113 protein-coding genes, 2 tRNA genes and 1 riboswitch (1 of these 116 cut by a window edge) are annotated in these 115,343 nt (G+C 38.4%); of the genes, 29 read left to right on the top strand and 86 right to left on the bottom strand.

Features of this window, described 5'->3' with window-relative positions; genetic code table 11:
• Together phbB and M028_RS0117745 are read right to left on the bottom strand one after the other, a co-directional pair.
• Positions 1-68, bottom strand: partial view of an acetoacetyl-CoA reductase gene (gene phbB, locus M028_RS0117750; protein WP_026575057.1) — the 5' portion only. The gene continues 676 nt to the left of window position 1, outside the view; the window shows 68 of its 744 coding nt (coding positions 1-68); it begins with the start codon at positions 66-68; the stop codon falls past the left edge of the window.
• A gap of 69 nt (positions 69-137) precedes the next feature.
• The gene (locus M028_RS0117745; RefSeq protein ID WP_026575056.1) at positions 138-542 is read right to left on the bottom strand and encodes a hypothetical protein; all 405 of its coding nucleotides are present in this window, start codon (positions 540-542) and stop codon (positions 138-140) included.
• A gap of 258 nt (positions 543-800) precedes the next feature.
• Between M028_RS0117745 and phaQ the strand changes: the two genes are divergently transcribed.
• From phaQ to M028_RS0117720, 5 genes are all read left to right on the top strand, one after another.
• Positions 801-1,223, top strand: a complete 423-nt coding sequence (phaQ, locus tag M028_RS0117740) for a poly-beta-hydroxybutyrate-responsive repressor (protein WP_026575055.1) — start codon at positions 801-803, stop codon at positions 1,221-1,223.
• A 71-nt stretch (positions 1,224-1,294) separates the two neighbouring features.
• Entirely contained in the window at positions 1,295-1,819 is a 525-nt protein-coding gene (locus tag M028_RS0117735) for a hypothetical protein (protein ID WP_026575054.1), read from the top strand.
• A gap of 187 nt (positions 1,820-2,006) precedes the next feature.
• Positions 2,007-2,741: a 3-oxoacyl-ACP reductase FabG gene (gene fabG, locus M028_RS0117730; RefSeq protein ID WP_026575053.1), complete on the top strand. Its 735-nt coding sequence runs from the start codon at positions 2,007-2,009 to the stop codon at positions 2,739-2,741.
• 335 nt (positions 2,742-3,076) lie between these two features.
• Entirely contained in the window at positions 3,077-4,264 is a 1,188-nt protein-coding gene (locus M028_RS0117725; protein ID WP_026575052.1) for an acetyl-CoA C-acetyltransferase, read from the top strand.
• Between the two features lie 186 nt (positions 4,265-4,450).
• A complete protein-coding gene (locus tag M028_RS0117720; protein WP_026575051.1) occupies positions 4,451-4,651 on the top strand; it encodes a hypothetical protein in 201 nt (66 codons plus the stop codon).
• 169 nt (positions 4,652-4,820) lie between these two features.
• On the opposite strand, the gene M028_RS0117715 is transcribed toward M028_RS0117720, so the two are convergent.
• The 9 genes from M028_RS0117715 to M028_RS0117675 all read right to left on the bottom strand — a co-directional run bounded on the left by M028_RS0117715 (position 4,821) and on the right by M028_RS0117675 (position 14,464).
• Positions 4,821-5,471 (bottom strand): 3-oxoacid CoA-transferase subunit B, encoded by a 651-nt coding sequence (locus tag M028_RS0117715; RefSeq protein ID WP_026575050.1) that lies wholly within the window; start codon positions 5,469-5,471, stop codon positions 4,821-4,823.
• A gap of 26 nt (positions 5,472-5,497) precedes the next feature.
• Positions 5,498-6,184, bottom strand: a complete 687-nt coding sequence (locus M028_RS0117710; RefSeq protein ID WP_442852794.1) for a CoA transferase subunit A — start codon at positions 6,182-6,184, stop codon at positions 5,498-5,500.
• A gap of 52 nt (positions 6,185-6,236) precedes the next feature.
• Complete coding sequence (locus M028_RS0117705) at positions 6,237-7,781, bottom strand: acyl-CoA carboxylase subunit beta (RefSeq protein WP_026575048.1); 1,545 nt, start codon at positions 7,779-7,781, stop codon at positions 6,237-6,239.
• Positions 7,782-7,802: 21 nt separating this feature from the next.
• Positions 7,803-8,585 carry an enoyl-CoA hydratase gene (locus M028_RS0117700; RefSeq protein ID WP_026575047.1) on the bottom strand — a complete coding sequence of 261 codons (783 nt, stop codon included), beginning with the start codon at positions 8,583-8,585 and terminating at the stop codon, positions 7,803-7,805.
• Position 8,586: 1 nt separating this feature from the next.
• Complete coding sequence (locus tag M028_RS0117695; protein WP_026575046.1) at positions 8,587-9,498, bottom strand: hydroxymethylglutaryl-CoA lyase; 912 nt, start codon at positions 9,496-9,498, stop codon at positions 8,587-8,589.
• A gap of 21 nt (positions 9,499-9,519) precedes the next feature.
• Entirely contained in the window at positions 9,520-9,732 is a 213-nt protein-coding gene (locus tag M028_RS0117690; RefSeq protein ID WP_026575045.1) for an acetyl-CoA carboxylase biotin carboxyl carrier protein subunit, read from the bottom strand.
• A complete protein-coding gene (gene accC / locus M028_RS0117685; RefSeq protein WP_026575044.1) occupies positions 9,729-11,111 on the bottom strand; it encodes an acetyl-CoA carboxylase biotin carboxylase subunit in 1,383 nt (460 codons plus the stop codon). The genes M028_RS0117690 and accC overlap by 4 nt, the downstream gene beginning before the upstream one ends.
• Positions 11,112-11,266: 155 nt before the next feature.
• Positions 11,267-13,234, bottom strand: coding sequence for an acetate--CoA ligase (locus tag M028_RS0117680; RefSeq protein ID WP_026575043.1), 1,968 nt, complete (start codon positions 13,232-13,234; stop codon positions 11,267-11,269).
• A gap of 90 nt (positions 13,235-13,324) precedes the next feature.
• Positions 13,325-14,464 (bottom strand): acyl-CoA dehydrogenase, encoded by a 1,140-nt coding sequence (locus M028_RS0117675; RefSeq protein ID WP_026575042.1) that lies wholly within the window; start codon positions 14,462-14,464, stop codon positions 13,325-13,327.
• A gap of 337 nt (positions 14,465-14,801) precedes the next feature.
• Between M028_RS0117675 and M028_RS0117670 the strand changes: the two genes are divergently transcribed.
• Positions 14,802-16,625, top strand: a complete 1,824-nt coding sequence (locus M028_RS0117670) for a helix-turn-helix domain-containing protein (protein ID WP_026575041.1) — start codon at positions 14,802-14,804, stop codon at positions 16,623-16,625.
• A 92-nt stretch (positions 16,626-16,717) separates the two neighbouring features.
• Here the strand turns inward: M028_RS0117670 and M028_RS0117665 are convergent, their stop codons facing one another.
• The 15 genes from M028_RS0117665 to M028_RS0117590 form a co-directional block, all read right to left on the bottom strand.
• The gene (locus tag M028_RS0117665; RefSeq protein ID WP_026575040.1) at positions 16,718-18,745 is read right to left on the bottom strand and encodes a YhgE/Pip domain-containing protein; all 2,028 of its coding nucleotides are present in this window, start codon (positions 18,743-18,745) and stop codon (positions 16,718-16,720) included.
• Between the two features lie 162 nt (positions 18,746-18,907).
• Positions 18,908-19,345: an Rrf2 family transcriptional regulator gene (locus tag M028_RS0117660; protein ID WP_026575039.1), complete on the bottom strand. Its 438-nt coding sequence runs from the start codon at positions 19,343-19,345 to the stop codon at positions 18,908-18,910.
• 114 nt (positions 19,346-19,459) lie between these two features.
• Positions 19,460-19,822 (bottom strand): hypothetical protein, encoded by a 363-nt coding sequence (locus tag M028_RS0117655; protein ID WP_026575038.1) that lies wholly within the window; start codon positions 19,820-19,822, stop codon positions 19,460-19,462.
• Between the two features lie 197 nt (positions 19,823-20,019).
• The gene (locus tag M028_RS0117650; protein ID WP_026575037.1) at positions 20,020-21,135 is read right to left on the bottom strand and encodes a M20 metallopeptidase family protein; all 1,116 of its coding nucleotides are present in this window, start codon (positions 21,133-21,135) and stop codon (positions 20,020-20,022) included.
• A gap of 294 nt (positions 21,136-21,429) precedes the next feature.
• The gene (locus tag M028_RS0117645; protein WP_026575036.1) at positions 21,430-22,074 is read right to left on the bottom strand and encodes a GntR family transcriptional regulator; all 645 of its coding nucleotides are present in this window, start codon (positions 22,072-22,074) and stop codon (positions 21,430-21,432) included.
• A 117-nt stretch (positions 22,075-22,191) separates the two neighbouring features.
• Positions 22,192-23,379, bottom strand: coding sequence for an amidohydrolase (locus M028_RS0117640; RefSeq protein ID WP_026575035.1), 1,188 nt, complete (start codon positions 23,377-23,379; stop codon positions 22,192-22,194).
• Between the two features lie 201 nt (positions 23,380-23,580).
• Positions 23,581-24,789 carry an MFS transporter gene (locus tag M028_RS0117635; protein WP_035424188.1) on the bottom strand — a complete coding sequence of 403 codons (1,209 nt, stop codon included), beginning with the start codon at positions 24,787-24,789 and terminating at the stop codon, positions 23,581-23,583.
• A 185-nt stretch (positions 24,790-24,974) separates the two neighbouring features.
• Complete coding sequence (locus M028_RS0117625; RefSeq protein ID WP_026575033.1) at positions 24,975-25,277, bottom strand: YerC/YecD family TrpR-related protein; 303 nt, start codon at positions 25,275-25,277, stop codon at positions 24,975-24,977.
• Positions 25,278-25,420: 143 nt separating this feature from the next.
• Positions 25,421-25,969 (bottom strand): gamma carbonic anhydrase family protein, encoded by a 549-nt coding sequence (locus tag M028_RS0117620; RefSeq protein WP_026575032.1) that lies wholly within the window; start codon positions 25,967-25,969, stop codon positions 25,421-25,423.
• A gap of 31 nt (positions 25,970-26,000) precedes the next feature.
• Complete coding sequence (locus M028_RS0117615) at positions 26,001-27,335, bottom strand: CitMHS family transporter (protein WP_026575031.1); 1,335 nt, start codon at positions 27,333-27,335, stop codon at positions 26,001-26,003.
• Positions 27,336-27,469: 134 nt separating this feature from the next.
• Positions 27,470-28,630 carry a CaiB/BaiF CoA transferase family protein gene (locus M028_RS0117610; protein ID WP_026575030.1) on the bottom strand — a complete coding sequence of 387 codons (1,161 nt, stop codon included), beginning with the start codon at positions 28,628-28,630 and terminating at the stop codon, positions 27,470-27,472.
• 80 nt (positions 28,631-28,710) lie between these two features.
• A complete protein-coding gene (locus M028_RS0117605) occupies positions 28,711-29,595 on the bottom strand; it encodes a hydroxymethylglutaryl-CoA lyase (protein ID WP_026575029.1) in 885 nt (294 codons plus the stop codon).
• A gap of 16 nt (positions 29,596-29,611) precedes the next feature.
• A complete protein-coding gene (locus M028_RS30335) occupies positions 29,612-30,316 on the bottom strand; it encodes a GntR family transcriptional regulator (protein WP_155925640.1) in 705 nt (234 codons plus the stop codon).
• A 279-nt stretch (positions 30,317-30,595) separates the two neighbouring features.
• On the bottom strand, positions 30,596-31,246 hold the full coding sequence (locus M028_RS0117595) for a hypothetical protein (RefSeq protein ID WP_026575028.1): 651 nt from the start codon (positions 31,244-31,246) through the stop codon (positions 30,596-30,598).
• A 112-nt stretch (positions 31,247-31,358) separates the two neighbouring features.
• Positions 31,359-31,607 carry a DUF1450 domain-containing protein gene (locus M028_RS0117590; protein WP_035424187.1) on the bottom strand — a complete coding sequence of 83 codons (249 nt, stop codon included), beginning with the start codon at positions 31,605-31,607 and terminating at the stop codon, positions 31,359-31,361.
• A gap of 240 nt (positions 31,608-31,847) precedes the next feature.
• On the opposite strand from M028_RS0117590, the gene hppD reads away from it, so the two are divergent.
• The 4 genes from hppD (at position 31,848) to M028_RS0117570 (ending at position 36,462) form a co-directional block, all read left to right on the top strand.
• Positions 31,848-32,969: a 4-hydroxyphenylpyruvate dioxygenase gene (gene hppD, locus M028_RS0117585; protein WP_051591086.1), complete on the top strand. Its 1,122-nt coding sequence runs from the start codon at positions 31,848-31,850 to the stop codon at positions 32,967-32,969.
• A gap of 65 nt (positions 32,970-33,034) precedes the next feature.
• Positions 33,035-33,976 carry a hypothetical protein gene (locus M028_RS0117580; RefSeq protein ID WP_051591085.1) on the top strand — a complete coding sequence of 314 codons (942 nt, stop codon included), beginning with the start codon at positions 33,035-33,037 and terminating at the stop codon, positions 33,974-33,976.
• On the top strand, positions 33,973-35,271 hold the full coding sequence (fahA, locus tag M028_RS30330) for a fumarylacetoacetase (protein ID WP_051591084.1): 1,299 nt from the start codon (positions 33,973-33,975) through the stop codon (positions 35,269-35,271). Before M028_RS0117580 ends, fahA begins: the two co-directional genes overlap by 4 nt.
• Positions 35,272-35,304: 33 nt before the next feature.
• A complete protein-coding gene (locus M028_RS0117570) occupies positions 35,305-36,462 on the top strand; it encodes a homogentisate 1,2-dioxygenase (protein WP_026575024.1) in 1,158 nt (385 codons plus the stop codon).
• Positions 36,463-36,724: 262 nt separating this feature from the next.
• Here M028_RS0117570 and M028_RS0117565 read toward each other — a convergent pair whose 3' ends face one another.
• Both M028_RS0117565 and thrC read right to left on the bottom strand, forming a co-directional pair.
• Positions 36,725-37,720: an ABC transporter substrate-binding protein gene (locus M028_RS0117565; RefSeq protein WP_026575023.1), complete on the bottom strand. Its 996-nt coding sequence runs from the start codon at positions 37,718-37,720 to the stop codon at positions 36,725-36,727.
• 305 nt (positions 37,721-38,025) lie between these two features.
• Entirely contained in the window at positions 38,026-39,429 is a 1,404-nt protein-coding gene (gene thrC / locus M028_RS0117560; RefSeq protein WP_026575022.1) for a threonine synthase, read from the bottom strand.
• A 168-nt stretch (positions 39,430-39,597) separates the two neighbouring features.
• Between thrC and M028_RS0117555 the strand changes: the two genes are divergently transcribed.
• Positions 39,598-39,837, top strand: coding sequence for a YusG family protein (locus tag M028_RS0117555; protein WP_026575021.1), 240 nt, complete (start codon positions 39,598-39,600; stop codon positions 39,835-39,837).
• A 128-nt stretch (positions 39,838-39,965) separates the two neighbouring features.
• Here the strand turns inward: M028_RS0117555 and M028_RS0117550 are convergent, their stop codons facing one another.
• The 4 genes from M028_RS0117550 to M028_RS0117535 all read right to left on the bottom strand — a co-directional run bounded on the left by M028_RS0117550 (position 39,966) and on the right by M028_RS0117535 (position 47,219).
• Positions 39,966-41,399, bottom strand: coding sequence for a GntT/GntP/DsdX family permease (locus M028_RS0117550; protein ID WP_026575020.1), 1,434 nt, complete (start codon positions 41,397-41,399; stop codon positions 39,966-39,968).
• A gap of 260 nt (positions 41,400-41,659) precedes the next feature.
• Positions 41,660-42,361 (bottom strand): response regulator, encoded by a 702-nt coding sequence (locus tag M028_RS0117545; RefSeq protein WP_026575019.1) that lies wholly within the window; start codon positions 42,359-42,361, stop codon positions 41,660-41,662.
• 12 nt (positions 42,362-42,373) lie between these two features.
• Positions 42,374-43,963: an ATP-binding protein gene (locus M028_RS0117540; protein WP_026575018.1), complete on the bottom strand. Its 1,590-nt coding sequence runs from the start codon at positions 43,961-43,963 to the stop codon at positions 42,374-42,376.
• 172 nt (positions 43,964-44,135) lie between these two features.
• Complete coding sequence (locus M028_RS0117535; protein WP_026575017.1) at positions 44,136-47,219, bottom strand: efflux RND transporter permease subunit; 3,084 nt, start codon at positions 47,217-47,219, stop codon at positions 44,136-44,138.
• A gap of 97 nt (positions 47,220-47,316) precedes the next feature.
• On the opposite strand from M028_RS0117535, the gene M028_RS0117530 reads away from it, so the two are divergent.
• Positions 47,317-48,144: a TetR/AcrR family transcriptional regulator gene (locus M028_RS0117530; RefSeq protein WP_026575016.1), complete on the top strand. Its 828-nt coding sequence runs from the start codon at positions 47,317-47,319 to the stop codon at positions 48,142-48,144.
• 128 nt (positions 48,145-48,272) lie between these two features.
• On the opposite strand, the gene M028_RS0117525 is transcribed toward M028_RS0117530, so the two are convergent.
• Positions 48,273-49,061, bottom strand: a complete 789-nt coding sequence (locus tag M028_RS0117525; protein ID WP_026575015.1) for a hypothetical protein — start codon at positions 49,059-49,061, stop codon at positions 48,273-48,275.
• Positions 49,062-49,322: 261 nt separating this feature from the next.
• On the opposite strand from M028_RS0117525, the gene M028_RS0117520 reads away from it, so the two are divergent.
• Positions 49,323-49,574, top strand: coding sequence for a hypothetical protein (locus tag M028_RS0117520; RefSeq protein ID WP_026575014.1), 252 nt, complete (start codon positions 49,323-49,325; stop codon positions 49,572-49,574).
• 161 nt (positions 49,575-49,735) lie between these two features.
• On the opposite strand, the gene M028_RS0117515 is transcribed toward M028_RS0117520, so the two are convergent.
• From M028_RS0117515 to M028_RS0117455, 13 genes are all read right to left on the bottom strand, one after another.
• Positions 49,736-50,032 (bottom strand): ferredoxin family protein, encoded by a 297-nt coding sequence (locus tag M028_RS0117515; protein ID WP_026575013.1) that lies wholly within the window; start codon positions 50,030-50,032, stop codon positions 49,736-49,738.
• Positions 50,032-51,327 (bottom strand): FAD-dependent oxidoreductase, encoded by a 1,296-nt coding sequence (locus M028_RS0117510; protein ID WP_026575012.1) that lies wholly within the window; start codon positions 51,325-51,327, stop codon positions 50,032-50,034. Before M028_RS0117510 ends, M028_RS0117515 begins: the two co-directional genes overlap by 1 nt.
• The gene (locus M028_RS0117505; protein WP_026575011.1) at positions 51,311-52,348 is read right to left on the bottom strand and encodes an electron transfer flavoprotein subunit alpha/FixB family protein; all 1,038 of its coding nucleotides are present in this window, start codon (positions 52,346-52,348) and stop codon (positions 51,311-51,313) included. The genes M028_RS0117510 and M028_RS0117505 overlap by 17 nt, the downstream gene beginning before the upstream one ends.
• Before the next feature lie 3 nt (positions 52,349-52,351).
• Positions 52,352-53,176, bottom strand: coding sequence for an electron transfer flavoprotein subunit beta/FixA family protein (locus M028_RS0117500; RefSeq protein WP_026575010.1), 825 nt, complete (start codon positions 53,174-53,176; stop codon positions 52,352-52,354).
• A gap of 393 nt (positions 53,177-53,569) precedes the next feature.
• Positions 53,570-54,880: a hemolysin family protein gene (locus M028_RS0117495; protein WP_026575009.1), complete on the bottom strand. Its 1,311-nt coding sequence runs from the start codon at positions 54,878-54,880 to the stop codon at positions 53,570-53,572.
• A 55-nt stretch (positions 54,881-54,935) separates the two neighbouring features.
• A complete protein-coding gene (locus tag M028_RS0117490) occupies positions 54,936-55,349 on the bottom strand; it encodes a MerR family transcriptional regulator (protein WP_026575008.1) in 414 nt (137 codons plus the stop codon).
• A gap of 242 nt (positions 55,350-55,591) precedes the next feature.
• Positions 55,592-55,780, bottom strand: a complete 189-nt coding sequence (locus M028_RS0117485; RefSeq protein ID WP_026575007.1) for a hypothetical protein — start codon at positions 55,778-55,780, stop codon at positions 55,592-55,594.
• A 25-nt stretch (positions 55,781-55,805) separates the two neighbouring features.
• The gene (gene ptsP, locus M028_RS0117480; RefSeq protein WP_026575006.1) at positions 55,806-57,518 is read right to left on the bottom strand and encodes a phosphoenolpyruvate--protein phosphotransferase; all 1,713 of its coding nucleotides are present in this window, start codon (positions 57,516-57,518) and stop codon (positions 55,806-55,808) included.
• The gene (locus M028_RS0117475) at positions 57,518-57,784 is read right to left on the bottom strand and encodes a phosphocarrier protein HPr (RefSeq protein WP_026575005.1); all 267 of its coding nucleotides are present in this window, start codon (positions 57,782-57,784) and stop codon (positions 57,518-57,520) included. The genes ptsP and M028_RS0117475 overlap by 1 nt, the downstream gene beginning before the upstream one ends.
• 50 nt (positions 57,785-57,834) lie before the next feature.
• Positions 57,835-59,289, bottom strand: a complete 1,455-nt coding sequence (locus tag M028_RS0117470; RefSeq protein ID WP_026575004.1) for an NADP-dependent glyceraldehyde-3-phosphate dehydrogenase — start codon at positions 59,287-59,289, stop codon at positions 57,835-57,837.
• A 314-nt stretch (positions 59,290-59,603) separates the two neighbouring features.
• Positions 59,604-60,311 carry a hypothetical protein gene (locus M028_RS0117465; protein WP_026575003.1) on the bottom strand — a complete coding sequence of 236 codons (708 nt, stop codon included), beginning with the start codon at positions 60,309-60,311 and terminating at the stop codon, positions 59,604-59,606.
• A 17-nt stretch (positions 60,312-60,328) separates the two neighbouring features.
• Positions 60,329-61,483, bottom strand: coding sequence for a ParM/StbA family protein (locus M028_RS0117460; protein ID WP_026575002.1), 1,155 nt, complete (start codon positions 61,481-61,483; stop codon positions 60,329-60,331).
• 246 nt (positions 61,484-61,729) lie between these two features.
• The gene (locus tag M028_RS0117455) at positions 61,730-61,915 is read right to left on the bottom strand and encodes a Fur-regulated basic protein FbpA (protein WP_026575001.1); all 186 of its coding nucleotides are present in this window, start codon (positions 61,913-61,915) and stop codon (positions 61,730-61,732) included.
• 374 nt (positions 61,916-62,289) lie between these two features.
• On the opposite strand from M028_RS0117455, the gene M028_RS0117450 reads away from it, so the two are divergent.
• Positions 62,290-63,705, top strand: coding sequence for a PQQ-dependent sugar dehydrogenase (locus M028_RS0117450; RefSeq protein WP_026575000.1), 1,416 nt, complete (start codon positions 62,290-62,292; stop codon positions 63,703-63,705).
• A 122-nt stretch (positions 63,706-63,827) separates the two neighbouring features.
• Here M028_RS0117450 and M028_RS32890 read toward each other — a convergent pair.
• Positions 63,828-63,924: transfer RNA gene (locus tag M028_RS32890), tRNA-Sec, on the bottom strand.
• 150 nt (positions 63,925-64,074) lie between these two features.
• On the opposite strand from M028_RS32890, the gene M028_RS0117445 reads away from it, so the two are divergent.
• Positions 64,075-64,500, top strand: a complete 426-nt coding sequence (locus M028_RS0117445; protein WP_026574999.1) for a DUF2621 domain-containing protein — start codon at positions 64,075-64,077, stop codon at positions 64,498-64,500.
• A 107-nt stretch (positions 64,501-64,607) separates the two neighbouring features.
• Here M028_RS0117445 and M028_RS0117440 read toward each other — a convergent pair whose 3' ends face one another.
• The 3 genes from M028_RS0117440 to M028_RS0117430 all read right to left on the bottom strand — a co-directional run bounded on the left by M028_RS0117440 (position 64,608) and on the right by M028_RS0117430 (position 66,447).
• The gene (locus tag M028_RS0117440) at positions 64,608-65,084 is read right to left on the bottom strand and encodes a CcdC family protein (RefSeq protein ID WP_026574998.1); all 477 of its coding nucleotides are present in this window, start codon (positions 65,082-65,084) and stop codon (positions 64,608-64,610) included.
• Positions 65,085-65,263: 179 nt separating this feature from the next.
• Positions 65,264-65,623, bottom strand: a complete 360-nt coding sequence (locus M028_RS0117435) for a response regulator (protein WP_026574997.1) — start codon at positions 65,621-65,623, stop codon at positions 65,264-65,266.
• A 116-nt stretch (positions 65,624-65,739) separates the two neighbouring features.
• On the bottom strand, positions 65,740-66,447 hold the full coding sequence (locus M028_RS0117430) for a cytochrome c biogenesis CcdA family protein (protein WP_026574996.1): 708 nt from the start codon (positions 66,445-66,447) through the stop codon (positions 65,740-65,742).
• 282 nt (positions 66,448-66,729) lie between these two features.
• Here M028_RS0117430 and M028_RS32180 point away from each other — a divergent pair, with 282 nt between their 5' ends.
• Complete coding sequence (locus M028_RS32180) at positions 66,730-66,909, top strand: aspartyl-phosphate phosphatase Spo0E family protein (RefSeq protein ID WP_081810772.1); 180 nt, start codon at positions 66,730-66,732, stop codon at positions 66,907-66,909.
• A 33-nt stretch (positions 66,910-66,942) separates the two neighbouring features.
• Here M028_RS32180 and M028_RS0117425 read toward each other — a convergent pair whose 3' ends face one another.
• The 8 genes from M028_RS0117425 to yneA form a co-directional block, all read right to left on the bottom strand.
• Positions 66,943-68,739, bottom strand: a complete 1,797-nt coding sequence (locus M028_RS0117425) for an ABC transporter ATP-binding protein (RefSeq protein ID WP_026574995.1) — start codon at positions 68,737-68,739, stop codon at positions 66,943-66,945.
• A gap of 1 nt (position 68,740) precedes the next feature.
• Positions 68,741-70,492, bottom strand: coding sequence for an ABC transporter transmembrane domain-containing protein (locus M028_RS0117420; protein ID WP_026574994.1), 1,752 nt, complete (start codon positions 70,490-70,492; stop codon positions 68,741-68,743).
• Between the two features lie 124 nt (positions 70,493-70,616).
• Complete coding sequence (locus M028_RS0117415; protein ID WP_026574993.1) at positions 70,617-70,829, bottom strand: YneF family protein; 213 nt, start codon at positions 70,827-70,829, stop codon at positions 70,617-70,619.
• Positions 70,830-70,904: 75 nt separating this feature from the next.
• Positions 70,905-71,345 (bottom strand): sporulation inhibitor of replication protein SirA, encoded by a 441-nt coding sequence (sirA, locus tag M028_RS0117410; protein WP_026574992.1) that lies wholly within the window; start codon positions 71,343-71,345, stop codon positions 70,905-70,907.
• A gap of 233 nt (positions 71,346-71,578) precedes the next feature.
• Positions 71,579-73,579, bottom strand: coding sequence for a transketolase (gene tkt / locus M028_RS0117405; protein WP_026574991.1), 2,001 nt, complete (start codon positions 73,577-73,579; stop codon positions 71,579-71,581).
• Positions 73,580-73,759: 180 nt separating this feature from the next.
• Positions 73,760-73,990: a DUF896 domain-containing protein gene (locus M028_RS0117400; RefSeq protein ID WP_026574990.1), complete on the bottom strand. Its 231-nt coding sequence runs from the start codon at positions 73,988-73,990 to the stop codon at positions 73,760-73,762.
• 92 nt (positions 73,991-74,082) lie between these two features.
• Positions 74,083-74,730, bottom strand: coding sequence for a YneB family resolvase-like protein (locus M028_RS0117395; protein WP_026574989.1), 648 nt, complete (start codon positions 74,728-74,730; stop codon positions 74,083-74,085).
• 15 nt (positions 74,731-74,745) lie between these two features.
• Positions 74,746-75,069 (bottom strand): cell division suppressor protein YneA, encoded by a 324-nt coding sequence (yneA, locus tag M028_RS0117390; protein ID WP_026574988.1) that lies wholly within the window; start codon positions 75,067-75,069, stop codon positions 74,746-74,748.
• A gap of 159 nt (positions 75,070-75,228) precedes the next feature.
• Here yneA and lexA point away from each other — a divergent pair, with 159 nt between their 5' ends.
• Complete coding sequence (lexA, locus tag M028_RS0117385; RefSeq protein WP_026574987.1) at positions 75,229-75,852, top strand: transcriptional repressor LexA; 624 nt, start codon at positions 75,229-75,231, stop codon at positions 75,850-75,852.
• 186 nt (positions 75,853-76,038) lie between these two features.
• Complete coding sequence (locus tag M028_RS30325; protein WP_051591083.1) at positions 76,039-76,323, top strand: DUF4257 domain-containing protein; 285 nt, start codon at positions 76,039-76,041, stop codon at positions 76,321-76,323.
• Between the two features lie 81 nt (positions 76,324-76,404).
• Here M028_RS30325 and glnA read toward each other — a convergent pair whose 3' ends face one another.
• The 4 genes from glnA to hflX form a co-directional block, all read right to left on the bottom strand.
• Complete coding sequence (gene glnA, locus M028_RS0117375) at positions 76,405-77,739, bottom strand: type I glutamate--ammonia ligase (RefSeq protein ID WP_026574986.1); 1,335 nt, start codon at positions 77,737-77,739, stop codon at positions 76,405-76,407.
• A gap of 29 nt (positions 77,740-77,768) precedes the next feature.
• A complete protein-coding gene (locus M028_RS0117370) occupies positions 77,769-78,170 on the bottom strand; it encodes a MerR family transcriptional regulator (protein WP_026574985.1) in 402 nt (133 codons plus the stop codon).
• A 677-nt stretch (positions 78,171-78,847) separates the two neighbouring features.
• A complete protein-coding gene (locus M028_RS0117365; RefSeq protein ID WP_026574984.1) occupies positions 78,848-80,119 on the bottom strand; it encodes a methionine gamma-lyase family protein in 1,272 nt (423 codons plus the stop codon).
• A 15-nt stretch (positions 80,120-80,134) separates the two neighbouring features.
• Positions 80,135-81,403: a GTPase HflX gene (hflX, locus tag M028_RS0117360; protein WP_035424185.1), complete on the bottom strand. Its 1,269-nt coding sequence runs from the start codon at positions 81,401-81,403 to the stop codon at positions 80,135-80,137.
• 185 nt (positions 81,404-81,588) lie between these two features.
• Here hflX and M028_RS0117355 point away from each other — a divergent pair, with 185 nt between their 5' ends.
• Positions 81,589-82,194: a trimeric intracellular cation channel family protein gene (locus M028_RS0117355; protein ID WP_026574982.1), complete on the top strand. Its 606-nt coding sequence runs from the start codon at positions 81,589-81,591 to the stop codon at positions 82,192-82,194.
• 134 nt (positions 82,195-82,328) lie between these two features.
• Here the strand turns inward: M028_RS0117355 and spoVK are convergent, their stop codons facing one another.
• From spoVK to miaA, 3 genes are all read right to left on the bottom strand, one after another.
• Positions 82,329-83,276, bottom strand: a complete 948-nt coding sequence (gene spoVK, locus M028_RS0117350) for a stage V sporulation protein K (RefSeq protein WP_026574981.1) — start codon at positions 83,274-83,276, stop codon at positions 82,329-82,331.
• Positions 83,277-83,419: 143 nt separating this feature from the next.
• The gene (hfq, locus tag M028_RS0117345) at positions 83,420-83,650 is read right to left on the bottom strand and encodes an RNA chaperone Hfq (RefSeq protein ID WP_026574980.1); all 231 of its coding nucleotides are present in this window, start codon (positions 83,648-83,650) and stop codon (positions 83,420-83,422) included.
• A 26-nt stretch (positions 83,651-83,676) separates the two neighbouring features.
• Positions 83,677-84,633, bottom strand: a complete 957-nt coding sequence (gene miaA / locus M028_RS0117340) for a tRNA (adenosine(37)-N6)-dimethylallyltransferase MiaA (protein ID WP_026574979.1) — start codon at positions 84,631-84,633, stop codon at positions 83,677-83,679.
• Positions 84,634-84,930: 297 nt separating this feature from the next.
• Here miaA and mreBH point away from each other — a divergent pair, with 297 nt between their 5' ends.
• Positions 84,931-85,938: a rod-share determining protein MreBH gene (mreBH, locus tag M028_RS0117335; protein ID WP_026574978.1), complete on the top strand. Its 1,008-nt coding sequence runs from the start codon at positions 84,931-84,933 to the stop codon at positions 85,936-85,938.
• A 206-nt stretch (positions 85,939-86,144) separates the two neighbouring features.
• Here mreBH and M028_RS0117330 read toward each other — a convergent pair whose 3' ends face one another.
• Positions 86,145-86,627: a DUF456 domain-containing protein gene (locus M028_RS0117330; protein ID WP_026574977.1), complete on the bottom strand. Its 483-nt coding sequence runs from the start codon at positions 86,625-86,627 to the stop codon at positions 86,145-86,147.
• Between the two features lie 167 nt (positions 86,628-86,794).
• Between M028_RS0117330 and M028_RS0117325 the strand changes: the two genes are divergently transcribed.
• Positions 86,795-87,778 carry a DUF3231 family protein gene (locus M028_RS0117325; protein WP_026574976.1) on the top strand — a complete coding sequence of 328 codons (984 nt, stop codon included), beginning with the start codon at positions 86,795-86,797 and terminating at the stop codon, positions 87,776-87,778.
• Here the strand turns inward: M028_RS0117325 and M028_RS0117320 are convergent.
• Positions 87,775-88,074, bottom strand: coding sequence for an RNA polymerase sigma factor (locus tag M028_RS0117320; RefSeq protein WP_026574975.1), 300 nt, complete (start codon positions 88,072-88,074; stop codon positions 87,775-87,777). The two genes, M028_RS0117325 and M028_RS0117320, sit on opposite strands and share 4 nt — an antisense overlap.
• Before the next feature lie 101 nt (positions 88,075-88,175).
• Here M028_RS0117320 and M028_RS0117315 point away from each other — a divergent pair, with 101 nt between their 5' ends.
• Positions 88,176-88,811, top strand: a complete 636-nt coding sequence (locus M028_RS0117315) for a pentapeptide repeat-containing protein (protein ID WP_026574974.1) — start codon at positions 88,176-88,178, stop codon at positions 88,809-88,811.
• 626 nt (positions 88,812-89,437) lie between these two features.
• On the opposite strand, the gene M028_RS0117305 is transcribed toward M028_RS0117315, so the two are convergent.
• From M028_RS0117305 to mutS, 4 genes are all read right to left on the bottom strand, one after another.
• Positions 89,438-90,058, bottom strand: coding sequence for a TetR/AcrR family transcriptional regulator (locus M028_RS0117305; RefSeq protein WP_026574973.1), 621 nt, complete (start codon positions 90,056-90,058; stop codon positions 89,438-89,440).
• Between the two features lie 236 nt (positions 90,059-90,294).
• Positions 90,295-91,182: a DMT family transporter gene (locus tag M028_RS0117295; RefSeq protein WP_026574972.1), complete on the bottom strand. Its 888-nt coding sequence runs from the start codon at positions 91,180-91,182 to the stop codon at positions 90,295-90,297.
• A gap of 139 nt (positions 91,183-91,321) precedes the next feature.
• Positions 91,322-93,202: a DNA mismatch repair endonuclease MutL gene (gene mutL, locus M028_RS0117290; protein ID WP_026574971.1), complete on the bottom strand. Its 1,881-nt coding sequence runs from the start codon at positions 93,200-93,202 to the stop codon at positions 91,322-91,324.
• A gap of 12 nt (positions 93,203-93,214) precedes the next feature.
• Positions 93,215-95,842 carry a DNA mismatch repair protein MutS gene (mutS, locus tag M028_RS0117285; RefSeq protein WP_026574970.1) on the bottom strand — a complete coding sequence of 876 codons (2,628 nt, stop codon included), beginning with the start codon at positions 95,840-95,842 and terminating at the stop codon, positions 93,215-93,217.
• Between the two features lie 76 nt (positions 95,843-95,918).
• Between mutS and M028_RS0117280 the strand changes: the two genes are divergently transcribed.
• From M028_RS0117280 to M028_RS0117270, 3 genes are all read left to right on the top strand, one after another.
• On the top strand, positions 95,919-96,215 hold the full coding sequence (locus tag M028_RS0117280) for a hypothetical protein (protein WP_026574969.1): 297 nt from the start codon (positions 95,919-95,921) through the stop codon (positions 96,213-96,215).
• A complete protein-coding gene (locus M028_RS0117275) occupies positions 96,190-96,936 on the top strand; it encodes a YwaF family protein (RefSeq protein WP_026574968.1) in 747 nt (248 codons plus the stop codon). The genes M028_RS0117280 and M028_RS0117275 overlap by 26 nt, the downstream gene beginning before the upstream one ends.
• A 193-nt stretch (positions 96,937-97,129) precedes the next feature.
• Positions 97,130-97,203: transfer RNA gene (locus M028_RS0117270), tRNA-Arg, on the top strand.
• A 183-nt stretch (positions 97,204-97,386) separates the two neighbouring features.
• Here the strand turns inward: M028_RS0117270 and M028_RS0117265 are convergent.
• From M028_RS0117265 to M028_RS0117235, 8 genes are all read right to left on the bottom strand, one after another.
• Complete coding sequence (locus M028_RS0117265) at positions 97,387-98,514, bottom strand: glycerate kinase (RefSeq protein ID WP_026574967.1); 1,128 nt, start codon at positions 98,512-98,514, stop codon at positions 97,387-97,389.
• A 215-nt stretch (positions 98,515-98,729) separates the two neighbouring features.
• The gene (locus M028_RS0117260; RefSeq protein ID WP_026574966.1) at positions 98,730-99,344 is read right to left on the bottom strand and encodes a ZIP family metal transporter; all 615 of its coding nucleotides are present in this window, start codon (positions 99,342-99,344) and stop codon (positions 98,730-98,732) included.
• Between the two features lie 248 nt (positions 99,345-99,592).
• Positions 99,593-99,724 carry a sporulation protein YjcZ gene (gene yjcZ, locus M028_RS32175; RefSeq protein ID WP_081810770.1) on the bottom strand — a complete coding sequence of 44 codons (132 nt, stop codon included), beginning with the start codon at positions 99,722-99,724 and terminating at the stop codon, positions 99,593-99,595.
• Positions 99,725-99,880: 156 nt separating this feature from the next.
• A complete protein-coding gene (locus M028_RS33385) occupies positions 99,881-100,045 on the bottom strand; it encodes a hypothetical protein (RefSeq protein WP_197031426.1) in 165 nt (54 codons plus the stop codon).
• 283 nt (positions 100,046-100,328) lie between these two features.
• Positions 100,329-100,925: a DUF4405 domain-containing protein gene (locus tag M028_RS30320; protein ID WP_231510832.1), complete on the bottom strand. Its 597-nt coding sequence runs from the start codon at positions 100,923-100,925 to the stop codon at positions 100,329-100,331.
• Positions 100,926-100,929: 4 nt separating this feature from the next.
• The gene (locus tag M028_RS33640) at positions 100,930-101,151 is read right to left on the bottom strand and encodes a hypothetical protein (RefSeq protein ID WP_231510831.1); all 222 of its coding nucleotides are present in this window, start codon (positions 101,149-101,151) and stop codon (positions 100,930-100,932) included.
• Between the two features lie 161 nt (positions 101,152-101,312).
• Positions 101,313-102,749, bottom strand: coding sequence for a glycoside hydrolase family 1 protein (locus M028_RS0117240; RefSeq protein WP_026574965.1), 1,437 nt, complete (start codon positions 102,747-102,749; stop codon positions 101,313-101,315).
• Positions 102,750-102,836: 87 nt separating this feature from the next.
• Entirely contained in the window at positions 102,837-104,093 is a 1,257-nt protein-coding gene (locus M028_RS0117235) for an MFS transporter (protein ID WP_026574964.1), read from the bottom strand.
• 243 nt (positions 104,094-104,336) lie between these two features.
• Here M028_RS0117235 and M028_RS32170 point away from each other — a divergent pair, with 243 nt between their 5' ends.
• Positions 104,337-104,507, top strand: a complete 171-nt coding sequence (locus M028_RS32170; RefSeq protein ID WP_026574963.1) for an SPW repeat protein — start codon at positions 104,337-104,339, stop codon at positions 104,505-104,507.
• 232 nt (positions 104,508-104,739) lie between these two features.
• Positions 104,740-104,838, top strand: a riboswitch (SAM riboswitch).
• Positions 104,839-105,078: 240 nt separating this feature from the next.
• On the opposite strand, the gene M028_RS0117225 is transcribed toward M028_RS32170, so the two are convergent.
• Positions 105,079-106,038 (bottom strand): aldolase catalytic domain-containing protein, encoded by a 960-nt coding sequence (locus M028_RS0117225; protein WP_026574962.1) that lies wholly within the window; start codon positions 106,036-106,038, stop codon positions 105,079-105,081.
• A gap of 427 nt (positions 106,039-106,465) precedes the next feature.
• Here M028_RS0117225 and yyaC point away from each other — a divergent pair, with 427 nt between their 5' ends.
• Positions 106,466-107,050 (top strand): spore protease YyaC, encoded by a 585-nt coding sequence (gene yyaC, locus M028_RS30315; protein WP_035424184.1) that lies wholly within the window; start codon positions 106,466-106,468, stop codon positions 107,048-107,050.
• 66 nt (positions 107,051-107,116) lie between these two features.
• Here the strand turns inward: yyaC and M028_RS0117215 are convergent, their stop codons facing one another.
• Both M028_RS0117215 and M028_RS0117210 read right to left on the bottom strand, forming a co-directional pair.
• Positions 107,117-108,433, bottom strand: coding sequence for a CitMHS family transporter (locus tag M028_RS0117215; protein ID WP_026574961.1), 1,317 nt, complete (start codon positions 108,431-108,433; stop codon positions 107,117-107,119).
• Between the two features lie 239 nt (positions 108,434-108,672).
• Positions 108,673-109,536, bottom strand: coding sequence for a LysR family transcriptional regulator (locus M028_RS0117210; protein ID WP_026574960.1), 864 nt, complete (start codon positions 109,534-109,536; stop codon positions 108,673-108,675).
• A gap of 141 nt (positions 109,537-109,677) precedes the next feature.
• On the opposite strand from M028_RS0117210, the gene M028_RS0117205 reads away from it, so the two are divergent.
• Both M028_RS0117205 and M028_RS0117195 read left to right on the top strand, forming a co-directional pair.
• Complete coding sequence (locus M028_RS0117205) at positions 109,678-110,814, top strand: 2-methylaconitate cis-trans isomerase PrpF family protein (RefSeq protein ID WP_026574959.1); 1,137 nt, start codon at positions 109,678-109,680, stop codon at positions 110,812-110,814.
• 508 nt (positions 110,815-111,322) lie between these two features.
• The gene (locus M028_RS0117195) at positions 111,323-112,171 is read left to right on the top strand and encodes a peptidylprolyl isomerase (RefSeq protein ID WP_026574958.1); all 849 of its coding nucleotides are present in this window, start codon (positions 111,323-111,325) and stop codon (positions 112,169-112,171) included.
• A 62-nt stretch (positions 112,172-112,233) separates the two neighbouring features.
• On the opposite strand, the gene M028_RS0117190 is transcribed toward M028_RS0117195, so the two are convergent.
• The 4 genes from M028_RS0117190 to M028_RS0117170 form a co-directional block, all read right to left on the bottom strand.
• Positions 112,234-113,040 (bottom strand): C40 family peptidase, encoded by an 807-nt coding sequence (locus tag M028_RS0117190; protein ID WP_026574957.1) that lies wholly within the window; start codon positions 113,038-113,040, stop codon positions 112,234-112,236.
• A 174-nt stretch (positions 113,041-113,214) separates the two neighbouring features.
• A complete protein-coding gene (locus M028_RS30310; RefSeq protein WP_035424183.1) occupies positions 113,215-113,406 on the bottom strand; it encodes a hypothetical protein in 192 nt (63 codons plus the stop codon).
• Between the two features lie 147 nt (positions 113,407-113,553).
• Positions 113,554-113,775 carry a hypothetical protein gene (locus M028_RS34090; protein WP_026574956.1) on the bottom strand — a complete coding sequence of 74 codons (222 nt, stop codon included), beginning with the start codon at positions 113,773-113,775 and terminating at the stop codon, positions 113,554-113,556.
• Positions 113,776-114,489: 714 nt separating this feature from the next.
• Positions 114,490-115,281, bottom strand: coding sequence for an ABC transporter ATP-binding protein (locus M028_RS0117170; protein WP_026574955.1), 792 nt, complete (start codon positions 115,279-115,281; stop codon positions 114,490-114,492).
• Positions 115,282-115,343 lie beyond the last annotated feature (62 nt).

Here is a 115,343-nt window from a genome sequence, read left to right as displayed (position 1 = left end):
GAAATTGCTGCTCCAATTCCTCTGCTTCCACCTGTTACGATTGCTACTTTATTTTTTAGTTCAGTCATTTTCTTTTCCTCCTGATGTAAATTAGTTTGAGATTTCACAATATTTCTCGTTATTTATGTACTACCGGATTATTTTGAAGTCTCCGGTAATTTAAGTACTGCAAGAATTTGATTAAGCTTATTATCAAGGTTTTTCATATCTTTTTTAATTGCGGCTAAATCGCGTTGATAACTTGCTGGGTCAATCGTTTTGTCTGACGCATCTTCCAATAATTCTTCTAAATTATCAACTTTTGCATCCACATTCACAATCAATGAAGATAGATTTGCAAGATCAGTACGTGAAGGAACATTTACAAATTCCAAATATTTTTCTGTACTCTCATCAATCATCTTTTTAAACATAAGATTCATTTCTAAAATTTGTCCCATTCCTTTAGACGGAAAATCCTCTTTCACCTTATCGTCAAAAAAACTACTAGACTTTGAATAAAAATCTTTCCACATTTCATAAATATTGGTTTCAGAACTCATGATTTCTCCTCCTTTTTCGTTTTGGACATATTAATCATACTAGTTACTTCGCAAGAAATGAAGAAAAAATATTAGAAATAATCGCAAAATATTACTGCTTTTTTCGACAAAATCCTACATGAATCTTTATTCATTTTAATATTTTAAGAAACCTTTCAACTAAGTGTAAATTACACATATAGAAATGTTTGACAAAGTGAATCTATAGGTGTAAATTACACGTATAGATTATATTTTTTGGAGTGATATGATTTGACCATCCATCAAAATGAATCTGCTAAAGACACAACTGCTTCGCATCAAGATCGCACGATGAATACAATGCCGAAAAACTTAATGGTTCCGTTTCTGCTGTTAAGTTTACAAAATGTGAATTTACATGGTTATAAGTTAATTCAAGAGCTGGCACAGTTCGGATTTGCTACTATTGACCAAGGCAATGTATATCGGACATTAAGGCAGCTTGAAAAAGATCAATTAGTTTATTCTGAATGGGATACAACAACTGAAGGTCCAGCAAAACGGATTTATTCGATTACAAAAACCGGTGAAGATTATTTGAAGACCTGTTTTACAACACTTGAGCAATATCAATCCATGATCAATCGCTTTTTTAGTATTTACATGGATATGTTTCTTCCCCCATCACGGAAACAACAAGAAGAAACAGAAGATAAATAATGTTTTCAAAACTAAAACTGTTAACACTGCAGTCAATTAACTGCAATGATTATAAAATGGGAGGGTTTTACATGGCACAAAATGTAAAAAAGCAAGAACAAGAACAAGTTCGTATTGGAGAATCACTTTTTAACACATGGGTAAATAGTTTGGACAGAGTGACCAATGCACAAAAGGAATTGGAAGAATTATTTTTGCAATCCCTTGAAAAACAAAAATCAACTCTAGAAAAAATGACAGACGATGTTACTCTAATTCAAGAAGAACAAAAGAAATTATTTAATGAACTACGAGAAAATGCAAAGCTAAACTTGCAAAAGAACTTTGGTCCTTCAGCAGGTCAAGTTTATGAACAATGGAATACTCAATTGGATGAAGTTTCAAACCGCACATTACAATTAATCGAAACTCCATACAAAGAAAGTTTAAAATTGATTAATCAATCTCAAGAGCGTTTCCAAGAAACTGTTAAAAATGGAATTTCTCAACAACAAAAAGTTCGTGATGAAATTACAGAACAAATCAAAGCATCCCAAAAAGTTCTTTTTGATATTTTTGAAACAAATTCAAAAGCTGCTTTTGCTCTTTTTAAGTAGAAATAGTAGAACAGAGGAATTTCCTCTGTTCTTTTTTACTGATTCTGGGAATAGTATGAATATTGAAAATTGTGTTGGCTTGCCACGGTTGCAATTCCTGTATTTTTAAATAACCCTTATTTGACATGACCTTTTAGAAAACAGCAGTTTGTCAGCAAATGAAATTTTAACTAGAGGTGGGGAAATTTTGAAATTTACTGGGAAAGTTGTTTTAATTACTGGGGGCGCACAGGGTATAGGGAAAGAAACAGCAAGGCAATTTCTTCAAGATGGAGCAAGTGTTGTCATCTGTGATTACAATGAATCTTCAGGCAGGGAAGCTCTTGAAGAACTTCAGTCTGAGAATGTTACCTTTTTTAAAGTCGATGTAACAGACAGTTCTCAGATTCAGGATATGGTTCAATCTACAGTGGCAAAGCACGGGCGAATTGATGTGTTAATTAATAATGCCGGGATAACGATGGATGGTTTTCTTACAAAAATGAAAGAAACCGATTGGGAAAAAGTTATAAGTGTGAATTTATCTGGGGTTTTTAAGTGCACAAAGGCCGTTGCCCCTATTATGCTTAACCAGGGTTCCGGAGTCATCCTGAACGCATCCTCAGTAGTGGGGTTATACGGCAATATCGGTCAAACAAATTACGCAGCAACAAAAGCCGGAGTAATTGGCTTAACAAAGAGCTGGGCAAAAGAGTTCGGTCCTAAGGGAATTCGAGTAAATGCAGTTGCCCCGGGATTTATTGAAACCGGCATGACGGCAGCAGTACCAGATAAAGTTCTTAACTTCATGAAGGAAAAAACTCCACTAAGAAAAATTGGAAAACCGGAAGATATTGCTGCAGCCTATTTGTTTTTAGCCTCTGATCAAGCAGGTTACATTAATGGAACCATTTTAAGTGTTGATGGCGGATTAGTGATATAAATAATCGTTGACAAATCCGTTATCCTTTCCTATAGAGGGAAAAATTCTGGAGAAACAATGAATGTTTCTCCTTTTCTTCGGTCGAAAAATTCCAACATTTTTCGACAACTTTTAACAAGGTTCCCTACTATTCTGTAATGCTCATTTTTTAACAAAATTCTAGTTCCATTTCAATAAAGAGTTGCTTTACCCCCATATCTAATTAAAATGAATGAATCTTCATTTATAAAAAAACGCTAAATTTGTCGAATAATAATTCAAAAAATTATGGTATTTTTACTGTATTATTTTAAGGGGGAATTGATAATACATAAATTTTTTAGGGAGGAAATAAAATGGCAATCAATGAAGTTGTAATTGTAAGTGCAGTCAGAACAGCAATTGGAAGTTTTCTTGGGGGTTTAAAAAACGTCCCAGCCACTCAATTAGGTGCGACTGTAATCAAAGAAGCCATCCAAAAAGCAGGAATTACTCCAAACGATGTTGATGAAGTCATCATGGGGAACGTATTACAAGCAGGAGCTGGCCAAAATCCGGCGAGACAAGCTTCCCTTGCAGCAGGAGTTCCGCAAGAAGCACCAGCTACATCCATTAATAAAGTTTGTGGATCAGGATTAAAAGCCGTTCACTTAGCAACACAAGCAATCCTTGCAGGAGATGCTGAGATTGTTGTTGCGGGCGGAATGGAAAACATGAGTCAGGCTCCTTACCTTTTAAAAGGCGGACGCGACGGATTTAAAATGGGCGACCAGAAAGTTGTCGACAGTATGATCGCTGACGGCTTATGGTGTGCTGAAAATAACTACCATATGGGAATCACTGCAGAAAACCTTGCTGAGAAATATGAAATCTCTCGTCAAGAACAAGATGAATTTTCAGCTGCAAGCCAACAAAAAGCACAGGCAGCCATTGAATCCAACCGTTTTGCCGATGAAATTGTTCCTGTAGAAATTCCTGGACGTAAAGGTCAAGTAACAATCTTTAGTCAAGATGAGTTCCCTCGATTTGGAACAACTGCAGACAGCTTAGGAAAACTTCGCCCGGCCTTCAAAAAAGATGGTACGGTTACTGCTGGTAATGCATCAGGAATTAATGATGGTGCAGCAGCATTCGTTGTAATGAGCCGTAAAAAGGCGGAAGAATTAGGTCTTAAGCCATTGGTATCGATTAAAGCCAATGCAACAGCTGGCGTGGACCCAAGTATTATGGGGATTGGTCCTGTACCCGCTGTCAAAAAAGCGCTTGAAAAAGCAACTATTTCATTAGAAGAGATCGATTTAATTGAAGCAAACGAAGCATTTGCTGCTCAGTCAATCGCAGTAGACCGTGAGCTTCAATTTAACAAAGAAAAATTAAATGTAAATGGCGGAGCTATTGCCCTTGGTCACCCAATCGGTGCCAGCGGAGCAAGAATCCTTGTTTCTTTAATTCATGAAATGAAGAAAAGAGAAAACCGCTATGGTTTAGCAACACTTTGTGTTGGTGGCGGCCAAGGCGTAGCCACTATCGTCGAAAATATTTAATCTAAAAAAAAAAAAACGAGACTACCGATAAGGAGTCTCGTTTTTTTTTTTTAGGAAGCTATTTTTTGAAAAATTCAAAAATCTGCCACTAACTTTCCTTCTATTTTTAATGAAATGGGACTATAAATAAATTAAAGGGTTAAGCCTTTCTTAGCCCTAACCTATTAAGAAAGGAGGTCTTTAACCATGTCAATGGCTGATTTTGATGATATTTATCAAATTTGTTGCAACTTTGATCCGACTGAAAAATCGAAAAGTATGAGAAAAGTTGAAGTAAATCAGTTAGCGACTGAAGTAGTTACGGATTCACAATTAACATGTTCGGAAAATTGGTGGGAGATTGTCGAGAAAGATATTCTTGAAGAAGAGACAAAAGTCTTCGTATAAAAACCATTAGAAACGGCAGGTACATCGAATGAATGATCTAGGCACTTAATCCCTTGTTTAATCCATTCCTGGAAATAAACAAGGGATTTCATTATGAATGATTACATAGGGTCGGTCTCCTCCTCCAAGTTTCGCTTTAAACTGGCTGCGGGTAACTGACCCTTTCTACTTATTTAATCATTAATTCCTGACTTACAATGAAAGCTGCTTTTGTGTTTTTGTCTACGTCCTCTACTGTTATTCCAGGCTGTGTTTCGACCAGAACCATTCCTTCCGGTGTAAAATCAAATACAGCCAAATCTGTAATTAAACGGTGTACCACTTGTTTTCCTGTTAATGGAAGAGTACAGGCTTTTTTAATTTTAGATTCCCCGTTTTTATTAACATGTTCCATAACGACGACAACCCGTTTTGCCCCATTTACTAAGTCCATGGCTCCGCCCATACCTTTAATCATTTTTCCTGGAATCATCCAGTTAGCTAAATCTCCTTGTTCTGAAACTTCCATACCACCCAGGATAGCAAGATCGATGTGTCCACCTCGAATCATGGCAAAGGATTCAGCACTATCAAAAAAAGAGGCTCCTTTAACAGCAGTTACAGTTTCCTTTCCAGCATTAATTAGGTCAGGATCTTCATTGCCCTCGAAAGGATAGGGGCCGATCCCTAATAACCCATTTTCTGATTGAAGCAAAACATTATAACCACTTGGAATTTCATTGGCAATCAAGGTGGGTATTCCAATACCAAGATTGACATTCATTCCGTCTTGAATCTCCTGAACAGCCCTTTTCACTATTAACGACCGTGCATTACTCATAGAATATCCTCCTTCTTTTTATTGAACTAAACTTGGACAACTGTCCGCCTTTCAATCCTTTTTTCATAGTTTTCACCAAGCAGTAACCGTTGTACATAAATTCCAGGGGTATGAATTTCATCCGGGTTTAACTCACCGGCTTCCTTTATCTCCTCTACCTCTGCAATTGTGACCTTTCCTGCCATTGCCGCTAGCGGATTAAAGTTACGTGCTGTTTTTTGATAGATTAGGTTGCCTAGCGGGTCTGCTTTCCATGCTTTTACAAGAGCAAAATCCCCAACAATACCCTCTTCTAAAATATACGTTTTACCGTTAAAAACCTTATGTTCCTTCCCTTCGGCTATCGCTGTTCCTACACCTGTCGCAGTATAGAAAGCAGGAATTCCTGCACCGCCTGCACGGATTCTCTCAGCTAATGTCCCTTGTGGAACGAGCTCTACCTCTAGTTCCCTGCTTAAAAACTGCTGTTCAAAAATCTTGTTTTCACCCACGTAGGAGGAAATCATTTTCTTAATTTGCTTGTTAGCTAGTAAAAGACCTAGTCCCCAATCATCAACGCCACAATTATTGCTGACTATGGTTAAATCTTTTGTACCTTTATCCCGTAAAGCCATGATAGCTTTTTCCGGAATTCCGCACAATCCGAAGCCTCCAACAATTATGGTCGCTCCATCCGGAATATCTTGGACCGCTTGTGTAAAAGAGTCTACGATTTTACCCTTATTCAAAGAAATTACCTCCTTTTAAATAGATTTCAATTAAAATTCACACTGGATAGACTGCATGTTTTCGTTCAGAGAATTGAGCATACTTTGAAGAATACGCTTCAAAACGATTAACCAATTCCTTACGTAAAGCGTTTCCTGGGATAATTCCGTCAATGATCATCTCAGAAGCAAGGCGGTAAATATCAATGTCCTCTTTATATTCTTCACGTTTTTGCTGAATAAAGGCAGCCTTCTCGGAATCTTGCAATTGTTCAATTTTATTGGAATAGACAGCATTCACTGCAGCCTCTGGTCCCATTACGGCAATTTGGGCCGTTGGCAAAGCAAGGCAGCAATCCGGTTCAAATGCAGGGCCTGCCATTGCATAAAGACCTGCACCGTAGGCTTTACGGACAATAACAGAAATCTTTGGCACCGTCGCTTCCGCCATCGCCGAGATCATTTTTGCCCCATGACGGATGATGCCTGCGCGCTCCACCTTTGTCCCAATCATAAAACCCGGGACATCTACAAGGAAAAGAATCGGGATATGGAATGCATCACATAGATTAATAAATTTAGCTGCTTTATCAGCCGTATCGTGGAACAATACTCCACCTTTCACCCGCGGTTGATTGGCAATAATACCGACTGGTTTTCCATTCATACGGGAAAGGCCGGTGATTAATTCGGCAGCAAAAAGCTTCTTAATTTCAAAAAAAGATCCTTCATCAATGATGCGGTCGATTAAATCATACATATTAAAAGGTGAATTTTGGTTTGTTGGAATCAGTTCTTCGATTGTTTTTTCAAATGACTTAGGCGGTAATGTCTCTTTGGTCGGCGGCTTTTCTGAGAAATTAGCGGGAAAATAAGAAAGGTATTTTCGGGCCATTTCAAGCGCTTCCTCTTCGGTTTTCGCCAAAACATCGCCGCAGCCTGAAATCGAACAGTGCATCCGCGCACCGCCCATTTCCTCAAGCGTTACTTTTTCACCGATGACCATTTCCGCCATCCGTGGTGACCCTAGATACATCGAAGCATTTTTATCGACCATGACCACGATGTCACAAAATGCCGGGATATACGCTCCACCCGCTGCAGATGGTCCAAACAGCACACAGACTTGTGGTATTTTCCCGGATAATTTCACCTGATTATAGAAAATCCGTCCTGCTCCACGGCGTCCTGGAAACATTTCTACCTGATCGGTAATCCGTGCTCCAGCGGAATCGACGAGATAAATTAATGGAACTCTCAGTTTTTCAGCAGTTTCTTGAATACGTATGATTTTTTCAACCGTCCGTGCCCCCCAGGAACCTGCCTTGATTGTCGAATCGTTCGCCATAACACAAACAACTTGTCCGTTTATTTTTCCGATCGCTGTTACGACACCATCCGCTGGAAGATCCTCTGCCATACAATTGGCAAATGCTGCATCCTCTAAGACAAAATCTTGATCAAACAATAGCTTTAAGCGGTCACGAACAAAGAGTTTTCCCTGCTCGCTATTTTTTTCGTGGTATTTTGCGGCACCGCCTTTATAAATCTTTTCAAGGCGCTCTTGTAATGTAAAATTCTCTGAATGAACTTCTGTAGTCATGAAGTGATCCTCCCTCTCATGTTACTCCCCTTTGTAGACAGGTTTCCGCTTTTCTTTAAAAGCCTGAAGTCCTTCCAAACGATCCTTTGTTGGGATTGTGACCTCATAGGCATTTTGTTCGATGGCAAGCCCTGTCGCTAATTCCACATCGTATCCTTTATCAATGGAAAATTTAGCCTGCCGAACAGCAATTGGGCCATTCTTAACAATTTGTACTGCGATTTCCATTGCCTTGTCTAACAATGATTCCGGCCGTTCTACAAACTCAACCAAGCCAATATCCTTTGCTTCTCGTGCATCAATACGTCTAGCCGTAAAAATAAGCTCTTTTGCCCTACCTTTTCCTACGAGCCTTGGGAGGCGTTGTGTACCGCCTGCACCAGGGATAATTCCGAGTGAAGTCTCAGTCAGGCCGAATTTTGCTGTTTCTGAAGCAACACGAATATCACAGGCCAGAGCTAATTCCGTTCCCCCGCCAAATGCCGCACCATTTACAGCAGCAATCACAGGTTGTGGTAATGTTTCCAAGCTGTTGACGCACTCCCTAATCAAGGAAACAGTTTTCTTAACCATCTGCGCATCCATTTCAGCTCGTTCCTTTAAATCAGCTCCGGCACAAAATGCTTTTTCTCCTGCCCCGGTTACAACTAAACAACGGACTGAAGGGTCAAATTTACAAGTATCGATTACATTTTTAAATTCTTCCAGAAGCTTGATTGAAAGTGCATTAGCGGCATTAGGGCGATTTAAGGTAATCACAACAATACCTTCTTCTCGCGTTGAAACCTGTATAACCTGATCCATATCACTCACCTCTTTCATTGGTCAAACATGCTTGAAGATTTCGGCTAGGTAAACTTCTTCCGATTTTTTCTTGAATAAAGCGCCCTGCTCCCAGTAGTTTTTCTAAGTTGACGCCTGTATTAATTCCCATATTGCCCAGCATGTACAAAACATCTTCCGTCGCTACATTACCTGAAGCACCTGGTGCATAGGGACAACCGCCTAATCCACCCGTAGAAGCGTCATAGGTGGTAATGCCCATATCTAATGCCGCTAAAATATTCGCTGCGGCTGTACCGTGTGTATCATGAAAGTGGAGTGCTAATTTTTCAATCGAGAAGCGTTTTAAAAGGGCAGTTAACACCTCTTGAACTTGCTTGGGATTGGCTACGCCAATGGTATCCCCAAGGGAGAGTTCTTGAATGCCCATCTCAAATAAATGCTCTGATACCCGAATTACGTTATCAATCGAGACCTGACCTTCATAAGGGCAGCCAAAAACAGTTGAAACATAGCCGCGGACAGCTTTTCCTGCCGACAAGGCTTCTTTTACGACCTTATCCAAAACGGGAAAGGTATCAGCAATGGATTTGTTAATATTTTTTTGATTGTGTGTTTCACTGGCAGACATAAACACAGCCATTTCATCAACATTTCCTTCTAAGGCCTTTTCCAGCCCCCGCTGATTTGGGACGAGAGCCGTATACGTGACACCTGGCACGCGCTCTATACCTTTTGCTACTTCCAATGAATCGGCCAATGCCGGAATCCACTTTGGATTGACAAAAGAGGTAATTTCAATAGATTGAAGGCCCGTCCGGGACAACTGATTAATCCAGTTAATTTTATCCTCAGTGGAAAGAAAGGACTGCTCGTTTTGCAGCCCATCTCTTGGTCCTACTTCCTTAATGGTTACATTTGTGGGCCAGTTCATGCTCACATCTCCCTTGAAGGTTTATTCCATTTCGATTAAAACATCTTCTTCATTCACAAAGTCGCCTTCATTTACTTTTACTTCTTTAACTGTGCCACTAACTTCAGCCGTAATCGGAATCTCCATCTTCATCGATTCTAAAATGATCACATCCTGACCTTCCTCAACCTTATCACCCGGTTGAACTAATACCTTCCATACATTTCCTGCCATCACTGCAACAATTTTATTCATTGATTAACCCTCCCTGTGTTATTTCGTGACTGTTTTTTATTTTCCTGCAGATACTTTTCAACAAAATTTGTGGTCGTATCACCGGAAACAAAGGAATCGTGCTCCACAACTTTTTGAAGCATCGGGATATTGGTTTTAATCCCTTCCACCACATAGTGTGATAGAGCATCCTTTAAGATTTCAATCGCCTCATTGCGATCCGTTCCCTTCACAACAAGTTTGGCAATCATAGGATCATAAAATGGGGTCACGACCGACTGTTCGCTCACACCCAATTCATGACGGATGCCAAGACCTTCCGGAAACACAAATTTGGTAATTTTCCCTGGAGACGGGAAGAAGGTTTTTGGATCCTCTGCATAGATTCGGACTTCAATCGCATGCCCATTACGCTTGATCTCCGATTGTTTAAAGCTTAATTTGTCTCCCCATGCAATCTGAAGCTGCTCGGCAACTAAATCTATTCCCGTTATTTCTTCCGTCACGGGATGTTCCACCTGCAACCTTGTATTTACTTCTAAAAAGTAATAGTTTTTATTCTCATCCACTAAAAATTCAATCGTTCCGGCGTTTTTATAACCGATCGATTTGGCCGCCTTTACAGCTGCTTCCCCCATCTTACTGCGAGTCTCTTCATCTAAAAATGGTGATGGCGCTTCTTCGACGACTTTCTGATGACGCCGTTGAATAGAACATTCTCGTTCCCATAAATAAACAGTGTTTCCCTCTCCATCAGCAAGAATTTGAATTTCAATATGCCGAGGATTTTCCACGTATTTTTCAATAAACATTTCTCCGTTACCAAAGAAACTAACGGCCCGTTTCTGATTTCCCTCAAATGCTTTTCTAATTTCATCCTCGCCTCGGACGATCTGCATACCAATGCCTCCACCGCCTGCTGAAGCCTTTAACATCACCGGATATCCGATTCTCTTTGCCGTTTCCACCGCTTCTTCGACATCGGCTAAGGGAGATGTAATTCCCGGCACAACCGGAACTCCCGCCAGTTCCATTAGCTTTCTAGCTTCAATTTTACTGCCCATTTTGGAGATAACCTCCGGAGACGGACCAATAAAAACAAGATCTTCCTCCTCACACCTGCGGGCAAATTCAGCATTCTCTGAAAGCAGTCCGTATCCGGGGTGAATGCCCTCTGCCCCTGAGGTATGTGCGATTTCAATAATTTTATCGATATTAAGATAACTTTCGGAGACCTTTGCTGGACCAAGTAAGTAAGCTTCGTCCGCTGCCTTCACATGAAGAGCATCCTTATCTGCTTCGGAATAAACCGCAACCGTTTGGATTCCCAATGCTTTACACGTTCGGATCACACGACTGGCAATTTCACCGCGGTTGGCGATTAATACTTTTTTGAACATACCTTACCACCCTTTCTAATATCGTTAAGGAGATATGTAAAAACGAATCATTCATTTTGCAACATTCTATACGAATATCTTTAACTACTAATCTAGAATTTGGAACCAGTCATCACCGATCATTTATATGGAAAATGACTGGTTCTAATATATGACTATTTGACTGTCGATTTTTCAGCAACTATTTTTTGTATTTGTGCAACGGACGCCGGATCTTCTAGTCCTGTAATGTCGCCATGAACACTACCTGATACTACTATCTCCTTTAGTAAGCGGCGCATAATCTTTCCGCTGACTGTTTTTGGCAGCATATCTGTAAAAACAATTGATTTTGGAGCAGCAATTTTACCAATTTGTTTTATGATTTGTTCATTTATTTGTTGTTTTAATTCATCTGTCCCATTGAAGCCATCAGCCAGACGGACAAATACGAGTGGAACTTCACCTTTTATTTCATCTGGAATTCCAATAATGGCGGTTTCAGCGACACCCTGACATTCTAGGACCGCGCTTTCCATCTCCATTGTACTTAACCGGTGTCCGGCTACATTAAATGCATCATCTGACCGGCCAACTACCCATATATGTCCATCATCATCGATCAGTGCAAGATCGCTGGCATAATAACTGCCTTCTACCTGGCTAAAATAGGAACCGTAATAACGCTCCGGTTCTTTCCAAAGTGTCCGGCACAGCATAGGAAATGGTTTTGTAATTACAAGATTTCCTAACTTACAAGGTCCTACTGGATTGCCTTCTTCATCCACAACATCCAAAACTGCTCCTAAAAATTGAGTGCCTGAGGATCCCGGCTTCATTGGCGTTAGCCAGGCTGCCCCTGCGATCGGACATCCAGCTGTTTCCGTTTGGCCCCATGTATTATTGATATAGATCTTTTTCTTTCCTAAAACTTCATATGTCCAGTGCCATGTTTCCGGATCGAAGGGTTCACCAACTAGAGATATGACATCGAGACAGGATAAATCATATTTTTCTAATGCCTTTTCTCCCATACTTTTTAACATTCTTAATGCTGTTGGTGCTGTAAACAACTTATTTACCCGGTATTTTTCAATAATTTGATAAAAACGGTCCTTTGTTGGATAATCCACTGCACCTTCATAGACAACAGTAGTTACACCATTCGCTAAAGCACCGGCAATTCCCCAAATATGCATCGTTAACCAGCCGATATCCGCCGTACACCAGAAAATATCATCATTACGGTGATCCATATGATACTTAGCATAGGTATAATTTTGAGTGACAAATGCCATACCGGAATGCACAACACCTTTCGGTTTACCGGTCGTACCACTCGTATAGAACACAATACCGCTCTCATTCGCTTCAATTCTTTCAGGCTCACAAATGATACTTGCCGCTTTTGTCTCTTCATGCCACCAGTAATCCCGGCCTTCTTTCATTTGGACCTCTGAACCTAATCGATTTACTACAATGACTGCCTCAATGGATGAAATAGATGGCACTACATTGTCGACTTTTTCTTTTAAACGAATGACTTTTCCCCGTCTTTCAGTTGCATCTGCAGTAACCAATACTTTTGGTTCAAAACTGATGAGCCGGTCCGTTAATGATTTTTCGGAATAACCTGAGAAAATCGTATTGTAAATCGCACCAAGACGAAAACAAGCTAAAACGGCAATAAAGGCTTCAGCCAGATTTGGAAGATATATAGCTACGCAATCACCTTTTTTTACACCAAATGACTTAAGAACATTGGCAAATCGATTTACTTCAGCAAGAAGCATACTATACGTGTAAAATCTGGTGTCCCCGTTTTCGCCTTCCCAAATGAGAGCGGTCCGGTTTCCTGCCCCATTTTCTATATGTCGATCCAGTAAATTTACACTCGGGTTACTAATACCGCCGACAAAAAAGCGAAAATCAGGAAGTTTTCCACTAATGGTTTCATTCCATGGTTCATACCAAACAAGGTCACGGGCTGCACGATCCCAAAAAGCAGCAGGTTCTTCTTGGGATTGCTTAAGAAGTTCTTGAAAAGCTTCGCTGCTTCCAATAGAGGTTGAACGCACTTTTTCTACATCTGGATAAACGAGTTTACTATTTGAAACTACTTGTAAAATTCCACTGACATCCATGTAAAATTGCTCCCTTATCTATTTTTATTATCCTGGTGATTTCCGCCCCTATCAACAGGGGCCTTCAACACAGCTTGCTATATAAATCCTTTAGCAGCCAATTTCACGTGCAATAACCATTCTTTGTACTTCGGAGGTTCCTTCCCCAATTTCTAGAAGCTTTGCGTCCCGGAAAAAACGTTCCACCTGATATTCCTTCATATACCCATATCCACCATGGATTTGGACCGCTTGATCACAAACCCGCATGCAGATTTCTGAAGCAAATAATTTCGCCATAGCAGCTTCCTTTTTAAATTTCTTGCCTTGATCCTTTAGCCAAGCAGCTTTATAAACCATATTTCGAGCTAATTCAATATTCATTGCCATGTCAGCTAGTTTGAATTGAATTGCTTGAAACTTCGAGATGCTTTGACCAAATTGCTTTCTTTCTTTTGCGTATTGAAGGGCTTTGTCATAGGCGCCTTGGGCAATCCCAACAGCCATTGCACCAATGCCAATCCTTCCGCCATCAAGTGTAGCTAAAAACTGCTTGAAACCATTGCCTTCCACACCTAAAAGATTCTCTTTGGATACGCTTACATTTTCAAGGATTAGTTCTGTTGTATTTGACGCGTGTAGGCCCATCTTTTCATAATTGTTAATGACCCTAAAGCCTGGAGCTTCTGTCGATACAATAAAAGCGCTAATTCCATTTGTACCTTTTGAGCGGTCGGTTACGGCTGTTATCGCAAGATTTTTAGCAAAGCTTGCATTCGTAATAAAGCATTTGGAACCGTTAATTGTCCACTGATCTCCCTCTAACGTTGCCGTTGTTTGCGTTCCCCCGGCATCAGACCCTGCATTCGGCTCTGTCAGTCCAAAAGCACCCAAATATTCTCCCGTACAAAGTGGTGTTAAGTACTTTTCCTTTTGTTCATGTGTTCCAAATAAATGGATTGGTGCCCCTCCTAAGGAAATATGGGCAGAATATGTAATTCCCGTTGACGCGCATACACGGCTTAATTCTTCTACTGCTATGGCAAAACTAATGGTATCTGCACCACCGCCCCCATATTGTTCAGGAAAAGGCAGCCCCATGATTCCTAACTTGGCTAACTTGTTGAAAATTTCCTTTGGAAATTCTCCTGTCCGGTCTCTTTCATCTGCACCCGGCGCTACTTCCGCTTCTGCAAAATCACGGATTAGTTTTCGTATCATCGCCTGTTCTTCTGTTAAGTCAAAATTCATCTTCGCATCCAGCCTCTCATTTTTTTGAATAGAGTAATCAAATCTTGATGCAACCTTTTGATAAAGGTTTCTTGATGAATACCATTAACGTAATTCTTAATCTTCTAATAATTATAACGCAAAAAATTCAGAATACTATGTCAATATTCATGAAAATGATTCGATAAAATTTGTGGGTTTTATACAAAAACAAGAATTGAAACGCTTTCAATTTACTTCTATAATTTTACTATAGAGATATTTTTTTAGCAGATTGTTAGAATAAGCATTGGTTACTACGTAATTAGCAATTTTTGAAATTAGTAATAAACACACTAATCTTTTCAGGAGGACCAAAATGGAAGATACATTAACGCATCGCCAGCTTCAGTCCTTAATACATATTTCGAATGTCCTCAATACCTCATTCGATATTGAAACCATTATTGAATTAATTATGCGTGAAACCATTTCAGTGGTTGAAGCTGCAGAAGGCGGCTCATTATGGTTATATAATAAAAAACAAGATTGCTTAATTGCTCAATCCGCACAAGGTGTTTTTTACCCCAAAATTTTCCGACAAATCCGTCTTAAACCTGGAGAATCCATGACTGGGATAACATTTGAAAATAGAAAATCGGTTATTTATAAAAACGAAAATGAAATTAAAACAGCTTTAGCAACTTTATCTTTTAAAAATTCAGGGTTATTAAACAGATCGATACCTGAAAGTTTCCATTTTTCAACGGTTATTTCTGCCCCGATTTTTTTGAAAGGTGAATGTATTGGGGTGTTTACTTTAGATTCTTTCCAACAGTCTTTAAACTTTAAGCCTGAAGACCTTCATCTATTAGAAGCAATCTGCCATCAAGCGGCCGTTGCATTAGAAAGATCCAGTCTCTACAAGGAAAAAGAGCAGACTGTCAAAAACCTTTCGTATTCCATTGAAACACATAGAACCCTAGCGAATCTTGTTCTTCAAGGAGAGGACATTCATTCTATATTACAATACATACACCGATGGATTGGACAAAATACGTTTCTTTTTGATGAGTTAGGAGACCAAATAACCTCCTCCTATGATCCCGTTCTTTCCACCGAGATTCTAATGTTTGTTAAGGATCAAGCTGCTATATGGATGAAATCAACTGAAAATTCCCTTTCCGTTAAGGAAGTGGAAGTGGTCGGTGCCCCATATCAGTTGGTCAGCTTACCACTTGGCTCGAAACCAAATTTCCTTGGTTTATTAATGATTCTTTCAACGAAGAAATTGGACGAAATGGATTTGGCCGCTCTTGAACATGCCTGCACGGTTCTTTCCTTACAAGTATTTAAAGAGCTGACCGTATTCGAGACCCAACAGCGTTTAAAAGACGAATTTGTGACAATGCTCTTTACTGAGCAAATGGACGAGGCGCTTTTACAAAGAGCAAAAAACCTTGACCTAAACCCTGGAGATAACTATATTGCAACTATTATTGAATTTTCAATGGATTCTAACCAGAAGAATCAGCCTAAAGAAGGCATAATTAGAAAAATGATTCAACTTACGAACCAGGCTTTTTTGGGACCTTATACAAAGGGTATGACAGTAACGTATCACCATCAAATCGTAGTGCTTCTTTCCGATCATTCTAATACTGCCAATTCTTTCATTGTTTCGCGGGTAAAGGAAAAGGTAAAGTGGATTCAACAGGAAATAATGTCAAGAAATTGGGAGGTTGAGGTTGCTTTTGGAATAGGACGAGTCAAACAAGGGCTGCAGAATGTCCACAAATCTCTCAAAGAAGCTGAGAATTGTTTGAACTTTATTCGCCATTTTCACTGGGAAAATTCAATTCTTAGTTATTCAGATCTTGGGATTCAAAGGTTTATACTGCAAAATCCCAAAGAAGAAGTGATGGAATTTATCCATGAGGTGCTTGGTCCCCTCATTGACTATGAAAACTCACGAAAAGGAGACCTTCTCAAAACTCTTTATATCTATCTGGAGGGAAACCAAAATGTGAAAAGGACTGCAGATACCTTGCATGTCCACATCAATACTCTAAGCTATCGTTTAAAAAGGATTGAAGAAATTCTATCGATGGATTTAACGGACAGTAAACAGGTACTTAACCTTCATTTGGCTGTAAATTTATATCGATATATTAAAAAACAACCAAGCACACTATTGGTGTGAAATGAATCTAGAGGCAGGCTCAGTTACATTCAAATTTTAATTAGGCTTGCCTCTGGCTTCTCATAAAACTACATGTAATTCAAACAGTACAATTAAGGAACCAGTTTAGTAGCTTTCGCTTTTTCTGCTGTTTTCTGGATTCGAGTTCCTAATGGTTTCTTTAAGACAAACGCAATCAGAAAACTAATACCTACAAAAACAAGTAGGGCAAAAAAGTCTTTGACAACAATCTTATTTATCATTCCACCGACTGTTTCCCGCAGCATGCTAACACCATAAGTGAAAGGCATGAAAGGATTTAGCTTTTGGAAAAAGGTTGATGTCACACTTACTGGAAATGTTGCGCCAGAACTGGAAATTTGCAGGACTAAAAGAATAATGGCTAATCCTTTCCCGATATTGCCAAACACTGAACATAATGTGTAGGTAATAACGATAAACACCATGCTCATGAAGATGCTGAACAACACAAACCATCCTTTATCCACCACATAGGTATGAATGATAAACAAATCTCCTAAAGAAACAATTGCTGCTTGAAATATACCGATTGTTAGAAAAGTTAATAGTCTGCCAAGATAAAGCTGATAGTCCTTATAGCGATAATTCGGATTTTCTACGTCTACTCTTAATGAAGCCACAAGGAGCGTAGCTCCTACCCACAAAGCAAGCATTGTATAAAATGGTGACATCGCAGAACCGTAATTGGGGATAGGAAAAACCCGCTTTGTTTTTAACAGAACTGGATTGGATAAAAAATTGCTCTCCTTCGACGGGTCATGCTTTAAAAATTGAATCAAATCGTAAATATTGACACTATTTTTAAACTGTCTAATTCTATCTGAAGCTGTTCTAACTTTTTCTTCAAATCCAGGTAAATCATTTCTGGCCAAATCCGCTGCTTTGTGAATCACCCTTTCAACTTCCGGAAGCTTGGTCCTGACAAGATCCGCTGCTTTTCGAATATCCTCCTCTAGTCCTGGCAAATCATTTCGGACAAAATCGGCAGCTTTATCGATTTTTTGTTCAATCGTCGGTAACTCATTTTTAACAAATGCAGAAGCTGTGTTAATCTCCCCTACTACTTTATCTACTTTTTGTTGTAAATCAACTCTGGTAGCTTGGACGTTATGTTGGATTTTTACTAGTTCATCATAAACCTGGTTCAATTGTTCCTGATTTCCCTTGGTATCTGCCTCGTTTGCAGCCTTCGCTTGATTGGTTGCATCTTTTATTTTTGTTTCGATTTCAGTAAGGTTTGCTACTACATCTGCTACAATTGAAGATGTACTTTGTATATCCGAAAGCTTTCCTTGGAGGGCGAGCACCTTGTCGCCTGCATCTTTTACCAGCGGTAAATGATCTTCAACTTTTAAAATACTTGCACCTGCCCGGTCTAGCTCTGGTATTCTTTGTTCCAATTCAATAATTTGTTGACCTTTCCTGTGAATCTCAGGAAGTTTACCCTCGAGTTCAATTGCTTTTTTCCCCATCTGATCGATGACCGGAAGTGCCTTTTCCAGCGCAAAAATTTGTTTTTCCACATCTAGAATTGATGGCAGATCTTTTTCAAGTTCGACTCCAGCCTTATAAAATCCTGAAAAAATCGCATCTCCAACCGTTTTAATAAAGGCCTGGCTAATTTGAGCTGTCACACTTGATGCACCCGAGCTAGCAATTTTCGGTGCAACGGCATTGATTTTTTCATTTACTCCAAAAATAATTTCAGGTTTTTCAGGATTCGCTGTTATGATGCTTGTAATTTTATTAGAAAATTCCTTTGGAATGATAAGATAGGCGTAGTATTCTCCCTCCTCCACTCCCCTTTTAGCTTCCTTAGTGCTTACAAACAACCAGCCCAGTTTATGATTCTTTTTTAAATTATTTACTGTTTCATTTCCAACATTAATATTCTTTCCACGAATTCTAGCTCCCTCGTCCTCATTGGCGACGGCAACTTGTATTCCCGATGTATTCCCGTACGGATCCCACATCGACTTGATATTAAACCATGCATACATAGATGGCAGGATCATGAGTCCAACCACCAACAAAGCAATGGAAGGAACGCTGAATATATTTTTCCAATCCAATCGATAAATGTGCCAAATTTTGCCCATTCAAAACACCTCATGTCGTAGCATCCTAACAATTATCTTTTGAAAATGGGCTAATTTTATGACTTAATATTTTATTTGACAATAAAATGATTATTAATGGAGGATAGATTAAGCGATTTTTTCATCGTGTAAATAAAAAAAGCAGATTCATAAATTATCTGCTTAGTCCTCTAATTTTTCTTTATTAACAATATCCTTCACAACATCTTCAAGTGTCACATTTTCCAAAGTTTTCTCCATAGCTACTTGAGCAGAGGTTAATAACGGGCCAATTGCATCTTGGATATTCCTTCCCACCGGGCAAGCGGGATTGGGTTCTTCGTGGACACTAAACAATTCATTCTCTTGTACAACATTCACTGCCTTATATACATCAAGTAAAGTAATATCAGATAAATCCTTGGCTAGTTTCGCTCCCGCAATACCGGGATGTACCTCAATTAACCCGGCTTTTTTAAGCATCCCCATAATTTTTCTTATCACGACAGGGTTTGTATTCACACTTCCAGCTAGAAATTCTGATGAACTGATTCCCTCTTTATTAATTTCAATAAGCGTTAATATATGAATTCCAACTGCAAATCGACTACTAATAGACAATCCCAGTCACCTACCTTATCTTTGTTATACATGTAATTAATCTAATTACAAATTTTATTATACCTTAAAATAAAGAACAAATCGTAAAAAGTCAATAATAAAGGAGATGAGCATTTAGCTCATCTCCTTTATATTACTAAATGGCAGACTGAGATTCTTTAATGTATAAAGTCTCGCAGTAAAAATAAATAACTCATGATAATTATTTTTAACGTATTCATCAATAACGCTGATTCCTTTATTAAAGCCATCAACCAGATAGAGCGTATACTTTTCATCCCAAGAAAACTGATTGATTCTGATTAGCTCATCTGCAATGATTTGAAACTTAAAATCCTCAATCAGCAATTTTATTTGATAGATTTTATCCTTTTCCACACGGCTTCGATATTTATTTTCATAATTTTTTTGAACGAACTTTATAAATTCATTGATATTTTCCGCCAACATTATCGCTTTTTGCATCTCGAAGTTCATCTCTCCATCTCCTCAATATCTAAAGATCTAATCCTTAATTAAGAAGATTGTATGTTTTGAAATGATCATTTAATACTGACTGTCCTTTATAGTTCGGAAAGCCCTCTGAACAATTCCACTCCTATTTCGATAATATAAGCTTGGAAATCATACAAACAATGAAACAGTAAAAACATAGTTTCTATTAAATAAGGATTTTACAGATCTGCTAATCCTTTAAATACTTCTACACCGGTTTCGATAAGATCATCCCGGAAGTTATATTCATAGCTGTGCAGGTTAGGATAATCCTCTCCGTTTCCAATATAACAGTAAGAACCTTTTGTCAATTTTGTATAATGGCCAAAATCTTCAGAACCACGGAACGCTTCAGTCAGCTCTTCCATTGGAATACCTTTGTTTTTGCAGACCTGACGAACTTTATCAGAACTTTCCTTATCATTTGAGGTTTCCGGGAATTCATCTTGGAATTCAAAACGTACGTTTAGTCCATACTTTTCGGCTTCCGCCTTCGCAACATCTTCAAGATTCTTTTGAAGTTTATCCAACTCTTCCTCGTAAAGTGCACGAATAGTCATTCTAAGTACTCCTTTACTGGCATTGACACCAAATGCTTTTGCACCAATATCTACTTGAACAACCGTGCAGAGAACAATTCCATTATTATTTTCAGGGTCAATAAAACCAGGAATGGCATCGATTACCTTTGCAATCGCGAATGCTGGATTGATTCCCTTTTCCGGTTCACTGGCATGAGATGGAACACCCTCCATTTGGATCGTCATACCTTTAGATGCACAGTGTGCAGTCCCATCAATAACGAAAACGGTGTTATGTTTAAAGCCACTCATATTATGCCAAGCAAAAATTTCATCAATGTTCTTTTCCTTTATGAAAACAGCACACTCGGCAGCACCGTCACCTATTTCTTCTGCATGCTGAAATAGGAAATAGATATTATTGTCGGAACCTAATTGATCAATTTCAAGGGCAAAACCCGCCAAAGTTGCAGAGTGACCGTCATGACCACACTTATGTGAAACCCCTGGAAACTTAGAACCATATGGAAGCTCAATTGTTTCCTCGATTGGAAGTGCATCAAAATCCGCGCGGAATGCTACATTTCTTTTACCTACGTTAGAATGATAGATGGCATAAAACCAACGGCCTCTATCTACAATTTCAAGCTTCGTGTTTTCTTTGAGGAAATCAATTAAATGCTGCTTTGTCCATACTTCATGGTTTGATAATTCCGGATGAGCATGAAGTTCATGACGAAGTTGAATTGCCAAGTCTAGATTTTTCTTTTCCATATTCCATTCTCCCCTTAGATTTATGATGATCTTTTGCAATTTATCTTAAAACGCTTTCACTTTTGCAAAAGTCTAGCAACCCATGGTCGTTCCTTAAATAAGACTTTACATTATTCAAGTACAAACTAAGGATTACTAAAAAAGGCTAAAATATAATCACAAATATTCAGTCTTTTTCATTGAATATTTTATTGTATGTATATATTATATTATATACTTTATATTTAACAGTCAATAAAAAAACGATTTTGTCTCTGTTGAACAAAATCGTTCTTTTAACTATTGTTTAATACTCTATAATGGTAAGTTATCCACCTTATGAATATTCCAATGGACGTCTTTCATAAACCCAGCTAATCCAGCAGAATCCTTGCTTTTAAAAAGTTCCATCATCGTCCTATGCTCATCATTTATTTGCGATAGTATTTCCTTGAGCCGATCCTTTGGGCCGATTTCACCTAAATTTATTAAAAATTTCTTTTCTAATTGCAGCAGAAGTTCTACTAGGCTCTTGTTGGGGCAAATCTTTAAATAGACACCATGAAAAGCTTGCTGCATCTTATCATACATCCGGTAATTCTCTGTATTAATGGCAAGATCAATACTTTGGATATAAAATTCCATCTCTTTTATGTCCTTCTCCGTTAAAAGCGGTGCCGCCAGTGAAGCAGCCAGACCATCCAACGCACCGATGATGAAATATGTTTCTTCCGCCTCTTGTTTTGTAAGGCTTTTTATGACGAACCCTTTTCTAGGAACATTGTCAAGCAACCCCTCTGATGAAAGCTGTATAAGGGCCTCTCTTACCGGTGTCCTGCTGACTTTCAGCATTTCGCAAATATGATTTTCATTTACCTTTTTACCGGGAAGCAATTTTCCACTGTTAATTTGCTCAACGATATAGTTATACACATGGTCTTTTAGCGATAAATATTCCATTTTTAGAGTCTCCAATTATATTGTATATAATTGGATTTTATATTATTATAGGATTTTTCTCAAATAATTTCTTAGTAACTTTTTAAAAACAGGCTACACGACATTAAATATGTCATGTTACTCTAACCCATAGTATCCACAAACAACATAACCTACTGATTTTGCAGCTATAATTAATGAATCCTCATCAATATCAAATTTTGGATGATGATTGAAAAAAGGTTTTTCCACTCCTTTTGGGGTACAGCCAATATAAAAATAACATCCAGGGATTTTTTCTAAATAATAAGCAAAGTCATCAGATGGTGACATCATTGGAAATTCTTCTACTTCCTTTATATCCGGGTCATTTGCACTTTCCAGGCTTTCTTTTACCGCTGCTGTTACCTCAGGATCATTATAAAGCGGCGGATAATCGGAAGTGTAGGTTAACTCACATTGGACACCAAATTCCGCTTCAATTCCACTAACAATACGGCGAACCTCTTTTTCAATAATCCCCTTTGTTTCCATCGTCATGTAGCGGATATCACCCTCAAGTTCCACATGGTCTTTAATGACATTGAAAGTGCCCTTTCCATCAAAGGAACCAATCGTGATTACACCAGCGTCAAACGGATTTAACCGACGGCTTATAATTGTTTGTACGGCTGTAACAAAATATGCCCCGGCGACAATCGCATCGTTCGCCCGATGCGGGGAAGAGCCATGTCCACCGACCCCTTGAATCCCAAGTTTAAAATAAGATCTTCCTGCAAATGAAAAACCACTATGATAGCCGACATGACCCGCTGGGGCTATGGGAAGTAAATGAATCCCAAAAATATTGTCTACATCATCAAGCAGCCCAGAGTCTACGATACTTTTTGCTCCACCAGGAGGTACTTCCTCTGCATGCTGATGGATGACTTTAATTATACCAGGTATTTGATCTTTTAATTGAATCAGGCAATCCGCTAGAATCATCAAATAGGCCGTATGCCCATCATGACCACAGGCATGCATAACCCCTTCATTCTTTGATTTAAAGGGAAGCTTTGTTTCTTCCAAAATGGGAAGGGCATCAAAATCGGCACGAAGCGCAATTGTTTTTCCAGGCTTTCCACCTCTAATCGTCACGATGATCCCATATCCATTTCCCACATTTCTTTGTACCTCAACATCTTTCCCATTGTAATAATCAGCAATATATTGAGCCGTTTTTTCTTCTTTAAAAGACAACTCAGGGTTTTCATGTAAATATCGACGAATTTGAATCATTTCATCCTTACGAGCCTCTAACATTTCGATTAATTGTTTTCTCATTTAAATACCTCCCAGAATCGATACCCTATCAACGGATAACTTGCGACTAATCTATTCAGTAACTGGTGCGAAAAAAACCGGTGAACCACCTGCACATATGTATTAGCTACAATTAGTGTGCCCGCAATTGGATTTAATAAGAAGTCAGAAATCATTGTAAAGATAGAATTGTTGCCTGATTCAATAACGCCTGCATAGAAATTATTTGCATCTAGTAAACTGTAAATCAGTTCTTTTATTATAGATGGCGTAACCCAATATTCCACATAACATTAACATTGCGCTAAAGTTAAACATCCCATTATATCCGAATGCAGAAGAAATACTTCCTCCAAGTAATGGTCCAAATCCCTGCCCCATATTTGCCCCGATATAAAATGTACTTGAAGCCAGCCCTTTTCTATTACTACCCAATTTGCGAAGAGACTCTGCTTGTAATGCAGGCTGCGCGATACCTTGCCCAAATGCTTTAACAACTGCAGCCAAAATGATCATCCAGAGTGCATTTGCATGACCTAATAACAGTGATTCCATACAGCTGAATAATAACGCAGGATACAAAATGATAGAAGATCCCTTTTTATCATATAGCTTTCCGGATATCGGTCTTGTAAAAAGAAGTAGTAATGCATTCACAGTAAAATAGATTCCAACCCCGCTGATCTTACGCTGTTCCCCAAGTAAAACCAAAAATGAACTTACAAGTCCATTTCCCATCGAAAACAAGCCTCCGATTAAAGAAAGAGGTAATATTTCGAAGGCAATTAGATCTTTTAAACGAATTCTGTTCTTTTTAACTGTCAAATGTTCTGAGGATATCTGATTTTTATTCGAAACAAAATTCATGCAGATTGCCGCGATTATTAGTAATATTGCTGCAAACATGAAGGTTTTAGAAATTCCAAATCGACTTGATACCATTATCCCTATTGCTGGACCAAAGGCTGTTGCTATAATTTGACCAATGCCAAAATACCCCATGCCCTCACCCATCTTTTTTACAGGAATAAAATCGGCAATCCATGCAAGATTGGAAGCACTGGTAATACTGAAACTGGCTCCGTGTAACATGCGAAAAAAAATCATGACCCCCATATTTGGTGCAAAGCTGTAACCCAATGTTGCAACGCCATTAATGAAAGTAGCGATGATCATAACATATTTTTTGTTGGTTTTGTCTGTTAGTATTCCGCCAAACGGACCAATAAAAAGGGCTGTGATCGCAAATAATCCAACTATTACCCCCGCCATACTAACTGATGCTCCTAAATTCATTGCATATTCTGCCAAAAGAGGACTTACAAGATTAAAAGCCATATAACTTAGCACATTAATCCCCAATAAAATGATAAAATTCGCATTCCACAATTTACTAGGCTCTTGTGTTTCCACGGCTGTATTTGCATCCATCTTACAATCTCCTCTTGGTTTTAAATTAAAGAGAAATCCCCATATGATTCAAAACAAAAAAGCTGCCAATAATTCTAGCAACTTCCATAAATCATACATCTTTTGGCGGGCCTGCGTGGAAATCGAACCACCAGACCTGGCACGCAGGTCTCAAACGGTCTTAAAGCCTTATTATGAAGGCTTTTTTATGACCTAACATGAGTATCAATGCGTTCTAAAACAGTTTGATAACCATTACTCCCATAATCTAAAAGCTTCTTAACTCTTGTAATCGTCGATGATGAAGCATTCGTTTCTATTTGTATATCTATATAGGTATGGCCTTCTTTCAGTAATCTCGCAACTTCAAGCCGTTGTACAAAAGCCTTGATTTCATTCATCGTACATAAATCATCAAAAAATGCCGCGCACTCTTCCTTTGTTTGTAAAGAAAGGATCGCATTAAATAGCTGAACAATGGGTTCTTGGGGTAATTTTTTAATATACATCACTGTTCCTCCACTGAACATCGGAATATGTAATAGTAGATACTAGGAAACTCATTCTTTACATTAGAGGAAGGAGGAATACCCAAAAGATATTTCCCCTTCCCGCGTTGGTTATTAAAGCCCGAAAAAGCAGGGTTTTCTTTTTAAAGTGAATTCTTATTTAAAGCCTTATCCATTTCTACAAAGTCTTCTTCCCGGAAATTTTCCCCGTTCCGGACATAATGAAGGGCTCCTTTCTTTGATTGCTCAATTTGCTCTGGGGTAAGGGTCCGGATTACCTTTGCGGGTACTCCGGCCACCAAAACACCTGGTTCAACCACTTTCCCTTCAGGTATAAGTGCACCAGCAGCCACCAGGGCCCCTTCACCTATAATAGCGCCATTTAAAATGGTTGCACCCATCCCAATTAATGCCCGATCCTTTACCGTACATCCATGTAAAACCACATTATGCCCAATGGTCACGTTCTCCCCAACATGAACTGGATAACCCGGGTCTACATGGACAATGGCGCCATCCTGAACATTAGAGCCTTTGCCTATCGCAATTTTTTCATTGTCCCCTCTTAAAACAGCATTGAACCATACAGATGTATCTTCACTTAGTTCAATGTTTCCGATCAATTGTGCCCCGGGTGCGATATATGAACTTGAATGGACATCCGGGTATTTCCCCTTATATTTATAAAGCATGTTTCATCCCCCTGTCCTTACGCGCGATACATCACCATAACGATATGATTCCAGTGAACACTCCCACAATAATAAAGATAAGAAAAATTCCGACTGACCATTTTGCCGCGTGCTTGTGGAGATCGCCTAAACTGATCCCTGTTATGTTAATGAGTAGATAAACAGACGCTACGAGCGGGCCCATAATACCAAATGGGGTCCCGAATAATGAAGCGGTTCCAATTTTTATAGCATCGATTCCATAATTTGAAGCGGTTTCAGACAGGATTGGCAGAATGCCAAAGTAAAAACCGTCCGGACCAATTAGGAAAAGAGCTGGAGCACTTATTATAGCAGTAATTAATGCCATATATTGTCCTAAACCATCTGGAATGATGGAGACCAACGTATGGGCCATGGACTCAGAAATTGGGGTTCCTTTAAAGATTCCTGAAAAAATTCCTGCGGCTAGGACTACGGCTACCACGGCTAATGCATTAGGAGCATGTGCTGCCATCCGTTCGCGCTGATCATTTAGAGACGGATAATTAACAAGTAATGCAAGGGCTGTACCAATGATAAACAAGATTCCTGGCGGTAGCCATTCTAGAACAATCGCAACCATCACTAAGCTGGAAAGAATCAGGTTGAACCATATTAATTTTGGACGTTTAATATTTAAAAGTTCAGGTGTGATATTTTCTATTACAGCATTTTCAATTGCAGCATCGACAATTCCGGCTTCCGCAATAGGAATGGATCCATTGTTTGTCTTTTTAATTCTTGCACGTTCCTTCAACCCGATAAAATAAGCAACTAAGACAACAAATAGTAAACTTACAATCATTCCCGGTAACATTCGAAGATATAATTGGTTTGGTTCGAGATGCAGAACACTTGCTACCCTGCCGGCAGGGCCTCCCCATGGAACGAGTGTAGTGATCCCAATTTGCATGATGGTAACAGAAGCCAATATGATTGGGCTAATTCCAAGTTTCTTATATAATGGAAGAAAAGCGGTTACAACAATCATCATCGTTGTAGATCCATCACCATCAAATCCAATGATTCCCGCTAAGACAGCCGTGCCTACAATGATTTTTAATGGATCTCCTTTTGCTAACTGTATGATTTTTGAAGTTAATGGATCAAACAATCCAGTGTCTAACATGATTCCAAAATATATGATGGCAAATAATAATAGAATAGCAGTAGGTGATACCTTCAGAATTCCATCCATCATCAATTTACCTAAATCTAATCCAAATCCTCCAATTACACCATAAATAATCGGTATAATGGTCAACCCTAAAAATGGAGATACACGTTTTGTCAAAATCAAAAATAAAAAGGTAAAAATCATCAAAAACCCTAAAATAGACAACATATACTTCTTCCTCCCCAATGTTCGTTATCGTATGCGGTATCATTGGTGTCTGGAATGATTACTGATCGTTTAAAACAAATACATTTTTCCCCTTTTTCATTCAAGGATCTAACGGCAATCCTTAAAAAACCAGACTATTTTTGCTTACAAAGTTTATTACCAATGATTTCTTCGTTATGTTGTCCGAGTTCAGGACCAATCCATTCAATGCTTCCAGGCGTTTCCGATAATTTTGGAACAATACCAGGAACCAGAACCTCTTCACCGCTTGGCAGGGTAACCGTTTGAAGCATATCCCGCGCCTGAAACTGTTCATCCTTTACAATATCTTCAATACTATAAATAGGTCCTACTGGAACACCCGCATCATCCAGGATTCTTTGTACTTCTTTTTGTAGATAAAGTTTGGTCCAATCCTCAATCATCTGATCCAATTGTTCCGCTTGTTTCGCTCTACCCTGATTATTGGAGAGAGTCGGATCCTCAGCCAAGTCCTCCCGGCCGATGGCATACATAAATCGTTTGAAAATGCCATCACTATTCGCGGCAATCACAATATACTTTCCATCTGCACAAATGTAGGTATTAGATGGAGCAATCCCTTCCAAAGTAGCCCCAGTTCTCTCTCTGACAATCCCTTTCAAATCATATTCCGGCAGAACCCCTTCAAGCAAAGAGAAGACGGACTCTGTAAGAGCGACATCAACATATTGGCCCCTTCTCATTGGATCCAAATCTCTTGCTCTCAGTGCCAATAACGTTCCATTTACAGCATACAGGCCCGCAATCGAATCCCCGATAGCTAACCCGACACGAACTGGCGGTCGATCAGGAAAACCGGTTAAATATCTAAGCCCTCCCATTGATTCAGCTACACTGCCAAAACCTACTTTGTCACGATAAGGACCGGTTTGGCCATAACCAGAGATCCGGGTCATAATGATGCTTGGATTTATTTTCTTTAAATCTTCATACCCAATTCCCCATTTTTCCAAGGTTCCAGGACGGAAATTCTCAATGACCACATCGGCATCTTTTACTAATTCCCGGACCATTTCCTGCCCTTCTGCTTCACGAAGATTAAGGGTAATGGATTTTTTATTTCTTGCGTGCACATACCACCATAATGAGGTTCCTTTATGCATCACACGCCAATTCCTGATGGAATCCCCACTTCTCGGATCTTCTACTTTTATCACTTCCGCACCAAATTCGCCAAAAATCTTCCCAGCAAATGGAGCGGCCACAAAATTTCCTAACTCTAAAACTTTAATGCCATCTAACGGTTTTCTCATGAGATCCACACCTTTACTAATATTTCATTGCCCAATATATAAACTGAATAATCAGATAATGTATGCAAATTTTACCATTCTTAGAAAGTCTTTGTTAAAGCCTTGGCATCTCTTAATAATTGGGAAAATGAATAATCTAATTGCTTTAAAGAGTCTAGATTCAATCCCGTCTTAATATTCTGCATTTCTAAAAATTCTACGACTCGGCTTGCCTGAACATTCCCTGGTGCCCCTGGAGCATACGGACATCCTCCAAGTCCCGCCTGGGCCACATCCACTAAATGAACACCCGCCTGTATTCCAGCCATTACATTCGCTAAGCCGAATCCATATGTATCATGCAAGTGAAGTCCAATTGGGATATCGGGATATTTCTCAGCTAAACGGCTGCAGTACTCATATACCTGTCTCGGTGTTGCTTTACCGATTGTATCTCCTAGGCCTAATTCATCTACTCCAAAGCGGACAAGTTCATCTGCGATTCTTTCCACCTCCGCATATGGAACAATCCCGGCAAACGGACAAACAAAGGCGGTTGAAATCGCGCCAATAACCCTTCTTCCTTCCACTTTGGTTTGTTCAACTAAACCTTTTATTTCAGCCAAAGATTCATTCGCAATTTTGTTGAGATTCGCCTGATTATGGTCATTGCTGGCAGAAAGAAAAAAAACAGCATTATCAATCTTGGATTTTAAAAATCTGTCCAACCCGCGTTGATTAGGAACAAGCGCTTCATATTCAACTCCGGGAACCACGGGCAGGTTTTGTCCTAATAGATCCGCATCTTGCATGGCGGGAACCCATTTTGGATGGACAAAGGATGTCACCTCAATCCGATCAAATCCTGCATCAATTAAATCTTTAACTTTATGAATCTTTTGTTCGGTTTCAACAAACACTGGTTCATTTTGCAAACCATCTCTTAAAGTAACATCACGAATTTTAATTTTTTCAGGAAAAATCACAGTAAAACCACTCCAATCAAAAATTATTAACTGATTTACTGAAGCTGCTGATATTTTTACTTTGGGCTTCCGAATACATATCACTATAAAATTGATAGTCTCGTTGAATATGTTCCCTCATTAACTCCTCAGCTGCTTTTCCATCTTTTATTTGAATCGCCTTCCATACTGCCTGATGTTCCTTAGCACCATCCTCTACCCTCATTGGAATATTCAAAACCTCATTTCGGTAGAAAGACATTAACGAATTGAGTTGATTCATCATTTTCATTAAGTAAGGGTTTTCACTTGCCTCAACAATAAAGAAGTGAAATTGTGTGCTTAGATTCTTTAATTTTTCAAGATCTCTTTTTTCGACTACCAAGTTCATTTCTTCCAGGACATTTTTCAAATGATTGCGCTTCTTCTCATTCATACGTATAGCTGCATAATAAGCAGCTGTTGGTTCTAGGCTTAACCGGCATTCATATAGATATTTGAAATCTGAAAACGTTGGCCGATACACTCTTACTCCGCCTCTAGGACTCACCGATACTAATCCATCACTATTTAACCTGCGAATCGCCTCGCGAATTGGGCTTCTGCTGACCCCGGTTTCCTGAGAAACTTTTTCTTCAACAATTCGTTGGCCTGGAGGTATGATTCCGTTTACAATCTTTTCATGTAAATATTCATAAACTTGATGTTGAAGAGTTTGAGACTGATTGACTTTTGATTTCAACTTTATCCCGCCCATAATCACAATTTTCAGATAATGTATGCAAAAAAAAATATTCCTAAACAGTGCGCACATTACTGATATTTGTTTGGTTATTTTTAACTTATCATTCCTCCTAATTCTACTGTGGCTATAGTGCTAATGCAAGAAAAAAATAAAGTCATGTCTGACTCTTCTAAATCTTATAATCATTTTTTTCATACGGCAAACGTACACTTCAAAGCATTGTTACTTTAATGCGGTTTCTCACTACTGTGATAAAGCAAAAAACTAGTAAGTATTTCAGAGGTGTTTAATACTTAGATTGATTGGAACAATCGTATATTTCCCTTGCTCATTTATTTCAATTTCAAGCAAACCTTTCTTGGATAAGAAGATTGAATAGGTATTCTTACTTACTTTTGAGTTGTTAATCTGGCGGATGGCTGAGGAAAATTTTCGAATGTAGTATTTTATATTTTTCTTGCTTACTTCCACTTCATTGATCAAAAACTCTCGTAAAAACGTCATTTCGGTATTCGGGAATGCTTTATAAAAAAAATCAAGCAAATTACCTTTTTGGAAGTCATCATCAGAAGAAAAATAGGTAACACGAGGTAAATCATCTGCTATAAAACCAGCCAATATATATACCGTTGCATAATCTTGTTCTGGATTCAATTTTTTGAATAAATCCAAAGAAGCACAAAATAATTTTTGCGCTTGGGCCTCAATTTCTTCGAGGGAATTTGTTTTACTAGCGAATGTTTTAAGTTCCTCCAGGGGCCAATCAATGACATTTTTGACACCAGCAAAAGCAAAGATTACATTATGATTTAACACAATGATTTTTTTTTCGTCATCACTAAATTTGTCAGTTCCTCTAAAGGTAATTCTTTTATCAGCCATGATTAACACACTATCTTCAAACTTTTTCCCAATCAATGCAGTCATTAGGATACTCCTTCAAAATAAAGAATGCCCTACAATCTATTTTCGTAGGGCTTTACTTTTATTTTACCATAAATTTACTCGTACTGAAGGGATAATATGATTCCAGAGTTTTTTATTGTAATACCCCTTTTTGCTTCAATTCAGTAATGTATTGATCAATTTTTTCATAAAGTTTTTCAGGTTCGTCTGTGCCAATACTTTTTCCATCTACAAGCGCGAATGGTTCCATTAAGCACTGTCCGCAATACAATAGGCATCTTTCCTCAATGACCTCTAAATCCTCACGCTCTCTTAATCTTTCTTTTGTTGCATCCAATTCACCTTCAAAATTACAAGGACAAAATTTTACTTTAATGGTCACCGACAACACTCCCTTTATTTTGTTGCCCATATTTTATGAGAATATTAAAAAAGCTTGCAAGAACGTGCCTCAACGCAAGTTGGCTTTACCGCATTAAAATATTAATACTAAAAAGAAAAACCGCGTTAAATCCTAGGTTTGCTCACGTTTTTTTTATGTATTATGATGTTTGACATTACAAGCAGTAATTTTAGAATATTCTGTTTGCTAGTTAATAAAACACTTAAAGGAGCGATACAAATGGTCGAAAAAATGATGGCAAAACCTAAAACAAAAAATGAAGAAGTCTTTCCGGTCAAAAATGTTCATTACGTAGAAATTTATACAGGAAATGCAAAACAAGCTGCATATTATTACGCAAAAGCTTTCGGTTTCAAGCTTGTAGCATTTCGAGGATTGGAAACAGGCTGCCGTGATCGTGTTTCCTATGTTTTGGAGCAAGGGACAATTCGGTTAATCCTAACAGGTACATTATCGGATCAAACTGACATTGCCGCGTTCATTAAAAAACACGGAGAAGGTGTGAAAGATATCGCCCTCCTTGTAAAAGACTTAGAAAAAACCTATGAAGGTGCCATTGAACGCGGTGGTATTGCAATACGGGAACCTTGGGTAGAAGAAGATGAAAATGGCAAAGTGAAAAAGGCAATCCTTGGTACATATGGCGATACGATTCATACACTTATTGAACCTATCGATTATAAGGGTGTGTTTATGCCAGGTTTTGAAGCCCGCGCAGACGTTTATGGTGCGAAGCCTACCGGTTTAATTGGTGTTGACCACCTTGTTGGGAACGTAGAGGTAATGGAAGAATGGGTAAATTATTATGAAAAAGTATTCGGTTTTTCCGTTCTTAAGCATTTTGATGATGAAGACATTTCCACTGAATATTCAGCGCTTATGTCAAAAGTAATGATGAATGGAACGGGACGAATTAAATTCCCAATTAATGAGCCTGCGGAAGGAAAGCGGAAATCCCAGATTCAAGAATACCTAGATTACTATAATGGACCAGGCGTCCAGCATCTTGCTCTATTAACCAATGATATCATTGGCACTGTTGCAGCGCTGCGAGCAAACGGAGTTGAATTACTGTTTACTCCAGACACCTATTATCAAGACCTAGCCAACCGTGTTGGGGAAATTGATGAGGATGTAAAACGGCTTCAGGAACTAAATATTCTCGTGGATCGTGATGATGAAGGTTATTTGCTCCAAATCTTTACAAAACCACTTGTTGACCGACCAACAATGTTCATCGAAATTATTCAGCGAAAAGGTGCACTTGGTTTCGGTGATGGAAACTTTAAAGCCCTATTTGAGTCAATTGAACGAGAGCAGGAACTTCGAGGAAATATTTAAATGGAATCGGGTCATGCCAGTCTCATATCTGGCATGACCTCCTTACATAGGAGGTGCATGGCGGATTGTTAACAAAGATAAAGGTAAATTGGAAAGAGGATGCGGTCAGTCATTTCATGACAGAACTGATTGATTATGCAGGTTTGTTCCCACCTGCCGCACTTCCGCTTAGAGAAGCGATTTTAAACTATCATTCTTATTTTCAAGAAGAGGATAGCTGGATGCTTGGGCCGTTTGTGATTCCGGCTTCACGATTGGTGGAACTAGAACCTTTTAGAGATTTATTTAATGAACAGACGCCCCTTCGACTATCCATTATTCTTTCAAAATCTGATGCGCTAGGAACAGATTTGGATGCTATCCAGCTTTTTTCGGAAACCTACCAAACGGCAGGAATAATCGAGGCGATTGAATTCCCACCATCCTTTCAAATGAATTCTGATATCTTCGAAAAGCTTGATAAATTAATATCGGGATATCGAATTTATGGTGAAATAGCAGGAACTAGTGAACAATTGCAATCCTCATTAGAAAAAATCATGAAGCTAAATCAAGACTTTTCACGACCTATTGGGGTTAAATTTCGTATGGGAGGAATTACGGCAAATTTGTTTCCATCTGCGGACAGGGCAGCGTACGTCATCCATGAATGTAAAAAGCTAGGACTTTCACTTAAATTTACAGCTGGTCTCCACCACCCGGTTCGCCAATACCGTAAAGAAGTAACGACCTTCATGCATGGATTCGTTAATGTTTTTACTGCATCGATTATGGCCTATTGCCTCTCCATTTCAGAAGAAACGATTGAAGAGATATTACTTGATGATAACCCAGATCATTTTACCTTTACATCAAACGAACTCAGCTGGCGGAATTTAGCCGTTAGTTCCAAAGAGATTAATACAGCACGTAATGTTTTTTCTCTTTCTTACGGAAGCTGCAGTTTCGTTGAACCACGAGAAGAACTAGGAGAACTTTTATTATTTCATGAGGAGGCAGTTAGATGAAACATTCTTTTATCGAAACAAAACCGGATTCACATTTCCCGATTCAAAATTTACCATATGGCGTATTCCAAGTAACCGGGGAACGTCCTCGTGTAGGGACAGCAATTGGGGAGTATGTACTTGATTTATCCTTAATTGAACAAGCCGGGTTATTAGATGGGACCGGTGTGGAAGGAAAAAATATTTTTTCCTCTCCTTCTCTAAATCCATTTATGGCACTTGGACGGTTAGTATGGCCTTCCGTTCGGTCTAAACTTCAATATCTTTTAGATGAAAACACGCCTGTTTTACGTGATGATAAAAATCTTTGTGATCAAGCATTTCATCGAATGGAAAATGTAACCATGCTGCTTCCTGCAGAGATTGGTGATTACACCGATTTCTATGCTTCAAAAGAACATGCGACCAATGTAGGAACTATTTTTAGAGGCAAGGATAATGCATTACCGCCAAATTGGACCCACTTGCCAATCGGCTATCATGGACGAGCCAGTTCGATTGTTCCAAGCGGAACCCCGGTTCGGCGCCCTTTAGGCCAAAGAAAAACAAAGGATTCAGCCTATCCCGTATTTGGCCCGTGTACACAGCTTGATTTTGAACTTGAATTAGGATGGTTCATCGGCCCTGGCAATTCCCTTGGTGAACCCATACCTGTTGACCAGGCTGAAGATCATGTTTTTGGGCTCGTTCTTGTAAATGATTGGAGTGCTCGTGATATTCAAGCATGGGAGTATCAGCCGCTTGGCCCCTTCCTTGCGAAAAATTTTGCCACATCTATCTCACCTTGGGTTGTACCGTTAGAAGCGCTCGAACCCTTTCGCACGACTGGACCCAAGCAAGATCCAGAACCACTTCCTTACTTGCAGCAAGGAAAAAATAGATCATTTAATATTAATCTAGAAGTTTATTTAACACCTGAAAATACAGGAAAAGAAACGAGAATTACAAAAACCAACTTTAACTATATGTATTGGTCCATTGCCCAACAGGTTGCCCATCATACTATTACAGGTTGTAAAATCCGCCCTGGTGACATGCAGGCATCCGGAACAATTAGCGGTCCAAATCGGGAAGAACGGGGCAGCCTAATTGAACTTACCTGGCGGGGTGAACAACCACTAGAGCTTAACGACGGTGGTGAACGCACCTGGATCGAAGACGGTGATACATTGACGATTAGCGGCTGGTGCCAAGGAGATGGGTATCGAATTGGTTTTGGTGAAGTTTCCGGCAAGATTTTACCTGCGCTTTCTGAAGAGAAAATATTAGGCAAACAAGCTAAAGTAAAAATCTAAAATACTACTACAAAAACAAAAGGAGTTTAGATTATGGCATATTATGTTAAAATGGGCCGCATTCCCCATAAACGGCATACGCAATTTCGTCAAGAAGACGGAAGTCTTTATTATGAACAATTAATGGGTACGAAAGGCTTCTCTAGCATTCAATCACTTATCTATCATATTAATCAGCCAACACAAGTTAAAAAGGCGGAAAAAATTTGTGATGTTCGTTATGAATTTGAAGAAAGAGGACCTTTAAGACATCGTCATTTTCGTACTTGGAAAACAGAAGTTGGCGGTGATTTTCTATCCGCACGCAAGATTTTCATGGCAAACGATGATCTCGCACTTGGTGTGGCACGCCCTAATCGCCAGATGGAATATTTTTATCGTAACGGCGAGGGCGATGAAATGTTATTTGTTCACGAAGGAACCGGTAAAATTGAAAGTATTTTTGGGGAGTTAAGTTTTGGTCCTGGGGATTATCTGGTAATACCTATTGGTACTACCTACCGTGTCGTTTTGGAGTCAGAAGAAGCACGCTTCCTAATTGTTGAATCAAATTCTTCCATTGTAACTCCGAAGCGCTATCGGAATGAGTTTGGCCAACTTCTCGAACATTCTCCTTTTTGTGAGCGCGATATCCGGACACCGGAACGATTTGAACCAAAAAATGAAAAAGGTGAATTTGAAATACGCGTCCGGGCACAAGGAATGATTACTTCCTATACGTACGATTTCCATCCGCTTGATGCAGTTGGATGGGATGGATATTTATATCCTTATGCATTCAGTATCCATGATTTTGAACCAATAACTGGCCGTGTTCATCAGCCGCCACCTGTTCATCAGACCTTTGAAGGATACAATTTTGTCATTTGTTCATTTGTTCCTCGTCTGTATGACTATCATCCAGAGGCGATTCCTGCTCCCTATGTACACAGCAATGTAGATAGTGATGAGGTACTCTATTATGTGGATGGTGATTTTATGAGCCGGCGCGGGGTTGATGAAGGTTCCATCACCCTTCATCCGTGCGGACTTGCGCATGGGCCGCATCCAGGAAAAATTGAAGAAAGTATCGGTAAAAAAGAGACTCGCGAACTTGCAGTCATGATTGACACCTTCCGGCCACTTTATATTGTAAAACATGCCCACGATCTAGAAGTTGAGGATTATATGAGCAGTTGGTTACCTAAATAGAACAAAAAAACAGTCATAAATAAGTTGCACTTGACTTTGTTGCATATGCTGCACCCGGGACATATACATTAGTAGGAGATAAGGTAGATCCACTAAAAAACAATTCATAGATCCAATTCGAATTGATTGGGTCACAGGAAAAGCCTTGTTACTTCACCAGGACTGTGTACTTCAAACTGTTAACCAAGCAACGTAAAATACCACCTTGTAAGAACCAAGGTGGTATTTTACGTTATTTATGAAAGTTTAAGACATTATTCTTCTATTCCCCTACTATTTTGGCATCCTTTAACAGATCATCTGTTAATTTGACTCCTTCCTGCTCAGCCGCTTTTTTATTAATCATCAGCTGAAGGTTTTCTGGGAAACCAACAGGAATTTCGCTTGGTTTCTTACCCTTTAGAATTTCCACAGCCATTTTCCCGGTAGTGTAACCAAGGTCATGGTAGTCAAAACCATACGATGCAAAGGTTCCTCGTTTGACGGAATCCCCTTCACCTACAAAGGTTGGGATCTTTTTCGCATTCGCTACTTTGATAACAGATTCAAGAGCAGATACGACAGTGTTGTCCTTTGGAATATAAAGTACATCTGCACGTCCCACCAAGGATTCAGCTGCCTGCTTTACTTCGGAACTAGTAGAAATCGTCACTTCAACAGATTCAAGCCCTGCTGCCTTAATGGCTTCATTAGCTTTTTTCACATTGACAACTGAGTTAGGTTCACCATTGTTATAAATGATACCCACCTTCTTGGCATCTGGAATAAACTTTTTAATGGCAGCAATCGTATTCTTGATTGCTTCTGGGTGTGTATCAGAGGTTCCTGTTACGTTACCACCCGGCTTATCAAGGCTTTGAACCAGTTGAGCCCCAACCGGATCGGTAATGGCGGTAAATAAAACTGGAATATTCTTCGTTGATTTTACAACCGCCTGTGCACTAGGAGTAGCAATTGCCAAAATAAGATCATCCTTGTCGTCCACCAATTTTTGAGCAATCGACATATTGGTATTCATGTCCCCTTGGGCATTTTGGTAATCAAGCTTCAAGTTCTTTCCTTCTTCATACCCGGCATCCTTTAGTGCTTTGATAAAACCTTCTCGTGCAGCATCAAGAGATGGATGCTCGACAAGCTGTGTAATGCCTATCTTCACAACCTTCTCTTTTTTCTCCCCAGCTGTTTCCTTGCTTCCTGCTCCGCATGCGGAAAGCAATAATAGCAATCCACAAATGATGATGGCAAAACTTTTCTTCATCTTCTTCCTCCCCAATTTCTTTGACTACATATGTACTTTCTTTTAAAAAAATTGATAAAGTAGTCTTCTATTTTTCTATTGCTAGAAATTTATAATATTCAGATTTTAACATTATTATTGGTATAGGACAATATAATTTTAGGAATTTTTTGTCAAATTACATAGCATTTTCGACAGCGACATGATTGAGCCAAGAAAACAAAGGCGTATATAATGTAAAAAGCCCCTTTTTGAAAGGGGCAAGATTAAAATTATTTAGATTATTGGACAGGGAACCCGTCATCAATGGTTATTAACATTTATTACTAATTAGTAGAAAAACTAAATAGCTTCTCTAACTCTCGAACAATTATTTGATTGTCCGCCTCAATAACCTCTAGATATTGCGGTTTATTAAACAATTGACTGATTTGTTCCGGGAAAGTCTGCTTAATACCACAACGTTCAATTGACTCATTAAATTTAGCTGGATGAGCAGTTGCAAGAGTGACACAAACCTCATTCTGTTCATTGCATGCTTCATATGCAGCAACCCCGCAAGCTGTATGTGGATCTAATAAATAGTTCGTTTCATCATTGTACTTCTTAATCGTTTCTAAGCATTCTTCTCCCACTACTCCATGTGCGGCAAAGTCCTTTTTAACTTGAAAGAGCAGCTCCTCAGTTACGGCAATTTTTCCTTCTGCCTTGAATTGATTCATTAACTCCGTTACTTTTTCTGGATTTTCACCAACTAAGTAGTACAGATAACGTTCGAAATTGCTGGCAACTTGGATATCCATCGATGGGCTGAAAGTGCTTTGGAACTCACCTGGCTTGTACACTCCCTCATGAATAAATCCTTCTAAAATATTATTTTCATTTGTTGCGACAATAAGCTTTCCAACTGGAAGGCCCATTTTCTTTGCTAGATACCCCGCAAAGATATCTCCGAAGTTCCCTGTTGGGACACTGAAGTTAACACTTTTTGCGTTTGTCTCTTTTGCCACTTGGAAATATGCATAAAAATAATATACAGTTTGCGCTAAAATTCGGACAAAGTTAATTGAATTTATGGCACGAAGATGATATTTATTTTTAAATTCAACATCAGCAAACAGTTCCTTAATAATTCTTTGGCCATCATCGAACGTACCATTTATCGCAAGATTCAAGACACTTTCGTCATGAACGGTCGTCATTTGCAATTCTTGTACCTTACTTACTTTTCCATGTGGATGTAAAATACAAATTCTAATTCCTTCTTTTCCTCTCACGCCCTCAATGGCTGAAGCACCAGTATCCCCTGAGGTGGCACCAAGAATATGAATGGTTTCACCTGTTTTCTTGGAAATATAGGAATATAAATTTCCTAAGAATTGTAGTGCAATATCTTTGAAAGCAAAGGTCGGACCGTGGAATAATTCCAGCACATACATGTGATCCTTCACTTTTTTGACAGGTGTTACCTCCGGATGGCGAAAAGTTGCATAGCTTTTCTCGATTAGTTCCTTTAGCTCGTTATCCGGTATTTCCCCCTCTACATAATAGGAAAAGATTTCATATGCTAGTTCTTGATACGTAAGCTTAGACATTTCCTGCAGTTTTTCAGCAGGAATTTGCGGGATTTTTTCTGGGACTAAAAGCCCACCGTCATTTGCCAGCCCCATTAAGACTGTATCAATAAAACCAATTTTACTTACATTTCCGCGTGTACTTACAAAGTTCATAGGTGATCCTCCAAGCTAATATTATGTATTACTATCGTTACTCAAAACTGGTCGTAAGTCAATATAAAATGCCTGAATATTTCGCTTTTATTTCTACCTTTATATTCCACAAAACTTTCCTTAATAATGGGAAAACTAGATCTATCTTATTTGGAGGGTGAACAAAAGATGACGTTAAAACAGCAAAAAATAGATGTGACCGAACGTGTAACGGGAAAAATTAAAAATGGTGAAATGGAATTATATCTAGAAAATACCTGTATTGGAAAAATAAAGCTTTCTGGAAATCTTCAATACGATTTGGAACATCATTTTGAGGCGGATCAGCAAAAAATATACCAGCACGTTACCGTAACCGAAGGCACAGATGCCAAATATACGGATTGTGATGATGGCGGCTGGTGTTAACCAGCTATTAAATTTAAAAGGCCTAGATTTTGACTTCCAAAACCTAGGCTTTTTTATATAGAAGAATTTAGTTGGGTAATATGATGAAAAACTCTTCTAATTATTCTCAGATTGAAATTAAATTTTTCTTAGAAATGAGGCAGTAAATTTAATAGCAGTGCCATAACCAATCCTACCAGGCCTATGATTGATTGAATAATGGTAATCGTTTTAAAAGTTTCTCCCATTGACATTCCAAATGATTCTTTTACTAACCAGAAGCCTGCATGATTAGCGTAGTTAAAGAATAAGGAACCTGCACCAATGGCTACCACTAATAATTCCTTATTAATGCTTGGGTCTGATCCAACTAGCGGTGCTAACAATCCTGTAGCTCCAACAATCCCCACGGTAGCAGACCCTGTTGTGACAGATAATAAAGCAGCGATCAGCCAACCGATTGCAATTGCAGAGAGTTTCATTCCCGAAGAAAGATGGATGATTGCATCACCGACATGGGAATTAACAAGTACCTTTGCAAAGGCACCACCCCCGGCGATGATTAATAAGATACTCGCAATAGGCTTAAGGCTCGAACCAAATGAATCTCGAAGCTTTTTTGTATCGACTCCGCGTCCATATCCCAATAAAATGATCCCTACGATTAAACCAATAAGCAAAGCAATAACGGGCTCTCCAATGAATTCAGTGATTTTATTAAACAAAACCGAATTCTTAAACACAGTTTCAGCTAATGTACGACTTAACATGATAACCATTGGCAGCAAAATTACTACAAATGAGGTTACAGTTGAAACCGGACGTTGTTCTACAGTTGCCGCCATAAATTTTGAGGGGTCAATTGATACTGATGTTTTCTCTGATGCTACGGAGGCAGCGGTATATTGCTCTAATAAAAGTTGGTCGGGACGAACGGTCATCCGTGGAGCAATAAATTTACCATATACAGGCCCCGCCAGGATCGCTGAAGGAATTGCACAGATAAGACCATAAATCATCGTACCCCCTAAATTCGATTTAAACCCTTCAATTGCAACAAGTGGACCTGGATGCGGCGGTACCATACCATGCATGGTTGCTAGGGCAGCTATCGCAGGTACGCCTATATAAATGAATGCTGAACCTTTTATATTCCCTTGCTTTTCCACTTGGGCTGCGACCGAGAAGACAAGTGGTAAAATCATGATCAATCCCACCTCAAAGAACATGGGGATTCCAATAATAAACGCTGCCGCACCGATTAACCATGGTAAGGTTCGCTTGGTGGATCGTTTTAAAATGACCGACGCGATTTGATCAGTTGCACCGGAATCTCCCAATAGTTTTCCAATCATGGCACCTATTGCGACCTGCAGACCGACCCCTCCAAGAGTATGACCAGCACCGTCTTCAATGGAAGTGACAATGGTTTCAGCATCAAGACCTGATGCAAACCCTACACCAATTGATACCACCAATAATGCTAACATTGGGTGGAACCGTAATTTTGAAACAATAAGGAAAACAAGCAGCAAAATACCACTTACTGCAACAATGAGCAAAGAAATATCATGACCTGTCATAAACTGCACCCCTTTTAAAATCGTAAAATATTGAATTTGAACCTTTGAGCAAGAGAGCGCTCTCAAATCTCCCTAAAATAACTAGATAACGCTTTCAAACCGTCGTTTGAAGAAGCTATTAAGATAACTGTATAGTTTAGGCAGAAAAAATAAAATATTATCTAAATTAGTTGAATTAAAATAATAAACTCAAAATTTACATTTACTGTAAATACAAAAGAAAACAAAAAAGAGATTGGCTTTCACCAATCCTCAGGTCATCATTTCTTTTTCCATTTGTATTTACGTTCTGGCCGCCCCACCGAACCATACTGGATATCTACTTCCATTTCATTAATGGATGAAAGATATTCTAAGTATTTTCGTGCAGTGGAATCTGTGATTCCAAGAAGGACAGCTAACTCCTCTGCACTTACACTCCCTTTTTCAAAATAAAGCTTGTCACGGACTCTCATCAATGTAAATCGATCGATGCCTTTAGGAAGTTGTTTTTCTTCCCTTAGTTTAGGAGTAGCAGGGTCTGCTAAGGAGAAAAAGGCATCGATTTCCTTCTGAACCATGGTTTTTTTAATCTGAAGCTTCTCCATCGTTAACTTATATCTAGTCAATTCATTCGTGAATTTCTTAATATCAATCGGTTTAATTAAATAACTAAAAACTCCTCCTCGAATCGCCTCTGTAACGGTTTCTGCGTCATTTGCAGCGGTGATGGGAATTATATCAATCCCCCGAAATTTCATTCTGATTACCCGAAGTAAGTCGATACCATTCATATCCGGCAGATAAATGTCTAACAAAATTAACTGGGGCCTAAATGTATGAAGATAGCCAAGCGCAACCTCCCCTGAATTTGCAATAGCAGAAACTTCAAATCCCTCTATTTTTTCGGTGAATTGTTTATAAATACTTGCTGCAACCGGATCATCTTCAATAATTAAGACCTGAATGGAGTTTCCTGCCATATACATTCTCCTTTATCTTTTAGGAACCACAAGTGTGAATTTTGATCCGCCCAAAAAGCTACTCGTAATGTAGACTTGTCCATTTAATTGCTCAAGGGAATTCTTGACGATGCTTAGACCAATACCGCGATTTTTCCCTTCTTTGGTTGTATATCCCTCTTTAAAAATAGAATTTTGTTTTTCGTTTGGAACACCGGATCCATTATCTTGAATATCAAAAACAAGATCCCTGCCAATATCGGTAAAAGAAACGGTTACCATTGCCCCTTCTTCATGTTTTTCCTTTGCAGCTTCCATTGCATTATCAATAATATTACCGATAATGGAAACAAGAAGCTTCGTATCCATTGATTCAGGAATCTCAGAAAGAAGACTTTCTTGATCAATTTTCAATTCTACCTTTAACTCCTTAGAACGATTAATTTTTCCAAGTAAACAAGCTACAAGGAAGGGGTCTTTAACCGCTGTCATTAGAAAAACAATGGTGTCTTGTCGATCCTCCACTTCACTGGAGATGAGTTCCCTCGCTTTATCGTATTCTTCAATACTTAACAATCCATATATCGTATTTAATTTGTTTAAAAATTCGTGGTTGAGTGCCCTAATGTTTTCGGAATAAGATTTAATTTTTGATACCTCATCAAACAATTGTTCAATTTCAACTTCCGTCCGGATTGTTAGGACGACTCCCGCAATATCGTTGATTTGAGGTACGATTGAAAAATCAATTACATACACCTGCCCCCCCAGAAGAACCTTTTGATTCGATCTTCCTGCTTTGGCCTCAATAACATCTTGAATCATCTCTCTTAGCCGAGAATTCCGAATAATCGAATCATTCAGCGGGAAATTTACCGAAAGCAACTCGCGTGCTCTTTTGTTCATGGATAATACACGAAAATCTTTATCTACTGCAATGATTCCATCCCGAATCGATTCAAGAATTGCTTCCTTTTCTTTAAAAACATAGGAAATCTCCTCGGGTTCCAGACCAAACATTTTCCGTTTTATTCTCCTTGCAATAGAAAAAGAAGCTGCTACTCCCATTGCCAGTAACAATAGAGCCAGTACAATAATTTCTTCTCTATAGGTAAGAATTCTTTTTTTTACATCCACCATTAAGAAGCCGACAGAGGATACACCGATTATTTTTCCCTTTTCATTTAGAATAGGGGTTTTAGCCTTGATTGCAGGACCGGAGATCCCTTCACCAAAATATACAACGGAGATGTGTTGCTTAAAAACAGGCTGATTGCTCGTACCCATTGATTTACCAATATATTTTCGATTAGGGTGGGAATAACGGATTCCCTTTTTGTTTCCTATCACGATATAACTTGCACCTGTTTGCTTTCTCATCCTCTCTGTAATCGGTTGAATTTCCTTTGATGGGTTGTCGCTTTTAAAAGCACGAATGATCCTATCATCCTGTGCAGCTAATTTTGCTACAGACATTGCCTCATGACCAAGATATTGTGTTGAAAGATCATCGATTATTTTCGTAAAAAATATAGCTGCTAGTATCGTAGTAGCGCAAATAACAATTGATATGTGCAATACCATCTGAGTAAATAATTTCAATTTCATGTTGGGTAATTTCATAAACTTCTCTCCAAGATTGAAAGCGTATAATATTTCTAGTATATCAAATAGGATTTAACGAAAAGCTATGATTTTTTTATTTGTTTACCAATATACAAAAAGGAGCTGCTCAAATCATTTGAGCAGGTCCATAAATAACCTATTAAAATTTCACCTTATAGGTCTTATTTCGTTAGTTTTCTTCGATCTCTCTACGATTTTTCTTAAATAATTTAGAGAGAACCTCATATACAATTGGTACAACCACTAAGGTTAATAAGGTCGAACTTGTTAAACCGCCGATAACGGTAATAGCAAGACCTTTTGAGATTAAACCTCCGCCACCTTCTCCCAACGCTAATGGGATTAACGCACCAACGGTAGCAATGGCTGTCATCAGGATTGGACGTAGGCGTGTTGCTCCGGCTTCTAAAACTGCATTACGCATACTCAATCCGTCACGTTCCATATGAATAATCCGGTCTACCAGAACGATTGCATTCGTGACAACGATCCCGATTAACATCAGCAGCCCCATCATAACGGATACAGATATGGTTTCACCTGCGATATATAAACCAACAAATGAACCGATGACGGCAAACGGTAACGAGAACAGGATCGCAAATGGTGCTACACCCTCGCGGAAGGTTACCACAAGGATGAAATATACGATAGCAATTGCAGCAGCCATGGCTGCACCAAGTTTGGTAAATGTATCAGACATATCTGCCTGGACACCGGCAACACTAACTGTAACCCCTTTTGGTAAATCTAGTTTATCCACTTTTTTACCTACTTCAGATGTTACCTTTGAAATATCCTTCCCTTTCACTTTTCCAGAAACAGTTGCGTAGTATTCACCTTTACTGCGTGAAAGCGTATTTAAGGTTGTTCCTTTTTTGACTTTGACAAGCTCGGAAAGAGGGACAGTTTTACCAATAGCTGTTGGGATTTGTTTATCTAACATATCCTCAATCGATTTAGGCTCCTTCTGTTGTTCCTGCTGAACAATTACATCTAATGCGTTACCGTCCTTTTCTACAGTAGTTAATACATTCTCCGTTTTTTGCGGACTTAACATTCCAACGAGCTGACCTGTTGTTAATCCATATTTAATCAATTCATCTTGTGCCACACGGAAGGTGTACTCCACATAAGGATCTTCTGCACTTGAAGTCACATCTTTCAAACCGTTATTCTTTTGTAAAACAGCTTCTACTTTATCAACAGATTGATAAAGTTTATTTAAATCTTCACTATAGAGAGTATAGCTGACCTCATCATTAGAACCAGACATCGAAGAGAAGTTCTGACTCTTCCATTTTCCTGATTGATTTATACCCGCTACATACTTTTCAATTTCCTCTTTCACTTTCGGGAAATTCTTCGTATTCGGATCAAAGATTAGGTACATTAAACCTCCGCCGCCTGCCCCGCCAAACATTGCGGTTGACGTGTCTCCAGCTTCTGTAACTGATACTTGAACGATATCAATATCATCACGTTTTTGCATTTTTTCTTCAACTGCTTTGACGTTTGCTAATGTATCTTTACGAAGTTCGCCCGCTTTTGGAGTATACGTTAAGTACATCACCTTATCTTCTTGGCTCCCCATAAAACTAAAGCCGATTAACGGGGTTAACGCCAAACTCCCTGCTAATAAAAGGATCGCTAGGATAGAAGCAATTACTTTATGGTTAAGCGACTTGTTAAGAAAACCTTTGTACCATTTTGCTAATTTACCAACTTCTTTATGTTGTTTTTCTGTCTTTTCACCATATAATTTTTTCTTAAATAAGAAGTGAGATAAAGCAGGAACGATGGTAATGGCCACAAGTAAGGAAGCCCCAAGCGAAAACGCCATCGTCAATGCAAACGGTGCAAATAGCTCCCCGACCATGCCGCCAACGAAAATCAGCGGCGCGAATACTGCAACCGTTACCAAGGTTGATGAAAGGATTGGTTTGAACATTTCAATGGTGGCCTCACGAATAAGAGCCCGTCCATTTAATTGCTCTTCTTTTAAATGTAATCGTCGAAAAATATTTTCAACAACAACGATGGAATCATCGATTACACGGCCAATCGCAACGGTAATCGCTCCAAGAGTCATAATATTAAGCGTAATATCCATCCAATGCAGAATCATTAGCGCCATAAAAATAGAAACGGGAATCGAGACGATTGAAATAATCGTTGATTTAAAATCACGCAGGAAGAGAAGGATGATTAATACAGCAATCAACCCACCAAATACCGCTTTTTCAATCATCGTTGTAATGGACTCTTGGATCGGTTTTCCTTGGTCAAGGGTAACATCAATCGCAAGTCCATCGACTTTTGCTTTTTCATCTTTTATGACCTTTTTCACCTTGTTCACAACATCAACAGTGTTAGCTTGTTGACCTTTGACAATTTGGATCGCAATTGCCTCTTTGCCATTTGTACGTGAAATGGACTGCACTTTACCCACTACATGAATTGAAGCAATGTCGCTTAGTTTCACAAAGGGCGAACGATTGGCTGCAGATGGTGTGACAGGAATGAGCATGCTCTTTAATTCTTTCACTGTCATGAACTTGCCGTCGATTGATACCGCTTGTTCACCTTTTTTAAACTCATATAATCCTAATGATACAGCCATATTACTTGCTTGAATCATTTGTTTGACTTTATCTTCTGTTAAACCGAATTGAGCCATTTTGGACTTGTTATACGTTAAGTCTACTTCATCAATGTGCTGACCTGTGATGGTTGCATCAGCAACACCCTCAATTTTCTCGATTTTCGGAAGTAAACTATCTTCAACTGTGGAAGTCAATCCAACAATATCCTCTTTGGAACTACTGACACTCAGGGCCACAACCGGCATCATGTTCATGCTAATCGCAGATGTTGTCGGCTCTTTTGCCCCCTCTGGTAATTTCACATTATCTAATGCAGATTTTAGTTCCCGTTTTGCTTCGTCCATATCAATACCATACTCGTATTCCACCTGGATACTAGCCATGTTAGAATAGGAATTGGAATAAACGGACTTTACGTGATCAAGACCCTCTACTGCCTTTTCGATTGGCATTGATATATCTTCCATTACATTCTTGGGAGTCGCTCCCGGGTAAACATCCGTTACCATTAAGTAAGGAATCGATATATTCGGTATGGTCTCCATGTTCATTCTTGTGCCTGAATAAATACCAGATACCGTAATGATGATCGTGAGCAGCCAGACTGCTAATTTATTATGAAGAACAAAATTAACTAACCCTTTCACTTTTGCACCTACCCATAATTGACTTAATAAACTCAATTCCTTATAATAATGACCATTCGGTCAATTGTCAAACGAAAGGTAATAGGAGTGCGATTTAATGGTTAAAAGACAACTAATTATGGAAAAGGCTTTAGAACTCTTTGCCAAGCAAGGATTTGAGGCCACTTCTGTACAACAAATAACTGATTATTGCGGCATATCCAAGGGGGCCTTTTACCTTTCTTTCAAGTCAAAGGACGAATTAATTATCGCATTAATTGATCAATTTATGATGCAGATTATTTCTGATATTGACTACATAGTCATAAATTCGAAGGTTGAAGAGCTTTTATATGATTTTTATTATGCTATTTACTATAATTTTCAGAAGCATTCGGATTTTGCAAAGGTTATTATGAAAGAGCAGTCACAAACTCTTAATAAAGAACTCATTTTGAAAATGAAGTATTATGATAAATTAATGGAAAAAAGTATCCTTTTGATGATCGAACGGTTATATGGAAATGAAGTGGAAAAAATACAATATGATTTAATGTTTTGCATTAAGGGATTTATGAATACTTACTCACAATTTTTTGTATTCTACAATGTTCCATTAGATTTGCATTTACTCTCGGAATCATTAGGGGAAAAAACAACCATATTGGCTCAGCATATGACCCTTCCATTTGTTTCTAGGGAACTCCTTCATATGCTGGAGCCGCTGAATGAGGAAATCACGAAGGAACAAATTCTTGAGAATCTTGAACACATAATAGGGGAAATGGATGAATCGATTGAAAAAGAATCATTAACCCTATTAAAACAGGAACTGCAAGAACCAGTATACAGCTTAGCGATCGTAAAAGGGTTAGTGGAAAATATTCGAAATCATCCGCATTGTAAATGGGTCTCTTATTTGCTTCGCCGGTATTATGGATGTTAAAAACTAACGATTAATCTCTTCTTCCTATCGCTAAAAGCCCTTTTTGCTAAACCGGGATTCCCGCCTTAGCAAAAAAGGCTCAACTCAACTTAGTATTCAATCACAAAGTACGATAAAATACAGATACTTTATTCCTTACTATTATTTCTAAATTGATCATAGTCTGTTTTAATATAATGAAAGGCTGCAGAGTTCCCGCCATGGTCTGGATGGGTTATTTTTAATAATTTTTTATAGCTTGTTACGATTTCTTTTTCGTTTGCTGTTTTGGAAAGACCTAATTTTTGACGATAATGATTCGTTCTAGGTTGTGGGGTACTTGGTTTCCTCTCAGGGTTTCTTTTCATTCCATAAGAAGGGTCTTGTTTTAATTTTAAAATTTCATTACGTAATTCCCTGTTTTCTTTTAGTAAATTCATACTTTCGTTCTGTAGTTCACTTTTTTCACTCTCTAGGATGCCAACTTCCCTATTTAATTTATCTCTTTGTTGTTTTAATGTGTAAATGGAAGTTTTGTGGAGTTGCTCCATTCCTTTAATATGTTCATTTTGTGCATTAATTTTTTCTTTTAATTGCTGGATTATCTTCAATTGATCTTGAGGATTATTTAAAAATTGATTAGTCACTGCTTTACTCGGTTCAGCAGTGGCGTCCTTCTTCCTATTCCTCACGTTTTTAATTTTTCCTTCACTCAACCAGCGCCCAACAATTTGTGCACTGTCGCTTTCAGTAACTCCAGCATCCTTTAACATGGTTAATGCTTGGTCCATATTATCAATTATGTATTCATTATTCCGATTTCCTTTTCCTTCGAAATAAATCTTTCTTTCCCGTAACCATCGTCTAATCGTTTCAATACTGGTTTCTTCTTTGACGCCAGCATCCATTAAAAGGGCATAAGCTTGATCTGTATTCACAATATTCTCCTTCCTCTTTTTCTATTTATTTCTTAATACTATATAAGGAAATGAAAAAAGTGAATGGATAAAAAAGACTATTCAAGACCCTCAATACACTACTCTTTTTCAAATAACTGTAAAATAAAAATACAATAATCCTATTTTGTTTGGACATAACTTATTGAACAATATATGTACTTTTTGGTAAAAATCACAATAACAAACAAATGTGGATTATAATTTAAACAAACACCTTCACTTGTCAGGGAGATGGAGAAAATGAACACACTATTTATTCAATTAACATGGTGGGAAATTGCTTTATTGGGAATTTACTCATTTTACACAGTGATCAGGGCGTTTTGGATTTTTGACAGCGGCTTACGGCAGGCAACCATCGGAAAGAGCAAGGATATAAAGTTATATCACATCTTATGGTCTGTCATCGATATCCCTGCCATTATTTTAGGGACACTATTTCCTTTATTTAAAAGACTATTTTCCATTACAGTTGTACACTTAAAACATTAAGGTATATATAGGTAAATTGTAAAGAACCGCATGTGAAAATTCACCGTGCGGTTCCGTATGTGAATCTCCATTTAATGAACTTAGCAAGATTTTAGATACTCTATAATTCAATCATAAAAAAGGACTATCCAAATAGATAGCCCTGAAATTTAAATCTAGTGTTATCCTAACCGGAAAACAATCCCGTGGCCGCCCTTCGGATACTCCCATTTTATATTTTGATGAGGACAGCCAATCCGGCAGCTGCCACATTCATGACAGCCTTCGTACCCAACATGCATGCGGATATCTTCCCATTTATAAACCTCTGCCGGACAAAAAATGGTACAGATTTTATCAGGGCATGACGTTAAACAAATATCATTATCTTTTACATGAAGATGTGATTTTGTATCTGCGTTAAAGCGAACGAGATATTGCTTTTCTTCGATGGACTGAAATTTTTTCTGTTCACTCATTATTTCATCACCTTCCAGGCTTTATAAACATCGCGGGCAAGTTTCATCTTCTCTTTCGCAGATCCTAGGCCTCTTACGACTTTCTTTTGTTTCTCCCATTTGGACGATCCATCAACGGTAAACATTTGACTTGCAGCTTTATTGATCATCGGAATATACTCTTCAAAATATTGCGGGAATTTATTAAAATGATGGGTTGAATCTTTATATTTTTTCATGTCCTGGCCGACAAATCCTGAAAATAATTTTTCTTTATAATGGCTCAGCATACTTTCAGAAAAGTTTTCTGATTGCATTGCTAAAAGAACCGTTTCCGCTGCCAGTCTGCCAGAAGTCATCGCCAAGTTCGAACCTTCCCGATGAATCGCATTGACCAACTGGGAAGCATCCCCGATGACGATGACACCGTTGCCGACAATTTTCCCCATCGAATTAAATCCGCCTTCTGGAATCAAGTGAGCTAAATACTCTGCCGGCTCACTTCCTTGAATATACGGGCGGATCATCGGATGGTTTTTTACATATTCAAGTAAGTCATATGGTTTAATTTTATGTTTAATCATCCCGGATAGAAGTGTCCCTACACCAATGCTTAATGTATCTTTATTGGTATACAAAAACCCTGTGCCGAGAATTCCTTTTGTAGCATCTCCAAATAATTCAATCGTGCAGCCCTGATTTTCTTCAAGGTTGAAACGGTCTTCAATGATTTTTTTATCAAGTTTCAAAATTTCCATTGTGGCCAAGGCCGTTTCTTCTGGTTTTAGCTCCTTGTGAAACCCGAGCTTTTGGGCCAATAGTGAGTTCACCCCGTCTGCTAAAACGACCACATCTGCATAAATATCTCCGTCTGGGCGATCTGTTCGGACACCGACTACCTTTCCATTTTCAACAATACATTCTAATACGACGGTTTCGCATACTAAAATTGCACCTTGCTCGACCGCCTTCTCGGCAAACCACTGATCAAAATTTGCTCGTAATACGGTAAAGTTATTGTAGGGTTCCTTGGCCCACTCCAAACCCTTATAACTAAAGGTGACAGCAGACTCCTTATCCATCATCATAAATCGCTGCTCAACGATCGGACGTTCAATAGGAGCCTCCTTATAGAACTCCGGGATAATATCCTCCATCATTTTTCGATAAAGGACACCCCCCATGACATTTTTGGAACCTGGGTACTCTCCTCTTTCAATAAGCAAGACGTTTGCACCGCCTTTTGCTAAATCATGGGCACAGGAGATCCCAGCAGGCCCTGCCCCGACGACTATACAATCAAACTTCTCCGGCATAGCTCTCTACCTCCTCTCTTGATAATGCTTTCTTAAACTGTTCTATTAATATTGGGACAATCTGAAAGGCATCACCGACAATTCCATAGTGACAAGATTGGAAAATTGGCGCTTCCGGATCTTTATTTATGGCAATGATCAAACCGGAGTTTTTCATCCCAACGACATGTTGAATCGCTCCGGAGATTCCTATTGCAAAATAAATCTTTGGCGTGACCGTTACACCGGTCTGCCCAACTTGGTGAGGATGAGCGATCCACCCCGCTTCCACTACATCCCGGCTGGCACCGACAGCTCCGCCAAGCGTTTCGGCTAAATGGTGAACTAACTGAAACCCTTCTGCACTCCCCAACCCTTTTCCCCCGGCAACGATAATATCTGCCTCGTCGATTCGGACCTTTTTTGTGGTTTCCTTCACAATTTCTAATACTTTTGTCCGAATATCATCTTCTTGTAAGGAAATAGTTTCTTCGATAATCTTGCCAGATCTGCCTGTTTGCGGAGTCAGCGCTTTCATGACCTTGGCACGGACCGTTGCCATTTGCGGGCGATATTTTTTACAAAGAATCGTCGCCATAATATTTCCCCCAAAGGCTGGGCGGCTGGCTAAGAGTAGACCGGTTTCCTCTTCCACATCCAACTCGGTCGTATCTGCTGTTAATCCGGTTGGCAAGTCGGTAGCGACCGCACTGGCTAGGTCTTTTCCAGTTGAGGTTGCACCGTAAAGGATAATTTCTGGTTTATATTTATTGGAACAATCTAGAAGCGCCTTCATAAAAGATTCTGTTCGGTAATGTTTAAAAATCGGCTGATCGTAGACATAGGCAGAATCCGCTCCATATTCAAAAATCGTCTTTGTTAAAGATTTAATATTTTCCCCTATTAAAACACCCGCCAGCTCACATCCACGTTTATCGGCCAATTTCCGCCCTGCCCCTAATAGCTCAAGAGAAACTGGAGCAATTACCCCGTCTTTTTCTTCGATAAATACCCAAACACCTGAATAATCTTTAAAATCCATCCATTATCCCTCCTTGACCGTAAACAATTCTTTCTTTTCAAGAATGACGGAAAGCAATTGGTCCACTTGTTCTAACGGATTGCCTTCAATCATCGTTCCCCCTGCTGGCGGCGGCGGGGCCCATACTTTCGAAACAATTGTTGGAGATCCTTTCAACCCAAGCTGTTTAATATCCACACCCTCCAAGTCATCAACAGACCAGATAACTGGCTCGTATTTCGCTGCTTTTAACATGTTCGAAAAAGAAGAATAGGGAACTTCATTGATGGTTTTTTCAACAGAAAATAAACAAGGTAAAGTGGATTTAATAACTTCAAACCCGTCCTCCAATTTGCGATGGACAATGGCATACCCCTCGTCTTTATTAATCTCCACTACTTTGTTCACCGACGTAAGCGGCGGGATATCGAGCCTCCTCGCAATTCCAGGGCCGACTTGACCGGTATCTCCATCAATGGTCATTTTCCCACAAATAACGAGATCGACTGGATTCGTTTTTGAAATCTTCTCCAGCGCTTTCGTAAGGGCATAACTGGTTGCTAACGTATCTGCTCCGGCAAATCTCCGGTCTGTGATCAAATACCCTTCATCTGCCCCTATTTCAATACATTTTTTAATTGCCTTTACCGCTGGCGGCGGACCCATCGTCAAGACAGATACCGTTCCTCCATACCTTTCCTTCAGACGAACTGCCTCTTCGACCGCATGAGCATCATAAGGATTTAAGATGGCTGGTGCCGTCCTGCGGTCCATGGTGTTGGTTTTTGGATTCATTTTAATGATTTTCGTGTCAGGTACTTGCTTAATACAGGCCACTATATGTAGCATTGAGTTCCTCCTTATCATTAGAAAAGCGCAAGGCATTAAAAAGAGGTTTGAGTAACTGCCTTTATGCTTTTCGGTATTTAGATTACATTACTTGGTTTGAATTGCTAGAACGGTGTGGAACCATTTATAAAAACTTAGAAAACTTGTACCGATTAAACACAATAGATGGTTATTCATTTTAACTATATTAAGGAAGTTGTACTAACATTCGAGTTTTCAGGTAAATTCTTTTTTATTTGGAATTATTAAACTTATCTGGTGCCTTCCGCTCCAATCAACTGGGTTAACACAGCCTTTTATTTAAAGGTGACAATTGATATTCATTTACCATACGTAATTAATCCTACATATTTAAACCCAAAAAAATCCCTCTAAAAAAAGAGGGATTCTGCATTAAACAACTGCTTCCTGTTTTAACGTCTTTACAATTTCTAATGATTTGATATGGTAGCCATCCACCTCAAGGACTTTAAATTCGTGATGACCATGACAAATAATTTCGCCTTCAGTCACGTCCATTTTTTGGGATAAAATCCATCCGCCAATGGTATCAATATCCTCATCGTCAATATCTAAACCAAATAAATCATTTATTTCTTCAATCAGAACTTTTCCGTCTACAATGGTTTTAAATTCATTAATTTTATTAATTTCCGGCACTTCATCTGCGTCAAATTCATCGCGTATTTCACCGACGATTTCCTCGAGTATATCCTCAACTGTCACTAATCCTGCCGTTCCGCCATATTCATCTAAAAGAATCGCCATATGAACACGTTCTTTTTGCATTTTCACCAATAAATCGTGGATAGGAATCGATTCAATTACCTGGATGACTGGTCGAACATAATGTTGAACAGAAGTTCCTAAACTCTTCCCTTTTATAAATTCGGTCATGACTTCTTTAATGTTCAACATCCCGACGATGTTATCCTTTTCTCCGTCAATGACTGGGTATCGCGTGTAATTTTCCTCTGTAACAATTTGAAGACATTCTTCTAATGACTGTGATTGATCAAATGCAACAATTTCTGTACGTGGAACCATAATTTCTTTTGCAAGTCGATCATCAAATTCAAAAATATTATTCACATATTTATATTCAGATTGATTAATTTCTCCGCTTTTATAGCTTTCTGAAATAATTAATTGAAGCTCTTCTTCAGAGTGAGCAGCTTCGTGTTCGGAAGCAGGTTTCAATCCAAAGATACCTGTAATCAAACGGGCTGAGCCGTTTAATGCTTTAATAAAGGGATACATAATTTTATAAAAAAGCATCATTGGTCTCGCAAAAAGTAATGTTACCGTTTCTGCTTTTTGTATCGCAAATGTTTTAGGGGCAAGTTCCCCTACTACGACGTGAATAAATGTGACTACAGCAAATGCGATAACGATGGATGCAATACTTGAAACGGATTCAGGCAAGTTAAGGTTTACTAATAAAGGATGCAGGATATGATCTACGGTGGGTTCACCTAACCAACCTAACCCTAATGCTGTTACGGTAATCCCCAACTGGCATGCGGATAAATATTCATCAAGATTCGAAACAATCCGTTTAGCCGCAATCGCATTCTTGTTTCCTTCACCAACAAGCTGATCAATTCGTGTACTGCGGACTTTCACAATGGCAAATTCATAGGATACGAAAAATGCCGTAAATGCAATTAAAATTGCAATGATCATTAAATTAACAAGTATCAATAATCTCCTTACTTACTAGTAAGTAAGGAATACACCTCCTAGTATTCTAAAACGTTTAATCAAATAATAATAACAAGGTCTGAGCCAGTATAACACCCTGTGAAGAAAGCTTTTTTACAAGCATTTCTTTTTCATTTTGGTTTAATTTTTGAAGAATTGGCTCAATCACCTTAATTTCCTCTTTAAGATGCCCCATAAGGATAGCAATTTGTTCACAATGTTTTTCTACTTTCACTTTATCGATCCCATTATCGGAATTTAGCATTTTAATAGAAGATTTAATTTCCTCAAGCGGCATATTAAGAGTTTTATAATGTTCAACCATTTCCAAGATTTTAATACAATCTTCCCCATACATTCGGTAATTAGAATCCGTTCTCACAGGGTTCAGTAAGCCTAATTGGGTGTAATAATCAATGGTTCTTTTGGAAATGTCCATTATGCGCGCTAATTCACCAATTCGATACAACTTCCCAACTTACTCACCCCTTTTTTGTTATGTTAACTATATCACAATCAAAACCATACAGTCAACGTGATAGTTTGACAAAATCGTAGTTAACCAATATGTGTTTAGAAATCCTTTATAGAAATAAAAGAAAATCATTGAACAAAAAAACCTCCTTAACTAATTAAATTTCCACTTTAGTAAGGAGGTCAAACAATATTTTTAATAATAAAAATTGACTCAATGTAAAAAGTATATCTTAATTACCTTTTTGAAGGTACAACCCCTGTTTTCTCAACAACCATCGGCCAGCTTAATTTTAATCTTCGACAAATGGTTGTACTTAAAACAAGGCCTTTTTTCTTCAACAAATCATAATCCCTTTGGTTCGTTGAACCGATCCGAAGTAATTCCTTTTTTAAATCTCTAAGGGTTTCTTCATTTGATTTCAAGAAAACCATCCCCTAAAAAAAGTATTTACTTTGTTGTATTTTTTACTGCTTCAATAACCTGGGAGGTTGTTTGCATAGTTAAAACTTCTTCTGCAAGCTTTTCCATGTCCGATTTTTTCAAGTTACGTATGAGTGAACGAGCTTTTAAAATAGAAGTGGCGCTCATTGAAAATTCATTAAGGCCAAGGCCAAGAAGTATTGGAATGGCCGTTTCATCTCCTGCCATTTCTCCACACATTCCAGCCCATTTACCTTCAGCATGTGCTGCATCAATCACCATTTTCACTAATCGTAAAATCGATGGACTATACGGCTGATAAAGATAGGCAACCCTTTGGTTCATCCGATCTGCTGCCATTGTATATTGAATCAAGTCATTCGTACCGATACTAAAGAAATCCACTTCTTTTGCGAATTGATCTGCTAAGATGGCAGTTGAAGGAATTTCAACCATAATACCAAGTTCAATCTGCCCAGCTACTTGTAATCCTTCAAAAACAAGCTTTTGCTTTTCTTCGTCCAAAATAGCTTTAGCAGAACGGAATTCATCGAGTGTCGCAATCATCGGGAACATGATTTTTAAATTGCCATAACGGCTGGCCCGCAGCAAGGCACGAAGCTGAGTGCGAAAAATATCTTGTTCTTCTAAGCATAGCCGAATGGCACGGAACCCTAAAAATGGATTCATTTCTTCGGGTAAATCTAAATATGGAAGTTCTTTATCCCCTCCGATATCAAGTGTCCGAACGACTACAGGCTTTCCATTCATTCCTTCTAGTACAGCCTTGTATGCTTCGAACTGTTCTTCTTCTGTTGGAAGCTGATCTCTGCCCATATAAAGGAATTCAGTTCGATAAAGTCCTACACCTTCCCCACCATTTTCCATAACCCCTTTTAAATCATTCGGTGTACCAATGTTAGCCGCTAATTCAACGTGGTGGCCATCAACAGAAACTGTTTTTTCGTTCACAAGTTTTGCCCATTCCGCTTTTTGGATTTCATATGCTTCAGCTATTTTACGGAAATGCTCTACCACTTCAGGTGTTGGGTTAATATGAACTTCACCCTTTAAGCCATCCACAACTACTAGATCGCCATGGTTAATTTCCTCTGTTGCTGTTTTTGTACCAACAACAGCAGGAATTTCCATTGAACGGGCCATTATCGCTGAATGTGATGTACGTCCACCGATGTTCGTCGTAAATCCTTTTACAAATTGTCGATTTAATTGTGCTGTATCAGACGGTGTTAAATCCTCTGCCACAATGATAACTTCTTCACAAATCATTCCAGGATTCATGATTTGAACACCTAATAAATGCGAGAGAACTCGTTTTGTCACATCACGAATATCTGCAGCACGTTCTCTCATATATTCATTATCCATCTGTTCAAACATCACAATGAACATATCTGCCGTTTCACTAAGGGCAGACTCTGCATTCACTTTCTCAGTATGGATCTTATCTATAATCGGACCGGTTAATTCAGGATCATTTAAAACAAGAAGATGTGCTTCAAAAATGGCCGCTTTATCTGCACCAAGGTCCACTGTGGCTCTATCACGAATGGCTTCAAGCTCTGAATTTGCTTTCTTCACTGCAGTAAAGAAACGTTCTACTTCTGTATCAGTATGATCAATCGTTTTCTTTTCAAAAGATAAATCTAATTCAACGAGACGGTAGGCATTTGCAATGGCAATCCCATTAGAAGCAGCAATTCCATGTAAGAAGCTCATTATTCAGCCAAACCTTTCGTTGTTAAGATTTCTTCGAGGCTTCTTAATGCCTCTTCCTCATCACTGCCTTCTGCAGAAATGCTGATTACTGCCCCTTGGCCAATACCTAAAGACATAACACCCATGATCGATTTTAAGTTCACACTTTTCCCTTTGTATTCCATATTAATTCCAGAATCAAATTTACTTGCAGTTTGAACTAAAAGTGTTGCCGGTCTTGCATGAATTCCTGATTCTTCAATTATTTTAAATTGTTTCTCTACCATCGTTAAATCTAACTCCTTTAAAAATATATGTAAGGTAAATCAAAACTTGGCTACTCTGTAAGGTTTAAAACGGTTACTTTCTCCCGTGTCATTGATTCGATACTCTTACGAATTCCTTGAACTCCTATTCCCGATCCTTTTATACCGATAAACGGAAAATGATCTGGACCGCGCTCGGTACGACCATTAATTTGCACAGATCCGGCTTCCATTTTATTCGCAATCGCAAACGCTTTGTTCACATCTTTTGTAAAAATACTTGCCTGGAGGCCATATTCAGATTCATTTGCAAGTTTAATGGCCTCTTCATCAGATGAAACGCGAATGATTGGCAATACAGGTCCAAACGGTTCCTCCCAGGCCACACGCATTTCGCCTGTAACATAATCAAGTAGAGTTGGATGAATCAAATTACGTTCCCTTTTGTTTCCAATTACCACCTCTGCCCCATGACCAAGAGCATCAGCAATCAAAATTTGAATAAAATCGGCGGATTTCTTATCAATTAAAGGGACAATGGTGCAGCCATCTTCTGGAGAACCCACAGTCAATCTTTCCACTTCTTCTTGTAATAATCCCACAAGCTCATCGGCTACGTTTTCATTTACAAGGACACGTTTAATCGCTGTACAGCGTTGACCGGAATAAGAGAACGCACCGCTGATGATTTGTTTAGCTGCTTCTTTCAAATCGGCATCTTCACAGACGATACCGGGATCTTTTCCCCCTAGCTCAAGGACAAGAGGAACCATGGCTGATCTCTTGGCTAATCTAACGCCTGTTTGAGTCCCGCCAGTAAATGAAATCATATTAATTCCCTTATATTCGACTAAGTAATCACCGATCACAGAACCTTTTCCTGTAACAAGGTTGACTAGTCCTTTTGGTAACCCTGTTTCGTCAAGGGCTTCAATCATTTTTGTACCGCTGATAGCACCTTGTGTCGCAGGTTTAAAAATAACCGCGTTTCCTGCCATTAAGGCCGGGGCTATTTTTGCTGCAGCTAGGTTTACCGGGTAATTAAAGGGAGAAATCGCTAATACTACCCCTATTGGCACGCGGTCAACAATGGCAATTTTATTTTTAGACCCGCCTGGAAAACTTTCGCCCTTCATGCTTTCTCCATGCATATGCAGGGCTTCTTCAATGGTGTAACGGATAAAATCCGCTGTGCGGCTAACTTCACTTTTTGCATCTTTAAAGCTTTTGCCTACTTCTTTCATAATCATTTCTGCGATTTCTTCTTGCCTGCTAACTAATTCATCTGCCCATTTATATAAGTAGCTTGCACGTTGTTGAAGTGAGAACTCTGCCCATAATTTTTGCGCCTCATGAGCCGAATAAATCGCTTCATCCACCTCTTCTTTTGTGATTGCTTGAACTTTTCCAATTACTTCCGAAAGATAAGGTGACATGATGTTAATGGTTTCGCCCGAAAGGCTTTCTTTCCATTCTCCGTTACTATAAAACTTGTAAGATGATAAGTTTAATACGTTTGTCCCCAAAAAAATTCCTCCTTGAAAATAAATTGTAAATGAACTAAAAATCAGATGAATATTCTAAAGGGACATTTTATGTCCCTAGAGGACATAAAATGTCCCGGATGGGTCAAAAAAATTAATCCTGTTCCTGATACTTTTTTTATTCTAGCAAGTCTTCATTTTTTTCACAAGGACTTTTTCTATATTTCTAAATATTTTCTATTTTCATTTACCTAACTACATGAGTTAATTTCATAAATGTTTTATGAATTTGTGAAAGAAATATATAAAATTAAAATAACCAAAAAAAGTAGCAGAATCTCTCCGCTACTTTTTTATTAAAAATCCATATCTATTACTTCTTCAATAGTTCCTGTAACCTGATCACTTTCGACCAATTGACCTTCTTTCAAATCGTTCTCTTCTTTAGCCTGTTCCAAAGCGGGCTTTGTGGTATTTGGATTAGCAGGTTCGACAGGACGAAAACTAAGTTCATTTTTAAGTAAGTGAATCTCACTTAACAACTCGCTGCGCAGAGATTTTACCAACGTTTGGAATTGATCCTTATCTAATTTTTCCTCACCAAGTTTCGTTACAAAATCCCGTAATTCATTTGTTTGAACGGACCTCACCCCAATATGATCAACTTCGAGACGGGAAGCAAATTCTTGTTTAAGTGAATTGATCTTCCCTAAAAACTCTTCACGAAGTGCATCTATGGTCTCTTCTTTTTCCACTTTCTTCATATCCTGCTCAACTAGTTTCGTTATATACTCCTCCAGTTCATTTGCCTGTGCTTTTTGCTCAAGAAATGTATACACCTTTGAAGAGATCTTCGAAGTTTTTAAAGTCAACCCTACAGGTTCGTTTTTACTTCCTGATTCCATATTCATCAATCTGAACACATCCGTTTGGAGATTAGCAGCCGTTAAAAAAAAGGTTGATAAAGCATAGAATGGTGCAAACATCCGTTCACCCAGTGACGAATCCATATTGGCCAATCCGAATGCGGTCTTATCACCAAGAAGATGATCTTTGTTGCTCATACGTTCTTCTCCCCTTCTTAGGCGAAAACTACGTTGGTTTCATGCCTGCTTAAAATTTCTAAACCATATAAATTTAGTTTTCTTGAATCAGGTTGGAATAGATGATTTTGTTCTCTTATTTCGACGCCATACCTTTTCTCAATCGATTCTTCGATGAATTGTTTAAGGATTCCAGCTATTCCACCTATATAAATATATTTATAGACTTTATCTTTAGGGGATGGGAAGGTGTTTTCAATTTTTGTTAATAATATCTGCGTGTACTCCCTTAATGACTCATGGATTTGCTCTGTAAGATCCACTTTTTTCCCGCTATTTCCATCGCGTTGCTCCATTTTTGTTTTCTCTATTGTCTTGATAATGAATTCTTCTAGTGAGCGAACATCCTCAAAGTACTCTAGTAACTTTTCATTTCTCAGTTTTTCAATGTGTTTTAAGTATGAAATATCAGCGAAGCAGTTCAATGAATCCCTGCTTTTAGGAGATTGAAGACCTGCTTGGAGCAAGGCAAGATCAACGGTCCCTCCACCTAAATCGACAATTAGGGTTTCATAGTTTTTAAATGAATTTGCTTCCTCACGATCCTGTAAATCAAAATCTTTTTTAATGGCCCAACGAGCAACTTCGCTTTCAATTCGGCATTTGCTTGTTTCAACGTGAATGGTTACAACTCTTTCTAACCCTGGAGTTAGAATCGCTACCTGATGCTCTCCTTTAAATCGGCTTGCCATTTTATTTTGCATATCACTGAACTTGTTCGTTTTCTTAAGTAACCAAATGGGAAGCATGGTTGAAAAATAATTAATGTTTACTCTACTATCTTCTTGGCCGTTTCCTTTTAAAACATTGTAATAGGCAACTGACGCCAGGAACATTACGTAAGGAATCTCAGATTCTGTTTTATCATGAAGTTTGTTAATGTGAATATTTCCTAAAACTTGTTTTTCCGCTGAATCGCCTACTAGATAATATTTCTCTACACCGTCTATCGTGGTTGAAATGAGCATATTCTGAAGAAGGGATTGGGGATCATTAAAAGTAGTCGGGTAGTGGCCGTCTGCTTTTTCCTTGGTTATTTCTACTACATTGGTAGGAATCTCAAAGTAATAACCATCCACAAGGGTTTGAAAGATTGAATTACCAAAATCGACATTTTGACGTTTTATATCCATTATTTCTCCTCTTTTCATGCTTTTTCCTGATAATAAGTATATATTCTTCTTCTCTTTTTGTCTAAATATGTTAACAATTTTTTAGATTATGATAGTTTAGTATTCCACATTATTCTGTAATTCAAACTTAGTAAACTCAGTTTCTAATTTTCTAGCCTTGCATGTATATAAAAAAAGACTGCAGGTGCGGAAACACCATACAGTCTTATGCAATTACCTTTGCCATTTTGCAAGGCTAATCTATTTTTAAACCCATTGAATGGAGCCAAACTCACCATGCGGATGGCTTTGTAATTTAAATTTCCTATACTCATATTCTAATTTCGCTAGTGGCAGCTTATAAAGCTGTTGATCTTCTTTGTTATATACGTTTAAAAAAATTAGTTTATTGATAAGTTTATTTCGCTTTTTATCATCGTTTTTTCTCATCATAAACACTCCTTCGGTTTTACATAAAATAAAACTTTTCTTGAAAACAACAACTTTAAATTCGGTCTGATTAATTTTTTATTAGATTAATTGTATTATAAACTCATAATTCCTATCTGTAAAGTATGAATTAAAAAAATTAATGAAGGAACCCACATAATAACAGTGCCTGGCACCACCCGAAAAATCTTGTTCCACATAAAAGTTCCACACGCCAATGAGCGAATTTATTCATAAAATGAAAAACCGCACGGGTAAAAATTCCCGTAAGGAAAAGTAGGTATTATGCCTTTTCAGTCCCAGCCTAAATTGGTACTAATAGAACAGTTCTGCTCATATTTTTATTAAAGAAAACAATTGAAGGAGTGGAAAGTTAGGTGATAAAAGTTAAAGTTCGTTTACGACCCGTTGTTAGTAAGATTAATTTACCCACTGTTTTGAGAACAACTATACTTCCTGGTGACTCAATTGAGAGATTATTTATTGCAACCCAGGTAGGTGAGATCTTTTACATAGACAATGGAGTTGTACGGACTTTTTTAGATATTCGCCCGCGAATCATAAAACTAGGCGGTTCTGGTGGTGGTTATGATGAACGGGGGTTGCTGGGGCTGGCGTTTCATCCCCAATTTTATCATAACGGTTTATTTTATCTTCATTATTCAGTAGCTGGAACACAAGGTCCAGGTGCACTTTCTGAACATTTTAGTCCTGACCCGTGTGATCCCAAAACATTAAACCAGAGATGGATAAATAGAGAAACACAATATGATCATATTGATACAGTGGAAGAATGGATTTTGCAGTCGAATGGCCACTCTCAAAAACGACGAACATTGCTTAACTTAAGAAGACCCTTTATGAATCATAATGGTGTCAATAGCTTAAATTTTTCACCTGAAACAGGAAAACTTGTTTTAACAACCGGAGATGGCGGATCAGGCTATGATCCGTTTAATGTAAGTCAAGATAATTTAGAAATAACCGGAAAAATTATTGAAATTGACGTAGTAAAGAATACTTTTATCGATAATCCACCTGTAGTCACACGTTTTGATGAACTTCCGGTTCCTATTCAGGAAACACTTACGGTTATAGCCAAAGGGGTTCGCAATATAACCGGCATTTCATTTCAAAGGTTTTATAATCAGTATATTAAATATGTGGGAAATGTCGGACAGGATTTGGTAGAATCCATTTTTTCATTCGTTCATTATAACCCAATACCAGTTACTCAGCTTGTTCAAGCTTCTTTAAGAAACACCGAACCTGACCAAGAAGGATTTATTAACTTTGGCTGGCGAGGGTGGGAAGGTGCTTTTCCTACTTCGATTATATGGGGCTGCTCCGAAAATCCGGCTTTGGATGAGAAAACGATTGCTTATTTTCATGAAGCAGTAAACACTTCAGTGAGGCGTCTTCCTCCAATAACTAGTTATTATCATAAAGATCAAAGGCCCGATAAGTTTGGAGGAACTTCCCTTACTGGAGTGCAAGCCTATATGGGGAATGAAATCCCTGGGTTAACGGGAAGCGTTGTGTTTACCGATCTTGCGAGAAATGAGGAATCTCGCCCTCCGGTTAAAGGAGTTTTAGCCTATACCAGGGTTAGAACAGATGGCAAACTAAATGACTTCAGTGTGATTGAAACGGATTATAATTTTGGACCTCAATCCGCTTATTACGTTAGTTTGGGAACGAATCTGGATCAAACCAGACTATATTTAGGGGTATTTGGCTCTATGAAGGTGACTGATTTTAACCAGGGGACAGTTTTTGAAATTGTTCCGTAATTCATGAATTCGAGTTATGAACTCGTGCCGAGTCACTTCAAGGCACAAATATTCATTAAACAAAAAAACCGCACGAGTAAAAATCCACCGTACGAGTTAATATGTATTATTAGCATCAAAATTGGCGGGACTGCGTGGGAATCGAACCCACCAGACCTGGCACGCAGGTCTCATGCGGTTTTGAAGACCGTGGAGGACACCAGTACCCCATTCAGCCCCGTAAAGTAAGGACGAATATTATTATACTAATAAAACCAACATGCTTACAATACTTTTCACCAAATCGTAAAGTTATACCGGTTTACTTGTCTTCTTTCCTTCAAACAGACTATAATAAGATGAAAAAATGTTTTTTTGTAGGTGAAGAAAATGCTTCATGGTTGGTTTTTATGGTTTATTTTATTTTGGGTTGTGTTCCTGATTACTTCGTTTGGAATTGGCGGATTCTTTATGTTCCGTAAGTTTTTGAAAAAGATGCCGAAAGAAGACGGTAAATCCGTAATGGACTGGGAAGAATACTATGTGAACGAATCCCGTCACCTGTGGGGCGACGAAGAGAAAATCCTTCTTGAAGATTTGGTAAGTCCAGTTCCCGAATTGTTCCGTGATGTGGCTCGTCATAAAATTGCCGGTAAAATTGGAGAAATTGCTTTAAAAGAAAATGCTCCGAAAATTACCGAGGAATTAGTGATTCGCGGTTATATCCAGGCTACTCCGAAAAGGGATCATAAATTTTTACGTAAAAAACTTTTTGAAAATAGAATTGATGTGGCTCCCTATGAGCATTTGTTCTAAACCGTCCAGAAATGTTGACGGTTTTTATTTTTGTCTCTTTTTTAACCCTTATTACGCTACTCCTAAAACAAAAACACCGATCCCCAACAGGACCAGTGTTCACCGTACTACTTTTTCGTCAAATGGAGCTCCCTATAAAGCTTCTTATAGTCCACATACATGGCAATTCGCCATGGCAAAAGCATACTAAATGCAAGCAGGAAGAACATTCCGCTTAATTGGAACGGATCAATAGTTGAGCTTAGTACTGATTTTAAAGCAATCCTTATAACCAACAGACCCACTAAGATAAAAATAAAAGCCTTTGAACGTTTTAAATAAATATCGTTATCTCGAATTTCGAACTTCGAGGTTTTAATTAGAAAAATGGAAAATAGAGCTCCTACAACCACTGCCTCAACGATTTCCCATCCAGTCAGCCTAAACTTGGGAACCACGTACATTAACGCTCCTGTCGCCATGAAAAAGGGAGGTAATATAATTTTTCTTGCATTTGTCGGTTTTTTTGCCGCTTTAAGACGGACGAACATGACCATAATCGCCATAAATGCAGCACCGATTGAAGAGATAACAACCGTGTTCATAGGATATTCATTCCTTATCTACATATTTTTCTTACTCATTATATATCAAAAATTTATGTTAGAAAAAGATATTTGCAACTTATTAATCAGATTTTAATCCCATTTTAAAAAAATCAAAGCAACGCATCCACAAATTGGAAAATGAAAAACCATTTCGGGAAAACCCCTGAAATGGTTGTCTATTTTAAAGCCCGATTGAGTGCTTCCATCACGCGGCAATCGTCGAATGGTTTAACAATAAAATCTTTTGCCCCTGCCTCAATGGCCTCCATAATAATTTTTTGCTGTCCCATTGCTGAGCACATAATCACCTTTGCCTCTGGAAAATCCCGGCGAATAACTTTAATCGCTTCAAGTCCGCTCATTTCCGGCATGGTTATATCCATTGTAACCATATCGGGTTTCAATTCTTTGAAAAGCTGGATCGCTTCCATTCCGTTTTCTGCTTCCCCGACAACAACGTGGTCTGTTTTATTTAAAATCGCCTTTAAGGTATTTCTCATTAAACTTTTATCATCCACTATCAATATTCTTGCCAATTCACTTCCCCCACTATGGATGCAAAACGAGCATCTTCGAATAAAAAATTATCCATTTATGAGTCTATTATATTTGAAAACAAAGAATATTTACAGGATTTTCAAGTTGTTTTAAATTAAAAACCACTAAAGCCGCCAAATAAGCTTTGGAAAACAGTAATAATTTTTGTCATCCAGTCGAAGAAGAGAATAATCCCCATGACAATCATGATATAGCCTCCAATTTTTACAATCTTCTGACTATATTTCTTGATCCATTTCATCCTTCCGACAAAGAAGGAGAGAATAAAAAATGGAATCGCAAATCCAAGAGAATACGCAGTCATATATAAGACACCAGAACCCGGGTTTGAGGTTGCTAAAAGGATAACAGAAGAAAGAATGGGTCCGGTACATGGTGTCCAGCCAGCCGCAAAGGCCATTCCAATTAATATGGATCCAATATAACCGGATGGACGATTTTTAAATTCGAATTTACGATCTTTCATCAAGAATTCTGGGCTTAAGATCCCCACAATCATCAAACCAAAGAAAATAATAAATATTCCACCCAACTGGCGAATAAGATCTTTATATTCTCGGAAAAAACTCCCAACAAAGGAGGTTCCAAATCCAATGGCAATAAAGATGCACGAAAAACCAATGAGGAAAAATAATGTGTGTAGCATACTACGCCTCTGAAGCATCGCATTTTCACTTTTCAGTTCCCCTACTGACATTCCAGTAATATACGATAAAAATGCCGGATACAAGGGAAGACAGCAAGGTGAGATAAAGCTAAGAAATCCCGCACCTAATGCTAGAAAAATATTTACATCAGACATATAAACACTCCCAATATAGTCGATACCTATTTCATTCTAACAAAACTTTAGCCTAAAAGATAATCATTACCATGAATATTTTGTGACTATCGCTCATTTCTTTCCCCAATTAGAAAATACTCTCATACCTCCAATAATATCCCTTGTAATAATGGATATTTTTTTACAAATCCCTTTGAATTTATTCCCACAATAGGTTATACTAGTAAAACAAATTAATAGTTTTAGATAATTCATTCTTCGAACAAACACTTTAGGAGTTTTCCGGAAAGGACATCGGCCGTGATCAAACAAGAACTAATCGCATTAATCGAAAAAAAGCGAGCTGAATTAATTCAAGTCGCGATCACCAACGGCTTGAGTTCCTCCGTTGCTATACGCTACAGCCAGGAGCTTGATCATTTACTAAATGAATATAATCGAACTTATATAAAAAAAACTCACCAATTAGTGAGTCAATAAGAGAGCCTGGCAAGCAAACTGCCAGGCTCTTTCTTATTCATTTATCGCATTTTCATAGCGTTCCATCACACCATTCTGTAGCAAGAACATTTTATGATAAAGTCCTTCCTGGGAGAGTAGTTCTTGATGGGTTCCACGCTCGACAATTTCCCCTTGATGGAGGACTAGGATAAGGTCCGCATCCTGGATTGTTGATAAGCGATGGGCAATGGCAATCGTTGTCCTCCCTTTGCGCATTTTTGCCAGGGCAGTTTGAATCGCCTCTTCTGTTTCTGTATCAATATTAGCGGTTGCTTCATCCAATACAAGTATCTTCGGGTTCGCTGCAATCGTTCGCGCGAACGCAATCAATTGTCTTTGACCACTAGAAAAAGTAGACCCCCTCTCCACCACTTTATGATCATATCCATCTTCCATCTTTTCAATAAAACCATGAGCTTGAACAAACTTGGCCGCTTCCACTACTTGTTCGTTCGTTAATTCCGTATTATGCAAACGGATATTATCCTTGACGGTCCCATAAAACAAAAACGGATCCTGCAAAACAAGCCCCAGCTTCTCCCTTAAAACTTCTTTCGAAAACTCACGAATTGATACTCCATCTATTAGAATATCACCACGCTCATATTCATAAAAACGCATCAATAAATTAATAATCGAACTTTTCCCACTTCCAGTATGTCCGACAAGGGCTACTGTTTCCCCCGGGTTTGCCGTAAACGATATATCCTTTAGCACATCCCGCTCCCCATCATAGGAAAAGCTTAAATGTTTAAACTCAATTCTTCCAGCTTCAATTTTCAGCGACTTTTCTTCTTGCTGGGCAGGTGCCAGCTCTTCTTCATCCAGCAATTTAAATACACGGCCCCCGGCAACAATTGCCTGCTGGTACAAGGACAGGCGCATCATCATTTGATTCACCGGCTCAAAGAAACGGTCCAAGTAACTGATAAACGCATATAGGACACCAATCTCAACTGTATGCTGTAAGGAAGTAATACCAAAATAACTTAATACAATGATTAACCCAAAGACATAAATCAGATCAATGGCCGGTCTTAATAAAAGCCCATCCACTTTGATGTTTTTCATTCCTGCTAGATAATGCTGTTCATTGATATCCGCAAACTCTTTCCGGAGTCTTTTTTCCTGACGAAACATTTGGATAATTGACATTCCTGATAGTGATTCACTCAACTTTGCATTCAATTGGCTTAAACGTTCACGCATATCTGTATAAAAGCGGGAGCTGTATTTTCGGTAGAGGTTCATGACCAGCAACACAATTGGGATGATGACCACACAAAGAAGAGCAAGCTTTACATTTAAGATAAACATCGCGATAAAAATTCCAATCAGCAAAAATCCACTTTGAATAAACGTGGCCAAGACCGTCACAAACATGTCTTTTATCGCTTCAGTATCATTGGTCACCCTTGAAACGATACTCCCTGCCGGTGTTTGATCAAAATAACGTAACCCCAAGGCCTGAACCTTAGAAAACACATCAATCCGTAACTGTTGGATGATTTTTAAGGCAATTTCTTGGAACTTAACTAATTGAAAAAACATCAAGATGGCTTTGATGATTTGGATTCCCATATACACCGAACCTAATATCAGTAAAGGCTTAAATGTTAATTTCCCAGGTGTTAAATAATCATCGATAAATATTTTCACGAGAATCGGACCGACGATATCTCCTATCGTGGTGAGCAAAAGCAATAGGAACCCCCAACTCAGTGCTTTTTTATGTGGTTTTGTATAAGAGAGCAGCCGAAACAAGATTTTTTTATCTGTTGTTTTGTTCATAAAAGCTGCTTTTTCCATCTTAGTGTCCCCCATGCTCTACCAACTCCTCAAGCTGCTGGTGTAAATACATTTCTTTATACCATCCATCAGAATCCATCAACTCATCATGCGTCCCTCTTTCGATGATTTTTCCCTCATCTAAAACAAGAATCAGATTGGCATGTTGAATTGCGCTTAACCGATGCGAAGTAATGATTGTAGTTTTCCCTGCTCGGTTCTCTCGTAAGGCGGACAGTATTGCTTCCTCGGTTTTTGCATCAACAGCAGACAAGGAATCATCCAGCACCAACACTTCTGGATCCATCAGGAGCGCCCGAGCAATCGAAATCCGTTGTTTTTGCCCGCCGGAAAGCGATACACCACGTTCCCCTACAACGGTTTGATATCCATCCGTAAATTGAAGAATATCCTCATGAATTTTTGCTAGTGCAGCAACCGCCTGAATATCACCAAGAGGAGCATCAGGATGGGTAAAGGCAATATTTTCAGCCACAGTTGCTGAAAAGAGAAAATGATCTTGGGGAACATACCCAATTGCCTCGCGAAGTTTTTCCAGTTTGTATGCTTGAATGCTTTTTCCACCAAACAAAATATCCCCGCGGTCATTTTCGAATTCACGGATGAGCAGTTTCAATAACGTCGTTTTTCCAGCACCTGTTTTACCAACGATTCCGAGCGTTTCCCCTTGATTTAATACAAAGGAGATATCTTTTAACATGGCTTCCATTTCACCTGGATAAGCAAACACCGAAATTTCATATTTTATATCCCCTGTTGGGACTACATCTAATGCTTCATTAGAATCGCGGATTTCTATCGGTTCACCGAGAAGTGCTGATACACGGTCATAAGAAGCGCGTCCACGTTCGACAATATTAAACAACCAACCAAATGCGAGCATTGGCCAAATTAAAAGTCCCAAATAGGTGGTAAATGAAATCAGTTCTCCAATGGTCAGCTCCCCATTGATCACATATTTTGCACCGAAGACAATCGAGAGGAAAAAGGAAATCCCAACAATAATCGATATCGTCGGATCATAAAGCGAATCTATTTTCGCAACAACGATATTTTTTTGAACCACATCCTCTGATTGTTTTCGAAAATCCTCGATATCTTCTTTTTCCTGACCAAAGGTTTTAATAACCTTTATCCCGGTAATGCTTTCCTGTGTTTTATCATTTAAGGATGAAAACGCCTCCTGTGCTTTGTGAAAAGTTCGGTGCAGCATTGTGCCGAACCAACTGGTCAACATTGCCATAAACGGCATCGGAATAAGGCAAATTAACGTAAGCTTCCAGCTGATTGTAAACGCCATTGCCAAGATGACGAACCCACCGGTGGACAGAGAATCAACGAGGGTAAGGACACCAGCACCTGCAGTTTGCTGAATGGCCTGTAGGTCATTGGTCGCATGGGCCATCAGGTCACCAATACGGCGCTTTTGATAAAATGCCGGAGACATATTGGTGAAATGCTGATACAACTGGTTTCGTAGAATTTTAGAGAGCTTCACCGAAGAACCAAAGATCATCATTCTCCAATAATATCGCAATCCATACATCATCAGAGCAACCACAACAAGAATACCCACCCACTCTATCAAGATTCCGATTGTCATTGTTCCTTCCTTTATATGATCAGCAATAATCCCGATTACCTTCGGAGGTACCAGTTGAAGCAGCGCGACGAATAATAATAGAAGCGTTCCTGTTATGTACGATTTTTTCTCTTGCTTAAAAAACCAGCCCAAATCAAAAAAGACCTTCATGTACACTCCCCCGAAATCTCTATCTATAGGATTTTTATTTTAACAAATTTTTCAAAAATAATAAAGATTTTGAAATTAAGTGGAAGCATGAAAAAAAGCACCCATTTACACGAGTGCTTGTCTTTTATTTTGATTGCTGCTTATTCATAGCATTCATCATTTGGTTGATCTTCTTTTGAGAAGGTTTCATACCCATTTGCATCATCATCATTTTAAGCATTTGTTCATTAATTGGCGGATTTTTCTTCAAATAGCTCATCATATACTTACGAGCAATGAAAAATCCTAGTGCTACACCAGCAGCTAATGCCAGTATACCAACTAGAACGTACATCATTAAATTTCCTCCTTCATGTTGTCTACCATACACAGTGTACTAAAATTATTAGGAATATACAATATCCGTTTTTAATTATACATATTTTCTTTCTTTAATCGGCTTTAACCATCCAAAACGCTCATGCTCCAAGTCGATTGCTAAGAACGAAGATTCACATTTCCTAAGAACTTCAAAAAACACTGTTTCTGCCTCATAGCTGCCAGTTGCCTCTACTGATATGAAATCTTGGAAGACGGCTAATTTTGCTATACTTAGTCTTCCATTCATTTCAATAGAATATGTGCCATGTTCCGCCTTAAACCCCTTTATTTTTCCAAGTTGTTTCTGCAAAAGATTATGAATTTTTAGTACCTCAACCGTTTTTGTTATATAAGTAATTTGTTTTCCTGTAATATATTTTAGCTCGCCGAATGCTCTTTCATGTTCACGAAAAAGCTGAAAAAACATGCTCTCTCTTCCGAAGTAATGGGCGGCAAATTCATCTTCTATTAAATATAGCCGATAGTTTCTCACCACAATCTCTCCTTCGCCAAAAGCCCTTTTTTCTATTATAAAAAAACAAAATCAAAACTTTTGTCTTTCGGCGGCAAAAACTTTCACTATTTTTGTCGATTTTCATGTTTGTAATAAAAAATTCTACCTATCCACCTTAATAGTTAGGAAAATTTCTAAGATTTAAAGATGATATCAATATAAAAAAGAGAACAGCCATTTTAAGCTGTTCTCTCATTGTAAAGGTATTATTTTTATAATAATGCTTTCAAACGGGTAACCACATTATTTACTGTAAAGCCGTATTCTTCCATAATTTTTTCGCCAGGAGCAGAAGCGCCAAATTTATCAATGGCTAATACATCTCCTTCGTCTCCTACATATTTATGCCAGCCTAAGGAAGCACCCACTTCAATTCCAAGACGTTTTTTCACATTCTTAGGAAGAACAGAATCTTTGTATTCTTTTGATTGCGCTTCAAAGCGATCCCAAGAAGGCATGCTGACTACAGAAACCTGTACACCTTCTCCTGCTAATGCTTTTTGCGCTTCCACAGCTAGTCCTACTTCAGAACCAGTTGCAAGCAACAATGCGTCGGGAGTTTCTTTTTCAGAAGCAGAAATAACGTAAGCACCTTTTGAAACTCCTTCATATGCATTTACATCAGTACCCTTGATCGTAGGTAGATCTTGGCGAGTCAATACAAGAGCCGTTGGCTTGTTTGTTGACTCAACAGCAAGCTTCCATGCAGCCGCTGTTTCATTTCCATCTGCCGGGCGAATGAGGGAAAGATTCGGCATTGCTCGCAAAGCGGCAATTTGTTCGATTGGCTCATGTGTAGGACCATCTTCCCCAACCGCAATACTGTCATGGGTAAACACATACGTAACCGGTAATCCCATTAACGCAGCTAGACGAATGGATGGACGTAAGTAATCAGAGAAAACAAAGAATGTTCCGCCGAATACCTTAACACCGCCATGAAGCGCGATTCCGTTCATTGCTGCTCCCATTGCAAATTCACGAACGCCAAACCAGATATTACGGCCTTCATAGGAATCAGGCATGAAGTCATTAGAGCCTTTGATTAAAGTTTTATTTGATCCAGCAAGGTCTGCAGAGCCGCCAATTAAGATTGGTAAATTTTTCGCAATGCCATTAAGCACTTCACTTGAAGATGCACGGCTAGCAAGGCTTTTCCCCTCTTGGTAAACTGGAATATCTTTGTCCCATCCCTCTGGAAGCTCATGATTTAATGCTTTCTCAAGTTGTGATCCAAGTTCAGGGTATTCCTTTTTGTATTGTTCAAAAAGGTCATTCCATTCCTTTTCTTTCTTTTCTCCATTTTCAACAATAAGCTTCTGGAAATTTTCATATACTTCTTGTGGTACATGGAAGTCTTCTTCAAAGGTCCACTTATAAGCTTCTTTTGTCAATTTTAATTCAGCCGCACCTAATGGAGCACCATGAACACCGGAAGTACCTGCGCGGTTTGGTGAACCATACCCAATGACTGTCTTCACTTCAATCATTGTTGGACGGTCTAAATCACTTCTCGCTTCTTCAAGGGCTTTTGAAATTTCTTCAAGGTTGTTGCCATCTTCTACACGAATGTACTGCCATCCATAGGCTTGGAAACGTTCTTTAACACTCTCAGAGAACGATTTATCTAGGTCTCCATCAAGAGAAATATCATTTGAATCATATAAAACAACTAAACGGCCTAATTTTAAGTGACCTGCAAGTGATGCGGCTTCTGCAGACACACCCTCCATTAAATCACCATCACCACAGATACTGTATGTATAATGATTCACAAGTTCATATTTATCCTTGTTATAAACACTTGCTACATGGCGCTCTGCCATTGCCATTCCGACTGCCATGGCAATACCTTGGCCAAGTGGTCCTGTTGTTGCTTCAATCCCTTCAGTATGACCATATTCCGGGTGGCCAGGTGTTTTACTTCCCCATTGACGAAATTGCTTTAAATCATCCATTGTAACATTGTAACCGGACAAATGAAGCATGCTGTATAACAACGCGGAACCATGTCCAGCGGATAATACAAAACGATCACGGTTAAACCATTGAGGATTCTTTGGATTATGGTTCATAAAGCGAGTCCATAATGTATAGGTCATTGGTGCAGCACCCATTGGCATTCCAGGGTGGCCTGAATTAGCTTTTTCAATCGCATCAATAGAAAGTGTGCGAATGGAGGTTACCGATAATGCATCAATCATATCAAACATAAATTACATCCTTTCCAGAATAATAGGATTATAAGTACACCAATAATATTATAGTCCCGTTCCGATTTATTCAACTAGTTGCATCAAAATTAGTTTATGTAAGCCTTATCATTTTCTATTTTCCCACAGAAAGCGCTTTAATATGTAAAAGAGGAATACAAAAATGTATTCCTGCCCTCTTTAATGTAAGTTATTCTTTTTTCTAGCCTTGATTTTTTCAGGTGTTACATCATTACCTAGTGGATCGATAATTTTAGTATTCGTTAATGTATCTAACATATTAGAACGGAAAGCAGCTAAATATTCACTTCTTAATTTTGATTGTTCTTTTGCTTCTAGCTCCGTTAATCCAGTTGATTTTGATTTTCTGGCTAATTCATTAATTCTCGCTAATTTTTCCTTTGAAAGCAAATTAAACCCACCTTTCGAAGCAAGTTATCATAAATACTAAATCCATGACAACTGATTTTACTAGAAAAAGCTCCGTCTGACAAGGTAAATGTTTAATCTTCTTCTGTTTGAATATATTCCTGATATCGTCTATGTACGGTTGCTTTTGAAATATTATAACCAAATCCCCTTAAGGTAGCCGCAATTTCAGCAAAGGTCAATTTGTTTTTTCTTAGCCTGACAATTTCTTCAATAGGTGCTTCAATTTTTTCCCTGCCTGAGTTTTCTCCTAGATTCTTAAGGTTTTTCTCAGGTTTGTATCCTTGTTGGACTGCCCTTTTCATACCACGCTTTATTTTGATGTTATGGAGCTTGCGCTGGTATTCCTCTACCATCCCAACAATTTGTAACACCATTGAATCGGATTCAGAAAGCTGCAGTTCTCCGTTGTGCGATATACTAAAAAGCTTTATATCTTCTTTCAAAATACAATGCAACAGAGCAATCTTTGCATTACCTCTGCCCAGTCTCGTTTCGTCCTGAATTAATAGGGCCTGGATCGGTTCATCTTTAATTGTTTGAAGCAGTAGGAGGATCCCATCTCTTTCCAGTTCATAACCACTGGCTTGTTCCTTGATGATGGATACAACATCAAAATGATACTGTTTAGCAAGCTGGGTGAGTTCTTCCTCCTGCCTTTTAAGTGAGGTTTCCTGCGTCTCTTTCGTTGTACTGACTCGGCAATAAATAATTGCTTTCATACTTAATCTCCCTTTCTATTCTTCAGCAGCACTTGCTAACTCTGTAGTAGATAAGGTTTTCTTGTTAACGGGAATAACAATCTCTTCACCTGGATAAATGTGTTCCTCTTCTATTTTATTATGGAGTTTAACCCAATTTACGAATTCCTTATTGGTAAGAGAATGCTCATTTGAGTATTCCTTAGAAATTTTCCAAAGGGAATCTCCTTCGGATACAGTAATTTTTTTATAGTGGTCATTTGCAGTTGAACTAAAATCAATCGAAAGTATAAAAGCTAATAGGCAGCTTAATCCAATTAGAATAATAGAAAATGAATATTTGGTCCATATTTTTCTCATTACAAACACCTCTCGACAGAATATATGTTCGTTTTAATTGATTTTATTATAAAACGAACATTTGTTTGTTGTCAATAATATTCGAACTTATGTTTGTATAAAATTGGCGAACATGCTATAATTAAGGTAACAATTACTAGTAGCGAGGTGGAAATTACCATGGCTAAAATTTCTAAACGGCAGCAGGATATTCTTGATTTCATTAAAGGCGAGGTAAAGAAAAAAGGGTATCCCCCCTCTGTTCGGGAAATCGGTGAGGCAGTCGGTCTTGCTTCCAGCTCTACCGTTCACGGTCATTTAGCTAGATTAGAAAGTAAAGGGCTTATTAGAAGAGACCCTACTAAACCAAGAGCAATCGAAATTTTAGAAGTAGATGAAACAGCTCAAATCCCAAGAAATAACGTTGTCAATGTTCCTGTTGTCGGTAAGGTAACCGCCGGGCTTCCGATTACAGCAATAGAAAATGTTGAAGAATATTTTCCACTTCCCGAAAGACTTGCTCCATCTGATGAACATGTATTTATGTTGGAAATTATGGGTGAAAGTATGATTGAAGCAGGAATCCTTGATGGTGATTATGTCATTGTTAAACAGCAGCCTACCGCCAATAACGGTGATATTGTTGTCGCTATGACTGAGGAAGATGAGGCAACTTGTAAACGATTTTTTAAAGAAAAGGATTATATTCGCCTTCAGCCGGAAAATTCCGCAATGGAACCCATCATTTTAAGGAATGTCTCAATTTTGGGAAAAGTGATTGGAGTTTATCGTCATATACATTAATAAAAAGAAGTCAGTACAAAATAATGTGCTGACTCTTTTTTTGGAAGATTTCACTATTTTTATTTTACAAATATTGAAAATTCAGTATTTTTTACCCATTCTTTATAGAATACAATTTTAATATAATGGAATTACACCAAGATTTACCTTAGGTCAAAAATTTAGGCTTAAGGAGGTTGAGAAACTGTGTTAAAAGACATTATTTTCTCTTTCGTAATTGGTGGTATAGTTGGAATTATTGGACATGTTCGAAAGCATGGAAAAATCATCATGCCGCGTAAGACCAAAAAGTTTATATACCTTGGATTTTTAGAAGAAATGCTTCTTGGCGCCTTTGCTTCACTGCTTCTTGTTTTGTATATTTCCCCTAATTCTTATGTTGAAAAAATGACCATCTCGATTACCGCAGGGATTGGTGGTGATTTAGTTCTGACCGGTTATAAGCAATTCAAGCAAAATGGTTCAGAATAAATGGAGCCCCTAAAATCCAATAAGCTTACTTGTATAATAATAAAACTCCTAAGCAGCAATGTGCTTAGGAGTTATTTTGTATTAATACATAGACATGTATTGTTCTCTTTCCCATGGGTGAACTACTGTTCTGAACATATCCCACTCAATTTCTTTCGCTTCAACAAAATGTTCGAAAATATGTTCACCAAGAGCAGCAACCATCGTTTCATTGGTTTTTAACTGATCTAATGCTTGTGCTAATGTTGCAGGAAGATCGATAATGCCTTCTTCAATTCTCTCTTCCTTGCTCATTACATAGATGTTGCGGTCTACTGCAGCTGGAGGAGTTAAATTATTTTTAATTCCATCTAAACCTGCTTTCAAAAGAACAGCTAAAGCAAGATATGGGTTTGCTGCCGGGTCAACGCTGCGCACTTCTACACGTGTGCTCATTCCACGTGAAGCCGGGATACGAATTAACGGTGAACGGTTTTGTGCAGACCATGCTACATAGCAAGGTGCTTCGTAACCAGGTACTAGGCGCTTAAAAGAGTTTACTGTTGGGTTTGTCACAGCTGTAAAGCTTGGAGCATGCTTCAAGATTCCAGCAATGAATTGACGTGCAGTATCACTTAGTTCAAGGTCACCAGTTGGCTCAAAGAATGCATTTTTACCATCTTTAAATAGGGAAAGGTTGCAGTGCATTCCAGAACCGTTCACTCCGAATAATGGCTTCGGCATAAATGTTGCGTGTAAACCATGTTTACGTGCGATGGTTTTTACAACAAGCTTAAATGTTTGAATTTGGTCACAAGCTGTAACGGCATCCGCATATTTAAAATCAATTTCGTGTTGCCCAGGAGCTACTTCATGGTGAGATGCTTCAATTTCAAAGCCCATTTCTTCAAGCTCAAGAACGATATCACGACGGCAGTTTTCCCCTAAATCTGTTGGTGCTAAGTCAAAGTAGCCGCCTTGGTCATTAAGTTCTAATGTTGGTTCACCTTTTTGATCTAATTTAAATAAGAAGAATTCCGGCTCAGGCCCTAAGTTAAAGTTTGTGAAGCCAAGTTCTTTCATCTCTGCTAGAACACGTTTCAGGTTATTACGTGGGTCACCGGCAAATGGTTTGTCATCCGGAGTATAGATATCACAAATTAAGCGGGCAACTTTACCTTTTTCCGCGGTCCAAGGGAAAACAACCCAAGTATCAAGGTCAGGATGAAGGCGCATATCAGATTCTTCAATCCGCACAAATCCTTCAATAGAAGAACCATCAAACATCATTTTGTTATCTAATGCTTTTTCTAATTGGCTGATTGGAATTTCGACATTTTTAATCGTTCCAAGGATATCTGTGAATTGTAAACGAATAAATTTAACATTTTCTTCTTGTGCTAAACGTTGAATATCTGCTTTAGTAAACTTAGCCATTTTATTACCCCCTACTAATAATTAAATGATTAATGGAAAAAGCGCGACATATCTCCCTGTCTTAAAGTTGGACGACTCAATTTGTTTGTATGCAACAATTCATTGCGAAGTAGTTTTCTAAGCTGTTCATCCGTTAACTCGCGTTTGGATTTTTCAGCCTGCTGTTGAATAACATTGGTTTGTTGCTCCTTCACAAGGAATAGCTGTTTGATCCCAGCCATATTGACCCCTTGATCAATTAAATCCTTGATTTCTAAAAGTCGGTCAATGTCATTTAAACTAAATAAACGCCTGTTTCCATCCGTTCTTGCTGGAGAAATTAATTCGTGCTCTTCGTAGTATCGGATTTGTCTTGCAGTTAATTCCGTTAGCTGCATGACTGTTCCGATGGGAAACAGTGGCATGGAACGGCGAATTTCTTTTCCGCTCACCTCTCCTCGCCTCCCTTTTTCGTAATTCATATTGTTATTATATTTGGTGTTAGAAAATATGTCAATTATATGTTAGATTTTCTTACATGGTTTTTTGAGTGAAAATTTTTCGATTTAAATGACGGGTATTACTATGTAACGGTATTATTTTAAAATAAACATTAGTGCTCGTTAAATATAATTTTTTATGTTCATATGTAGTTTGAGTTTTTTTAGTTCCTGAGCAACGAATTTTTTCATCTTTACGGGCACTATATGTCCTTGTTAGCTACTGCTCAACCTATTTTTTCACCTTCACGGGCACCTACAGTCTCTCTCAGTTACCGTTCAACTCATTTTTTCACCTTCACGGGCACCTACAACCCCCGTCAGTTCCCGTCCATACCTATTTTTCACCTCCACGGGCACCTACAGCCTCTCTCAGTTACCATTCAACTCATTTTTTCATCTTCACGGGCACCTACAACCCCAGTCAGTTCCCGTCCATACCTATTTTTCACCATCACGGGCACCTACAGTCTCTTTCAGTTACCGTTCAACTCATTTTTTCACCTTCACGGGCACCTTGAACACCTCTAAGTACCCATGCAACCAGCTTTCTCGCCTTCACGGGTACTTAGCCCGATTTTATAATCCCTAAAAAGGGCCGCTACAAGTAGCAACCCTCATAGTTTCAACTAATTTAGATGAATTAATCCTTTTTCCAGCAAACGATCTACTGCCAGGCAAACAGCTATTTTAACATGTGAATAGGTGAGACCGCCCTGAACATAAGCCACATACGGTGGCCGAATTGGACCATCTGCCGTCAGCTCAATGCTAGCTCCCTGAACAAAGGTTCCGGCCGCCATAATCACATCGTCCTCATAGCCAGGCATATAAGCAGGATACGGAGTGACATGTGAATTAATAGGCGAAGCAAATTGAATGGCTTGGCAAAAAGCCACCATTTTATCGCGGTCATCAAATTGTACCGCTTGAATTAGATCTGTCCGCTCCGAATCCCATTTAGGTGATGAATTCATCCCCAACTTTTCAAGCATAGCCGCAGTAAATACAGCACCCTTCACAGCTTCCCCCACCACATGCGGAGCAAGGAAAAACCCTTGATACATTTCCTGAAGACTGTAAAGAGAAGCACCGGCTTCCGCTCCAATACCAGGTGAGGTCATCCTGTAAGAACAAGCCTCAACCCACTGTTTTTTCCCAACAATATAGCCGCCCGTCTTGGCAATTCCACCGCCAGGGTTTTTGATCAGCGAACCGGCCATTAGATCGGCACCAACATGACATGGCTCCAATTCTTCAACAAATTCACCATAGCAATTGTCCACAAACACGACAACATCGCTTTTGATTTCTTTTACAAATGCAATCATTTCTTTGATTTCCGCAATCGTAAACGATGGTCTTGTTGCATAGCCCTTTGAACGTTGGATACCAATCATCTTGGTATTCGGCTTGATTTTAGCTGCAACCGAATCCCAATCAATTGAACCCGTAGTACTTAAAGACACACTATCATAGCTAATCCCAAATTCTTTTAGCGACCCGACCCCGTTTCCGCGAATCCCAACAATTTCTTCAAGCGTATCATATGGTTTTCCAGTCATATATAAAAGCTCATCACCCGGCCTGAGTACTCCAAATAACGCGATGGAAATCGCGTGTGTGCCGGAAATGATTTGCGGGCGGACAAGACCTGCCTCTCCCCCGAATACATCAGCATAAACTAATTCCAATGTATCTCGGCCAATATCGTCATAGCCGTAACCTGTTGACGGGATGAAATGAGAATCACTTACCCTATGTTTTTGATAACTTTGCAACACTCGAAACTGATTTACCTCGACTCTTTCTTCAATCCTTTTATGTACTTCAGTAACTTGTCTCTCCACTTCCTTGACAATTGGCTGAAGCTTTTCCCCATTTTTCAACTGTTGAAACATTTTGTATCTCCTATTCTACACTTTAAATTTCTCTAATTGTCCTGTAATCTGGTGGTCCTTAAGTGAATATCCCCGGCATTGATAAAGCTGACTTTCCTCATTAAAACTGAGATCACGCAATACGGTTTCATTTTTTAATAAGGACAACAGTTTTCCTTCAGTCGATGGAACTTCTACTTGATACGGAACCATTACTTCAATAACGACACTTTCCATTTTTCTTTTTAGCTCATTCCGATCCTCTTTGTCAAATGCACTAATAAAAACAGATGGGGTATTTGCGGTCGGAACAAAATCCGGGTGCTTCTGATCCCTTTTATTATAGACGGTTAATTGCGGGATATCTTTAACTTCTAAGTCCTCAAGCAGCTTATTAACTGTTTTTTCATGATGAAAATAATCCGGATTGGACATATCAACAACATGAAGCAGCAGATCTGCTTCCTTCACCTCTTCCAATGTGGAGCGAAAGGCAGCAATCAAGGTGGTCGGAAGATCCTGGATAAAACCAACTGTATCGGTAATCAAGGCGAGGAACCCGCTTGGTAAAATTAACTTCCGAGTCATCGGATCAAGGGTTGCAAACAACTGATTTTCCTCATAGGACTCTGCCTCGGATAGACGATTAAACAAAGTTGATTTTCCAGCATTCGTGTAGCCGACAATGGCGACTTGAAAGGTTTTATTTTTCTTTCTTCTCTCTCTGTATCGGTCTCGGTGCTGGACGATCACAGAGAGCTGTCCTTTAATATCATCAATCCTGCGGCGGATATGGCGCCGATCCGACTCGAGTTTTGTTTCCCCCGGTCCTCTTGTTCCAATTCCGGCACCAAGACGGGATAAAGCCGTACCCTGTCCGGCTAGGCGCGGCAATAGATATTGGAGCTGTGCGAGCTCTACCTGTAATTTTCCTTCTTTTGAACGTGCCCTTTGCGCAAAGATATCTAGAATCAGTTGGGTTCGATCAATAATCCGGGCACTGATTTCCCCTGCTAAATTTCTCTTTTGGCTCGGGGAAAGTTCATCATTAAAAATGACCAGATCAGCATCAAGCTCTTCCGTTAATGCCTTTAATTCTTCGACTTTCCCTTTGCCTAAGTATGTAGCTGGATGGATGCGTTCACGTTTTTGAATAACCGAAATCAGGACTTCACCTTGTGCTGTCTCTGTTAAGGAAGCTAATTCATCCATCGAATATTGAAAACGTAAATCGTCCATCTCTTGTGTTTGGCATCCAACAAGAATTGCTTTTTCAACGGTTTCCTTTGTCTCCGCATGTTCCATCAGCATTCTTCCTTTCGAAAAGTTCTCCCCCCATCATACCAAATCAGTCCAAAATTCTCTAATTTCCACCAAAAATCAGTTGATTTATCACCTTTAAGTGTTAAAATCATATTTGCTTATATGAATATATTATTTTTATATAATGTTTTTTAGAAAAAGGAAACATTGGAGAGAGATGAATAGAAATGACATGGGAAGTGCTGAGTATGATTGGTACAATTGCTTTTGCTGTTAGTGGAGCAATTGTGGCAATGGAAGAAGAATATGATATTTTGGGAGTTTTTATTTTAGGAATTGTTACAGCCTTTGGCGGTGGCGCGATTCGAAACCTGTTAATTGGTGTGCCTGTATCGGCCTTATGGGAGCAGGGACTACTTTTTCAAATAGCGATTATTGCCATTTTAGCGGTATTTTTGTTTCCTGCAAATTTACTGAAGCAATGGCAAAAATGGGGAAATCTATTTGACGCGATTGGACTTTCGGCTTTCGCCATTCAAGGAGCCATCTATGCTTCTAACATCCACCATCCCATAAGTGCGATTATTGTCGCTGCTGTTTTAACAGGAATTGGCGGTGGGATTATTCGTGATTTATTAGCAGGAAGAAAACCGGTTGTGCTACGGGCTGAGATTTATGCCGTTTGGGCGATTCTAGCTGGAATCATCATTGGTTTAAAGATTGCATCTAGTCCATGGGAGTTATATACCTTATTTGCAATCGTGACTGTTTTACGAGTCTGTTCTTATACTTTTGATTGGAAACTGCCGATTCGAAGAATTGAACATTATTAAACCTTTCCCATAGATTTGAGGAAGGTTTTTTTATATATAAAAGTTCTCATCTTTCTATTTATATGGAAAAATTTCGATTATATAATTTAAAAGGTACAAAAAAAAAGACGGGGATTGAATCTCCGTCTTTCTTTCTAATCTTCCTCAAAAATCAAATCATTGCTTCGCAACGTCATTAATTCATGCCGATCATATGAATTTAACATGAGCAGCCTCATCGCTTGGGCCCGGATTGATTTTTCAATAATGTTTCGCACATAACGCCCATTTGAAAAACTAGTCGGGCTCAACACCGCTTTAACCCAAATTAAATGGTCTTTTACCTTTTTTTCCGCTTCATGACTGAAAGTATATTCTCTTTCAGCCAGCATCCGTTTTGAAATTTCCAACAACTGCTCGATGTTATAATCGGGAAAATCAATGACAAGAGGAAACCGGGAATGGAGACCGGGGTTTAAGGTTAAAAAATAATCCATCTCCCGAGAATAGCCGGCAAGGATTAAAATAAACTCATGCTGCTTATCCTCCATATGCTTAACAAGCGTATCAATCGCTTCTTTACCAAAATCCTTTTCTCCGCCGCGCCCTAGGGAATAGGCTTCATCAATAAATAAAATACCGCCCTGCGCTTTTTTCACAAGGTCGCGTGTTTTTTGTGCAGTATGACCGATATATTCCCCGACAAGGTCAGCCCGTTCCGCCTCAATTAAATGACCCTTTGATAAAACATTCATTTTTTGAAAAAGTTTACCAATCAATCTGGCCACTGTCGTTTTTCCGGTTCCGGGATTTCCTTTAAACATCATATGAAGGGCTTGTTTCTTTGCCTTTAGCCCCATTTCTTCCCGCTTTTTGTTGACATAAATCCAGGCATAGATTTCTTTTATCATTTTTTTCATTTCATCCATGCCAACCAAAGCACCAAGCTCTTCCTCTATTTCAATTAAAGCCGAATGCTCGGGGGGGATTTCCTTTGGAACAACTTGAAAGTCAGGCATTTTTTTTGGAATGTTTTTTTTCTTCTGTGTGTTGAGGACAACTCTTATTTGACCATTACTTTTCTCTCGAAATTGTTGATCCAAAGCTTTCACCTCTCAATCTGAAAAACAGTCTGCTCTCAAAATAATCACTATTCCCTCAATCTATGTGTATTCAGTTTTTATACATTTTATTTTGAAAAATAAAAAAGAGCCCAGAGATTTGGGCTCAAATTTATATTTAGATTTTATTCGGCATTCAAATCAAGTTGAACATTTCTTTGCGGAGCAAAGGTTGAAATGGCATGCTTATAAACTAATTGCTGCTTTCCTTCCGACTCAAACAGGACGGTAAAATTATCAAAGCCTTTGATTTGACCCCTTAATTGAAAACCGTTCAATAGGAATACGGTTACATGGGTGTTATCCTTCCGGCATTGGTTTAAAAATTGATCCTGAATATTAATGGTTGTTTTCATTAGTATATCCTCCTCTTTTATCTCTACTAATATGTATTCGATTTTACTTGTAGCTTTCCTTCAACATAATGTGAAATTTCCGTTAATTTTTTCGGGAAATTCTGCACTTCTGTTACATCAAACCATTGTACACTCATCTTGTTTCGAAACCAAGTTAACTGCCTTTTTGCATAGCGGCGTGAATTTTGTTTGAGGTTTTCAACTGCCTGTTCGAGGCTGATTTTTTCATCAAGGTAATCATAAATTTCCTTATAGCCAATGGCTTGGATTGACTGGCAGTCCCTTAGTTCTTGGTCATGGAGCTGTTTAACTTCTGTTAAAAGCCCTTCCTCCATCATTAGATCGACACGCATATTAATTCGCTTATAAAGTATCTCTCGGTCCATTGATAATCCGATAAGCGCTGTCTCATATAGAAGGTCCGGCTGTTGTTCGCTCTGCACATCACTCATCTTTTTTCCAGTGCAGTGATAAATTTCGAGTGCCCGAATAACCCGCCTAACATTGTTCGGATGAATTTGCCCAGCACTCTCCGGATCAATCTGGGTTAATTCCTGGTGAAGTACCTCAACACCTTCATTCTTCGCTCTTTCTTCCAGCTGCAAGCGGAACTCCTCATCGGCAGCTGCATCGGAAAATTGGTAATCATAAATGACAGACTGTATGTAAAGTCCGGTACCCCCGACAATGATGGGAAGCTTACCTTTTTCTGCGATCTCACTGATTTTGGCTCGAACGAGTTGTTGAAATTCCGCAACCGAAAAGCTTTCATCAGGCTCACGAATGTCTATAAGATGGTGCGGAATCCCTTCCATTTCTTCGGGCTTTATTTTTGCAGTACCAATATCCATTCCACGGTAAATCTGCATGGAGTCACCCGAGATAATTTCCCCGTTAAACCTTTTCGCCAGTTCAATGCTAAGCTTCGTTTTCCCAACTGCTGTCGGCCCAATAATGACTAATAACTTTTGTTTTGAATCCAATCTTTTCACACTGCCCTTATTCCATTTTGAGTGAAAGATCACACCTTCACGTTCCTATCGTAACACATATTTAAAAAGCAGTTGAACATCAAATAAGTATAATCAAAAAATAACCTTTCTATGCATTATTTCAAAGTGAATTTTTTATGACAAATATATTTCCAATAAAGCAAGCTTGTTCATTAACATTACAAATGGGTAACGTTTCATTTACAATCGACAAATTACCCCCAAATTCGTGGTAGGGTTATACGTAGGTTATTCTGTAAGAATACTAGAGAAAAAGGTGAAAAAAACATGTTATCTACATCAGAAATTGGTATTGATTTAGGAACTGCTAATATATTGGTCTATACAAAAAACAAGGGAATTGCCTTAAACGAACCCTCCGTGGTGGCAATTGATACCACTACAAAGCAAGTCGTTGCAGTAGGTACCGAGGCAAAACAAATGATTGGGAAAACCCCTGAAAAAATTGTCGCAATCCGCCCGTTAAAGGATGGAGTCATTGCCGACTATGATGTAACAACCGATATGCTAAAAGCTGTTATGAAGAAAGCTGCTAAAATAGGCGGTTTTTCCATCCGTAAACCAAATGTCGTGGTTTGTATCCCTTCTGGCTCGACCAGTGTTGAGCGAAGAGCAATTCATGATGCTGTTCGCAATGCCGGTGCGAAAAAAATAAGCTTAATCGAAGAACCAGTGGCTGCAGCGATTGGTGCGGGTTTGCCGGTCGATGAACCAGTAGCCAATGTTGTCGTAGACATTGGAGGTGGAAACACCGAGGTTGCCATTATCTCCTTTGGCGGCGTTGTGGCTTGTCACTCCATTAAAGTGGGCGGTGACCGTCTTGACGAAGAAATAATTCAACACGTACGTAAAGTATATAATGTCCTAATTGGGGAAAGAACTGCTGAAAACATTAAAATGGAAATTGGCTATGCCCTGATTGATCATGAAGAAAAATTCATGGATGTCCGCGGACGCGATTTAGTGACTGGATTGCCAAAAACAGTGAAACTATCATCTTATGAAATTCGTAATGCTATGAAGGAGTCATTATTACAAATTTTAGAAGCAATCCGAGCAACGCTTGAGGACTGCCCTGCAGAGCTGAGCGGTGATATCGTTGACCGAGGCGTGATTTTAACAGGTGGCGGCGCCTTAATGAATGGAATGGAAGAATGGTTGAGTAAGGAAATATTTGTTCCGGTTTCACTTGCGTCAAATCCACTTGAATCTGTTGCGATTGGTACTGGGAAATCCTTAAAATATATTAAAATGCTGCAAACGGCGGCGAAATAAATTATTAAAGAGGTCGAAATCTGTGATGGTTTCGACCCTTTTAATTTCTACCTCATTTTTTTGACCTGTTTGGATGACTTATTTGCCGGATTATCTGGATATTTGCCACTTTGCAAATTTTATTTTCCTTTTTTCCAATTTATTGGCCAAACTATATCAATTTAATATCGATTGAAAACACTCAATTAATGAGTAAACATCAATTCCTAAAAAACTACATCCAATATAAAGACAACAATCATGATTAACTGGATAAATGCTTTTGCAAAAGTTCCGCTTAAAAAGGCAATTAATGTAGCAAACGCCACTTTTATCGAACCTTGGAACGTTTTCTTTTGCAGCAATTCGGCAATCAAGACCAATACAAAAGGAACTATAATAACACCAAAAGGTGGAATGATAAAGCTGCCGACAATTAATCCGATTGTAGCTGCACGCATCCCCCACTTGGATCCTCCCGCTTTGTCCACAAAGTGAAGATTCGCCAAATAATCCGCTAAAAATAATAAAATAGTAAGGATCACAAGCATGGTCCACGAAACCCAGGAAAGTTCATTTGCATTAATCCCGAATTGATACAGCAGGACACCACCCCATATCAGCAAAACGGATGGAATAATCGGATAAACGAGTCCAACAAAACTGAAGATAAAACAGACAATTATTATGGTCCAAAATATAATGGCCAAGATCGAAATCACCTCTATTTTTTTCCTTTTAATAAATTTTAAATCATCCTTTATTCCTCTTTGCCTATACTTTTAAATTCCCTCTGTTTTTGTAAATAATAATAATTTATTTAAAAAAAGAATTAAAGGAATAATACGATTATGCAATAAAATTTGGAGGTGCAACGATGACTAGTAATATACCCCTAACCGCCTCGGAATTAGGAAACTTATGGCAGGCTTATCGGGAAAAGTCAATGGTGCTGAGGGTACTTGAGTATTTTATTGAAAAGACGGATGAAAATGAAGTGGTAGAAATTTTCCAAAAGGTATATGCAATAGAAAGTAAAAATGAACAAAAAATAAAAGAAATTTTTAAAAATGAAGGAGCAGTTATACCAACCGCCTTTAACGATAGTGATGTTAATTTAAGTGCCCCACCGTTATTTGATGAAACCTTAATGATGATGTATATCCGAATGATGAGTAAAGTTTTGTCCGGACTTTATACATTACACGAAGGGATGTCCTATCGAGCCGATATTCGTGAATTATATATGGAATTAACGACGGATATGCAGAGGATTTATTCCGATACAACGAAACACCTATTAGAAAAGGGCGTTTTGTCCCGTCCTCCTATTGTGCCGATGCCAATAGAAGTCGACTTTATCAATGATACCAATTATACTAATGGCTTAAATCCGTTCCGAAAAAAGCGGGTGCTTAATGTGGTTGAAATTGGTTTAGTTTATCAGTCATTGGAAACGAATATCACCGGAATGCGTTTAATGATTGGATTTGAACAAGTAGCTAAAGAACAGGATGTAAAAAAATACTTTACGCGAGGGAAAGAACTGGCTAAGGATGTTATATCTAAAATGAGTAATCTTTTATTAGATAGCGATATACCCGCTCCTTCTACATGGGCTGGTATGAATACAGAATCAACCACTTCTCCCTTTTCAGATAAACTAATGATGTATAACACGAATTTATTATCGATTTTCGGACTAGGCAGTAATTCAATTGGAGCAGCTTTTAGTTTTAGAAATGACTTACTATTAAATATGGGAAATATTATAGCCAATACATTTGATTTTGCAAAAGATGGGGGTGCAATTTTAATGAAACACGGTTGGATGGAAGAACCCCCACCCGCAAAAAACTAGAGCTTGGTGTTCCCAAGCTCTTCCAATTCCTTTTCGATTAACGCTTTACTTAGTGAATGGAATCTTAATATCCTCCCCAACTTCAGCCATGCTTTCACATTTGAAATCCTTTGATGTTTCATATGCTGAAAAAGTTTGATATACACTTCCTGAAGCACATCTTCAGCCATTTCAAAGTCTCTAAGTATCGATAATGCCATTGCAAAAACATGTTTTTTATGTGCATTGAATAATTGCTTAAATTCTGCTAAGTTATCAATGGGCATATCCGATTGTTTTATATTCGTATGAACCATTTTTGGCCTCCTTTCATAGAGTAGACGGTTTCATGCCACTTTTTATTGGAAAAATTTATATTTTTAAATAAACAAATTATTGAATAAGTGAGGCATTGTAAATGAAGATTGATTTACCAAAAATTTCAGATGAATTACCCACTAGAAATTTCCAAGATATTTTTTATGAAGAAGACCCTGAATTGGAAATGTGTAAAATTGTAGATTCCGTTTTTGAAAATGAAACGGTTGACAGAGCTCGTCTTTCTAATATGGTGATTAAGAATAGTAGGTTTAACCACACCAATTTTCAAAATATCGATATAACGGATGTAGTCTTCGAGAACTGCGATTTATCGAACGCCAATTTGAGCAAGTCTTCTATTCACAGAGTCGTCTTTAAAAATAGTAAATTATTAGGTGTCGATTTTACGGACTCTCGTTTTGGAAATGTTCAATTTGAAAATTCCGTCTTAAACTTAACAACATTCGGAGATTCCAAGCTGGAAAAAGTAAGCTTCCAGGACTCTTCATTAAAAACCACAGATTTTTTTAACTGTAAACTTAAAAATATCGAGTTTCAATTATCTAACATTGACGAGGCAAACTTTGATCAAACATCCCTAAAGGGAATCGATATCAGCACCTCTAATTTTAATACACTGACTGTAGCAATGGATGATTTAAAAGGGTGTAAGGTTTCATCTTATCAAGCGATTCAATTTGCTGCATTAATGGGGTTGATTATTAAGGATTAGCTAGGGTGATGAAATGCTAAATTGTATGTGGGTATTCTTTAGTGTAGTTCAAGAATTCAAGAGTGAGGAAATTCCTTTTGGTCATGGATTAACATATGAATATTGCTAATGGTTTCAAGCGGAAGAAGACGTTCAGAACTAGATTTGTTCAAACGTCTTCTTTTTTAATTCATAAGATCATTTTAGGAGCCTCATTATTTTGATTAATAATCCATAGTATTTATCTTCGGAAATTGCGTCTTTGTGTTTTTGTTGGTGATGATTTAAATGAATCCAAGCATTTTCCGCTTTTCTTTCCAATTCCTTTTTTGTGGTTTCAAGAAATATTTGGTATTCATAAGGCGGCACTGTTCTTTCCCTCCTTTGCAATTTGTTCTTTTATAAATAAAACGACCAGACGGTTTATATTAAATTTTATGATTATGTCTTAAAAATGTTCCAACTGCAATGAACACAAATTTCAATGTCGACCCTGTTCTACCTGTAAGAGCCTGTTTTAAAAAAACGATCAGACGGTTTTTTTAGGATGAAAAACAAACTTAACCTTAAAAAAAACCGACTGTTAGGTTTATTTTAATTCAAACTTCCAAATTTTTCAATATCCCTTTAGCTGGAGACAAAAATATTTAAGAAGTAGTCATTATTCTTTGTAAATACATTTCCTTCACTTCGTTTATTGTCTGTTGATATGGATAATCTTTGTAGACAATCGTTTGAGAAACTACTCCATCTATAACGGACCAAAATAAATCTGCAAAAACTTCAGGCTGAACATTTTGCTTAATCTCACCAGCCATCTGCCCCTCTGAAATAATCTCGGCAATTTCCCTAACAAAATATTTATGGCGGCGTTCGTTTAGAACTTCCATTAACTCCGGATTTCTGGAAGCATGAAGCTTAAACTCAATATGAATCGCGAAATGCGCTTTATTTTCTTCCAAAAAAGGATCCATTTCAAGGTAAGCATCAAACCAGAAATTTAATTTTTCAATCGCTGACTTTTTTTTCGATAATTCCAGTTTCTTATTCTCATATACTTGAACAGTTTGATTACTCATCAATTCCAGATAAATTTCATCCTTGCTTTTAAAATAATTATAAATGGCTCCCTTACTAATACCCGAATGTTCAACAATATCATTAATAGTTGCCTCTTGAAATCCTTTTTTGGCAAAACACACAAATGCACTATTCAAAATTTCCTTCTTTTTGTTCTCTTTATGAGCGTCAGATACAATCGGTGGCATTTCGATCCCCCTTTAAATTATTCAATATTTAAAATTCATTTAATCATATTTCCCCACCAATGCCAACATACATATTTGTACGACGAAAAAAATTTGGTATCCGTACAATAGTAATATTCAAACGCCAGTGACCTTGCCATTCTTAATTTCTTTTAACAAATCAACTAATGGCAAGTAAAATAAAAAAAATTTTACATGCAAAAGCCAGGCAAACTGCCTGACTTTTTGCATCATACTTATTCTATGTTTTTCCTATAATTTACTTTTAATAGACTTTTAAAATCTAATTCGGCAATCAGCACACTGATTAATAATAGCATTGCACCCAGGTAACCTTTGTTTGAAAGAGATTCCCCTGTAAAAATGAAGGCAAATCCTGATGAAAAAACAGGTTCTAATGTAAAAATAAGTCCAGCATGAGTAGGGGTAGTATATTGTTGTGCAATGATTTGAACAATAAAAGGAATACCTGTACAAAAAATACTTAAGACGAGAGTGGATAACCATGCTTCCGGATTGTCCGGCAATTTAGGCTTTTCCATAAGTAAGGAGAAAATGGTACTAAAAACTCCAACAAAACCAAGCTGCAAGACTCCTATAGAAATAGGATTAACATTTCCTGCTATCTTTCCCGTAACAATGATATGAATCGCATAAAATAAAGCACAAAGGATACATAATAAATCACCATATGCTATTTTGAATTGGTTATTTAATGTTAAAAGCCCTATACCACATAGTGCTAAAGCAATCGCCCATCCAACCTTTTTTTCAGGCTTTTGTTTTAAAAATATGGTGGATATAACAGGAATAAAAATGACGGTTAAACTCATTAAAAAACCAGCATTCGAAACGGATGTATACTTTGTACCGAAAGTAGCAAAAACATAAACAAAAAACAAAATAGATGCTAATATAAATGCATATTTTACTGTTTGAAAATTAATTTTTAATAAGTGTTTATAGAATACAATCCCTGATACAAGAAATGCAATCATAAAACGCAAGGAGATTAAATTATATTCTTCCATATGATAGAGGGCAATCTTCGTAAGTAAAATAGACGCACCCCAAAAAAATGTAATCATAAGAAGCATTAAATCCGCTCTTAGTTGAATTTTCATGTTTTTTTCCTCGACAATCTTTAAAATTAATGTTTGAATCAAACCCAAACATAATTATATTCAATATTCGTTTCCCCATAACCTGCTAGGTATAAATTTTTTTTAATATTAAAGAACCAGGCGAATTGCCTGGCTCTTCTTACATTACCCGTTTAAACATCTTCTCCATATCATATGAGGAATAATGCACAATGATCGGTCTTCCATGCGGACACGTAAACGGGTCCGATGCTTTTCTCAAGTCATCAAGCAACGCTTGGATTTCATCATTGCGCAAATGACGGTTGGCTTTGATGGAAGCCTTACAGCTCATCATGATTGCCGCTTCCTCGCGGAGTTTTTTTATATCAACCTTTTTCATCGAAAGAAGCTGCTCAATCATCTCTTCAATGATTTCCTTTTCCTCACCTTTTGGCAGCCATTGCGGGTGAGAACGGACGATAAAACTATTCAATCCAAACTCTTCAAGAAAAACACCGACATTTTCAAGTTCATGGATGTTTTCATTAATTTTCAAAAAGTCATCTGTGGAATATTCAAAGGTTAACGGAACCAGCATTTCCTGTAATTCAGAAGCCACCTGTCCAACCTTTTCACGGAAGTATTCATACTTCAACCGTTCCTGGGCGGCATGCTGATCGATGATATATAAGCCATTTTCATTTTGGGCAAAAATATACGTTCCGTGCATTTGCCCAATTGGGTACATTCGCGGTACCCTACTTTCATTTTGCTCTTCAACCTCAGGCGGTTCGGAGAACGATTCTTCTTCCATCTCCTGCTCATTAGGTTCTTCATGAAACTCTTTAAACGATTCTGGAAAATCCCAGGTTTCCGGTTCTTTTTGAATCGGAGGATTAAAAAATGTTGATTCCAGCCGAGGTCGGGTTTCCTGAATTACCGGAGCCGGAATAGACTGCGGCTCCATTTCCTTCACTGCTGGTATTTCCCTTGTTCCCTCATCCAGAACCAATGAAGTCTGCTCCGACTTCGGCATTTCTTTTTTTGCAACCGTATAAGCAGTAGGAATTAGAATCTTCGATTTAAACGTCTCTTTGATGATCGATGTTACCAGCTCATTTAACTCCGCTTCCTTACTAATCCTAACCTCCATTTTCGAAGGGTGCACGTTCACATCAACCAGCAGTGGATCCATCTCGATGTTTAGAAGGACAATCGGAAAGCGCCCAATCGGCAGCAATGTATGATAGCCTTCTTGAATGGCCTTCGCCAATGGATAGTTTTTAATAAAACGGCCATTGATCATTGTTGAGATATAGTTTCGTGATGCCCGCGTTACTTCCGGCATGGAAGCAAACCCGCTAATTTTATAATCAAGTGACGATCCTGTTATTGGCACCAGCTGTTTAGCAATCCCTAGACCATATATGGACGCCAAAACTTGACGAACATCACCGTTCCCGTTCGTTTGCAGCAATTTCCGTTCATTATGAATTAAGCGAAAAGCCACCTCTGGATGTGATAGCGCCAAACGGTTCACCACGTCCGTAATATTCCCAAGCTCAGTATGGATGGTTTTCATATATTTCAAGCGGGCAGGCGTGTTGAAAAATAAATCCGTAATCGTAATATCAGTACCGCGGCGGCTTGATGCTTTTTCAAATACTTCGACCTTTCCGCCTTCAATCAAGACTCGATTTCCGGCACCTTCTCCTGTTGAAGTTTTCATCTCTAACCTTGCAACGGATGCGATACTTGGCAGGGCTTCTCCGCGGAACCCAAGTGTCCGGATTCGGAAGAGGTCACTTTCATTCTTGATTTTACTTGTGGCATGGCGCTGAAATGCGATTAACACATCGTCTTCTTCAATCCCGTAGCCATTATCCGTGATACGGATTTTCGCAAGGCCTGCTTCTTCGACCTCAATTTCAATTACCGTACTTCCGGCATCAATCGCATTTTCCACTAACTCTTTTACAACAGATGCAGGTCGTTCAACAACTTCCCCCGCGGCAATTTTATTGGACAGGATATCATCCAATTGAATTATCTTGCCCATTTACGTCACCCCCTATTTCAACTTTTTATGGAGCTCGTACAACAAATTAATCGCCTGAAGTGGTGTTACATCCAATAAATCTATTTCTTTAATTTTATCTAACACACGTTTTTCTTTTGATAATAGGTCCGTTTTCTTCTTCTCAGCAGGTTCATCGAAAAAGGATAACTGAGCCGGCTGTTCGACTACAACTGTTTCGTTTTTTTCCGTATTAGCCACGATTACAGGTGCCTCCGATTTCCTTGGAATTACCTGAATATCCGGCTGCTCTAACGCCGTCAATATCTCATTTGCCCGGTCGATCAATTCCGGCGGCAGCTCCGCCAACTGGGCAACATGAATCCCGTAACTCTTATCCGCAGGACCTTCTTTTATTTTATGAAGGAAAACAACCTTGCCATTATGCTCAATCGCGCTAACGTGGATGTTCGTCAGTTTCGAAAGCCCTTCTTCTAATACAGTTAATTCATGATAATGGGTTGAAAAAAGTGTTTTCGCCCCAATTCGGGTATGAATGTATTCAATGATCGCTTGTGCCAACGCCATTCCATCATATGTGGAAGTTCCGCGGCCGATTTCATCAAACAGAATCAAACTGTTTTGTGTTGCATTGACAATCGCATTTCTGGCTTCAAGCATTTCGACCATGAATGTACTCTGCCCGGAAATTAAATCGTCTGCCGCCCCGATCCGGGTAAATACCTGATCAAAAATCGGCAGAACAGCTTCTTCAGCCGGCACATAACAGCCAATCTGCGCAAGGATTGCCGTTAACGCAATCTGACGCATATACGTACTTTTACCGGACATGTTTGGTCCTGTGATGAGAAGAACTTCGCGATCACCATCCATATAGCAGTCATTCGGAACATATTCCTGTGAGTTAAGAACTTTTTCGACAACCGGGTGACGGCCATCCCTTATAACAACACGGCGTTCATCTGAAAATTCCGGTTTCACATAACGGCGTTCTTCGCTTACCTGTGCAAAGCACTGTAGGACATCAAGTTCACTAACTGCTTTGGCTAATGCTTGCAATCTTGGAATCTGCTCTTTAACGATTTCACGGATTTCAGTAAAAAGCTCATATTCGAGCTCCCCGCATTTTTCTTCCGCTTGTAAAATTAACGCTTCTTTTTCCTTTAATTCCGGTGTAATAAACCGTTCGGCATTTGTTAAGGTTTGTTTCCGTTCGTACTGCCCTTCTTGTAAAAGATGCAGATTCGCACGGGTTATTTCTATATAATAGCCAAAAACGCGATTATAACCGACCTTCAAGGATTTAATGCCCGTCTTTTCACGCTCTTCCCGTTCCAATTGTGCAATCCATGTTTTCCCGTTGCGGCTCGCATCCCGGTATTGATCCAATTGTTCATGATAACCATCGCGAATGATGTTTCCTTCTTTTAACGAAAGCGGAGGATTTTCTACAATCGCCTGCTCTAACAAATCGGTTACTTCTTCACAAGGATCAAGAGATTCCGCAATTTGAATCATTTCTTCATTTTGCACGTTTTGTAAAATTTGTTTTAAAAATGGAACTTGGAGGAGGGAACGTTTTAATTGGACTAAGTCCCTGGCATTTACATTCCCGAATGCAACACGGCCCGCTAAACGTTCCAGGTCGTAAACTTCTTTCATTTTTTCACGAAGCTCTTGGCGCTCAAAATAGTTATTCAATAGCACTTCAACCAGGGTATGGCGATGCTCAATTTCCTCTTTATTGATCAAAGGCCGGTCAATCCAGTGTTTGAGCATCCTGCCGCCCATCGCGGTCATCGTCTCATCCAATAGCCATAATAAGGATCCTTTTTTCCCTTTTGAACGAATGGTTTCGGTTAACTCAAGATTTCGCTTTGAATAATAATCAATTTTCATATATTGATGGATTTGATAAGTTGTCACGGGTTGAAGATGGTCGAGACTGCGCTTTTGCGAGCGGTACAAATAGTTAATAAGCCTTGCAGCAGCTTGCTTCAATTTATCCTGGTTCAAATCCTCCAGCAGAACGGCAAAATTCATTTCTATTGAACTATTATCTTCAAAAGAAATCGCCAAAACATCTCGTTCACGCATTTTCTTTTGAAGACCCCCGTCAAAATCGCTTGCCACTACTACCTCTTTGGCACTTAATACGGCGATTTCATTGAGTACTTCTTCAAAGTTGTTTGAAAGCAATGTTACTTTGCTTTCCCCTGTAGAAATATCGTTGTAGGCAAAACCATAAGTTTGATCATCAAAAGCGGTAATCGAAGCAATATAGTTGTTCTCTTTATCTGATAACCCTTTGCCCTCCATCACGGTCCCAGGGGTGATCAGCTGCACGACTTCACGGCGGACAACCCCTTTGGCCTGTTTCGGGTCTTCGGTTTGTTCGCAAATGGCTACTTTATAGCCCTTACCGATTAATTGTTCAATATAGTTGGCCGCAGAATGGTACGGAACGCCGCACATCGGAATCCGGTCTTCCGCTCCGCCTTCCCGGCTCGTTAAGGTAATCTCTAATTCTTGCGATGCTTTAATGGCATCATCAAAGAACATTTCATAAAAATCGCCTAAGCGAAAAAATAAAAAGGCATCTTGATAATCTGCCTTCACTGCTAAATATTGTTGTATCATCGGCGTATATCCAGCTGCCATAATGACCTCCACGTTTTCATCATTTCGAGTATCTTCGACAAACTATTATAACATATTGGGATGGCGTGGGGCACATGTGGAAATTACCAAGTTAGTTTTTGGGGATATTCATTACGAGCGGGGCGGTTTCGCAGATAAAATGGCGTTTATCGCAGATAAAGTGTCCGGCTACGCAGATAAATCACTCAGTATCGCAGATAAAGTCCGATTTATCGCAGATAAACCTTTTCCAAAAGGCTGCAGTAAAGAATTTTTTAAACAAAACATTGAATTTTTACCTAGTCTAGCCAATCGATTCACCCGCATATTATTTTATATAGAAAAATCCAAAGAATTGGGGTGGGTGTATGCAGAAATGGTTTGGTGGCAGTAATAATGGATATGTCTTTAAAATGTATTCAGTCAGCCATTTTGCAATCCTCGTTATCCTGATTATTGGTACAGCTTGTATTTATCTTTTCCGAAATAAAATAAAATGGAAGACTGCAGAAATTGGAGTAGCGTTTTCCTTATTAGTCTTTGAAATCACCTATCATACCTGGATGCTCATAAATGGTAGCTGGGAACTCAGCTCCGCCCTGCCTCTTGAACTTTGCAACATCAGTCTAATCTTAACTGTTTTACTTCTGCTTACTCGCAAAAAAATAATCTATGAAATTTTACTCTTCACAGCATTGCTCGGTGCAACTCAGGCACTCATTACACCGGTATTACATTACGATTTTCCGCATTTTCGCTTTTTTCATTTTTTCTATACACATTTAATGATTATTTGGGTGCCGATGTATTTCACCTGGGTGCATGGATACCGTCCGACCATCTGGTCTGTAGTCAAACTCTTTGTGTTTCTAAATGTGCTATTGCCATTCATCATGTTGATCAATAAACTGGTTGACGGCAATTACATGTTTTTAAGTCATAAACCCACTACCGCCAGTTTATTGGATATCCTCGGCCCCTACCCTTGGTATATCTTATCGATGGAAGGTCTGCTCATTACTTTAAGCTTGCTTGTTTGGCTAATTTTTAGAGAAAGGGGGCTGAAAACTTCACATGTCGTCAGGCACCATGTAAATAAAAGAACTTTTTATTGACCTTTTTTATCCAATTTATTATAATAAAAGACGTTCCAAAAAATATGTCCCGATAGCTCAGCACGAATGAATTAGCTTCCATGAATATACTTCAGCGTACTGACCGAACTGCTTCTTGATTAATCATTTTGAGGTCAGGACTGGATATGAGTAAAATTTGGGTGTAGTAAACAAAATAATTAAGTTCCAACTTGTCCCGATAGCTCAGCAGGATAGAGCAACAGTTTCCTAAACTGTAGGTCGGAGGTTCGAATCCTCTTCGGGACGTACAAAACCTTGAGAAATCAAGGCTTTTTTTTGTAAAAACAAAAACGCTGCAAACATACAGCAGCGTTTTAATTACTTTGTTAACTTAATTTTAAAAGCTTTCGCAACGAAAGCTTTATCCTGCGAGAATCCTCGATAAATACCGAAGTGAAATTCTTACCACTGCCATAACTGACTATGCCTTTATCCCTTTAATACCCGGCATATATTTTCTGTAGTAAAAGCTAAGTTTTCTTGGCCTGATTTGAGAGCTTCCTCGAGTGGGGTAACCCCTTTTAAGATACCAATAATGGCGTTAAATCCATTATTGTATAATACCTCAACACCATTACCAATTCTACCGGCAAAAGCAATTACAGGAACGGAGTGTTTCTTTGCAATTGCAGCCACTCCGTACGGCGTTTTACCGAACAAGGTCTGACCATCAATACTGCCTTCTCCTGTAAAAACGTAATCCGCCCCTATGATTTTCTCCTCAAGTCCCGTATACTCGATGACAAGTTCAATCCCTTTTTTTAATCGGACATTTAAAAACGCCAATAAACCTGCGCCAAGTCCGCCAGCCGCTCCTGCACCATCTGTTTGGGCAATATCGAGGTGCAGTTGAGTCTCTATGACTTGGGCAAAATGAGCTAAATTTTGGTCAAGGAGTTTCACCATTTCCGGGTTTGCCCCTTTTTGTGGACCAAAAATGGCTGACGCACCATTTTCACCAATTAAAGGGTTGGTTACATCACAAGCGACATCAATCTTTGCCGTTTTAAGTCGTTCATCCAATCCGCCTATGTCAATCAAATGTAACTGGTCCAATGCGCCCCCGCCAAATGGAAGCTCTTCTCCATCTTGATCCTTAAAAGAAACTCCAAGTGCCTGAAGCATTCCCATTCCGCCATCATTGGTAGCACTTCCGCCAATTCCTATTAAAAAACGGCTCACACCTATATCGAGGGCATGCTTAATTAATTGACCTGTTCCATAAGTAGTCGTTAATAGTGGATTTCGGTCTTCAAGTTTTATAAGTCCTAATCCACTTGCACTTGCCATTTCAATAACTGCGGTTTGTCCTCCATCTAAAAGGCCATATTCTGCTGTAACAGTTTTTCCTAATGGCCCGATTACATCTGTTTTGATGACCTCGCCGTTTGACAAACTCACAAGGGATTCCACAGTACCTTCCCCGCCATCTGCCATCGGAACAATGACACATTCTGCATTAGGAAAAACCTTTTTGATTCCTTTTTCCATTGCAAGGGCAGCATTTTTCGCAGTCATACTTTCCTTAAATGAATCTGGCGCTAGCACAAATTTCATCACAATCTGTCCTTTTTCTAAATTTCTTGTTCAAACAATGGAATTTGACGTTTTAGTCATCCCATTTTTTATCGTACAAGACACGGAAGCTTATTATCAAATTTCCAGCCTGGAATTAAATATTGCAGTTCTTTTAGTAAGGCTCTTATAAATTAAGTCAGATACTCCACAAACATAGGGTGTACCAACTAAGGAAGAACCTTTTGATGCTAATCCTAAAAAATACTATGTAATACCAAATAAAGTAAGATTCCACCTATAAAGAACAATGGTGTACTTTTAAAGGTTCCACGATTAATTAATGGCAATAATAAGGTTCCACAAAGATATAAGAAAATTCCGACTGTTATGGATAAACCAATGGCAACAATTTGTTCTTGATGATCTTTAAGTCCTGATAATAATATCGCAGACCCTGCTCCTACCCAAGTGAAAATTCCTTGAACGATAAGATAAATTGTCGTTTTTTTGCGGCCATTTAAAAAAGCAAGCATAACGGAAGTATAAGAGAGTCCCTCTGGGATTTTATGAATCACAAGTGCGATTGAAACAAAGACACCTAATTCAAAAGAGGCAGAATAGCTGATCCCGATAGATAACCCCTCAAAAAAATTGTGAAGCAGCATTCCAATGGTTAAACCCCTTAAAGTTGCAGTATCACTGTTATCAAGTCCATTTTTCCCGTTTGATGTTGTTGGGAGAAAGATAAAATACATAATAAGGAAACCAATTAATATGAACAAACTGCTGTTATGGATACCTTCTTGTACTTCAGGAATTAAATCCAAAAGCGCAATGGATAACAATAAACCGGCACTAAGTGCGACCAATGATAATAAGGTTTTTTCCGACCAATTTTTCCGAAATAAAACGAGAAATCCTCCAAGAATGTAGGCAAGGGATGAGATTAATACAACAAGTAATACCGTTGGAGTCAGTTTAATCCTCTCCTTTATCGTTCATTCCTCAATATTTATTCATTAAATTGTGAAATGATTACAATATTGAGATGATACACCCATTGAAACACTGAAAAATGAGGTGTCTTATCCAGATCACCTCATTTTTGTATGCTTTATTAATAGAAGCTGCTTGCTCCAACAATAATTAAAAGAATGAACAATACAACAATTAAAACAAATGGACTAAATCCTCCATATCCACCGAATCCGCCATAGCCATAACCACCACAACCGCACCATCCGCACATAGTAGACGCACCTCCTTAAGGTTGTTTACTATATTAATATGCATCTTTATCATTTAAAGGAAATGGTAATATAACATGTCAGTTAAAAATGGATGTTTGTCCTGCCCTATATTTTTACAAAGCAAAAGGGGACACATAGACTGTCTACTATACAATTTATGTTTGAAGAAGGTGCAGTGAATTTTCAATGTCGTTATAGTAAATAACCTCAGAAAGAACCTTGTAACCTTGTACGTTGCCAAAAGCTTCTCTTGCTTCTTTTTCGGTATTAAATTCAAACATTGTAATTTCTTCATTAGAATTGACAGTAATGATCCACATGGGTATTCCACTCCTTTAAGATTGTTTTTATTTTACCTTAAGTTAATTGCAAATAAAGTATAATCAAAATATTCTGAAGTGAAAACGTTTCCCAAATTAAGTTTTTTTCATAAATAAAATATATTTTGTTCATTTAGTTCACGCTGGAATTTAATATGCCACAAAATAGCCCCGCTTTAATAGCAGGGCTAGAACCTTTATGGCAACATACAGTGTACCTTCTTTCACTTTTCTTGAATCTTGTGAAAGATGATTGATTTCAATAAATGTTGAACCTCAATTATTAATTTTGAAGATTTAAGTTTCTTGATTTTCGTTTATTCGTTAGGTTTCGCTTTTCAAAATAATAAGTTGGTATGATGATAGCTGCCCAAATCGCAAAATAATTTAGAACATCACGAAACGGGTTGCTGCTGCCACCATGTCCATTTTTCCCATGAAATTTTCCTTCACGAAAATCTCCACTAGGCGGTCCCTGTACTGTACTTGTTGTTAGTCCTGTATTCCCATTGTAAGATGACTGCCTGCTTTGTTGTACTTGTTTAGGTACAAAATCAGCAATATTTGAAGACGTTGCTGCGGAGTACCATTGAATTCCGCCTGCTAAAAGGGCGATGGATAGTACTACTGATGCAATTACACCTTTTCTAAGTTTTCCTTCTTTTGATTTAAACGCCTTTTTACAAATACTCATTACCCATTGCCAGTGGACCCCAACATGAAGGCCCACTAATGCAAGTGTTACGTCTGCAGAGAAACTGTGGATTCCTCTAATCGAGTGTCCACCTTGTACCGCAAGACTTGGAAAAACTACCCTGGAAATTAAGATACCTGTAATAATAACCGTTACCATCGAAATTAATAGCAAAATGTTTAACAAATAACTAAATTTTGTTTTTTTTAGGAAGTTTGGGATCAAAAATCTTTTTGGTTGTATTAATCACCCAACGGTAATTCAATCCAATGTGTACAACAATCGCTGCCCCGATTACCAGACCAGCCACCTCATGAAAAGGTAAACCATTTAATACCCTTGGATCCATTAGCAACACAAAAGTGATAGCCATTAGTAAATCTATTACAATCTTTGTATAATTTTTTTTCAAGTTAATTCCCCCAAATGTAAATTTTGTCCTTATCTCTGTTTTCCATCTTAATGGGGGAACCTTAATAAAAGCTTAAGTTCATTTCAGCCCGTTATCCCGTTTGAGCTTCAACAAAAAAGCGCCTAATCCATTTGGATTTGGGCACTCTTTTTGTTAAAAAGTTAAAGTTTCTCTCCATTTGTTGAAATTACATCCTTATACCAGAAGAAGGATTTTTTCTTTTTGCGTTCTAATGTACCGCTGCCATCGTCATGTTTGTCAACATAAATATAGCCATAGCGTTTCGAAAACTCGCCTGTCGACATACTTACCATATCAATACAGCCCCAGCTTGTATAGCCCATTAATTCAACCCCGTCTTCTATAGCTTCACCCATTGCTTGAATATGTTCACGAAGATAGTTCATTCGATAGTCGTCGTTGATTGTGCCGTCTTCTTCTACCTTGTCATAGGCGCCTAACCCATTTTCGACAACAAACAATGGCTTTTGATAACGATCGTATAATTTGTTTAAAGTGATACGTAATCCGACAGGGTCAATTTCCCAGCCCCAGTCACTTATTTTTAAGAATGGATTTCTAATGCCGCCAATAATATTCCCTTCCGAACTGTCCTCATCCGTCTTCGCTTTCTTCTCTGTACGAGACATGTAATAACTAAATCCTATATAATCAACAGTTCCTTCTTTCATTAATTCTAAGTCGCCTTCATGAATCTCTAATTCAATATTATGTTCTTTAAAGAAGCGTTTAATAAAAGCCGGATACTCACCCCGTACTTGTACATCAGCACAATAGTAATTGAAAATCTGTTCTTCCTGAAGGGCATACATCACATTTTCTGGATTGCTATCAAAGGGATAAACAGGTGCAAAAAGAACCATACAGCCAATTTTAGAATTCGGTATGATCTCATGACACATCTTGACCGCAAGCGCACTGGCAAGAAATTGATGATGGTAGGCCTGGAAGGTCGGCCGGTATTTATCTTCTTCTTTTTGAATGGAAAAACCAAGTCCTTGAATCGGCATCACCAAGCTGCTATTGATCTCATTAAACGTCATCCAGTACTTTACTTTATTTTTATAACGGTTAAAAATTACTTTTACATATCTTTCAAAGAACGTCACCACTTGCCGACTTTTCCAGCCTCCATATTCTTTTACCAAATACAGCGGCATTTCATAGTGGGAAATGGTTACGACTGGTTCAATACCGTGTTTATCCAATTCATCAAACACACGATCATAAAATGCCAGCCCCTCCTCATTCGCTTCTACCTCGTCACCGTTTGGAAAAATTCGTGTCCAGGCAATCGACATCCGGAATGCCTTGAACCCCATTTCTGCAAACAACGCAATATCTTCTTTATACCGATGATAGAAGTCAATCGCTTCATGATTTGGATAGTAATATTGATCAGGATGGATCTCAAAATCAAAACCGGGATTTAATAAAATTTTATACCGCTCTTTTCCACCTGGAAGAACATCGGCAATATTTAGTCCTTTTTTCCCTTCGTTAAAGCCGCCTTCTATTTGATTGGCTGCAGTAGCCCCTCCCCATAAAAATCCTTCTGGGAAATGATATTTTTTCATTTTTAGGTACCTCCAAAATATATTCCATTATTAATATTTGTTTTTTAAATGAATTTATATCTTTCTCCATCTAAAATTGAAAAAGGTTCAGAAACTCAGTTCTGAACCTTTTTCCTTCCCAACAACCTTATTTCGGTTTCGGAGAATTTTATATAAGAACATACTGCAAATTGAGCATAGTATGGCCAATCCTGCTATAAACACATAACCTGCCTGAAGGCCAATTAGTTCACCTCCTGCACTCCCATGCCCCCATACTCGATTGAAAAAATCAATGATAAAGCCGACAAGCAAATTTCCAATAATGCTTGAAATCCCTAAGAGAGTTACCGTAAAAGTGATCGCTGTCCCTACCCCTTTAGAATATTGTTTAGCAAGCAGCGCCATAACGGTCGGATAGATTGGAGCAATCCCGATTCCTGCAATCGCAAAGAGAATCGCCCCTTTTTCTCCGCTGAAAACTGCTGCAAAGCTGCATACACCTGAAAAAGCTGAAAAAATCATAATGGAAAGGGTGTAGCCAATTTTATCCGTAATGGGTCCGGCAAATAGCCTTGAGAGGGTAAAAAATAAGAAAAAGGAAGAAAGCATTCCCGAAGATTTATTTAATGACCAATCATATGCATTTTCCAGATAATATACAAGCCAGCTTCCAATTGATATTTCAGACACTACCCCAAATGAAAGGATGGCTACAATCATCCAAGCAATTGGATCCCGAATCAAATCACGAAACGATGTAGATTCCCCCTCATTATGATGATCTTCTGGAAACCTGCCGAAAAGTGAAGGAAGGATGGGCAAAATGGAAAGAGAAAGAATCATTAAATACATACCACGCCAGCCAAGTTCCCCACTCAGAACATTCCATCCCATCATGGAAGCACCCAAAATAGGTGCCCCGATTGAACTAAGTCCATAAAAAAAATGGGAAAGGTTCATCATCGTCCCCGTGTTCTTAGTAAAAATGCGGGCAGCCATAATTCCAAGTCCAATCTCGAGGATGCCGTTTCCCAGATATAACATAAAATAAGATAGTGTTAATGATGTATACCCCTTAGACAAAAACATCAATATACCCGAAAATGCCATCGAAGCAAATGCAAGGATTCCTGTCCATTTAATTCCGATTTTATTAGATAGACCTGATGTAAAGGAGCATGCCAGCAGATATCCGAGAGAATTTAGGGCAAGCAAGAAACCAAGCTGAGATTCGTGCAGTTTGAATTCGGACTGCATAACCGGCAGCGCTGGGCCTTTGACATTTTCCGATAAACCAAAGATAAAAAAGCCGCCGAACACCACAAATAATAACAGGATCGAATTCACTCTTTGATTCTTCAAATCTATTAACCCCCAGACAATGGCAGAACATAGAGCCATTTTAAACTGAATTTCTCACATTAACAATAATGAATGGCCAGGATATGTTTAAAATTGTATGCGATGAATCACACTTTTTTTCTTAATTGCTCAAAGCAGCCTGAAAATTGTTTTTAACATTAAGGTAATGTTTTTCAACAAGGGGGAATAGGATATGGTAAGTACTCCAATATTCGAATCTTCTTTGGAAGGGGTCGATATTTGATGTGGCAGCTATGGCTTACAGGTTTAATTGGTATATGGGTATTTTTCTCCCCGTGGGTATACAACTTTACTGATAACACCGGTGCCTTATGGAACAGCATCATTTTTGGAGTTATCCTTCTAATTTTAGCGATTTGGGCAGGAAGTAAGGCGAAAAATAATAATACTTGATCGTACAGCAAGATTAAATAGCTTCATATTGGAGTACGATTCCCCTCCTTTTTGGAGGGTTTTTATGTTTTAAGAATTCCATTACATAAACGAAAATAGCCACTAAAAGAAGTAAGAATAGACTATAGCATGGGCTTTAAATAACGTATATTACTTTGTTAAATACATCACAAATTTGTTGACAGAATACTAGAACAGGTGTAACGTAAATCTTAGTTAAATATTTAAAATATTCTTATCAAGAGAGGTGGAGGGACTGGCCCTTTGAAACCTCGGCAGCAGACTTTTTGTACTGTGCCAATTCCAGTAGCGTTTTGCTAGAAGATAAGAAGAGAACCCATTACGTTTATGCCCCCCTCTTCTTATTTACGAAGAGGGGTTTTTAATTTTTACGAAAGAAGGAAAATATTTATAACCAAAACATTGGTAAAAGCTCCGTTCAATCTCGATCCAGTGGAAAAAGATAAAGCATATTGTAAAAATTGCTGAAAGCGTATGGGGCAGCATTTAAATACATCGAAAAACCCTTCTTCCCTTAGGTTGGAAGAAGGGTTTTTACTTGGATACCTAATTATTTTGTAACGCTCGCCAATTCCACTTCTGGTGATGTGACCTTATCATAGAAATCAACGAACTTATCACGATCTGTAGTATTACGGTATGCCATAGCAACACGTGGATGTTCATTCAGAACACCAGAAATCATGTAAGGAATGATATAGCCCCACTCCCACTTTTGACGCATTTCCAGCATATGTTTTTCAATAATACCTAGAACTGGCTTAAGCTCATAGCTTGTTTTTTGGATGTAACTAACAAGAAGCTCTGTGTGGCAGTTACCAGCTGCACGACCCATACCATAAACAGAGGAATCCAAGAAAGTAACTCCGCTTCGCATTGCAGCGATTGTATTGGCAAACGCTAACTGCATATTGTTATGTGTATGAATTCCAAGTTCTTTGTTAGGTACCAGGTCTTTAAACTTTTTCACTAGATGCTCAATATCAGCTGGATCTAAGCTTCCAAAGGAGTCAACAATATACACGACATCTACAGGACTGTTTCGTACCAATTCAAATGCTTCAATTAGTTGCTTTTCAGGTACACTTGATAACGCCATAATGTTAAGGGTAGTCTCATACCCCAAATCATGAAACATTTTAACAAGTTCCAAGCCCTTGTCCACTTCTCGGATATAGCAAGCTACTCGGATCATATCTAAAACACTTTGTTCGCGTGGCAGGATGTCATTAGGGTCTACACGACCTATATCTACTAAAGCAGATAACTTCGTAAACTTTTTCTCAGGGATGATTTCTTTCAGGAAGTTATCGTCAAGAAATCTCCATGGATTGGGTTCCGTTGCTTTAAGAAGCTTTGGTGAGTTTTTGTATCCAATCTCCATATATTCAACGCCTGCTTCACTTAAGCCATTATACAGGTCTTGAACAAATTCGACGCTGAAATCCCAATTATTAACCAAACCCCCATCCCGAATCGTACAATCTAAAATTTTACTACGTTGTCCCATGATGTAACTCCCCCTATTTTTCCCTTATACTTGAATTATTTTTCACTTTAATACGTTTATTTATTAAAATTCTTATTGTGTTTATATCATTTTTCGATAAAATGTGTCAATCTATTTTCCTGAAAATTCAAGATTTTTCTTTATATTAATTGAAACTTACAGTTTAAAATTACTAATTCTTTCTACTATAACTAAATTTCGTGAGTTATGAAATTCTTTCCAAATAAAATTCTTTCAGAAATTTATAAAAAGCCGAAACTGTGTTTAATTCTAATATTTCTTTTCGAATTGTTGTGAGATTGGGATATCATAAAGAATTCTTCCCATAGTACCAAAGTTTAACTTACTTGAAAGAAGCTTAAGTTGATATAATTGTTTTAAAGACATTTTTGAAAAAATACGTTGTATTCCAGTTGGGGGAACTGAAATGTGTCCTTTTTATAATAATCAAGGAAACTCAGAACATGAGAACACTTTATTTAAAATCAAAGCGAAGGAAATGATAGAAGAAAAAGAAATTGAGGTCTCTTCAGAAATTATGGAAGAAATCATCAGACACTCTATACTTGACAATAGTGAAATTGTTTTTCTATGTATTGGCTCAGATCGATATGTTGGGGACTCACTAGGACCTCTTGTGGGTACGATGCTTAGAGAAAGTGATATTCCTTATCATGTATACGGCACGTTGAAAGAACCCGTTCACGCCTTTAACTTAAAGGATATTTTGAAAGACATCCAGAAGCAGCATAAAAAGCCGTTGATTATCAGTATTGATGCATGTTTAGGAGAAAAAAACCAAGTAGGTTTTATTTATTTTATCAAAGGACCACTCGCTCCTGGGAGTGCCCTTGAAAAAGTTCTTCCGAAAGTGGGCGATTACCATATCAAAAGTATGATTAACTATATTGATCCATTACCAGCATCACAATTTCTAAATGACACCCGTTTATTTACCGTTTTCAATTTTGCAAGAACCATTGTAAAAATTATTTGTCACACAATAAAATAACCATCATTAATATAGAAAAAACAGAGCTGCTTTACAAATTTGTAAACAGCTCTGTTTTTCTCTATATTAAAAAATACTCAATGCACCCGTTACTACAGCAACGATAATAATAACTAAAGAGCAGAAAACAGACCATTTAAATGCAGCCTTCTGGAACTCTCCTAGGTCGGTATTAATCATTCCTACTAATAGCAGCGTAGAGGCTACCAACGGGCTTAAAAAGTGTACAGGCTGGCCTAACACCGAAGCTCTGGCGATTTCTAATGGGTCTACCCCATAAGCAGATCCTGCTTCCGCCAAGATTGGCAACACTCCAAAATAATAGGCGTCATTTGATAAAACGAAAGTAAACGGCATACTTGTCAGAGCCACTACTGCAGGAAAAAATGACCCTAAAGAATCTGGAATAATTGAAACGAGTGAATGAGCAATTGCGTCCACCATCTTTGTTCCAGAAAAAATACCCGTGAAGATCCCCGCTGCAAAAACGAGTGTAACAACCGTCAAAGCATTTCCTGCATGTGCCATTAACCGCTCTTTTTGTTGTTCCAAGTTTGGATAATTGATCATGGAAGCTATAACAAAACCAATAAGAAATAGCACCGGAGCCGGTAATATTCCCATTACCAAAACGACCATTACCGCAATTGTTAACAGCAGATTGAACCATATCAGTTTAGGACGCTTTATATTACCTGACATCTCAATCGCAATAGCAGCTTCAGGAATAGCTGAAAGGTTTCTCGAAGGTGACTCTATAGTAATTACACCAATTTTTTTTCGTTCCTTTTTTCCTAGAAAATAGGCTGTAACAAGGATACTTCCGATTCCGGCAAACAAGGTAGGTAAGAGCGGGAGGAAAAATTCATTGGCGTCAAGACCCAAAGAGGCAATTGCCCTTGTAGCTGGCCCTCCCCATGGAGTCATACCACTCATGATACTGACAGAAAGCATTGATATAGTCCCAAGTACTAGTGGACTCATGCCCAATCGTAAATATAGGGGCAGCATTGCTGAAATAGTAATCATGTGTGTAGTCGTACCGTCACCGTCAAGAGCAACTAGCAAGGCAATGATAGCGGTTCCAATAGCAATTTTTACTGGGTCCCCTTTTACGAATCTTAACATTTGTTTAATAAGCGGGTCGAACAATCCTGAGTCAATTAAAATACCGAAAAAGAGAATCGCAAACAATAATAGTGCCGCTGAAGGGGCAACAACTTTTAGACCCTCCATCATCATATCTCCCAATTTTAAGCCAAACCCGCCAATTAATGCGAAGACAATTGGAACCACAACAAGGGCTATGACCGGAGATAATCGCTTTGACATAATCAAGTAAGTAAATACAACAACCATTGAAACTCCTAAAAAAGTAATAATATAAATCCCCTCCATAAAAGAAATCGCTTACAAACTCAAAGAAAGAAGATAATGGTTATTTCCAATCTTCTTATCTCTGAAAACTATATTTTTAGAATATTTCAACATTCAAAATAAGTAAAATATATATTTTTTAGGATTTTCTAAAAAAAAACTTATAATCTAGTTATATTTTTTATGCAAGCGATTAAAAGAGTGAAGTACAAGAAAAAGAATTACTTTCTTTCCTTGTACTATTTTTATAAATTAGGATTTTGGTTTAAAAAGGTTAAAAAGGTTTTTACAGTTGTTAGCTGCAATTCGTCTTTGTTGTACATTAACCACGTACTTCTTAAAACAGGTGTACCATTTTTGTAAGACAATCCATAAGTAAATAAATTATCAGATGGTTGTAAACAAATTTCAGGCAATATCGCAATCCCTAAATCATTTTTAACCATTTCTTTGCAGGTTTCCTGTCGGTCAGTTTCCATCGTTACGAGCGGAGGTTCTGAAAAACGATCGTGCCACCAGCCATTGATTAGATTTTTTAGGGAACTGTCGGTTTGATAATGAATAAAAGGAAGTTCTGGTAATTTATTCATATCAACCTCACGTTTGGAAATAAGACAAAGCCTTTCCTCATGAAGCATAGTTTTGGCTCCATACCAATCGTAATTTCCACGCAGTATTCCCAATTGCACACTTGAAGAATTAAGTAGGTTCATAATACTGGTACTCCAACCCGTATTAACACTAAATTGAACATTTGGATATTCGGTAGAGAATTGCTTTAATAGTTTAGGAAGCTTATATTGAGCAAAGTTACTCGATACTCCTAATCGCAATGTTCCCCTTACCTCCTCCTTCATATTCAGTATGTAATCTTTCGTTTGCTGAAGTTTTTTTATCATTTCTTCTGCATAATCAGCTAAATAGAAACCTTCTGAAGTAAATTCAATCCCACCTTTTATTTTAAAAAACAATTCAGTACCAAGCTCTTTTTCTAAATTCTTCAACCTGTATGTTAAAGCAGGCTGTGAAATATACAGTCGCTCCGATGCCCGGCTAATATTTTTTTCTTCGAACAATACCTTGATTGCGACCCAATCTTTCTCATCCATAGGAATCCTCCATTCATAGGATTATAAAAAAATTTTCATGTTTTTCCACAAAATTATCTATTTTACTTATGATCTAGTTTATCATACTATGTTTTCAAAAGAATATTACTTTTCAAAAAATCAAAAAGGTGGTTTTATAACATGAGAGTCCCAGTTGTCATTATGCGTGGTGGAACCAGTAAGGGAGTATTTCTCAATTATGAGCACATGCCTGAAAATCGTGCTATTTGGGAGGACTTTCTTCTCGATATCATGGGCAGTCCCGATCAAAGGCAAATTGACGGGCTTGGCGGTGCGAATTCCTTAACAAGTAAAGCGGCTATTATTAAAAAATCTACTATTCAAGGTGTGGACATTGAGTATACATTTGCACAGGTAAGCCTTGATAATCAATTCGTAGATTTTAGTGGTAATTGCGGCAATATTTCTTCTGCAGTTGGACCCTATGCAATTGAACAAGGTCTTGTACATCCCATTGAACCAGTTACAAAAATCAAAATATTAAATACGAACACCAACAAGTTAATTATTTCTGAAGTTGAAGTAAAAAATGGGAAAGTTCAAACAGAAGGAAGATGTTCGATCCCTGGTGTCCCGGGAACAGGTTCCCCTATTTACCTTTCCTTCACCCGTTCGGAAGGGGCTGTAACCGGAAGGCTTTTTCCAACCGGAAAACCATTGGACTGGATTGAAACAAAAAATGGGACTATACCCATTTCGATTATTGACGTTGCCAATCCACTTGTTTTCGTCAGAGCTCAGGATGTGGGACTTATTGGAAATGAATTGCCACATGAGTATTCTCCCGAAAAATTAAGGGAATTAGAAGAAATTAGATCTACAGCAGCTGAAATGTGCCACTTTTCTAAAAAAGAGGATGCAACTAAAAAATCTCCTGCCGTACCGAAAATGACTATCATTGCCCCTCCTATGGAGTATATTGATTCAACAGGAACGACGAGAAAAGCGTCGGATATGGATCTGACAATCAGAATGATGTCCATGCAAAAGCCGCATCAAGCGCTTGCGATTACAGGCGCGATTTGTACAACTGCAGCTGCTTTCTTGAGGGATACTATTTTATCAGATATTGTTACACCCAACCATGAAATTGTTAGATTGGCACACCCTGCCGGAATTATGGAAACAAAGGTGGACCTGCTTGCCGGCCATATCAATGCAATAAAGGTAGTTCGTACAGCCAGAACCATCCTTGAGGGTTTTGTTTTTACAAAGGAAAATTATCAAATTTTAGAACTAGCTGCTCAAGCAAATTAACTTTCTACTATTGTCGAAGTAATAAAAAATTAAGAAGAAACGGGGACATTTTATATGTGGGTAATCACCTTGCATTCGGAGGAAAGTATTAAAATATTCGAATTTTCTACTGAAAGAGAAGCTAGAGATGCGATGCTAGATATGGGCGGAAATTTGATCTTAACTGAAGTAATTTATTTTAATGACCCCTGCTTCGTTTAGATAGGTTCTATTATAAATGTTGTGTAGCGACAAAAATTACTGTTCAAGAAATGGAAGTGTCTAAGGAAATAAATAAAAGCGATGTTATATTTAAGGTTATAATACATCGCTTTTTTTATTTCATAATAAAACTACTCCTTTATTTTTTACATTTGGTCCCTCTACTTTCTTAAATTTCTATTAAAATTCACTAAATTATTTCTTAATTTCTTCTTACATTCTTCTAAACCTGTTCATCATTTATTCATATTCATTCATTAATATTGTTTTTAACATCTAATAGATTACAAATTTTAGGAGTGGAAGAATGAAGAAATGGATTCTTACAGGAATCATGATCAGTGCTCTGGTTTTGTCTGCTTGCAGCAATAGTACCGTTATGAAATCCGATTCAGGAAATATCTCACAAGATGAATTATATCAAGCATTGAAAACAAAGTATGGAACTCAGACACTTCAAGAGCTTGCCGTTGAAAAAGTTTTGTCTAAAGAATATACCGTTACTAAATCTGCAATTGATGCAGAGGTTAAAAAAGTAAAAGAACAACTAGGTGATCAATTTCTAACCACTTTACAGCAATACGGCTACAAAGATGAGGCCGACTATAGGAACGTAGTGAAGCTAAATCTTTTAGAGGAGAAAGCGGTGTATAAAACCCTAAAAGTTACCGATCAAGAATTAAAGGATGCATACGCTAGTTACAAGCCAGAAATTCGCGCCCGTCATATTTTAGTAAACGATAAGAAAACTGCGGATGAAGTGGAAGCTAAACTCAAAAAAGGCGAAAAATTTGACGATTTGGCGAAAAAGTATTCACAAGATCCAGCAAGTTCATCAAATGGCGGTGATCTTGGGTGGTTTGGAACTGGTGAGATGGACGCGGATTTTGAAAAAGCAGCCTATGCTTTAAAACTAAAAGAAGTCAGTGACCCGGTCAAAACTCAATATGGATACCATATTATTCAATTGACAGATAAGGCAAAAAAATCATTCGCACAAATGAAAAATACGCTTACAGATCAAGTGAAAGAAACAAAGGTCACACAGGAAAAGATTGCAACTGTTTTAAAAGCTGAATTTAAAAAGGCGAATGTTAACATTTCGGATAAAGATTTGAAAAAAGCCACTGATTTCTCAGCCTTGACCAGTCAATAAAAGAAATTTCTCAATCTATAAAAATAGGAACTCTTATTTTGAATAAGAGTTCCTTCGATTAACTAAAATTGCCTTGCACCTAGATACCGAGGCTTCCAATAGGAATTATTCATATCGGAAATTTCGACTCCCTTGGATGATCCGGAATGAATAAACTTTCCATTCCCTACATAAATCCCCATATGCGAAGGACCTGATTTATACGTTTCATAATAAACAAAATCACCAACCGATAAAGAAGTTACCGGCTTCATCATGCTCCAATAACCAGCAACCGTCTGACGAGAGATAGGCTTTTGTTTTTTTATTACATAGTAAATAAAACCGCTGCAATCAAAGCCGCTTGTTGTTGTTCCTCCCCATTTATAAGGGGTTCCAATCACTGCTTTAGCATCGCGTATCAACTGATCTGAATTTAATTCTTCCACGGTAGAACTTGTGGTTTCATTCGTTTTAATCGATTGAGTGGTCATTTTACCGCTGACTTTAAGTTTTTGACCTAGTCGGATAAAATCTGTTTTCAGTCCATTTAATGACTTCAATTGGTTTACAGTTGTATGATATTTTTTAGCGATTGCTGACAGTGTATCGCCTTTTTTTACTGTATATATGTATGAAGTCGGAGTGGTGCTCGCTTTGGCAACACTTTTTCCTTTTACAGGGATATTAAGATTCTGACCGACAATGATTCGATCATTTTTTAATTTGTTCGCAGATTTTATATTAGCAACTGAAATATGATATTGCTTGGAATACTTAGATAAGGTATCTCCTTTTTTAACCTTGATACTCATGGCCATTGCTGAAGTGCTATATAAAGAAGTCCCAAATACTGTAGCTGCTACCAATGTTAAAAGTTTCTTTTTCATTTTCTCCCCCACGCTATCTATATAATCACTTTTCCAGTTTACTTACTATTTGGAGAGATTGCTAGATTATGTCGAAAATTGTTAGCTAAATGAAATAGTTTTGTAATATATTGTGGTTTATATGAAAGGTTTAGGAGAATATTTAACATTACATAAAAAAAACAGAGAGTAACTTTACTCTCCGGCAGACACTACGATCTCATATCCGTGTTGTTTAAGATCGCTTTCATATACTTCAGGTGTTACTATGTAATAGGTTTCACCATCGTTATTCGAAATAACAATTTCGCTTGGACTTTTATCAACTTGGGCCTCAATTAAATTTTCATACGGAGCACCAAGTAATTCTGTTACGTTACCAGCCATGATTACACCCCCTATTTCGAGTGATTGTAACAGAATTTTATGAAAAATGAAAGGAGAAAATAAGATTGTTATCTCCCATATCAAATGCCAATCAAAAATAGAACTGTTTATTAGCAAGCTCTATTTTTAATTTTCTCTTATTCAGAATCAGCTATTAAGAATATCCAGAAGCTTTAGATTTTGTGCCGCAGTCCCTGTGTAATTCTTTATACCATGTTGTTCTGCTAATTTTGCACGATTGGAAAAACTTGAATCTTCACCAATGGTATTGAGGTAATCAACGATATTGTCGCCCTTATAACCTTTATGTGCGGACCCCGTTTTAGACTTTCTTGCTCCTATGAACTCTTTTTTATTGTTTGTGGGCATCTAGAGCCGCTCTTGGTTACTGTGTGAACTCTTTTTTATCGTTTGCGGGCATCTAGAGCCACTCTTGGTTACCGTGTGAACTCTTTTTTATTGTTTGTGGGCATCTAGAGCCGCTCTTGGTTACCGTGTGAACTCTTTTTTATCGTTTGCGGGCATCAGAGCCAATCTTGGTTACCGTGTGAACTTTTTTTTATCGTTTGAAGGCATCTAGATCCGCTCTTGGTTACCGTGTGAACTCTTTTTTATCGTTTGCGGGCATCTAGAGCCGCTCTTGGTTACTGTGTGAACTCTTTTTTATCGTTTGAAGGCATCTAGAGCCGCTCTTGGTTACCGTGTGAACTCTTTTTTATTGTTTGTGGTCATCTAGATCCGCTCTTGGTTACCGTGTGAACTCTTTTTTATCGTTTGCGGGCATCTAGAGCCGCTCTTGGTTACTGTGTGAACTCTTTTTTATCGTTTGAAGGCATCTAGAGCGGCTCTTGGTTACCGTGTGAACTCTTTTTTATTGTTTGTGGGCATCTAGATTCGCTCTTGGTTACCGTTAGTACTCTTTTCTTTCATTTGAAGGCATTTAGAACCTTTTTCGATGACCGCAAACTCTTCTTTTTCGACCACACGGGCACTATCCCCCCCCTGATAATGCCACTCCCCTTAATGATCATAGCGCTCTGGAAAACGGCCACTGTCACGTTCTTCAAATTCGAAACTTCTATTCTATTTTTCTGCCGCCTGCAATTTTGATAATAATGGCCGGTTGTTTTCCCAAAAAACCTTAACTGGCAATCCGAAAAACTCAGTAAGCTGTTCCCCGGAGATCATTTCACTTGTACCACCCGCCGCAAAAACCTCTCCCTGTTTAAGTAACAAGGTTTTATTGAAAACAGGTAATATTTCTTCAACATGGTGGGTGACATAAATCATCGTCGGGGCATCAGAATTCTTTGAGATCAATTCAATTGATTCCAATAACTCTTCACGTGCAATAAAATCCAATCCATTCGTTGGCTCATCCAAAATTAGCAGCGAAGGTTCAGCCAGTAATGCCCGGGCAATCAGGACGCGTTGCTTTTCCCCTTGGGACAATGTTTCATAGTTTCGATTCGCATACTCAATGCAGCCAAGATTTTCAAGTAAATTAATCGCTTTTTCACGAAGCTCATCTGTAGGAGTTTCATACAAACCAATGGAAGCAAAAGCACCACTTAAAACAACCTCAAACGCATTATCGCCAGGGTGAAATTTTTCCTGTAGTGACGAAGAAACAAAACCGATTTGTTTCCGTAGCTTTTCTCCTAAATATGTCTTTCCAAATTCAAGACCGAGCACCGTAACCTTTCCGCTAGTCGGGAAGTAAAAAGCATTTAACAGTTGAAGAATAGCTGTTTTCCCTGCACCATTCAAGCCAAATAATACCCAGTGATCACCCTTTTCAATTTGCCAATTTATATTCTGTAAAATCCAGGAACCATCTCGTTTTAATGAAACATTTTCTAGATGTAAAACCATGAACAAATCCCCCCTTCTATGTAAAACATACCTCTATAATATCAAAAGATTTGAAACTTTAA

The organism is Bacillus sp. UNC438CL73TsuS30 (assembly GCF_000482325.1).
In the GTDB taxonomy this organism is placed as follows: Bacteria; Bacillota; Bacilli; order Bacillales; family Cytobacillaceae; genus Neobacillus.
The sequence above is the reverse complement of the archived record's forward strand: the minus strand, read 5'-3'. Positions and strand labels throughout refer to the sequence as shown.

Excerpts from the sequence above, each read along its gene's own strand:
- M028_RS0117745 (WP_026575056.1), bottom strand. The coding sequence starts at position 542 with ATGAGTTCTGAAACCAATATTTATGAAATGTGGAAAGATTTTTATTCA.
- M028_RS0117735 (WP_026575054.1), top strand. The coding sequence starts at position 1,295 with ATGGCACAAAATGTAAAAAAGCAAGAACAAGAACAAGTTCGTATTGGA.
- M028_RS0117725 (WP_026575052.1), top strand. The coding sequence starts at position 3,077 with ATGGCAATCAATGAAGTTGTAATTGTAAGTGCAGTCAGAACAGCAATT.
- M028_RS0117720 (WP_026575051.1), top strand. The coding sequence starts at position 4,451 with ATGTCAATGGCTGATTTTGATGATATTTATCAAATTTGTTGCAACTTT.
- M028_RS0117715 (WP_026575050.1), bottom strand. The coding sequence starts at position 5,471 with ATGAGTAATGCACGGTCGTTAATAGTGAAAAGGGCTGTTCAGGAGATT.
- M028_RS0117705 (WP_026575048.1), bottom strand. The coding sequence starts at position 7,781 with ATGACTACAGAAGTTCATTCAGAGAATTTTACATTACAAGAGCGCCTT.
- M028_RS0117700 (WP_026575047.1), bottom strand. The coding sequence starts at position 8,585 with ATGGATCAGGTTATACAGGTTTCAACGCGAGAAGAAGGTATTGTTGTG.
- M028_RS0117695 (WP_026575046.1), bottom strand. The coding sequence starts at position 9,498 with ATGAACTGGCCCACAAATGTAACCATTAAGGAAGTAGGACCAAGAGAT.
- M028_RS0117690 (WP_026575045.1), bottom strand. The coding sequence starts at position 9,732 with ATGAATAAAATTGTTGCAGTGATGGCAGGAAATGTATGGAAGGTATTA.
- accC (WP_026575044.1), bottom strand. The coding sequence starts at position 11,111 with ATGTTCAAAAAAGTATTAATCGCCAACCGCGGTGAAATTGCCAGTCGT.
- M028_RS0117680 (WP_026575043.1), bottom strand. The coding sequence starts at position 13,234 with ATGGATGTCAGTGGAATTTTACAAGTAGTTTCAAATAGTAAACTCGTT.
- M028_RS0117675 (WP_026575042.1), bottom strand. The coding sequence starts at position 14,464 with ATGAATTTTGACTTAACAGAAGAACAGGCGATGATACGAAAACTAATC.
- M028_RS0117670 (WP_026575041.1), top strand. The coding sequence starts at position 14,802 with ATGGAAGATACATTAACGCATCGCCAGCTTCAGTCCTTAATACATATT.
- M028_RS0117665 (WP_026575040.1), bottom strand. The coding sequence starts at position 18,745 with ATGGGCAAAATTTGGCACATTTATCGATTGGATTGGAAAAATATATTC.
- M028_RS0117655 (WP_026575038.1), bottom strand. The coding sequence starts at position 19,822 with ATGAACTTCGAGATGCAAAAAGCGATAATGTTGGCGGAAAATATCAAT.
- M028_RS0117650 (WP_026575037.1), bottom strand. The coding sequence starts at position 21,135 with ATGGAAAAGAAAAATCTAGACTTGGCAATTCAACTTCGTCATGAACTT.
- M028_RS0117645 (WP_026575036.1), bottom strand. The coding sequence starts at position 22,074 with ATGGAATATTTATCGCTAAAAGACCATGTGTATAACTATATCGTTGAG.
- M028_RS0117640 (WP_026575035.1), bottom strand. The coding sequence starts at position 23,379 with ATGAGAAAACAATTAATCGAAATGTTAGAGGCTCGTAAGGATGAAATG.
- M028_RS0117635 (WP_035424188.1), bottom strand. The coding sequence starts at position 24,789 with ATGGATGCAAATACAGCCGTGGAAACACAAGAGCCTAGTAAATTGTGG.
- M028_RS0117625 (WP_026575033.1), bottom strand. The coding sequence starts at position 25,277 with ATGTATATTAAAAAATTACCCCAAGAACCCATTGTTCAGCTATTTAAT.
- M028_RS0117620 (WP_026575032.1), bottom strand. The coding sequence starts at position 25,969 with ATGCTTTATAAATATAAGGGGAAATACCCGGATGTCCATTCAAGTTCA.
- M028_RS0117615 (WP_026575031.1), bottom strand. The coding sequence starts at position 27,335 with ATGTTGTCTATTTTAGGGTTTTTGATGATTTTTACCTTTTTATTTTTG.
- M028_RS0117610 (WP_026575030.1), bottom strand. The coding sequence starts at position 28,630 with ATGAGAAAACCGTTAGATGGCATTAAAGTTTTAGAGTTAGGAAATTTT.
- M028_RS0117595 (WP_026575028.1), bottom strand. The coding sequence starts at position 31,246 with ATGACTGCATTGATTGGGAAAAAGTTTGAAGATAGTGTGTTAATCATG.
- hppD (WP_051591086.1), top strand. The coding sequence starts at position 31,848 with ATGGTCGAAAAAATGATGGCAAAACCTAAAACAAAAAATGAAGAAGTC.
- fahA (WP_051591084.1), top strand. The coding sequence starts at position 33,973 with ATGAAACATTCTTTTATCGAAACAAAACCGGATTCACATTTCCCGATT.
- M028_RS0117570 (WP_026575024.1), top strand. The coding sequence starts at position 35,305 with ATGGCATATTATGTTAAAATGGGCCGCATTCCCCATAAACGGCATACG.
- M028_RS0117565 (WP_026575023.1), bottom strand. The coding sequence starts at position 37,720 with ATGAAGAAAAGTTTTGCCATCATCATTTGTGGATTGCTATTATTGCTT.
- thrC (WP_026575022.1), bottom strand. The coding sequence starts at position 39,429 with ATGAACTTTGTAAGTACACGCGGAAATGTAAGTAAAATTGGTTTTATT.
- M028_RS0117555 (WP_026575021.1), top strand. The coding sequence starts at position 39,598 with ATGACGTTAAAACAGCAAAAAATAGATGTGACCGAACGTGTAACGGGA.
- M028_RS0117550 (WP_026575020.1), bottom strand. The coding sequence starts at position 41,399 with ATGACAGGTCATGATATTTCTTTGCTCATTGTTGCAGTAAGTGGTATT.
- M028_RS0117545 (WP_026575019.1), bottom strand. The coding sequence starts at position 42,361 with ATGGCAGGAAACTCCATTCAGGTCTTAATTATTGAAGATGATCCGGTT.
- M028_RS0117540 (WP_026575018.1), bottom strand. The coding sequence starts at position 43,963 with ATGAAATTACCCAACATGAAATTGAAATTATTTACTCAGATGGTATTG.
- M028_RS0117530 (WP_026575016.1), top strand. The coding sequence starts at position 47,317 with ATGGTTAAAAGACAACTAATTATGGAAAAGGCTTTAGAACTCTTTGCC.
- M028_RS0117520 (WP_026575014.1), top strand. The coding sequence starts at position 49,323 with ATGAACACACTATTTATTCAATTAACATGGTGGGAAATTGCTTTATTG.
- M028_RS0117515 (WP_026575013.1), bottom strand. The coding sequence starts at position 50,032 with ATGAGTGAACAGAAAAAATTTCAGTCCATCGAAGAAAAGCAATATCTC.
- M028_RS0117510 (WP_026575012.1), bottom strand. The coding sequence starts at position 51,327 with ATGCCGGAGAAGTTTGATTGTATAGTCGTCGGGGCAGGGCCTGCTGGG.
- M028_RS0117505 (WP_026575011.1), bottom strand. The coding sequence starts at position 52,348 with ATGGATTTTAAAGATTATTCAGGTGTTTGGGTATTTATCGAAGAAAAA.
- M028_RS0117500 (WP_026575010.1), bottom strand. The coding sequence starts at position 53,176 with ATGCTACATATAGTGGCCTGTATTAAGCAAGTACCTGACACGAAAATC.
- ptsP (WP_026575006.1), bottom strand. The coding sequence starts at position 57,518 with ATGAGCTTCTTACATGGAATTGCTGCTTCTAATGGGATTGCCATTGCA.
- M028_RS0117475 (WP_026575005.1), bottom strand. The coding sequence starts at position 57,784 with ATGGTAGAGAAACAATTTAAAATAATTGAAGAATCAGGAATTCATGCA.
- M028_RS0117465 (WP_026575003.1), bottom strand. The coding sequence starts at position 60,311 with ATGAGCAACAAAGATCATCTTCTTGGTGATAAGACCGCATTCGGATTG.
- M028_RS0117460 (WP_026575002.1), bottom strand. The coding sequence starts at position 61,483 with ATGGATATAAAACGTCAAAATGTCGATTTTGGTAATTCAATCTTTCAA.
- M028_RS0117455 (WP_026575001.1), bottom strand. The coding sequence starts at position 61,915 with ATGATGAGAAAAAACGATGATAAAAAGCGAAATAAACTTATCAATAAA.
- M028_RS0117445 (WP_026574999.1), top strand. The coding sequence starts at position 64,075 with ATGCTTCATGGTTGGTTTTTATGGTTTATTTTATTTTGGGTTGTGTTC.
- M028_RS0117440 (WP_026574998.1), bottom strand. The coding sequence starts at position 65,084 with ATGAACACGGTTGTTATCTCTTCAATCGGTGCTGCATTTATGGCGATT.
- M028_RS0117430 (WP_026574996.1), bottom strand. The coding sequence starts at position 66,447 with ATGTCTGATGTAAATATTTTTCTAGCATTAGGTGCGGGATTTCTTAGC.
- M028_RS0117425 (WP_026574995.1), bottom strand. The coding sequence starts at position 68,739 with ATGGAAAAAGCAGCTTTTATGAACAAAACAACAGATAAAAAAATCTTG.
- M028_RS0117420 (WP_026574994.1), bottom strand. The coding sequence starts at position 70,492 with ATGAAGGTCTTTTTTGATTTGGGCTGGTTTTTTAAGCAAGAGAAAAAA.
- M028_RS0117415 (WP_026574993.1), bottom strand. The coding sequence starts at position 70,829 with ATGATGTACGTTCTAGTTGGTATACTGGCATTAGCTGCTGGTGTAGCA.
- tkt (WP_026574991.1), bottom strand. The coding sequence starts at position 73,579 with ATGTTTGATATGATTGATGCATTATCGGTAACCTCCATTCGCACACTT.
- M028_RS0117395 (WP_026574989.1), bottom strand. The coding sequence starts at position 74,730 with ATGAAAGCAATTATTTATTGCCGAGTCAGTACAACGAAAGAGACGCAG.
- yneA (WP_026574988.1), bottom strand. The coding sequence starts at position 75,069 with ATGAGAAAAATATGGACCAAATATTCATTTTCTATTATTCTAATTGGA.
- lexA (WP_026574987.1), top strand. The coding sequence starts at position 75,229 with ATGGCTAAAATTTCTAAACGGCAGCAGGATATTCTTGATTTCATTAAA.
- glnA (WP_026574986.1), bottom strand. The coding sequence starts at position 77,739 with ATGGCTAAGTTTACTAAAGCAGATATTCAACGTTTAGCACAAGAAGAA.
- M028_RS0117365 (WP_026574984.1), bottom strand. The coding sequence starts at position 80,119 with ATGTTTCAACAGTTGAAAAATGGGGAAAAGCTTCAGCCAATTGTCAAG.
- hflX (WP_035424185.1), bottom strand. The coding sequence starts at position 81,403 with ATGGAACATGCGGAGACAAAGGAAACCGTTGAAAAAGCAATTCTTGTT.
- M028_RS0117355 (WP_026574982.1), top strand. The coding sequence starts at position 81,589 with ATGACATGGGAAGTGCTGAGTATGATTGGTACAATTGCTTTTGCTGTT.
- hfq (WP_026574980.1), bottom strand. The coding sequence starts at position 83,650 with ATGAAAACAACCATTAATATTCAGGATCAATTTTTAAACCAATGCCGG.
- mreBH (WP_026574978.1), top strand. The coding sequence starts at position 84,931 with ATGTTATCTACATCAGAAATTGGTATTGATTTAGGAACTGCTAATATA.
- M028_RS0117325 (WP_026574976.1), top strand. The coding sequence starts at position 86,795 with ATGACTAGTAATATACCCCTAACCGCCTCGGAATTAGGAAACTTATGG.
- M028_RS0117320 (WP_026574975.1), bottom strand. The coding sequence starts at position 88,074 with ATGGTTCATACGAATATAAAACAATCGGATATGCCCATTGATAACTTA.
- M028_RS0117315 (WP_026574974.1), top strand. The coding sequence starts at position 88,176 with ATGAAGATTGATTTACCAAAAATTTCAGATGAATTACCCACTAGAAAT.
- M028_RS0117305 (WP_026574973.1), bottom strand. The coding sequence starts at position 90,058 with ATGCCACCGATTGTATCTGACGCTCATAAAGAGAACAAAAAGAAGGAA.
- M028_RS0117295 (WP_026574972.1), bottom strand. The coding sequence starts at position 91,182 with ATGAAAATTCAACTAAGAGCGGATTTAATGCTTCTTATGATTACATTT.
- mutL (WP_026574971.1), bottom strand. The coding sequence starts at position 93,202 with ATGGGCAAGATAATTCAATTGGATGATATCCTGTCCAATAAAATTGCC.
- mutS (WP_026574970.1), bottom strand. The coding sequence starts at position 95,842 with ATGGCAGCTGGATATACGCCGATGATACAACAATATTTAGCAGTGAAG.
- M028_RS0117275 (WP_026574968.1), top strand. The coding sequence starts at position 96,190 with ATGCAGAAATGGTTTGGTGGCAGTAATAATGGATATGTCTTTAAAATG.
- M028_RS0117265 (WP_026574967.1), bottom strand. The coding sequence starts at position 98,514 with ATGAAATTTGTGCTAGCGCCAGATTCATTTAAGGAAAGTATGACTGCG.
- yjcZ (WP_081810770.1), bottom strand. The coding sequence starts at position 99,724 with ATGTGCGGATGGTGCGGTTGTGGTGGTTATGGCTATGGCGGATTCGGT.
- M028_RS33385 (WP_197031426.1), bottom strand. The coding sequence starts at position 100,045 with ATGTGGATCATTACTGTCAATTCTAATGAAGAAATTACAATGTTTGAA.
- M028_RS0117240 (WP_026574965.1), bottom strand. The coding sequence starts at position 102,749 with ATGAAAAAATATCATTTCCCAGAAGGATTTTTATGGGGAGGGGCTACT.
- M028_RS32170 (WP_026574963.1), top strand. The coding sequence starts at position 104,337 with ATGTGGCAGCTATGGCTTACAGGTTTAATTGGTATATGGGTATTTTTC.
- M028_RS0117225 (WP_026574962.1), bottom strand. The coding sequence starts at position 106,038 with ATGGGACAACGTAGTAAAATTTTAGATTGTACGATTCGGGATGGGGGT.
- yyaC (WP_035424184.1), top strand. The coding sequence starts at position 106,466 with ATGTGTCCTTTTTATAATAATCAAGGAAACTCAGAACATGAGAACACT.
- M028_RS0117210 (WP_026574960.1), bottom strand. The coding sequence starts at position 109,536 with ATGGATGAGAAAGATTGGGTCGCAATCAAGGTATTGTTCGAAGAAAAA.
- M028_RS0117205 (WP_026574959.1), top strand. The coding sequence starts at position 109,678 with ATGAGAGTCCCAGTTGTCATTATGCGTGGTGGAACCAGTAAGGGAGTA.
- M028_RS0117195 (WP_026574958.1), top strand. The coding sequence starts at position 111,323 with ATGAAGAAATGGATTCTTACAGGAATCATGATCAGTGCTCTGGTTTTG.
- M028_RS0117190 (WP_026574957.1), bottom strand. The coding sequence starts at position 113,040 with ATGAAAAAGAAACTTTTAACATTGGTAGCAGCTACAGTATTTGGGACT.
- M028_RS30310 (WP_035424183.1), bottom strand. The coding sequence starts at position 113,406 with ATGGCTGGTAACGTAACAGAATTACTTGGTGCTCCGTATGAAAATTTA.
- M028_RS34090 (WP_026574956.1), bottom strand. The coding sequence starts at position 113,775 with ATGCCCACAAACAATAAAAAAGAGTTCATAGGAGCAAGAAAGTCTAAA.
- M028_RS0117170 (WP_026574955.1), bottom strand. The coding sequence starts at position 115,281 with ATGGTTTTACATCTAGAAAATGTTTCATTAAAACGAGATGGTTCCTGG.